Annotated in this window: 95 protein-coding genes, 2 pseudogenes and 1 riboswitch (2 of these 98 cut by a window edge); of the genes and pseudogenes, 38 read left to right on the top strand and 59 right to left on the bottom strand. The window is 60.8% G+C overall.

Features of this window, described 5'->3' with window-relative positions; translation table 11 throughout:
- The 5 genes from parE to OH720_RS02280 all read right to left on the bottom strand — a co-directional run.
- Window positions 1-1,012, bottom strand: partial view of a DNA topoisomerase IV subunit B gene (gene parE / locus OH720_RS02300; protein WP_272604408.1) — the 5' portion only. It extends 896 nt beyond the left edge of the window; only the first 1,012 of its 1,908 coding nucleotides appear in the window; its start codon is at window positions 1,010-1,012; the stop codon falls past the left edge of the window.
- A gap of 44 nt (window positions 1,013-1,056) precedes the next feature.
- Window positions 1,057-1,665, bottom strand: a complete 609-nt coding sequence (locus OH720_RS02295; RefSeq protein ID WP_272604407.1) for a YqiA/YcfP family alpha/beta fold hydrolase — start codon at window positions 1,663-1,665, stop codon at window positions 1,057-1,059.
- 113 nt (window positions 1,666-1,778) lie between these two features.
- Window positions 1,779-2,594, bottom strand: coding sequence for a 3',5'-cyclic-AMP phosphodiesterase (cpdA, locus tag OH720_RS02290; protein ID WP_272604406.1), 816 nt, complete (start codon window positions 2,592-2,594; stop codon window positions 1,779-1,781).
- A gap of 98 nt (window positions 2,595-2,692) precedes the next feature.
- Window positions 2,693-3,145: a DUF1249 domain-containing protein gene (locus tag OH720_RS02285; protein ID WP_034148716.1), complete on the bottom strand. Its 453-nt coding sequence runs from the start codon at window positions 3,143-3,145 to the stop codon at window positions 2,693-2,695.
- Window positions 3,136-3,753 carry an NUDIX domain-containing protein gene (locus OH720_RS02280; protein ID WP_272604405.1) on the bottom strand — a complete coding sequence of 206 codons (618 nt, stop codon included), beginning with the start codon at window positions 3,751-3,753 and terminating at the stop codon, window positions 3,136-3,138. The genes OH720_RS02285 and OH720_RS02280 overlap by 10 nt, the downstream gene beginning before the upstream one ends.
- Window positions 3,754-3,975: 222 nt before the next feature.
- Between OH720_RS02280 and OH720_RS02275 the strand changes: the two genes are divergently transcribed.
- On the top strand, window positions 3,976-4,722 hold the full coding sequence (locus tag OH720_RS02275; protein ID WP_272604404.1) for an RsiV family protein: 747 nt from the start codon (window positions 3,976-3,978) through the stop codon (window positions 4,720-4,722).
- Here OH720_RS02275 and cytX read toward each other — a convergent pair.
- Together cytX and thiC are read right to left on the bottom strand one after the other, a co-directional pair.
- Window positions 4,691-5,983, bottom strand: a complete 1,293-nt coding sequence (gene cytX, locus OH720_RS02270; protein WP_180203997.1) for a putative hydroxymethylpyrimidine transporter CytX — start codon at window positions 5,981-5,983, stop codon at window positions 4,691-4,693. The genes OH720_RS02275 and cytX overlap by 32 nt on opposite strands.
- A 188-nt stretch (window positions 5,984-6,171) precedes the next feature.
- Window positions 6,172-8,061 carry a phosphomethylpyrimidine synthase ThiC gene (thiC, locus tag OH720_RS02265; protein WP_008063536.1) on the bottom strand — a complete coding sequence of 630 codons (1,890 nt, stop codon included), beginning with the start codon at window positions 8,059-8,061 and terminating at the stop codon, window positions 6,172-6,174.
- Window positions 8,062-8,224: 163 nt separating this feature from the next.
- Window positions 8,225-8,330, bottom strand: a riboswitch (TPP riboswitch).
- Window positions 8,331-8,535: 205 nt separating this feature from the next.
- Here thiC and OH720_RS02260 point away from each other — a divergent pair.
- Window positions 8,536-9,966, top strand: coding sequence for a TolC family outer membrane protein (locus OH720_RS02260; protein ID WP_272604403.1), 1,431 nt, complete (start codon window positions 8,536-8,538; stop codon window positions 9,964-9,966).
- Window positions 9,967-10,060: 94 nt separating this feature from the next.
- On the opposite strand, the gene waaA is transcribed toward OH720_RS02260, so the two are convergent.
- On the bottom strand, window positions 10,061-11,338 hold the full coding sequence (gene waaA, locus OH720_RS02255) for a lipid IV(A) 3-deoxy-D-manno-octulosonic acid transferase (protein WP_272604402.1): 1,278 nt from the start codon (window positions 11,336-11,338) through the stop codon (window positions 10,061-10,063).
- Window positions 11,331-12,245 (bottom strand): LysR family transcriptional regulator, encoded by a 915-nt coding sequence (locus OH720_RS02250; RefSeq protein WP_180203994.1) that lies wholly within the window; start codon window positions 12,243-12,245, stop codon window positions 11,331-11,333. Before OH720_RS02250 ends, waaA begins: the two co-directional genes overlap by 8 nt.
- Before the next feature lie 103 nt (window positions 12,246-12,348).
- Here OH720_RS02250 and OH720_RS02245 point away from each other — a divergent pair, with 103 nt between their 5' ends.
- Complete coding sequence (locus OH720_RS02245) at window positions 12,349-12,681, top strand: DMT family transporter (RefSeq protein WP_095192165.1); 333 nt, start codon at window positions 12,349-12,351, stop codon at window positions 12,679-12,681.
- 20 nt (window positions 12,682-12,701) lie between these two features.
- Here OH720_RS02245 and OH720_RS31750 read toward each other — a convergent pair.
- Window positions 12,702-12,806: pseudogene (locus OH720_RS31750) on the bottom strand (metal ABC transporter ATP-binding protein); the annotation flags it as partial.
- Between the two features lie 56 nt (window positions 12,807-12,862).
- Between OH720_RS31750 and OH720_RS02240 the strand changes: the two are divergent.
- Genes OH720_RS02240 through OH720_RS02230 form a run of 3 tightly spaced genes read left to right on the top strand, consistent with a single transcriptional unit; the run spans window position 12,863 to window position 15,849 of the window.
- On the top strand, window positions 12,863-14,038 hold the full coding sequence (locus tag OH720_RS02240) for an NAD(P)/FAD-dependent oxidoreductase (protein WP_008055696.1): 1,176 nt from the start codon (window positions 12,863-12,865) through the stop codon (window positions 14,036-14,038).
- Entirely contained in the window at window positions 14,035-14,847 is an 813-nt protein-coding gene (locus OH720_RS02235; protein ID WP_272604401.1) for an aldo/keto reductase, read from the top strand. Before OH720_RS02240 ends, OH720_RS02235 begins: the two co-directional genes overlap by 4 nt.
- Before the next feature lie 33 nt (window positions 14,848-14,880).
- Window positions 14,881-15,849 carry a metal ABC transporter ATPase gene (locus tag OH720_RS02230; RefSeq protein ID WP_272604400.1) on the top strand — a complete coding sequence of 323 codons (969 nt, stop codon included), beginning with the start codon at window positions 14,881-14,883 and terminating at the stop codon, window positions 15,847-15,849.
- A 69-nt stretch (window positions 15,850-15,918) separates the two neighbouring features.
- Here the strand turns inward: OH720_RS02230 and hldE are convergent, their stop codons facing one another.
- Together hldE and msbA are read right to left on the bottom strand one after the other, a co-directional pair.
- Window positions 15,919-17,343 (bottom strand): bifunctional D-glycero-beta-D-manno-heptose-7-phosphate kinase/D-glycero-beta-D-manno-heptose 1-phosphate adenylyltransferase HldE, encoded by a 1,425-nt coding sequence (gene hldE, locus OH720_RS02225; protein ID WP_272604399.1) that lies wholly within the window; start codon window positions 17,341-17,343, stop codon window positions 15,919-15,921.
- Between the two features lie 199 nt (window positions 17,344-17,542).
- Window positions 17,543-19,342, bottom strand: coding sequence for a lipid A export permease/ATP-binding protein MsbA (msbA, locus tag OH720_RS02220; RefSeq protein ID WP_272604398.1), 1,800 nt, complete (start codon window positions 19,340-19,342; stop codon window positions 17,543-17,545).
- Window positions 19,343-19,458: 116 nt separating this feature from the next.
- Between msbA and OH720_RS02215 the strand changes: the two genes are divergently transcribed.
- A complete protein-coding gene (locus tag OH720_RS02215; RefSeq protein WP_008055710.1) occupies window positions 19,459-20,100 on the top strand; it encodes a hypothetical protein in 642 nt (213 codons plus the stop codon).
- Between the two features lie 39 nt (window positions 20,101-20,139).
- Here OH720_RS02215 and OH720_RS02210 read toward each other — a convergent pair whose 3' ends face one another.
- From OH720_RS02210 to glnE, 16 genes are all read right to left on the bottom strand, one after another.
- A complete protein-coding gene (locus OH720_RS02210) occupies window positions 20,140-21,306 on the bottom strand; it encodes an O-antigen ligase domain-containing protein (RefSeq protein WP_272604397.1) in 1,167 nt (388 codons plus the stop codon).
- Window positions 21,296-22,063: a glycosyltransferase family A protein gene (locus tag OH720_RS02205; RefSeq protein WP_272604396.1), complete on the bottom strand. Its 768-nt coding sequence runs from the start codon at window positions 22,061-22,063 to the stop codon at window positions 21,296-21,298. The genes OH720_RS02210 and OH720_RS02205 overlap by 11 nt, the downstream gene beginning before the upstream one ends.
- Window positions 22,064-22,102: 39 nt before the next feature.
- On the bottom strand, window positions 22,103-23,059 hold the full coding sequence (locus OH720_RS02200) for a glycosyltransferase family protein (RefSeq protein WP_272604395.1): 957 nt from the start codon (window positions 23,057-23,059) through the stop codon (window positions 22,103-22,105).
- Entirely contained in the window at window positions 23,056-24,486 is a 1,431-nt protein-coding gene (locus OH720_RS02195) for a PIG-L deacetylase family protein (protein WP_272604394.1), read from the bottom strand. The genes OH720_RS02200 and OH720_RS02195 overlap by 4 nt, the downstream gene beginning before the upstream one ends.
- Window positions 24,487-24,494: 8 nt before the next feature.
- Window positions 24,495-25,391 carry an antimicrobial resistance protein Mig-14 gene (locus OH720_RS02190; RefSeq protein ID WP_272604393.1) on the bottom strand — a complete coding sequence of 299 codons (897 nt, stop codon included), beginning with the start codon at window positions 25,389-25,391 and terminating at the stop codon, window positions 24,495-24,497.
- Window positions 25,391-26,521, bottom strand: a complete 1,131-nt coding sequence (locus tag OH720_RS02185) for a glycosyltransferase (RefSeq protein ID WP_272604392.1) — start codon at window positions 26,519-26,521, stop codon at window positions 25,391-25,393. Before OH720_RS02185 ends, OH720_RS02190 begins: the two co-directional genes overlap by 1 nt.
- Window positions 26,505-28,262 carry a carbamoyltransferase family protein gene (locus OH720_RS02180; protein WP_008055718.1) on the bottom strand — a complete coding sequence of 586 codons (1,758 nt, stop codon included), beginning with the start codon at window positions 28,260-28,262 and terminating at the stop codon, window positions 26,505-26,507. Before OH720_RS02180 ends, OH720_RS02185 begins: the two co-directional genes overlap by 17 nt.
- A 130-nt stretch (window positions 28,263-28,392) precedes the next feature.
- Window positions 28,393-28,728 (bottom strand): YceK/YidQ family lipoprotein, encoded by a 336-nt coding sequence (locus tag OH720_RS02175; protein WP_442967305.1) that lies wholly within the window; start codon window positions 28,726-28,728, stop codon window positions 28,393-28,395.
- Between the two features lie 121 nt (window positions 28,729-28,849).
- Window positions 28,850-30,301, bottom strand: a complete 1,452-nt coding sequence (locus OH720_RS02170; RefSeq protein ID WP_272604390.1) for a lipopolysaccharide kinase InaA family protein — start codon at window positions 30,299-30,301, stop codon at window positions 28,850-28,852.
- A complete protein-coding gene (locus tag OH720_RS02165) occupies window positions 30,301-31,053 on the bottom strand; it encodes a lipopolysaccharide kinase InaA family protein (RefSeq protein WP_272604389.1) in 753 nt (250 codons plus the stop codon). Before OH720_RS02165 ends, OH720_RS02170 begins: the two co-directional genes overlap by 1 nt.
- Entirely contained in the window at window positions 31,050-31,784 is a 735-nt protein-coding gene (locus tag OH720_RS02160) for a lipopolysaccharide kinase InaA family protein (protein ID WP_272604388.1), read from the bottom strand. Before OH720_RS02160 ends, OH720_RS02165 begins: the two co-directional genes overlap by 4 nt.
- The gene (rfaP, locus tag OH720_RS02155; protein ID WP_272604387.1) at window positions 31,784-32,590 is read right to left on the bottom strand and encodes a lipopolysaccharide core heptose(I) kinase RfaP; all 807 of its coding nucleotides are present in this window, start codon (window positions 32,588-32,590) and stop codon (window positions 31,784-31,786) included. The genes OH720_RS02160 and rfaP overlap by 1 nt, the downstream gene beginning before the upstream one ends.
- On the bottom strand, window positions 32,591-33,712 hold the full coding sequence (locus OH720_RS02150) for a glycosyltransferase family 4 protein (protein ID WP_272604386.1): 1,122 nt from the start codon (window positions 33,710-33,712) through the stop codon (window positions 32,591-32,593).
- Window positions 33,712-34,773 (bottom strand): lipopolysaccharide heptosyltransferase I, encoded by a 1,062-nt coding sequence (gene waaC, locus OH720_RS02145; RefSeq protein ID WP_272604385.1) that lies wholly within the window; start codon window positions 34,771-34,773, stop codon window positions 33,712-33,714. The genes OH720_RS02150 and waaC overlap by 1 nt, the downstream gene beginning before the upstream one ends.
- Window position 34,774: 1 nt before the next feature.
- Window positions 34,775-35,809, bottom strand: a complete 1,035-nt coding sequence (waaF, locus tag OH720_RS02140) for a lipopolysaccharide heptosyltransferase II (protein ID WP_272604384.1) — start codon at window positions 35,807-35,809, stop codon at window positions 34,775-34,777.
- Between the two features lie 307 nt (window positions 35,810-36,116).
- A complete protein-coding gene (gene glnE, locus OH720_RS02135; protein WP_272604383.1) occupies window positions 36,117-39,056 on the bottom strand; it encodes a bifunctional [glutamate--ammonia ligase]-adenylyl-L-tyrosine phosphorylase/[glutamate--ammonia-ligase] adenylyltransferase in 2,940 nt (979 codons plus the stop codon).
- Between the two features lie 383 nt (window positions 39,057-39,439).
- Between glnE and aceE the strand changes: the two genes are divergently transcribed.
- The 5 genes from aceE to msrA all read left to right on the top strand — a co-directional run bounded on the left by aceE (window position 39,440) and on the right by msrA (window position 49,318).
- On the top strand, window positions 39,440-42,085 hold the full coding sequence (gene aceE, locus OH720_RS02130) for a pyruvate dehydrogenase (acetyl-transferring), homodimeric type (protein ID WP_272604382.1): 2,646 nt from the start codon (window positions 39,440-39,442) through the stop codon (window positions 42,083-42,085).
- An 11-nt stretch (window positions 42,086-42,096) separates the two neighbouring features.
- Window positions 42,097-44,067, top strand: coding sequence for a dihydrolipoyllysine-residue acetyltransferase (aceF, locus tag OH720_RS02125; RefSeq protein WP_272604381.1), 1,971 nt, complete (start codon window positions 42,097-42,099; stop codon window positions 44,065-44,067).
- Window positions 44,068-44,326: 259 nt separating this feature from the next.
- A complete protein-coding gene (locus OH720_RS02120; protein ID WP_272604380.1) occupies window positions 44,327-45,733 on the top strand; it encodes an alkaline phosphatase D family protein in 1,407 nt (468 codons plus the stop codon).
- A gap of 181 nt (window positions 45,734-45,914) precedes the next feature.
- Window positions 45,915-48,608, top strand: coding sequence for a putative bifunctional diguanylate cyclase/phosphodiesterase (locus OH720_RS02115; protein WP_272604379.1), 2,694 nt, complete (start codon window positions 45,915-45,917; stop codon window positions 48,606-48,608).
- Window positions 48,609-48,670: 62 nt separating this feature from the next.
- Window positions 48,671-49,318 carry a peptide-methionine (S)-S-oxide reductase MsrA gene (gene msrA / locus OH720_RS02110; RefSeq protein WP_272604378.1) on the top strand — a complete coding sequence of 216 codons (648 nt, stop codon included), beginning with the start codon at window positions 48,671-48,673 and terminating at the stop codon, window positions 49,316-49,318.
- Window positions 49,319-49,460: 142 nt separating this feature from the next.
- On the opposite strand, the gene OH720_RS02105 is transcribed toward msrA, so the two are convergent.
- The 4 genes from OH720_RS02105 to putP form a co-directional block, all read right to left on the bottom strand.
- Window positions 49,461-50,297 (bottom strand): 23S rRNA (adenine(2030)-N(6))-methyltransferase RlmJ, encoded by an 837-nt coding sequence (locus tag OH720_RS02105; protein WP_272604377.1) that lies wholly within the window; start codon window positions 50,295-50,297, stop codon window positions 49,461-49,463.
- Window positions 50,298-50,972: 675 nt separating this feature from the next.
- Window positions 50,973-51,356: a hypothetical protein gene (locus OH720_RS02100; RefSeq protein ID WP_032831514.1), complete on the bottom strand. Its 384-nt coding sequence runs from the start codon at window positions 51,354-51,356 to the stop codon at window positions 50,973-50,975.
- Entirely contained in the window at window positions 51,353-52,765 is a 1,413-nt protein-coding gene (locus OH720_RS02095) for a PAAR domain-containing protein (RefSeq protein WP_272604376.1), read from the bottom strand. The genes OH720_RS02100 and OH720_RS02095 overlap by 4 nt, the downstream gene beginning before the upstream one ends.
- A gap of 287 nt (window positions 52,766-53,052) precedes the next feature.
- Window positions 53,053-54,537: a sodium/proline symporter PutP gene (gene putP / locus OH720_RS02090; RefSeq protein WP_272604375.1), complete on the bottom strand. Its 1,485-nt coding sequence runs from the start codon at window positions 54,535-54,537 to the stop codon at window positions 53,053-53,055.
- Between the two features lie 452 nt (window positions 54,538-54,989).
- Between putP and putA the strand changes: the two genes are divergently transcribed.
- Both putA and OH720_RS02080 read left to right on the top strand, forming a co-directional pair.
- On the top strand, window positions 54,990-58,940 hold the full coding sequence (gene putA, locus OH720_RS02085; RefSeq protein WP_272604374.1) for a trifunctional transcriptional regulator/proline dehydrogenase/L-glutamate gamma-semialdehyde dehydrogenase: 3,951 nt from the start codon (window positions 54,990-54,992) through the stop codon (window positions 58,938-58,940).
- Window positions 58,941-59,198: 258 nt separating this feature from the next.
- Entirely contained in the window at window positions 59,199-61,001 is a 1,803-nt protein-coding gene (locus OH720_RS02080; protein WP_272604373.1) for an acyl-CoA dehydrogenase, read from the top strand.
- A 116-nt stretch (window positions 61,002-61,117) separates the two neighbouring features.
- On the opposite strand, the gene OH720_RS02075 is transcribed toward OH720_RS02080, so the two are convergent.
- The 3 genes from OH720_RS02075 to OH720_RS02065 form a co-directional block, all read right to left on the bottom strand.
- Window positions 61,118-63,058: a methyl-accepting chemotaxis protein gene (locus OH720_RS02075; protein ID WP_272604372.1), complete on the bottom strand. Its 1,941-nt coding sequence runs from the start codon at window positions 63,056-63,058 to the stop codon at window positions 61,118-61,120.
- Between the two features lie 100 nt (window positions 63,059-63,158).
- Entirely contained in the window at window positions 63,159-63,458 is a 300-nt protein-coding gene (locus OH720_RS02070; RefSeq protein ID WP_008058206.1) for a cell division protein ZapA, read from the bottom strand.
- Window positions 63,455-63,685, bottom strand: coding sequence for a hypothetical protein (locus tag OH720_RS02065; RefSeq protein ID WP_180203959.1), 231 nt, complete (start codon window positions 63,683-63,685; stop codon window positions 63,455-63,457). Before OH720_RS02065 ends, OH720_RS02070 begins: the two co-directional genes overlap by 4 nt.
- A gap of 301 nt (window positions 63,686-63,986) precedes the next feature.
- Between OH720_RS02065 and OH720_RS02060 the strand changes: the two genes are divergently transcribed.
- The 3 genes from OH720_RS02060 to selO are packed head-to-tail and all read left to right on the top strand — an operon-like array spanning window position 63,987 to window position 70,626.
- Complete coding sequence (locus OH720_RS02060) at window positions 63,987-65,729, top strand: potassium/proton antiporter (protein ID WP_272604371.1); 1,743 nt, start codon at window positions 63,987-63,989, stop codon at window positions 65,727-65,729.
- Window positions 65,730-65,763: 34 nt separating this feature from the next.
- A complete protein-coding gene (gene mscK, locus OH720_RS02055; protein WP_272604370.1) occupies window positions 65,764-69,114 on the top strand; it encodes a mechanosensitive channel MscK in 3,351 nt (1,116 codons plus the stop codon).
- 48 nt (window positions 69,115-69,162) lie between these two features.
- Window positions 69,163-70,626, top strand: coding sequence for a protein adenylyltransferase SelO (gene selO, locus OH720_RS02050; protein WP_272604369.1), 1,464 nt, complete (start codon window positions 69,163-69,165; stop codon window positions 70,624-70,626).
- 6 nt (window positions 70,627-70,632) lie between these two features.
- On the opposite strand, the gene OH720_RS02045 is transcribed toward selO, so the two are convergent.
- A complete protein-coding gene (locus OH720_RS02045; RefSeq protein ID WP_272604368.1) occupies window positions 70,633-71,034 on the bottom strand; it encodes a helix-turn-helix domain-containing protein in 402 nt (133 codons plus the stop codon).
- Window positions 71,031-71,326, bottom strand: a pseudogene (locus tag OH720_RS02040) (type II toxin-antitoxin system HigB family toxin). Before OH720_RS02040 ends, OH720_RS02045 begins: the two are co-directional and overlap by 4 nt.
- A gap of 197 nt (window positions 71,327-71,523) precedes the next feature.
- On the opposite strand from OH720_RS02040, the gene trxC reads away from it, so the two are divergent.
- On the top strand, window positions 71,524-71,958 hold the full coding sequence (gene trxC, locus OH720_RS02035) for a thioredoxin TrxC (protein ID WP_034148665.1): 435 nt from the start codon (window positions 71,524-71,526) through the stop codon (window positions 71,956-71,958).
- A gap of 129 nt (window positions 71,959-72,087) precedes the next feature.
- Here trxC and OH720_RS02030 read toward each other — a convergent pair whose 3' ends face one another.
- Window positions 72,088-72,858 carry a ParA family protein gene (locus OH720_RS02030; protein ID WP_272604367.1) on the bottom strand — a complete coding sequence of 257 codons (771 nt, stop codon included), beginning with the start codon at window positions 72,856-72,858 and terminating at the stop codon, window positions 72,088-72,090.
- A gap of 355 nt (window positions 72,859-73,213) precedes the next feature.
- Between OH720_RS02030 and OH720_RS02025 the strand changes: the two genes are divergently transcribed.
- Genes OH720_RS02025 through OH720_RS01935 form a run of 19 tightly spaced genes read left to right on the top strand, consistent with a single transcriptional unit; the run spans window position 73,214 to window position 90,601 of the window.
- Window positions 73,214-73,939, top strand: a complete 726-nt coding sequence (locus OH720_RS02025) for a beta-ketoacyl synthase chain length factor (RefSeq protein WP_272604366.1) — start codon at window positions 73,214-73,216, stop codon at window positions 73,937-73,939.
- Window positions 73,915-74,724 (top strand): lysophospholipid acyltransferase family protein, encoded by an 810-nt coding sequence (locus OH720_RS02020; protein ID WP_272604365.1) that lies wholly within the window; start codon window positions 73,915-73,917, stop codon window positions 74,722-74,724. Before OH720_RS02025 ends, OH720_RS02020 begins: the two co-directional genes overlap by 25 nt.
- Window positions 74,705-74,965 carry a phosphopantetheine-binding protein gene (locus tag OH720_RS02015; RefSeq protein ID WP_180203953.1) on the top strand — a complete coding sequence of 87 codons (261 nt, stop codon included), beginning with the start codon at window positions 74,705-74,707 and terminating at the stop codon, window positions 74,963-74,965. The genes OH720_RS02020 and OH720_RS02015 overlap by 20 nt, the downstream gene beginning before the upstream one ends.
- 9 nt (window positions 74,966-74,974) lie before the next feature.
- Window positions 74,975-75,229 (top strand): acyl carrier protein, encoded by a 255-nt coding sequence (locus tag OH720_RS02010; RefSeq protein ID WP_008058177.1) that lies wholly within the window; start codon window positions 74,975-74,977, stop codon window positions 75,227-75,229.
- Window positions 75,226-75,771: a hypothetical protein gene (locus OH720_RS02005; RefSeq protein WP_272604364.1), complete on the top strand. Its 546-nt coding sequence runs from the start codon at window positions 75,226-75,228 to the stop codon at window positions 75,769-75,771. The genes OH720_RS02010 and OH720_RS02005 overlap by 4 nt, the downstream gene beginning before the upstream one ends.
- Complete coding sequence (locus tag OH720_RS02000; protein ID WP_272604363.1) at window positions 75,768-77,447, top strand: acyl-CoA synthetase family protein; 1,680 nt, start codon at window positions 75,768-75,770, stop codon at window positions 77,445-77,447. The genes OH720_RS02005 and OH720_RS02000 overlap by 4 nt, the downstream gene beginning before the upstream one ends.
- Window positions 77,440-78,174 (top strand): glycosyltransferase family 2 protein, encoded by a 735-nt coding sequence (locus OH720_RS01995; RefSeq protein WP_272604362.1) that lies wholly within the window; start codon window positions 77,440-77,442, stop codon window positions 78,172-78,174. The genes OH720_RS02000 and OH720_RS01995 overlap by 8 nt, the downstream gene beginning before the upstream one ends.
- Complete coding sequence (locus OH720_RS01990; RefSeq protein ID WP_272604361.1) at window positions 78,171-79,112, top strand: LpxL/LpxP family acyltransferase; 942 nt, start codon at window positions 78,171-78,173, stop codon at window positions 79,110-79,112. Before OH720_RS01995 ends, OH720_RS01990 begins: the two co-directional genes overlap by 4 nt.
- Window positions 79,093-80,637, top strand: a complete 1,545-nt coding sequence (locus tag OH720_RS01985) for an HAL/PAL/TAL family ammonia-lyase (protein ID WP_272604360.1) — start codon at window positions 79,093-79,095, stop codon at window positions 80,635-80,637. Before OH720_RS01990 ends, OH720_RS01985 begins: the two co-directional genes overlap by 20 nt.
- Window positions 80,630-81,055 (top strand): acyl-CoA thioesterase, encoded by a 426-nt coding sequence (locus OH720_RS01980; protein ID WP_272604359.1) that lies wholly within the window; start codon window positions 80,630-80,632, stop codon window positions 81,053-81,055. Before OH720_RS01985 ends, OH720_RS01980 begins: the two co-directional genes overlap by 8 nt.
- The gene (locus OH720_RS01975; RefSeq protein WP_272604358.1) at window positions 81,052-81,756 is read left to right on the top strand and encodes an outer membrane lipoprotein carrier protein LolA; all 705 of its coding nucleotides are present in this window, start codon (window positions 81,052-81,054) and stop codon (window positions 81,754-81,756) included. Before OH720_RS01980 ends, OH720_RS01975 begins: the two co-directional genes overlap by 4 nt.
- Window positions 81,740-84,079, top strand: a complete 2,340-nt coding sequence (locus tag OH720_RS01970) for an MMPL family transporter (protein WP_272604357.1) — start codon at window positions 81,740-81,742, stop codon at window positions 84,077-84,079. The genes OH720_RS01975 and OH720_RS01970 overlap by 17 nt, the downstream gene beginning before the upstream one ends.
- Complete coding sequence (locus tag OH720_RS01965) at window positions 84,076-85,236, top strand: sodium:proton antiporter (RefSeq protein WP_272604356.1); 1,161 nt, start codon at window positions 84,076-84,078, stop codon at window positions 85,234-85,236. Before OH720_RS01970 ends, OH720_RS01965 begins: the two co-directional genes overlap by 4 nt.
- Complete coding sequence (locus OH720_RS01960; protein ID WP_272604355.1) at window positions 85,223-86,470, top strand: NAD(P)/FAD-dependent oxidoreductase; 1,248 nt, start codon at window positions 85,223-85,225, stop codon at window positions 86,468-86,470. Before OH720_RS01965 ends, OH720_RS01960 begins: the two co-directional genes overlap by 14 nt.
- A 46-nt stretch (window positions 86,471-86,516) precedes the next feature.
- Window positions 86,517-86,999, top strand: coding sequence for a hypothetical protein (locus OH720_RS01955; RefSeq protein WP_272604354.1), 483 nt, complete (start codon window positions 86,517-86,519; stop codon window positions 86,997-86,999).
- On the top strand, window positions 86,996-88,192 hold the full coding sequence (locus OH720_RS01950; protein ID WP_272604353.1) for a beta-ketoacyl-[acyl-carrier-protein] synthase family protein: 1,197 nt from the start codon (window positions 86,996-86,998) through the stop codon (window positions 88,190-88,192). Before OH720_RS01955 ends, OH720_RS01950 begins: the two co-directional genes overlap by 4 nt.
- Window positions 88,189-88,650, top strand: coding sequence for a hotdog family protein (locus OH720_RS01945; protein WP_272604352.1), 462 nt, complete (start codon window positions 88,189-88,191; stop codon window positions 88,648-88,650). The genes OH720_RS01950 and OH720_RS01945 overlap by 4 nt, the downstream gene beginning before the upstream one ends.
- Entirely contained in the window at window positions 88,647-89,375 is a 729-nt protein-coding gene (gene fabG, locus OH720_RS01940; RefSeq protein WP_008058155.1) for a 3-oxoacyl-ACP reductase FabG, read from the top strand. Before OH720_RS01945 ends, fabG begins: the two co-directional genes overlap by 4 nt.
- Complete coding sequence (locus tag OH720_RS01935) at window positions 89,375-90,601, top strand: beta-ketoacyl-ACP synthase (RefSeq protein WP_272604351.1); 1,227 nt, start codon at window positions 89,375-89,377, stop codon at window positions 90,599-90,601. The genes fabG and OH720_RS01935 overlap by 1 nt, the downstream gene beginning before the upstream one ends.
- A gap of 146 nt (window positions 90,602-90,747) precedes the next feature.
- On the opposite strand, the gene OH720_RS01930 is transcribed toward OH720_RS01935, so the two are convergent.
- The 3 genes from OH720_RS01930 to OH720_RS01920 form a co-directional block, all read right to left on the bottom strand.
- The gene (locus OH720_RS01930; RefSeq protein WP_007943750.1) at window positions 90,748-91,035 is read right to left on the bottom strand and encodes an addiction module antidote protein; all 288 of its coding nucleotides are present in this window, start codon (window positions 91,033-91,035) and stop codon (window positions 90,748-90,750) included.
- A complete protein-coding gene (locus tag OH720_RS01925; RefSeq protein ID WP_272604350.1) occupies window positions 91,032-91,337 on the bottom strand; it encodes a type II toxin-antitoxin system RelE/ParE family toxin in 306 nt (101 codons plus the stop codon). Before OH720_RS01925 ends, OH720_RS01930 begins: the two co-directional genes overlap by 4 nt.
- 87 nt (window positions 91,338-91,424) lie before the next feature.
- Entirely contained in the window at window positions 91,425-92,327 is a 903-nt protein-coding gene (locus tag OH720_RS01920) for a LysR family transcriptional regulator (protein WP_272604349.1), read from the bottom strand.
- A gap of 152 nt (window positions 92,328-92,479) precedes the next feature.
- Here OH720_RS01920 and OH720_RS01915 point away from each other — a divergent pair, with 152 nt between their 5' ends.
- Window positions 92,480-93,727 (top strand): MFS transporter, encoded by a 1,248-nt coding sequence (locus tag OH720_RS01915; RefSeq protein WP_442967304.1) that lies wholly within the window; start codon window positions 92,480-92,482, stop codon window positions 93,725-93,727.
- On the opposite strand, the gene gspM is transcribed toward OH720_RS01915, so the two are convergent.
- The 18 genes from gspM to aroB form a co-directional block, all read right to left on the bottom strand.
- A complete protein-coding gene (gene gspM / locus OH720_RS01910) occupies window positions 93,720-94,181 on the bottom strand; it encodes a type II secretion system protein GspM (protein ID WP_272604347.1) in 462 nt (153 codons plus the stop codon). The two genes, OH720_RS01915 and gspM, sit on opposite strands and share 8 nt — an antisense overlap.
- On the bottom strand, window positions 94,178-95,284 hold the full coding sequence (gene gspL, locus OH720_RS01905; RefSeq protein ID WP_272604346.1) for a type II secretion system protein GspL: 1,107 nt from the start codon (window positions 95,282-95,284) through the stop codon (window positions 94,178-94,180). Before gspL ends, gspM begins: the two co-directional genes overlap by 4 nt.
- Window positions 95,281-96,111, bottom strand: a complete 831-nt coding sequence (locus tag OH720_RS01900) for a general secretion pathway protein GspK (protein ID WP_272604345.1) — start codon at window positions 96,109-96,111, stop codon at window positions 95,281-95,283. Before OH720_RS01900 ends, gspL begins: the two co-directional genes overlap by 4 nt.
- A complete protein-coding gene (gspJ, locus tag OH720_RS01895) occupies window positions 96,108-96,650 on the bottom strand; it encodes a type II secretion system minor pseudopilin GspJ (RefSeq protein ID WP_272604344.1) in 543 nt (180 codons plus the stop codon). The genes OH720_RS01900 and gspJ overlap by 4 nt, the downstream gene beginning before the upstream one ends.
- Window positions 96,643-97,026, bottom strand: a complete 384-nt coding sequence (gene gspI, locus OH720_RS01890; RefSeq protein WP_272604343.1) for a type II secretion system minor pseudopilin GspI — start codon at window positions 97,024-97,026, stop codon at window positions 96,643-96,645. The genes gspJ and gspI overlap by 8 nt, the downstream gene beginning before the upstream one ends.
- A complete protein-coding gene (gspH, locus tag OH720_RS01885) occupies window positions 97,019-97,486 on the bottom strand; it encodes a type II secretion system minor pseudopilin GspH (RefSeq protein ID WP_272604342.1) in 468 nt (155 codons plus the stop codon). Before gspH ends, gspI begins: the two co-directional genes overlap by 8 nt.
- Window positions 97,487-97,489: 3 nt before the next feature.
- A complete protein-coding gene (gene gspG / locus OH720_RS01880; RefSeq protein ID WP_272604341.1) occupies window positions 97,490-97,939 on the bottom strand; it encodes a type II secretion system major pseudopilin GspG in 450 nt (149 codons plus the stop codon).
- A 3-nt stretch (window positions 97,940-97,942) separates the two neighbouring features.
- Complete coding sequence (gene gspF, locus OH720_RS01875) at window positions 97,943-99,151, bottom strand: type II secretion system inner membrane protein GspF (protein ID WP_272604340.1); 1,209 nt, start codon at window positions 99,149-99,151, stop codon at window positions 97,943-97,945.
- Window positions 99,152-99,154: 3 nt separating this feature from the next.
- A complete protein-coding gene (gspE, locus tag OH720_RS01870; protein WP_272604339.1) occupies window positions 99,155-100,633 on the bottom strand; it encodes a type II secretion system ATPase GspE in 1,479 nt (492 codons plus the stop codon).
- Window positions 100,630-102,549 carry a type II secretion system secretin GspD gene (gene gspD, locus OH720_RS01865; RefSeq protein ID WP_272604338.1) on the bottom strand — a complete coding sequence of 640 codons (1,920 nt, stop codon included), beginning with the start codon at window positions 102,547-102,549 and terminating at the stop codon, window positions 100,630-100,632. The genes gspE and gspD overlap by 4 nt, the downstream gene beginning before the upstream one ends.
- Before the next feature lie 8 nt (window positions 102,550-102,557).
- The gene (locus tag OH720_RS01860) at window positions 102,558-103,076 is read right to left on the bottom strand and encodes a type II secretion system protein N (protein WP_442967256.1); all 519 of its coding nucleotides are present in this window, start codon (window positions 103,074-103,076) and stop codon (window positions 102,558-102,560) included.
- Between the two features lie 43 nt (window positions 103,077-103,119).
- The gene (locus OH720_RS01855) at window positions 103,120-103,632 is read right to left on the bottom strand and encodes a cytochrome b (RefSeq protein ID WP_272604337.1); all 513 of its coding nucleotides are present in this window, start codon (window positions 103,630-103,632) and stop codon (window positions 103,120-103,122) included.
- 66 nt (window positions 103,633-103,698) lie between these two features.
- The gene (gene gbpA, locus OH720_RS01850) at window positions 103,699-105,165 is read right to left on the bottom strand and encodes an N-acetylglucosamine-binding protein GbpA (RefSeq protein WP_272604336.1); all 1,467 of its coding nucleotides are present in this window, start codon (window positions 105,163-105,165) and stop codon (window positions 103,699-103,701) included.
- A gap of 295 nt (window positions 105,166-105,460) precedes the next feature.
- Entirely contained in the window at window positions 105,461-106,528 is a 1,068-nt protein-coding gene (gene hemE, locus OH720_RS01845; protein WP_272604335.1) for a uroporphyrinogen decarboxylase, read from the bottom strand.
- A gap of 241 nt (window positions 106,529-106,769) precedes the next feature.
- Window positions 106,770-108,188: an FAD-dependent oxidoreductase gene (locus OH720_RS01840; RefSeq protein WP_272604334.1), complete on the bottom strand. Its 1,419-nt coding sequence runs from the start codon at window positions 108,186-108,188 to the stop codon at window positions 106,770-106,772.
- A 32-nt stretch (window positions 108,189-108,220) separates the two neighbouring features.
- Complete coding sequence (gene gltB / locus OH720_RS01835; protein ID WP_272604333.1) at window positions 108,221-112,666, bottom strand: glutamate synthase large subunit; 4,446 nt, start codon at window positions 112,664-112,666, stop codon at window positions 108,221-108,223.
- 350 nt (window positions 112,667-113,016) lie between these two features.
- Window positions 113,017-114,600 carry an AAA family ATPase gene (locus OH720_RS01830; RefSeq protein WP_272604332.1) on the bottom strand — a complete coding sequence of 528 codons (1,584 nt, stop codon included), beginning with the start codon at window positions 114,598-114,600 and terminating at the stop codon, window positions 113,017-113,019.
- A gap of 10 nt (window positions 114,601-114,610) precedes the next feature.
- On the bottom strand, window positions 114,611-115,343 hold the 3' portion of the coding sequence (aroB, locus tag OH720_RS01825; RefSeq protein WP_180203922.1) for a 3-dehydroquinate synthase. It continues 368 nt past the right edge of the window; only the last 733 of its 1,101 coding nucleotides appear in the window; its start codon lies off the right edge, out of view; its stop codon occupies window positions 114,611-114,613.

Raw genomic sequence — 115,343 nt, 5'->3', positions numbered from 1 at the left:
TGGTCTGGCCGGAGAATTGCGGCTCCTGCATCTTCATCGACAGAACGAAAGCGATACGCTCCCAGACGTCTTCCGGCGCCAGCTTCACGCCGCGCGGCAGCAGGCTGCGGAATTCGCAGAACTCGCGCATGGCGTCGAGCAGGCCTTGGCGCAGGCCGTTGACGTGGGTGCCACCCTGGGCCGTGGGGATCAGGTTGACATAGCTTTCCTGCACCGCGTCGCCACCTTCCGGCAGCCACAGCAGCGCCCAGTCGACCGCTTCCTTGTTACCGGCGAAGGCACCGCAGAACGGCTCGTCCGGTAGACGCTCGAATTCGCTGACGGCATCGACCAGGTAGGAACGCAGGCCATCTTCGTAATGCCATTCGACTTTCTCGCCGGTGGCCTTGTCTTCAAAACTGACCAGCAGCCCCGGGCACAGTACGGCCTTGGCCTTGAGCACGTGCTTGAGGCGACTGATGGAAAATTTCGGTGAATCGAAATATTTCGGATCCGGGGCGAAGAACACGCTGGTCCCGGTGTTGCGCTTGCCAACCGTCCCGACGATTTCCAGCTCGGTTTTCTTGTAACCGTCGGCGAAGGTCATCTGGTATTCGTTGCCGTCACGTTTGACACGCACCCGGACTTCGGTCGACAAGGCGTTGACCACCGAAATACCCACCCCGTGCAGACCGCCGGAGAACTGGTAGTTCTTGTTGGAAAACTTGCCGCCCGCATGAAGCTTGGTGAGGATCAGTTCGACGCCCGAAACGCCTTCTTCGGGGTGAATGTCCACCGGCATGCCACGGCCGTCATCGCTGACTTCCAGCGAGTGATCGGCGTGGAGGATGACCTGCACCGATTTGGCATGCCCGGCCAAGGCTTCGTCGACGCTGTTGTCGATGACTTCCTGGGCAAGGTGGTTCGGCCGACTGGTGTCGGTGTACATACCGGGGCGTTTGCGCACCGGGTCGAGGCCCGAGAGGACTTCGATGGCGTCGGCGTTATAAGAGCTAGCGCTGGGAGTGGCCATGGGGTCTCGTCGTCAGTCTTTCATTGAAAATAGGGGGCAAGGTTTCACAGCGCGGTGAAATCAATCGCCTGATACAAATCTGCGCCAATGCCGGCAAAACTCAGCATCGCCGGTAGCTGCTCGGCAAAACCCTGGTAACCATGGTCGCCACCCGCCTGGATGCGCAAGGCACAGGCCCGGTAATACTGCTGGGCATGGCGATAGTCCAGCGTTTCGTCACCGGTCTGCAACCATACCTGATAGCGCTGTGGGTCCTGGGGTGCCGGCACTTCCAGCTCGGCGAGGGCCGTCACGTGGTCGAGGGTCATTTCCCAGGTCTGTTCGGTATACAGGTTTTTCTGTGTCCCCAGGAACCCGTCGAACATCCGGTGCGGGCTGACGGCAGGGTTGATCAACAGGGCTTTCAAGCCATGGCGCTCGGCCAGGTGAGTCGCATAGTAGCCGCCGAGCGAGCTTCCCACCAGCAGTGGCCGTCCGAGCGCTTCAATCGCCTGTTCAAGCTGGCCAATGGCCTCGCGGGGATGGTGATGCAGGGCCGGCACAAGCAGTTGGTCGCTCAAACCCAGGCGCTCCATCACTTCGCTCAACTGAGTGGCCTTTTTCGACGCAGGCGCGCTGTTGAAGCCGTGGATATAAAGGATCGAGCCGGACATTTGAACTCCCTGAGCGTCGGGTAAAGAGGCGGAGTTTACAGGGAATCCGGGATAGATATAGAAATCGGCGGTGTCTGTGCGGACGCCATCGGTATGTGGAAACGACAAATATGTCAGTAGCCGTCGGAATCGTAATCAACCTGGAAATCGAACCCGATCAGCCGCTCCACACCGGTTTCAAGCCGCCCATCCGGCAACAACCGCAACCAGCGATACCCCGGCGCCTGCTCCCCGACCTTGAAATCCTCGCTGCCCGGTTCGAACTGAATGCAGGTCGATGGCGAGGCGATCAGACGCACGTTGTTACGCAATTGATCGATTTCCTGGTGCACATGCCCCCACAGTACCGCGCGTACCTGTGGAAAACGATCCAGAACCTCAAAAAACGCTTCGGGATTACGCAGCCCGATTGGCTCCATCCACGCACAGCCGATCGATACCGGGTGATGGTGCAGGCACACCAGATGATGCCGCTCTGGCGCCTCGCTCAATGAACGGGCCAGCAGTTGCAACTGTTCGTCCTGCAAATACCCCGGCACCGAGCCGGGCACTGCCGAATCAAGCAGTGTGACCCGCCAGTTGCCGATATCCACCACCGAGTCCAGCAAAGCACTTTGCACCGCGGCCTCAGCCATGATTTGCGGTTCGTCGTGGTTGCCGGGAATCCAGCGGGCCGGCGCGTCGAGCTGCCGGGTCAACTCACGAAACTGCTGGTAGGACTCAAGCGTGCCGTCCTGGGACAGATCGCCTGTCGCCAGGAGCAGATCGATCCGCGGCTGCTGCACACGCACCAATTCAATGACTTTTTGCAGGCTGTCGCGGGTATTCATGCCCAGCAGCGTCCTGTCCGCCTCGGCAAACAGATGACTGTCGGAGAGTTGCACCAGCAATGCCGGATCGGCGCTGGTCAGTGTGGATACGCTCGGCAAGGTGTTCTCCCAGGGCGTGAACACGGATCGGGTCAGAGTCGCAATTATGCTGGGAGACGATCGAAAGGGGAAACCTGTGAACCTGACGCAGTTCACAACTAACGGACGACTTCGTACTCATGCCCCAGCGCCAGGCAATGGCTCAGCCATTCGCCCAGGAACATGTTCAGCTGGGCCTTTTCGTCGGGCTGGTGCATCGAGGCGTTCGGATAAGGATAGATGCCGCGAAAGCGACGTGCATGTTCGGCGCTGACCACTTCGGCCATGCACGCGTCGTGATAGACCTGGACTTCCAGTTGCGGAACCGGCAGCCACGGCAGGCTGTGTTCCTGGCGCACTTGCAGGGTCGTGGTGTAGGGACAGACCTGCAGCACCTCCAGCGCCAGCACGCCCAGCATCTGTTCGCCGTGGGTCACGGCGATGCGCCGCGCTGCCGGCTCGCTGCGCATGTCCGGCAACAGTCGCATCAGGCGCGCGTAGTTCGCCTCACAGGACGCCTGCAGCCCCACGAGGTCCACCCGATAGCGATCGCGCAGTTTGTTTACGACCATAGCCCCCTCACTTCAACGCGATTCAGTGCCAGCCATTGCAAGGCAATGATGCTGGCCGCGTTGGCAATACGTCCGTCGCGTACGGCTTGCAGGGCATCTTCGAAAGCCCACACCGTGACGCGGATATCTTCAGCCTCTTCCTCCAGCCCATGCAGGCCGCCTGCCCCACTACTATCGCAACGTCCAAGGTACAAATGCACGAATTCGTTGCTGCCGCCCGGCGATGGAAAATATTGGGTCATCGGCCACAGCGCCCCGATCACAAGACCAGCTTCCTCCTGCGCTTCGCGGTGAGCAACTTCTTCCGGTTGCTCGTCCTTGTCGATCAGACCAGCGACCAGTTCGATCAACCATGGATTGCCGGTCTTGCCCACGGCGCCGACGCGAAACTGCTCGATCAGCACCACTTCATCGCGCTGCGGATCGTAGGGCAGCACGCACACCGCATCGTGGCGCACGAACAGTTCACGGCTGATTTCGCGACTCATGCCGCCGGCGAACAATTCGTGGCGCAAGTGCACGCGATCGAGCTTGTAGAAACCCTCGAAGCACTTTTCGCGCCGAACGATATCCACGGCGGTCGGAATGGCTTTGGTAAAATCAGTCATGACTATCCTCTTACTTCAAACCGATACGAGGTGCGTTCTTCCTGGAACCTCGACTTCGCGCCATCCTAACGCGCCGGTGAGGTTTGATGCAGCCCCTTTACCTTCAGCGAGATAGACGGTGAGGGCGAAACCCACTCTAATTAGCTTAGTGGCGAACTGATTGCTTCGTTGACAGTCGAAGCGGGTAACTTTTTGCCTTTCCCTGTTTTATGAAGGACGCCCATGTCGCTTTTTAAAATTGCCTCCGTGGCCGCTCTCGCCCTGACCCTGGGCGCTTGCCAGAGCCTGTTCCAGCCCAACTATCGCGCGCCGCTGGAAACCACCCGCGACGCCACCGAGCAGCTCAAGCCAGGTTGCAGCGATCAGGACTGCCCGCTGGTGAACATCGACACCCTGCACTTCCCCAGCGAGCCTGCGCTTGACGGCATCATCGAAAAACGCCTGCTGCAGATGACCCGCACCTCGCCCGACGCCCCGGTGGCGCCGACGCTGGCGGCCTATCGCGAACAGTTTTTGCGCACCGCCGGCCCGCGCAACAGCAGCTATCTGCAAGCCAAGGTACGTGAGCAGCATGACGGACTGGTGATCATCGAGTTGTCCAGTTACCTGGACACCGGCGGCGCCCATGGCACGCCGGGTCGAGGATTCATCAACTATTCGCGTCAACAGCAGAAAGTGCTGACGCTGTCGGACATGCTGGTGCCGGGGCAGGAAGAGGCGTTCTGGAAAGCGGCGCAGGTGGCGCACAACAGCTGGTTGATCAGCACCAAGCTCGATCAGGAACCGGAGTTCGTCAAGAGCTGGCCGTTCCAGAAAACCCAGAACGTGGCGCTGACCTACGGCGGGGTGATCCTCAAGTACGAAACCAGCACCATCGCGCCTTACGCGCTGGGCCATGTCGAACTGAAGATCCCCTACCCCCGCCTGAACGGCATCATCAAGCCCGAGCTGTTTCCCGGCCGTAACTGAAGGCCCGGCCCAGCACCAGCTGCAGCAGCCCTGCGAGGATCAACGCCGGCAGGGTTGCACCGATATCCGGATACAGATTGGCCAGCAAGTGATAGGTGCTGACCCCGCCCAACCAGGCGAGCAGCGCCGGCCAACGCAGTGCAGCTGAGGCGACTTGGCCACTGCGCTTGCGCAGGATGAAGTGGTCCACCAGCACCACGCCGAACAGCGGCGCGAATACCGAACCGATCAACAGCAGGAAGTTCTGGTACTGGGCCAGGGGCGCCAGCAAGGCGATCAGGGTGCAGACCACGCCGATGGCCAAGGCCAGGTGTTCGACTTTCAGGCGCAACAGAATCCCGCTGGAAACTGCTGCCGAGTGAATGTCGGCGAAGGCGTTTTCCGACTCGTCCAGAAGAATCAAAAGCAGTGGAATCCCCAGGCCGGCACCGGCCAACGCCAACAGCAAGGCATTGACTTCACCGCTCGGCGCGAACGCCAGGGTGTAGGCCACGCCCAGGCTCATCAGCCAGAAGTTACCGATAAAGAAGCCGATTGCGGTACCACCGAAAACGTTTTTCGCCCGCTTGCCGAAACGCGAGTAGTCGGCGATCAGCGGCAGCCACGACAGCGGCATGGCAATGGCAATGTCGAAACCCACGGCAAACGGCATCGAACCGTCGCCAGCCTGGGCCCACAAGGCGGCCAGGTCGGCCTTGGCGAACAGGTTCCAGGTCAGCCAGATGCATGCGGCCAGCAGCAGCCAGATGCCCCATTTGCGCAGGATCTGGCGCACGAAGGTCAACGGACCGCTCACGGCCAACAGGGTCGCCAGTGCGCCGAAGAACAGCGTCCACAGCACCGGATTGGACATTGCGCTGCCATCGCTGAAGGCCTTTGCGCCCAACAGGCTGGCGGCATCGCGCATGACGATGATCTCGAAAGAACCCCAACCGATCAGTTGCAGCAGGTTCAGTACGGCCGGCAGGCTCGCGCCACGTTTGCCGAGGCTGAGCTTGAGTGCGGCCATCGACGACAGGCCGGTGTCGCTGCCGATCACGCCGACGGCCGCCAACAGCAAAACGCCGACCAGGGTGCCGAGGAAAATCGCCAGCAATGAGCCGGACAGGCCCAGGCCGGGCGCGAGCAGAGCACCGGTCTGCAGCACCATCAGGCCGATGCCGAGGGAGAACCACAGGGAAAACAGGTCGCGGCCGCCGAACACACGTTTGTCGATCGGCACCGCGATGTCGGGGGAGTAAGTGCTGGGTTGAATGCTCAAGGGTGTTATCTCAGAGGAATATGTTTTGTCATTGAGAATTTCGCTATCTGATCTGGCGCTTTCGCGAGCAAGCCCGCTCCCACATTGGATCTGCAGTGAACACCAACTTTGTGCACGACTGAGGTCAAATGTGGGAGCGGGCTTGCTCGCGAAGACGGCGCCACAGGCACCGCCAATCCCCGATCAGATCAAACTTTCTGGTAAAGCTGACTGCCTTCCTGCTTGAAGCGCTCGGCCTGTTCGGCCATGCCTTGGGCGACGTCCACGTCCACCGCTTCGATCCGTTGGTTGGCCGCGTACTCACGGACTTCCTGGGTGATCTTCATCGAGCAGAATTTCGGCCCGCACATGGAGCAGAAGTGCGCGACCTTGGCCGAATCCTTCGGCAACGTCTCATCGTGATACGAACGAGCGGTGTCCGGATCCAGGCCCAGGTTGAACTGGTCTTCCCAACGGAATTCGAAGCGCGCCTTGCTCAAGGCATTGTCGCGGATCTGCGCGCCTGGATGCCCCTTGGCCAGATCGGCGGCGTGCGCAGCGATCTTGTAGGTGATGATGCCGGTCTTCACGTCATCCTTGTTCGGCAGACCCAAGTGCTCTTTCGGCGTCACGTAGCAGAGCATGGCGCAGCCGAACCAGCCGATCATTGCCGCACCAATACCGGAGGTGATGTGGTCGTAGCCTGGCGCAATGTCGGTGGTCAGCGGGCCGAGGGTGTAGAACGGCGCCTCGTCGCAGCACTCGAGCTGCTTGTCCATGTTCTCCTTGATCAACTGCATCGGCACGTGGCCCGGGCCTTCGATCATGCACTGCACGTCGTGTTTCCAGGCGATCTTGGTCAGCTCGCCGAGGGTTTCCAGCTCGCCGAACTGCGCTTCGTCGTTGGCGTCGGCAATCGAGCCAGGACGCAGACCATCGCCCAGCGAGAAGCTGACGTCGTAGGCCTTCATGATTTCGCAGATGTCTTCGAAATGGGTGTAGAGGAAGTTCTCTTTGTGGTGCGCCAGGCACCACTTGGCCATGATCGAACCGCCACGGGAAACGATGCCGGTCACGCGCTTGGCGGTCATCGGCACGTAGCGCAACAACACGCCGGCGTGGATGGTGAAGTAGTCGACGCCCTGCTCGGCCTGCTCGATCAGCGTGTCGCGGAACAGCTCCCAGGTCAGGTCTTCGGCCACGCCGCCGACTTTTTCCAGGGCCTGGTAGATCGGCACGGTACCGATCGGCACCGGCGAGTTGCGGATGATCCACTCGCGGGTTTCGTGGATGTGCTTGCCGGTGGACAGGTCCATGACCGTGTCCGAACCCCAGCGAATGCCCCAGGTCAGTTTCGCCACTTCTTCTTCAATGGACGAACCCAGGGCGCTGTTGCCGATGTTGCCGTTGATCTTCACCAGGAAGTTACGGCCGATGATCATCGGTTCCAGTTCGGTGTGGTTGATGTTGGCTGGAATGATCGCGCGACCGCGAGCGATTTCGTCACGGACAAATTCAGGGGTGATGATTTTCGGCACGCTGGCACCAAAACTGTGGCCGGCGTGTTGCTGGTCCAGCAGGCCGGCGGCGCGGGCCACTTCCAGCTTCATGTTTTCGCGGATGGCGACGTATTCCATCTCGGCGGTGATGATGCCTTTGCGCGCGTAATGCATCTGGCTGACGTTGGCGCCCGGCTTGGCGCGACGCGGGTTGTTGACGTGGGCGAAACGCAGCTTCGTCAGTTCCGGGTCGGCGAGGCGTTCCTGGCCGAAGTTGGAGCTCAGGCCGCTCAGGCGCTCGGTGTCACCGCGGGATTCGATCCACGGCGAGCGCACATCGGCCAGGCCTTTGCGCACGTCGATGATCACGTTGGGGTCGGTGTAGGGGCCCGAGGTGTCGTACACCACCACCGGCGCGTTGACCTCGCCACCGAAGTCGGTCGGCGTCACGTCAAGGCTGATTTCGCGCATCGGCACGAGGATGTCCGGGCGAGTGCCCTGGACATAGATTTTTTGCGAGCGGGTAAACGGCTGCACCGATTGTTGATCGACCTTGGCCGAGTCACTCAGGTTGGTGGCGATTTTTGCTTTTGTAGTCATCACGGGCTCTCCAGACAGCATCCAGGCAGTGGAATTTTGTCGGAGCGAACCTGTAAACGAATGGACGCACGGGCGCTGGAAAACCAGCTGTGCTGTGCTCAGTGCTCGAGGGGTGTTCGATTGTCGAACAACATCCCGGACGAAGCACAAGAGGACTCGCCGGGTGACGAGAAATCTTGTTCCCTACGCAGGCGCTAACCTGATCAGGTTCAACGGGATCCGAAATTATTCGATCTCAGCCTCATAGCAAGGCACCCCGACAAGAACCCGGCCAGTCTAGACACAACTGACACAGAACGCCAACACCGCTGCAAACACCATGATGAATGGCGCAATTAGCGCGATCGCCAGGATTGTTGCCGCTCGAATGCACAACTACACTCGCTACGCCAAGCTGCGCATTGACGTTGCACAGGCAGCGCCTTAGCCTTGGCGCTCAAATTACTTGTGTAATATTTTTACTAGGGATCGCCTATGCTGCGCAAACTCTCACTGGCCGTTGCCGTGTCTTGTGCGTCCAATGGAATGGCCTGGGCAGAAGCGCCCTTATCGACCAAGAACGATCTGGTCAGCGTCTATCAGGAAGCGGTGAACAACAACGCCGACCTCGCTGCGGCCATCGCCCAATATGGCGCCCAGAAAGAAGTCGTGCCCCAGGCCCGCGCCGGATTGCTGCCCAATCTTTCGGGCGGCGCCGATGTCAGCAGCGTGCGCACCTCGATCGATCAGCCGGCGGCCACGGCCAACCGTAATGCCCATTCGTACCAGGCGACCCTGGCGCAGCCACTGTTCCGCGCCGATCGCTGGTTCCAGTTCCAGGCCGCCAAGGACGTCAACGAACAGGCCGCCCTGCAACTCTCGGCGACCCAGCAAAACCTGATCCTGCAAACCGCCGACAGCTACTTCAACGTGCTGCGCAGCCAGGACAACCTGGCCTCGACCAAGGCCGAAGAAGCCGCGTTCAAGCGTCAGCTCGATCAGTCCAACGAGCGCTTCGATGTCGGCCTATCCGACAAGACCGACGTCTTGAACTCGCAAGCCAGCTACGACACCGCACGCGCCAACCGGATCGTCGCGCAGCGCCAGGTGGATGATGCGTTCGAAGCCCTGATCACCCTGACCAACCGACAGTACAACGCAATCTGGGGCATCTCCCATAACTTGCCGATCCTGCCGCCGGCACCGAACGATGCCAAGGCCTGGGTCGAAACGGCGGCCAAACAGAACCTCAATCTGCTGGCCAGCAACTACGCCGTCAGCGCCGCCGAGCAAACCCTCAAGCAGCGCAAGGCCGGCCATGCGCCGACCGTCGATGCGGTGGCGCAATACAGAAAAGGCGACAACGATGCACTGGGTTTCAGCAACCCGAGCGCATTCGGCCAGCCGTACAAGGGCGACGTCGAGCAATCCTCGATCGGCCTGCAACTGAACATCCCGATCTACAGCGGCGGCCTGATCAACTCCCAGGTGCGCCAATCCTATGCGCAACTGGACCAGACCGAGCAGCAACGTGAATCCCTGCGTCGCTCTATCGTGGAAAACACCCGTGACCTGCACCGCGCGGTGAATACTGACGTCGAGCAGGTACAGGCGCGCAAGCAGTCGATCATCTCCAACCAGAGCGCGGTGGAAGCGACGGAAATCGGTTATCAGGTGGGTACGCGCAACATCGTCGATGTGCTGGATGCGCAGCGCTCGCTCTACACCTCGGTACGCGACTACAACAACACCCGCTACGACTACATCCTCGACAACCTGCGCTTGAAGCAGCAGGCCGGTACGTTGAACCCGGGGGACTTGCAGGACCTGGCACGTTGGCTCAATCCCAACTACAACCCGGACAAGGATTTCCTGCCGCCGGATCTGGCGAAGGCTGCGGCTGAACAGCTCAAGGCCAGACCCTAAAAGAACCTGTAGGAGCACGGCTTGCCGGCGATGGCGTCCTTGAGATCGCTATCGCCGGCAAGCCGTGCTCCTACAGGGTTTGCGCCACCTATTCCTACAGGTTGATCAGCCGCCCTAGCCCATCGAGCAAGCGCTGCAACGCCCCCTGATTGGTGCGCATAACCTTCAAGCCCGCCTCGGCCATGCGCTGCGCATCGCGCGGCAATTCGAACAGGCGCTGCACCGCCACCGCCAGCCCTTGTGCATCCTCAACCTCCTGCAACGCCCCGGCGCTGCGCAACTGCGCGGCGATTTCAAGGAAGTTGAACAGGTGCGGGCCACTGAGCACCGGCTTGGCCAAGGCCGCCGGCTCAAGCAGGTTATGCCCCCCATTAGGCACCAGGCTACCGCCGACGAATGCACTGTCGGCCAAGGCATAAAGAAACAGCAGCTCGCCCATGGTGTCGCCCAGCAACACCGAAGTGCCGGCGGTGACCGCATCGCCTGTGGAGCGCCGCACCGTGGCGAAACCCTGCTGGCGGCACAATTCGAATACCGGATTGAACCGCTCGGGATGACGCGGCACCAGGATCAGCAAGGCATCGGGATGGCTCGCCAGCAACTGACGGTGGGCCGCCAGTACCACCTCGTCTTCGCCATCATGGGTGCTGGCAGCGATCCACACCGGGCGCTCCTGTGCCTGCCATTGCCCGCGCAACTCGGCGGCACGTTGCAACAGTTGCGGGTCGATGGTCAGGTCGAACTTGATCGAACCGGTGACTTCGACGGTTTGCGCCCGCGCGCCCAACTCACGAAAACGCTGGGCCTCGGCTTCGGTCTGCACCGCGAACAAGCTCATCTCGGCCAGCATCGGCCCGGTCAGCCTGGCGAAGCGGCCATAGCCCCTGGCCGAACGTTCGGACAGTCGTGCATTGGCCAGGGCCACGGGAATCCCGCGCTTGGCGCATTGATGGATATGGTTGGGCCAGAGCTCGGTTTCCATGATCACCGCCAGTTTCGGCTGGACCCGATCAAGGAAGCGTTTGGCGGCGCACGGCAAGTCGTAGGGCAAATAGCAGTGCTGGATGCGCGGTTCGTTGGCGAACAACGCCTGGATGCGCTCCGAGCCGGTCGGCGTCATGCAGGTCACGGTGATCGGTAGTGTCGGATAACGTTGCAGCAAGGCCCGAATCATCGGCGCCGCGGCAATGCTTTCGCCCACAGACACCGCGTGCACCCAGATGCCACCGGGCTTCATCGTCGGCATCCCGTAGGAAAAGCGCTCGCCAACACGCTTGGCATAGGCCGGCGCCTTGCGCGAGCGCAGCCACAGCCGAATCGCCACCAATGGCAGCCCCAGGTAAAACAGCGCGGTGTAGAGAGTTCTATTCATGGCGGCGGAGTTTATCGGTTTTTTCACCGATCGCCTGCAAATGCACGGCAAAACGCTCCGCCAACCAGCGAGCGGCCGGCCCGAGTGGCTCATCGCGGCGCCACACCAACTCCACCACCAGCGCCGGCGGGGTCCATTCGCTGGCCAATTCGACCATCAAGCCCTGATACGCCGAGTACTGCACCACGTGACGCGGCAGCCAGGCCCAGCCGAGGCCGCGCACCAACCATTCAGCCATCACGTAGAAACTGTCGGCCCGCCAGACCTGCGGGCTGGCTGGTTCGCTGCCGGGGTAGATACTGGACTGCGTGGACATCAGCAGCTGTCGATGCTGCGCCAGTTCCTGATAGTTCACTTCAGCCTTTGCCGCCAATGGATGCCCTACGCCACACACGGTCACCATCTCGACGCTGCCCAGCACCCTGCGCTCAAGGGCTTCAGGAATTTGATCGTGATAAAACAACAAACCCAGATCGGCCCGACGCTCCACCAGCTTGCGCGCCACATCGCCTTGGGCGGCGCTGGTCAGTTGCACTTCAAGGCTGGGAAACTTTTCCGCCAACGCTTCAAAGCTTTCGATGACCGGCTGGTACGGCATGGCCTCGTCCTGGGCCAGGCGCAAGCGAGCTTCCTGGCCGCGCATCATCGCCAGCGCCCGGCCATTGAGGCGCTCGCATTGGCGCAGCACTTCGCGCGCTTCTTCGAGCAAGGCATTGCCAGCCTCGGTGAGCTTCGGCTGGCGGCCACTGCTGCGGTCGAACAGGCTCACGCCCAGATCTTCCTCCAGCAGCGCAATCGCACTGCTGATCGCCGACTGGGCTTTGCGCTGGTCCCGTGCCACGGCAGAAAACGAACGTTGCTCCGCCACACCGACGAATAAACGCAGTTGTTCAAGATTCCATTGCATGAGCAAACCCATCTTCAGAACAGATAGGTAATGACTTTACCGCATCTGGAGAATCTCTAGAATGCCGAACTCAGCAAGCAACACTTCATACGAGGATTGAACCATGACCGCTTACTACTACCTGGCCATTGCCATCTGCGCCGAAGTGATTGCCACTGTTTCGATGAAAGCGGTTAAAGGCTTCAGCACGCCGTTGCCACTGCTGCTGGTGATCGTCGGATACGGCATCGCCTTCTGGATGTTGACCCTGGTGGTGCGCAGCGTACCGGTGGGCGTGGCTTACGCGGTATGGGCCGGCATGGGCATCGTGATGGTCAGCGTCGCGGCACTGTTCATCTACGGGCAGAAGCTGGATGTGCCGGCGATGATGGGGATGGCGTTGATCGTGTTGGGTGTCGTAGTGATCCAACTCTTCTCGAAAACCGCGGGGCATTAAAATCCGCGCACAATCCAATGTGGGAGCGGGCTTGCTCGCGAATGCGGTGTGTCATCCAGTGTTGAAGTCGACTGACACACCGCCTTCGCGAGCAAGCCCGCTCCCACAGTTTGATCACCAACAATCCACGCTTCTTCGAGTCTGTATACTGCGTCCTCGTCTTGAACACTGAGGTCGCTGCATGCCATCCGTTATTTCCACCGACGTTCTCATTGTCGGCGCTGGTGTCGCCGGCCTCTGGCTGAATGCGCGCCTGCGACGCCAGGGCTTCTCGACCGTGCTGGTGGAAAGCGCCAGCCTCGGCGGCGGACAAAGCGTGAAGTCCCAGGGCATCATCCATGGCGGGGCCAAGTACGCACTGCATGGCGCCCTGACCGGCGCCTCGGAAGCCATCGCCGACATGCCGCGCCGCTGGCGTGAAGCCCTGGCCGGGGATGGCGAACTGGACCTGTCGGGCGTACGCCTGCTGTCCGAAGCCCACTACCTCTGGTCCCCAGGCACGATCGCCGGCAACCTCACCAGCTTCTTCGCCAGCAAAGCCGTGCGCGGTCGCGTCGATCAGGTCAAGGGCGACCAACTGCCGCCGGCCCTGCAGGACAAACGCTTCAAGGGCAAGGTCTATCGCCTGGCGGAACTGGTGATCGACGTGCCGAGCCTGATCCAGCGCCTGGCTGACCTCGCGGGCGACGGCCTGCTTGCTGGCCAGAAGATCGAGCCGCTGCTGGAGGGTGGCGTGCTGGTCGGCCTGAAGGTGGACGAACGCGAGATCCGCGCCCAGCGCATCGTCTTGAGCGCCGGAGGCGGAACGGCGGCGTTGCTTGAAGCGCTGGGGCTGACCCAGCCCGCCATGCAACGCCGCCCGTTGCACATGATCATCGCCAAAGGCCCAAGCCTCAAACCGCTGTACGCCCATTGCCTGGGTGGTGGAACCAAACCACGCATTACCGTAACCACGCACCCGGCAGCCGATGGTCAGTGGGTCTGGTACCTGGGCGGCGATATCGCTGAAACCGAAGGCGTGACCCGTGAGCCCGCCGAACAAATCGCCACCGCACAGAAAGAACTTGGCCAGTTGCTGCCATGGATCGACCTCAGCACGGCGCGTTGGGCAACCTTGCGCGTAGACCGCGCGGAGCCACTGCAATCGGGACTGACCCGTCCCGACAATGCCTTTGTAGCTGAAGAAGGTCGCCTGCTGGTGGGCTGGCCAACCAAACTGGCTCTGGCGCCGGACTTCGCTGACCGGGTGATCGCCAGCCTTGCCCGCGATGGCATTCAACCGGGTCCGGTCACCGAATTGCCGCCACTGCCAAAACCGCCGATGGCCGTCCCGGCTTGGGAGCAACTGCTGCCATGAGCGTACCGACTCTGCACGACCTGCATCGTCCCCTGGGCAGCACCGGCCTGCTGGTGTCGCCCCTGGGCCTGGGTACCGTAAAACTCGGCCGTGACCAAGGCGTGAAATACCCCAATGGTTTCCAGATCCCCGACGACAATCAAGCGCGGATGCTGCTCAAGCTCACACGCGACCTGGGTATCAACCTGATCGACACAGCTCCGGCCTATGGGCGTAGCGAAGAGCGCCTTGGCCCGCTGCTGCGTGGTCAACGTCAGGATTGGGTGATCGTCAGCAAGGTCGGCGAGGAGTTTGCCGACGGTCAGTCCCGCCACGACTTCAGCGCCGCGCACACCCGCTTCTCTGTAGAGCGCAGCCTGCAACGCCTCGAGACCGATTTCATAGACCTGGTATTGGTGCACTCCGACGGCAACGACCTGACGATCCTCGAAGACAGCGAAGTCTATGCCACGCTTGCCGCGCTCAAGGCCGAAGGCAAGATTCGTGGCTTCGGTTTTTCCGGTAAAACCGTCGAAGGCGGCTTGAAAGCGCTGGAGCAAGGTGATTGCGCAATGGTCACCTACAATCTGAACGAGCAAAGCGAAAAGGCGGTCATTGACTATGCTGCTGCTCATGGCAAAGCCATTCTGGTCAAAAAAGCCCTCGCCAGCGGTCATGTGTGCCTGAGTCCAGGCGTAGACCCGGTGCGCGCCAGTTTCCAATTGTTGTTCGAACATCCAGGTGTGGCCAGCGCTATTGTCGGAACGATCAATCCGCTGCACCTCGCCCATAACGTGGCGACCGTTGCCCAGGTCCTACGTAGCAACTGATGCCGCCCCACGCGGCCTTAAGCAGGAGCCGACATGCCGCGTACGCTCATTAGAAAGAATCCGAGCAACTTCAAGACCCTGCCGTTATTCGTCGAAGCGACTCCCGAAGGCCTGAGTTATCAGAGCGTCGGGAGGCCGTTGAATTTCGCCCAGATCCTGCAACGTCGGCGTCCGGTGACCGTCGCCGATACGGAGCGGTTTTCCCTTGAATTGGCCAACCTCGGGGTATCGGTACGCCTGACACTGCATTGGCAGAATCGCGATTACTGGGTGCTGGTGCGTCAACGGCGGCAGGACCGCGGCGACGTGGTGCTCAAGCTGATCTCCGGCTACGTGCCCGCCCATGAGCTGAACCTGCCGCTGCACACGGCCATCCAGGAAATCGCCGAAGAGTGCCTGCTGGAAACTCCGGAAGGCTGGCTCGGTGGGCGCTTCAACGACACCTGGCTACCCGCCCCCTATTCCAGCGCACTGCATTACCGCGAAGCCCTGCCGTTTCGCCTGTCGCCGCTGTCCGGCTCGGCGCGGCCGGTGCGCTGTGCCAACCTGCCACTGATCGAACGGCCACGGGCCTACGTGCACTTGCCGACCGCATCGCTGCAATTGATTTACGACTTGCGCCTGGAGGTCCCCAAGGAGGCCAAATCCCTCAGCCTGTTTCACGTCGACGAACGACTGGAAGGCGATCAACTGGTGGCCCGCCTGGATCGCAAGCGCCCCGACCTGTACCTGATGCCTTTGCGGGACGGCCACCCCACTGCCGAGCTCTACACCTTGAAAAAGGATCAATTGCACTCGGCGAGTACCCGCGGACTGTACCTGGCCGAAAGTTTTGCCCGGCAGGAAGGTTGGCTGGTGAAGGATGAGCGGATTCGCTGGAAGGACTGGGTTCGGCAGCAGGGTTTGACGCCACCGGGGAAGGATTCGGGATTGGCCCTGTTACGCGGGAAGGCAAAGCAGCTGCTGAAGAAGATTGTGCCGCGTAAAAAAGTCAGCTCCTAAAAGCAAAAGATCGCAGCCTGCGGCAGCTCCTACAGGATTATGTGCCGATGGCTGCGATCTTTTTAGGCGTCATTCAGACTGGCGGATCTTCTCGACAATGGCAGTCGTGGAGCTGTTTTCCACCAGCCCCAGCACTTTCACGGTCCCGCCGTACGCGGTCACGATGTCCGCTCCGACCACCTGGTCAATCCCGTAGTCCCCACCCTTGACCAGCACGTCCGGCTTGACCTCGCGCAGCAGGTTCTCCGGTGTGCCCTCAGCGAAGCTGATCACCCAATCGACGGCGCCCAGACCTGCCAGCACCGCCATGCGCCGGTCGACACTGTTGATTGGACGACCAGGCCCTTTCAGGCGACTGACCGACGCATCGTCGTTGACCGCAACGATCAGGCGATCGCCTTGCGCCCGCGCCTGCTCCAGGTACGTCACGTGCCCGGCATGCAGGATGTCGAAGCAGCCGTTGGTGAAAACGATTTTCTCGTTATGCGCACGGGCGTCGTCGACTGCCAGCAGCAACTGTTCAAGGCCCAGCACGCCACGCTCTGAACCCTGATCGCGCTGGATGGCACGACGCAGCTCCGGCGCGCTGATGGCCGCCGTACCGAGCTTGCCGACCACGATGCCTGCCGCCAAATTGGCCAGGCCCACCGCATGCGGCAGTTCTTCACCGGCGGCAATCGCCGCGGCCAGGGTAGAAATTACCGTGTCCCCGGCACCGGTCACGTCGAACACTTCACGGGCGCGTGCCGGCAGGTGCAATGCCGGATGATCCGGGCGCAGCAAGGTCATGCCGTGTTCACCACGGGTTACCAACAGGGCGCCAAGGTCCAGGTCGCGCATCAGCTGCGCGCCCTTGTTCACCAAATCATGCTCATCGGCGCAACCACCGACGATGGTTTCGAATTCGCTAAGGTTCGGCGTGATCAGGCTCGCGCCACGGTAGATCGAAAAATCCTTGCCCTTGGGATCGGCCAGCACCGGAATGCCACGGGCACGGGCGGCCTGGATCAGCACTTGATGGTTTTTCAGCGCGCCTTTGCCGTAGTCGGACAGCACCAGCACCTTGATGCCTTCGAGCAATTCGTCGACTTGCACGGACAACGCCAGGGCGTCGGTGGCGAACGGTTCTTCGAAGTCGATGCGCAGCAGTTGCTGGTGACGGCTCATGACCCGCAGCTTGACGATGGTCGGCTGGTGGGCAATGCGCTGGAACAATGCGCGCACACCGGCACCCTTGAGGCTATTGACCAGGCTGTCGGCGGCTTCATCGTCGCCAGTCACGCCGACCAGCGAGGCCGGCGCGCCGAGGGCGGCAATGTTCAACGCAACGTTGGCGGCACCGCCCGGGCGGTCCTCGATGTGATCGACCTTGACTACCGGTACTGGCGCCTCAGGGGAAATCCGTGAGGTACCACCATGCCAGTAACGGTCGAGCATGACATCGCCGACCACCAAGACAGGGGCTTGATCGAATCGCGGCATGGACAACTTCATGGAGCAACCCACATACAAAATGAACAGGGGCGCGATATTAACACAGGGTGGGCACAGGCTTGTGTGACGGCTGCAACGGGATCTTGCGACACGGCTTTTTGATCAATTATTGAGCAAAATCAGCGCATGAACTCAATCGCTGGGCGCATTGCACGCCGCTAGAGCATCAGGGTGAGCCAGGCTCACCCTGATGTCGGAGTCAGGCGATGTCTTCGGCCGGCGTATCGAGCCCCATCGCATGCAGGCGCGAATAGTAGCCATTCTGCGCCAGCAATTGAGTGTGGGTACCACGCTCGACGATTTCGCCGTGGTCCATGACCAGAATCAGGTCGGCCTTTTCGATCGTCGACAACCGGTGGGCGATGACCAGCGTGGTACGCCCCTTCATGACTTGATCCAGCGCAGCCTGGATATGGCGCTCGGACTCGGTATCGAGTGCCGAGGTTGCTTCGTCGAGAATCAGCAACGGAGCATTTTTCAGCAAGGCCCGGGCAATCGCCAGGCGCTGGCGCTGACCGCCGGACAGCAGTACGCCGTTTTCCCCGACCTGAGTATCCAGGCCTTGCGGCATCTGCGCGATGAAGTCCATTGCATAGGCGTCCGCTGCAGCCTTTTCAATGTCGGCGCGAGGTGCGCCAGCCAGATCACCATAGGCGATATTGTTGGCGATGGTGTCGTTGAACAGGGTCACATGTTGCGTGACTTGCGCGACGTGCCGACGCAGATTGCGCAAGCGATAGTCTTCGATTTCGACATCGTCGAGCAGAATCTCACCGACTTCATGATGGTAGAAGCGCGGTATCAGGCTGGCGAGTGTCGATTTGCCGCTACCAGAGCGACCCACCAGTGCGATCATCTGCCCCGGCGCTGCGGTGAAGCTGATGTTCTTCAGCACCTCACGCTCTGTCCCGGGATAGGTAAAGCTCAGGTTGCGCACCTCAAGGTAGCCATTGACGCGATCACGCTCAACGGTACCGCGGTCGACTTCCGGCTCGACGTCCAGTTGCTCGAAAATGCTTTCGGCACCGGCGACACCTTTCTGAATGGTCGAACTGACTTCCGACAGCTGCCGGATCGGCTTGGGCAGCAGACCCGCCGCAGTGATATAGGCCACCAGGTCACCGGCGGTTGCATCACCGCGCAGGAACAGCACCAGGAACATCAGCACGGCCATGGCGGTGTAGATCACCAGCTGCAACATCGGCGTATAGACCGCGCCGGTCTTGGTCATGCGCAGTTGCTTGTCGGTATTGCCCTGGCTGGCAGCGGCAAAACGTCGCTTTTCGTAGCTCTCGCCACCGAAGCTGCGCACTACGCGATAACCCTGGATGGTCTCGGACGCTACATGGGTCACATCGCCCATGGCCACCTGGATCTTCTTGCTCTGCTTGCGGAATTTTTTGCTGGTGCTACTCACCATGACCGCAATCAGAGGCAGGATGGCAAGCATTACCAGGGTGAGCTTCCAGTTCATCCACAGCAGGTAGGCAAACAGAAACACCACGGTCAGGCCTTCACGAATGACCACTTTAATGGCGTCCGTGGCAGCGCCGGTGACCATGGTCACGTTGAAGGTGATGCGCGAAATCAGGTGCCCGGAGTTATGGGTATCGAAATAGCGGTTGGGCAGCACCAGCAACTTGTTGAACAACTCGACGCGCAAGTCATGGACCAGCCCCAACGAGACTTTCGCCAGATAGTAGTTGCCAAGAAACGAACCGAGGCCCTGCCACGCGGCGATCAGTATGATCAGCAATGGCACGGCCATCAGCAACTGCAAGTCTTGCAGATAGGGAACATTGGGGAAGAGCACCGCTTCAGGGTTGCTCAGGCCATCGACGAAGTATTTGAGAATGCCGGCCAGCATCGGCTGCGTCGAGGCAAAAATCACAAAGCCAACGATACTGACGGCAAACATGCCCCAGTACGGGCGCACATACGACAGCAGGCGCAGGTAAATCTTCAAGCTCGACGGCGCAGGCGAATCAGGGCTAGTCATGAGAACCCGTTGTATGAGAAAAGAGCCCGCGAGTGTAACACAGGCCATTTTAGTCGCTGAGCTGCGGTAACATGGCCGGCTATCCATGCCTCATGGCGTCGAACCCCGGAGAATTGATGCAAGCGCTTGATCACACCCGATACCTTGCCCTGCGCGAGGGAGCACAAGTCCTTGAAGCGGATGGTTCGGGGGACAAGGTCTTGCGGCTGACGGATGGCTCGATCCTCAAACTGTTTCGTCGCAAGCGCCTGCTGACGTCAGCCGCCTGGTATCCCTACGCCAAACGGTTCGCTGACAATTGCGATGCGTTGCGTGAACGGCAGATTCCCTGCCCTTCGATCCGCCAGGTCTATCGCATCCCGAGTATCGCCCGTGATGCGGTGCATTACGACCCGCTGCCGGGGCAAACCTTGCGCCAGTTACTGGATACCCAGGGCGATGCCGATCCGCTGCGGGGTCAGCTCGGGGTTTTCATAGCCACCTTGCATGAACGCGGGATCTATTTCCGCTCGGCGCACCTTGGCAACATAGTGCTCACGCCTGAACATCAGCTGGGCCTGATCGACATTGCCGACCTGCGGGTTTATCGGCGCCCACTACGCAAGACACTGCGGCTGCGCAATTTCAAACATATGGTGCGCTACCCGCAGGATCGGCAATGGTTGCTCGACAGGCGTGGAGAAGTCTTCATGCAACACTATGGCCAGACCCAAAGCATCTGTTCCCGGGAAGAACTGAACAGCGCCCTGCAAAAATGACCTGACCTTCGCCCCCAGGGAGGAGGCGAAGGTCAGGTTTCATGCCAGTGCGATACGCTGCGACTTGAGCACTCGCCCGAGGATCATCGCCCCAGGCAGCAGCACCAACGGCCACAACTCGTCAGGGTTGCCAATCAACAAGCTCCCATCGAAGTTCAACATGACCAGCGCACATGCCAGGTACATGCCCCAGGCATCGCGCAGACGCCAGGCTTGCCAAAGCGTGGCCGCCATCAGCCCGATGAACAAAAACAGTGCCACCGCGCCGCTGTACAACCCCAGCGCCACAAAGATGTTGTGCGGGTGTTGGATCGGCATCCAACCATCGAGCAACTGATCGGTGTGGAAATTAACGCCACAGCCCAGCAACCAGCCACAGTTGCGCCACTCGCCGACCATGATGTGAAAGAGCTCGATGCGATACGAATCGCCGCGGGTCCAGAGCGACCGATACCAGGCTTCGTCGTGCACGATCAGGAACAGCACACCGATAACCACCAGGCTGATCGCTACCATGCTGCCGACCAGTCGCGGCTTGTAGTAGAGGCCGTAAAGCAACCATATGCCCAGCAGGAACGCGACCCCGACAAACGCAGTACGCGTTTGCAGCACAAAGGTCACCGCAAACAGCGAAAAGACGATGGCCAGTGCACTTTCGATCCAGCGATGCTCCCTGAACCAGCATGGCAAAGCCAGCGCCAGCGCGCACAGCAGCCAGATACTGGCGTAGATGACGTTCTGCAAGCGTGCCGGCAACAGCGCCACCCGGCTGCCGATTGCATATTCATTGGTGGCCCAACTGTAGAGGGCACAACAGAAGATATACAACGCCAGGATCCAGAACTGCGCACGCACAAACCCCGGGCTGCGGAAAAACCGTGGATCGCTGAAGGCCCCCACGACCATGACGAACATCATCACGTAGAACACGTGCTTGAAAAACTGCATCTGCCCGGCAATGGTTGCCGGCACCAGAAACCAAAGGATGAACACCAGCCAGCCCAGCGCCAGCGGCTGCCTGAACAAGCCTGCACCTCGCTCCTTGATCAGGAACACCAGACCCGGTACCACCATCAGGCCGTAGAACAGATTGTTGGTCCACTTCGAAGACCAGCCCACCACAAAGCTCAACAAGAACAGGCAGAGCACTGCTCCGAAATACGACGTGACGGTGATCTTTCCTGGCTTCAGGCCGCTAGATCCCATGGAGTACCCAACCTGCTACAAGACCGAAAACAAGGGCCGCGATCAGTTTGAGTCGATCGACACGTTTACGTCGCAACTTATTCACGCGCTCCTGCGGAACCACTACGTGTTCACCGAAGCCCGTGTGCAGAACCGCATCGTTTTCCAGAATCAACGCATAGCGGTTCTGCGCGGCATACAGGCGCGACAGGTCTTTTTCTCCGGAGAATCCCGAGTACGGGGCATGGGCCAGGTAGTCCGCACGGCGCCGCAGGCCAGGATTGAAGGAAAAGCCCTGCCAGTCGGCCTTTTGCGAACCCAGCACATAAAATGGAATGCCGTGGCTGACCTTGCGCTCGCTGAGGAACACATAAGGACTGTGGACCATCAGGTCGTGATTGAAGCTGCGCAGCCACACCTGAAGCGCCTGTGGATCTTCCTCCAGCAGGCACTGGGACTCTTCGATGAACCCTTCGCGATAGAAGTCCCAGTCATCCTCGCAGTGGAAAATCCACGACGTCTGCACCTGAGCATAGGCAGCATCGATGGACTTCAACTGACCCAGACGCGGATTGTTGATGAAAAACTGGGTATGCGCCCTCCAGTGTTCCGGAATACAAGCCTCCACGGCACGGTCGCCAGAGTCTTCGGTAATGAACACTTTACGGATGGGAGCCGTGTTGAACCGGTCAAAGGTTTCCAAGGTTCGCTTCAATAAATCGAAGCGACCGCAACTGGTGATGACAACCGAAATGTCGCTAGTCTCGCTAAACAGCATGTGTTTACACCGCACCCTTGATTGTTGAATCGCCCGACCTCACAGCCCTAGCGACACGCGTAATTTTTCTTTCCAGCTCAGTGGAACCCGTTCGCGCAGTGGTGCGCGCATTGCCTCGACAATTGCATGGCCCACCTCACGGAAGGTGTATCGCTGCTCTACCAGCGCTTGCCCGGCCAGTGAAATGGCCTCGCTCAACTGCGCAGATTCACGTAGCACGGCCAGTTTTTCCCGAAGTTCGTCGCGGGTTCGATAAAGCACAATGTTGTGCATGTCGACGAAACCCAAGGCGCGATTCTCTTCTTCCCCCTGATCGTAGGCAAACAGCACACAGCCGCAGGCCATGGCCTCGAAATTCTTGATCATGTACTCGCCCATGCCGACATCGGCACTGACGAAATAACGGATCCGACTCAGCGTTTCACAGTATTCCTCGCCCGATTTGGTACGCGTGATCAACAGGTTTTCGACTTCGGCAACGGACTCGAGCATCTCCTTGCGCCCGGCATAGGCAACGCTGTTGAGGCTGCCGACGAAACCCAGTTCGATATCCCGTTCACGCTGACGGTTTTGCAGCAGTGCTTGGTCGTAGCCTTTGGGTACGAAATGCGCGTCAAAGCCTTCGTCACACAAACGCTGGCTGACCATGAAACCCGAGCTGATCACCCGTGCCCACGGCAATTTACGGTAATGCGCACTGAATTTTCCGGTGTATTTGCACGGGATGTAATTCTGATAGGCATCGTGCTCCAGAATAACCAGATTGGGCAGCGTCTGTATGAACCGCACCTGTCTGATTTCTTTTTTGAAGCGCAGAAAAAACACGATCCGGTCATAGAGGGTCACATCGACATGCTTGCGGAAATAACCACGCAAGTCGTCCTGCTCGGCACTGGTCAGCTCACGCTTGTCGCAGTCGCACTGCTCGGCAATACCGTCATACAGTCGATCGAGGATCGCTCGTTGCTCTTTCTGCACCAGAAACAGAACTTTCAATTGGACTCTCTCTTGCCAGTCAACTCTTGGACCCAGAACAACTCGTGGCGTCGCACCGCTTTACGGAAAAATTCGTTTTCACCAAAAGCTGGCCAGCGCCGGGCTGCGAAACAACGTTGAATTCCCCGGCGAAGTAGCCGCTTGAAGGGAAGCCGGGACTGAAGGTCGTGCATCATGCCCAAAGACATAGCCTTGTGCCACTGCCGATCAGGTGATAGGCAAGGTGTCCACGGCCGCAAGGGCTCGACAGCTTCGAACTGCGGTGGCAGCGCCACTCCCGTGCCTGCATCGCCCATCGGCCAGCGATCGTTGTCGTGCAAATGATTGGCGTAATGCAACAGGGTTTCGGGCTGCCAGGCTGTACCGCCCAGCGCCTGCATGACCGCCTGCTGGGAGCATAGATGGTCCGGGTGCGGATCGAAGTGTGGATGTGGCAAAACGATGACCTGGGGCTGGATGCGCTCGATCAGCTCATGCAAATCGGCCAGCAAATTGTTCCAGGACGGCACACCGTCGACGTCACTGCCCAAGGCAAACGGATTGAACCTGCGAAAGTACCGGGTATCGCCAAGCTGAGCCTCGCGGGACGCCACGGCTTGGCCCGGCGCACTCTGCATCGCGGGCAACTGCAGACAGAAATAACCCAACTGGATACAACGTTCCTGAGGGACGCCACCCCACAACGGCACGCTGACACTGTCCCAGGCGCGAAGCGAACCCTTCAACCGCGACGCTTCGACGCCTTCAAGCCCCATCTGCTGATAGTGATCGGCTTCGATTTCACCGGCGGTGACGGTCACGATCCAGCTTTGACTTGCGCGGCTGTACAACCCGAAGGCAGCCAGTTCCGCGTCATCGGCATGCGGTGCAATCACCATTACCCGCTGACGGCTGTAATCCGGATGCTCGAATGCCCACAGCACAGGTTCGCCCAACAGCCTGCAGAAACGCCCACGCAGCCGCAACTCCCCGCGTGACAACACCTGTGCCTGACCGCTGAGGTTGAGGTAACGCAGGCCGTTCACGCCACGTTCGAAGGTTTGTCGGTCCGGGCTATCACCGCCGGACATCTCGACGACAGGATCTATGAATCGCCCCAACCACGTGCTTTTGATTCGTAACGCCAACACCAGCGTCGCGTCATCGACCAGCATGACGCCATCGTCCAGCCGCAGGCGATCACCACTCAGGTGAACCTTGGGTTGCGGCGTGTAGGGCGGGAAACTGTATTGATAATCGTCTTGGGGCGAATAGAACAGGTGGTCGGCAAACCAGGCCTCATGGGCAATCCACCCCAGAGCCGCGAGTACCAGCGGCAGCCACCAGGCCACCACTGCACCACATACAACCAACAGCCCCAGCACGACCAGCAGACCGATGCGTTTGTTGCGCCGATGGCGCTTGAGCAATTGCTGTTTGCGACTCATGGTTTGACTCATACGGTGTAGACCGGCACAGGGTTGCACCAGCGATCCTTGTATTCCCGGTCGGCGCGGCCAAAGGAGAAGCGCAGGGGCTTGTCCAGTGCCCTGGCGTGCTCCCAGGCGCTTTGGGTGTTGAGAAAACTCAGTACGCTACCGGGGCTGAACTCGCGGGTTTCGGGATCGACACCGCCATTGATGTATTCGACGCTGATCCATTGTGGCGTCTCGACGCGATACACCAGTTGAATGGCAATGGCCGCATCATTGAGGAAAATCACCGAACCGATCAGAAACTCGCGCAACAACTCGATGACCTCGGCCATGCGCTCGGCACCGGTCGCCGGGAAACCCCAGCGGCGCAGGAACAAATCGCAATAGATCGTACCCAGCTCCTGGCTGGAAAACTCGGAAACCGGCCGTACGACGCCTCCCGCCTCTTCCAGCAACCTGAGTTCGCGGCGCTGGTTGTAGCGAAACTTCTTCGACAGCTCTTCGGGCGTGCGGGCCATGGCCAGTTGTTCGGCCTGCAGCCTGATGCCGGTGAAACGGTTTTCGTTGAGCGCCGACAAGTAGCGCCCCCGATGGCGCAAAGGTGCCTGGGCATCGGCGGCAGCCGGCAGGATGATCTCGGCATTGCCAAGGTCGAACAAGCCCTTCTTGCCGTTACGCTTGAGCACGTCCTTGGACAAGGCAAGGTCGCGCCCCCAGGTCGGGATCGCGGCCTTGATTTCGCCGTCTTGCTCCCAGGCCAGGTAGCGCACAGGGATGCCGGCCAGCTGCGCCAGGCGCTCGACCACCAGCGGGTGAGTGGCGACGCTGCCGCCATAACGCTGCCAGGCCTCGGCATAGGTCGAGGCATCGGATAGCGACCAGCCGCGTTCGCGCCAGCCTTGAAATCGGTTGAGCATCAGCCCCTCTGTGCCAGTTCGGTAACGTGCGGCAAGTGCCAGAAAGCATCGCGCACCGCGCGGTCGGAGAAGCGTTCACGCAGGCGCTCGAGCATCAGCTCGGCGCACTGGCGACGTTGTTGCTCGTCCATTGCGGCCAGATGCTGCAGGCCTTGAGCCAGGTGCTCGGCATCGCCCAGGGGGAACAGGATGCCCACGCCTTCGACCACTTCCTTCGCTCCGCCACAGGCCGTTGCAAGCAACGGCACGCCTGCCGCCATGGCTTCGAGCAGCACCATGCCGAAGGGTTCATGATCGGAACTCAGGGCAAACACATCGAAAGCGCTGAAATACCGCCGGGCCTCGGGGACCTGACCGAGGAACAGCACCCGGTTGCCAATGCCCAGCTCGCGAGCCTGGGCCTTGAGATCCTGTTCCAGACGACCGCTTCCGAGAATCACCAACTGGCTGTTGGCCGGCAAACCGGGCAGCGCCGCGGCAAAACCGTCCAGCAACGTGGCCTGGTCCTTGTCCGGATGCAGGCGGCCGACGTTGCCGACAATCCAGGCATCCGCGGACAGGCCGAGAGTCTCCCGCGCCTCACGGACCGACACCTGGCTAGCCTGTAAAGCTGGCACATCGATCCGGTTGTACAGGGTCTGGATCCTTGCCGCCGGCCACTTCGGCAGGCATTGACGCATGTCATCGCGCACCGCATCGGACACCCCGAGCAGGCTCAAGCGCTTGCGGAAAATATGCGCGAAGAGCTTGCGTGTGCCGCGCTTGTAATCGTCAAACGCATGGTGCACGCCAATCACCGGCAACGAGGTGCCGAGCAAGGCGATGTAGATCGGCTTGAAGCGATGGGCGATGCAGAAACTGAAATTGCGCGAAGCGGCGATCTTGCGCAGATCGCCGATGGCGCCCAGCTTCAGGCCACGAATGGCCTTGGAGCTGTACTCCATGAACAACACTTCATCCGAGGCGCAACCCGCGGCCACCTCGGCGTCGGCGACCCCGGTGAGGAAGACCGTGGTCACCCGATAGCCGGTGCCCGCGAACAGGCTGGCGTACTGCCGGGCGCAGTCCAGGAACGGCCCGTCATAGCCGTGACAGAACTGCAGCACATGGCGTTCAGCCGAGCGTGTCATATGCGTTCGCGCCCTCTTTGACCACCAGGATGTCTTCCATGATCAGATACTGTAGATCCGAACCGAAGAACATGTTCAAGGCGTCCGTCGGCGAGCAGATCATCGGTTCGCCACGACGGTTGAGCGAGGTGTTCAGCGACACGCCGTTGCCGGTCAGGACTTCCAGCGCCTTCATCATGTCGTAGTAGCGCGGGTTGTATTCGCGCTTGAGCACCTGGGCCCGGGAAGTGCCGTCTTCGTGAACGACTTCCGGCACGCGGGTTTTCCACTCTTCCGCCACTTCGAAAGTGAAGGTCATGAACGGCGCCGGGTGATCGATCTTGATCATCTGCGGCGCGACGGTGTCGAGCATCGACGGGCAGAAAGGCCTCCAGCGCTCGCGGAACTTGATCTGGTGGTTGATGCGATCAGCCACGCCGGCCACGCTCGGGCAACCGATGATCGAACGACCACCCAGCGCACGCGGACCGAATTCCATGCGGCCCTGGAACCAGGCCACGGGATTGCCGTCGACCATGATCTTGGCGATCTGCTCCGGCATGTTGTCGAGCTTGCGCCACGTTGGCTTGTTCTCGTGACGAGCACAGGCAGCAATCACGTCTTCGTTGCTGTACGAAGGGCCGAGGTAGACGTGTTCCATCTTCTCGACCGGCACGCCGCGGGCGTGGGACACGTAGGCGGCAGCGCCGACTGCGGTACCGGCATCGCCGGACGCCGGCTGCACGAACAGCTCCTTGACGTCGTCGCGAGCGATGATTTTCTGGTTGAGCTTGACGTTCAACGCACAGCCACCGGCGTAGGCCAGCTTGCCGGTTTCCTTGAGCACGTCGCCCAGGTAGTGGTCGATCATCTGCAACGCAATTTTTTCGAACAGCGCTTGAATGCTGGCGGCGTAGTGAATGTACGGCTCGTCGGCGATGTCGCCTTCGCGCTTGGGACCCAGCCACTCGATCAGCTTCGGCGAGAAGTAGTAACCCTTGCCCTTCTCTTTGTAACGACGCAGGCCGATGACGTTGGCGTAGTCGGTGTTGATCACCAGCTCGCCGTTTTCGAACGAAGCCAGGCGCGAGAAATCGTATTTGCTGGCGTCGCCGTACGGCGCCATGCCCATGACCTTGAACTCACCGTCGAGCATGTCGAAACCGAGGAACTCGGTGATCGCGCCGTACAGGCCGCCGAGGGAATCCGGATCGAAGAATTCCTTGATCTTGTGGATCTTGCCGTTTTCGCCGTAACCGAAGAAGGTCGTGGCGTACTCGCCCTTGCCGTCGATACCCAGGATCGCGGTTTTCTCTTTGAAACCGGAGCAGTGGTAAGCGCTGGAGGCGTGGGCCAGGTGGTGCTCAACAGGCTCGATCTTGATCTTCTTCGGATCAAAACCCAGTTGCTCCAGGCACCAGACGATCTTGTTGCGATAGCGCTTGTAGCGACGGTTGCCCATCAGGATCGCATCAAGTGCACGGTCCGGGGCGTACCAGTAACGCTTGGCGTACTGCCAGCGCGCCTTGCCGAACAGGCTGATCGGTGCGAACGGAATCGCAACCACGTCAACGTCGGAAGGCTTGATGCCGGCCTGCTCCAGGCAGAATTTCGCCGATTCGTAGGGCATGCGGTTCTTTGCATGTTTATCGCGTACGAAGCGCTCTTCTTCCGCTGCCGCGACCAGCTTGCCGTCGATGTACAAGGCTGCGGAAGGATCATGGCTAAGGGCGCCGGACAGGCCAAGAATCGTCAATGCCACAGGGGTCTAGCCTCTTTAGTCTGCGTGCAGGCGCAATGCGCCTCAAAAATTAATGTGCCCTCGCAACGGGCGAGAGACAGCTAAAGGGCGGGATTATAGCTTAAACATGCCGGGAATGAGCCTTCGGTTATCAGCCTGGCGCAGGTCGCCAGTAAATACGGATATTGCCATCCGTGCCCTGCCGGTAAATCGTATACGGCAAGACAACCGTATCCAGCGCCCCAGACAGCAGCAGGTCCATCAAAACGAGCGAAACGAACATACCCGCTGGCTCGGGGGGCGCATTCAACATGCAAAAATCGTAGGCCAGGCCGCTATAGACCCGAGGAATGGACTGACAATAGGTTTTTTGCCGTCGAAGCTCCTGGGCCGCCTCGGCATCGTCTTGAAACACCGTTGCGACAGTCCCGCACCCTGTCAAAGCCAGTGAGATGAAACCTGATACGACTAGCGTTTTGATCCTCAAAGCTTGCCCTCCGTAAGTGTCAGGCAAACTAGCATCGCGGTCATTCAGGCCACAGTTCATGGCGTCTCAAAATCATGTAGGACCGTTCGCAGGAACTTGTCCGCTAATCTTTCGAAGGAACTCAGGCCGCGCCAGAGATGTCCTTGGGAAGACGCTGATCGATGACCTGATACAGAGCACTATTTTCGGGCCAGTTACGCATGAACCGCGCCCGATCCCGCGCATACGCCGGCGCGAAGCTGGCGAGCGAGCCGTGCTGGCACATCGAATCCAGATCGATCAGCGCCCAACGGTCCTGCTGCCAGAACAGGTTGTGGCCCTTGAAATCGCCGTGACTGATGCGCTCGCGAATCAATTCGGCGAACAGGTGATCCAGAGCCAGCAACTCGGCTTCAGGCGCATCGCCGCTATCGATGTACGGCGCGAAACACTCGATGATGTCCGGCCCCGGCAGATGCTCGGTGATCAGATAGGCACGGTTGCGCAGCCAGAGAAAACGTTTCTCCAGCACCGCCAGCGGCTTGGGCGTGGCGATGCCGAGAAATGCCAGGCGATTGCCTTCGCGCCAGGAGTGCCAGGCACGGCTCGGGCGCCAGAAGCGCTTGAGCCAGTGGGCGAAACCCTTGATGTTGTAGCGCTTGATCACCAGCGTACGACCATCCACCTCGACCTTGCCGACGCTCGCCGCGCCACCGGTCTTGTACAGATGCCCCTGATCCAGCAAGGCGTCGGCCTGAGCCAACACCGGCAGCATCGCCGCTTCTTCCTCGCGACGGATCGCCCGCAAGCCGAACGCACCGCGCTGAACGCTGAACAGCGTGCATTCGCGACCAATCTTGATCAGGAAATCCTTGAGGCGCCAGCTGCGAACCTTGTCGACCTGCTTCTGCAGGGCCTCCATGGGCAGGGCATGCTCGCCGTTGCTCAGCAGGTAGTACACCAGCAATTCTTCGGTGAACGGTTCCAGCGACTTGGGCAACTGGGCGAAAAACACCCCAAGGTTTTCCAAGACCTTCTGGCGCGAAAGTGGCTGGCCCGCCGTTTCGCTGCAGATCCCGGCGCCATCGATCAAGTACAGTCGATTGCCCTGGCGCAACAGGTTGTCCAGGTGCAGGTCTTCCTGCCACAACCCCTTGCGATGCATCTGACCGATCGCGCCCAAGGCTTGCGCCAGCACGGCCGACTGCTCATCGGCCAGCACCGGCAAGCCTTCCACCTGCTGCCAGGCATCACCCAGGCTCTGGGCACCCTCAAGGAATTCAAACAGCAGCCAACCACCCTCGCCGTCCTTCAGGCCGTCAGCCAACAGCAGTGGCGTGGTCAGGCCTTGGGCGGCGAGCAATCGCACGCCGTCCAGCTCGCGCTGGAAATGCCGCGACGCCTTGCTGCCAACCAGCAACTTGGCCAGCACTGGCCGACCGCGCCAGACGCCGGCACCGACATAACGCTGCCCGGGCAATACCCGCAACAGGGTCAGCAGCTGCAAGTCCGCCGGACCGGCAGCATCGGCCAGTGAAAGACTTAATGGCAGGCTCGGATGACGGCCTGCGTTTTTCAGCTCGGATAAACGCATCAGCGCTTCTCCTTATGGCTGCGTCGCGCGGTCAGGCGTGTCAGCCAGCTATCGATCAGCGTGCTGTCCTGAGGCTGATCGAGATAGGCGGCCAGCAAAATGCGCAGCTGCGCCTCGCTCCATTCCGGCGCCCGACGCAGCAGCGGCTCCAGATCCTTGACTCGATCGCGCTGACCGAACAGCAGAGGCCGGGTCTTTTCCAGATCGATCAGCTGCGCCTGGTAGCCGTCACCGGTGGCGCACAGAAAAATATGCTTGGGGTAAAAACAGCCATGTACCTGACGCTTGCCGTGCAGGCGCTGCGCCAGTTTTCCGCAGGCTTGCAGTATCGCGACATGTTGCGCCTCGCCGAGATCTGACCAGCGCTGCAGCAGCGAGTCCAGGTCATCCCAGCCGTCCAGGGCGCGAGTCAGGAGAATTGCCCGGACTTCGCCGTCGACCTTGCGCTCACCGAAGAACGCCGCTTTCAGCGCCGGAATGCCGAGTTTTTCGTAGCGACTGATGTTACGAAACTCCCGGGCAAAACTCGGCTCGCCAAAGGGCGCGTGCAAGGTGTGCATCTGGTAGTTGCTCTGACGCTTGAGGTAGAAACCCTGACCCTCCAGATCCAGCCTGAACACGCTGCTCCAGCCACCACGCAGGGTGTTGGGTTCGTCCACGGCATCGAGCTGCCGGGCCCAGAGCGCATCGAAAGTGCCGAGCCCGTGGCGCTCAAGCAGAGCACGGTCTTCAGCGGCCAGAAAATCAGTCATTCGCGTCCCTCGAAAAATCTCACCACGTGCCGGATGCGCTTTTTATCGGCGGCATTGAGCCGGCTGCATTGGCGGTATTGCAGGTAAAAGCGCAGGCGCTGGGTAGCCGACAGTTGATACTTGGCGACTTTGTCCAGGCAGGCCAGGTCCTTGGTGATTCGGTATTTGAGCCAGAAACCGCTCCAGAAATCACCATTGGGGCAGTCGATCAGGAACAGCCGGGCCTGATCGTCGACCAGCAGGTTGCGCCACTTCAAATCATTATGGGTAAAGCGGTGCTCGTGCATCGTGCGAGTGTAACTGGCCAGTTGCCGGCTGATGCAGTCGACCCAGGCGCGGTCCGCCAGTTTCGCATCGTGTCGCTCGGCCAGTGCAGACAAATCTTCTGTATGTGGCAATTCACGAGTGATCATCGCCCCACGATCATAGGCCACGCCACGACGCTCCAGGCCCCAGGCCACGATCTCCGCGGTAGGGATGCCCCATTTGGCGAAGCGCTTGAGGTTCTGCCACTCCATTTTCACGCGCGGCTTGCCCAGGTAGCGGCGCAAGCCTTTGCCTGCCCCCACGTAGCGCTTGACGTAATAGTTGACGCCATTGCGCTGGACGCGAATGACCTCCGACAACGGATCGTGGGTCAGGCGCTCGCCTTGCAGCGCAAACACGGCATCGAGGCTGCCGAAGTCTCCTACCAGATCGCTGTAAGCAGGCTCCAGTGTCCAACCCGCCATCAGAGCGCGTCTCCGTATCGCTGTTTACGCTCGTAAAGCTTGTTGGCCTTGCCTTCGAGCCAACTCAACAGCCCGGCTTCTTCGCTCAGGACCTGTCGCAGCGGCTGCTGGAAATAGCCTTTGAGGAAACGCAGCTTGTCGCGCCGGGTCAGGCCGATATCCAGGGCGGAAAAATACAGCGCCGCCAGATCCTTGTTGCGCCAGCGCGCGGTGATCGTCGGACGGGTCTGGGCGCGGTGCAGGTCGATCACCGAGAGTTTGAAATCGTCCGCGGTCACCGGCTTGTCGGTGTGCAGCAGGAAGTGGCAGATGTAACAGTCACGATGGTTGACCCCGGCACGGTGCATCATGCCGGTCATGCGCGCCACTTCAGCAATCAGTGCACGCTTGAGCCTGGGCTCGGGCGGCTGCTTGATCCAGTTGATGCTGTAATCTTCGAGGCTGACCGTCGGTGCCAGCTCTTCAGTGACGATGAACGAATGCTGGTCCGCCGGATTGCTGCCCTTCTCGCCATAAGCGACGGCGGTCATGGTCGGTACGCCGACTTCCTGCAGGCGTTGTATGGCCTTCCACTCCTGGCCGGCCCCCAGGACCGGCAGCTTGGCGGTGAGCAGGTTCTTGAAGATCTCGCCCCAGCCGATGCCACGGTGGATCTTCACGAAAAAACCGTTGCCGTTCACCTCGGTACGCAGGGTTCGGCGAGCTTCGAGCTCACGGTACACTTCACCCTGCAAGTCCTCGACTTCGGCGAACGGGTCGCGTCCGGCCCAGAGGCTCTTGAACGGTTCAGCCAGCATCAACTTCATTTAAGCGTGCTCCGCCAGAATCACATCGGCCGCGTGTTGCGGCATGCTGTAGAGGTCGGCCGTCTCGGCGAAGGCCACACCGTTGCGACTCCAGGCCGCCCTTGCTTGAGCGTCATTCAACATACCGGTCAGGTACTGGGTCAGTTGGGCTTGATCGAACGGCTCGTCCAGCACCAGGCCGGCATCGGCCTCGGCGATGTAATGGGCGTATCCGCATACCGCACTCACCAGCACCGGCAACCCGGCCACCAGCGCTTCGAGCAGCACGGTACCGGTGTTTTCGTTGTAGGCCGGGTGGATCAACAGATCGGCGCCCAACAGGAAACGCGGAATATCGCTGCGACCCTTGAGGAACGTCACGTTGTCACCAAGCCCCAGCGTGGCGCTTTGCATCTGGAATAACTTGGGGTCGTCCTGGCCAATTACAAACAGCCGGGTGCGCTTCTTCAGATCAGCGGGCAACGCGGCCAAGGCCTTGAGGCTACGATCCACGCCCTTGGTCTTGAACCCGGAGCCGATCTGCACCAGCAGCAAGTCATCGTCCTTCAGATTGAATTCGGCGCGGAACCCGGCGCGAATCTCGTCCGCATCCGCCGGCCGACGACGATCCTGGGCAATACCTGGCGGCAGCAGGTGGAAGCGCTCCAGCGGCGTGCCGTAATGCTTGATGAACAGCGGTTGCTGGACCTCGGAAATCATCAGCACTTCAGTCTTGGCGTCCTTGGCAAACACCGCGCGCTCGTACTCGGCGAAATGGCGGTAGCGACCCCAGCGCCGGTACAGCGAATTGCGCAGGTTCTGCGCCTTGTCTTCGAAACAGCCGTCCGCGGCGTAGTAGACATCCAGGCCCGGCATTTTGTTGAAGCCGATCAAGCGGTCCACCGGACGCTTGGCCAGGTCGGCTTCCATCCACTCGCTGAGCTTTTCATTGCGCCGATGGTTGAAGAAGGCCTTGACCGGCGCCACCAGCACTTCGAAACCGGGTGGCACCTCGCCTTCCCAGATCAGCGTGTAGACGCGGATCTGGTGGCCGCGCTTCTGGCACTCCAGGGCGATGCGCATGAAATCGCGCTGCAGGCCACCAAAGGGAAAGTATTTGTACAGGACGAATGCCAATTGCATCAGCGCAGCTCCTCAGCCAGTAATAACGTGCTCAGTCGGCTCGCGACACGCTCGGGATTCAGACGCGTGAAGCACAATGGCCACTCGCGTTTCAGGTCAAACCGACTGGCATCTTCGGCCGTCGGTTGATAAGTGCATTTCTTTTGCAGGCACGGCGCGCAGGGGAAATCGCTGGCCAGGTGAATCTGTGACTTGCCGTAGGCCCCGGTCAGGCCCGGATTGGTCGGGCCGAACAGTGATAGCGTCGGCACATCAAGGGCTGCGGCCAGATGACCGAGACCGGTGTCCACCGCCACGCAGGCTTGGGCGCCGGCCAGCACCTTGCCAACCCCGGCCAGATTCAGCTTGGGCAATACCTCGGCGTGCTTGAAGCCGGCAGCGATGCGCTCGGCACGGGCTTTCTCTGCCGCGTTGCCCCACGGCAGTTTGACGCCCACCCCGAGATAACCGACCCGTTCGGTCAGCTCGCGCCAGTAGGCTTCGGGCCAGTGCTTGGTGTCCCAGGTGGTGCCATGCAGGAACACCACGTACGGATTCTTGCGCGGCAGTTCCACCAGGCGTTCGACGCTCAGGCCGTAGTCGCCCAGGCCCTTGGGCAAGTCGTAACCCAGGGCGATGGCGAACAGCTGACGCACTCGCTCTACCGCATGCTGGCCGCGGGCAACCGCCAGGCGCCGATTATAGAAACGCGCAGCGATGGGCTCGCGCGCCGAACTTTTATCGAGTCCGGCCACCGGGGCTTTCACATACCGGGTCAGCAGAGCGCTTTTGAGCAGGCCCTGGGCATCGATGACCAGATCGTATTTCGTGGCACGAAGGCTTTGCTTGAAGCGCTTCCACTCGCCACTCTTGATGGTCTGCCAGAGGTTCTTGCGCCAGCGACGAATCGCCACCGGAATCACCTTGCCCACCGCCGGGTGCCAGGTCGGAATTTCGGCGAAGCCTTCTTCCACCACCCAGTCGAACGTGATGCCGGGGATGGCCCGCGAGGCGTCGGTCAGCGCCGGCAGCGCATGAATCACGTCGCCCAGCGATGAAGTCTTGATCAGCAGTACGCGCAAACTATTTGACCTCGACCACAGTGCCCTGCAAACGCTGCAAGGCATCGTTCACCGCCTGCGGCATCAGCTGGCGCAGGCAGTTGTAATGGCCGAAACGGCATGTGCGGTCGAAGCATGGGCTGCATTCGATGCCCAGGCGTACGATCTCGACATGTTCGGCCAAGGGTGGCGTGAAGCCCGGCGACGTCGAGCCGTAGACTGCCACCAGCGGACGGTTCAGCGCGGCGGCGACGTGCATCAGGCCGGAGTCGTTGGACACCACAGAATCGGCGCAGGACAGCAAATCGATGGCCTCGGCCAACGAGGTGCCGCCACTGAGGTTCACCGACTCTTCACGCAAGCCGGGAATCAGCCGCGAACGGATGTCTTCACCCACGGCGTGATCATTTTTCGAACCGAACAGCCAGACCTGCCAGCCCTCGCGAATCTTCGTTTCGGCCACCTTGGCGTAATGCTCGGACGGCCAGCGCTTGGACTCACCGAACTCGGCACCGGGGCACAGGGCCAACACCGGGCGATCGAGGGCCAGGCCAAACTTGGCCAAGGCTGCCTCGCGAGTCACCGGGTCGATCCGCAGGCTCGGGCGCGGGTAAGGCGTGGGCAGTTCAACGCCAGGCTCGTAGGCCAGGGCCATGAAACGCTCGATCATCAACGGGTAACGTTCTTTATCCAGCGTGCGCACGTCGTTGAGCAGGCCGTAGCGGAACTCACCACGCCAACCGGTGCGTTTGGGAATGCCGGCAAAGAACGGCACCAGGGCCGACTTCAGGGAATTGGGCAACAGGATCGCCTGGTCGTACTGGCCGGCCAGGGATTTGCCGATACGCCGACGCGTCGCCAGCTCCAGCGCACCGTGGCCGAGCGGGAAGCTCAAGGCCTGGCGAACTTCGGGCATGCGCTCAAGAATCGGCCGGCTCCACTCGGGGGCCAGCACGTCGATTTCGCATTGCGGGTGGCGTTGCTTGAGACACTGAAACAGTGTCTGCGCCATCACCATGTCACCGACCCAACTGGGCCCAACGATCAGAATTTTCATGTGATTTCCATAAACGAACCGGGGAGGCTTATGCCTCCCCGCCTCGAGAATTTCTGCAGGGGCATGCATGCTTGCGATGGGTCATTACCTTCAACATTACTGTCGACTGTCACTCCGCTATCGCGAGCAGGCTCGCTCCTACATTGGGTCTTGGTGTACTTCAATCTGCAAAACTATGCAGATCTATTGTGGGAGCGGGCTTGCTCGCGAAGGGGCCATCACATCCAACATTGATGGTGCCTGACACTCCGCTTTCGCGAGCAAGCCCGCTCCCACTTTGGGTATTCGGTGTTTCAAATATACCGCTTCAGGTTAGCCCCAACTCACGCCAGATCCGCATGACCTGTCGCCGTTCGTCCGCGAACTGATCTCCCGGTATCACCCCGGCATTCTTCTGCAAAGCCTGCCGGTGGGCGGCGGAGCGGTAAGCTTTATAGGCTTCACGCAACAGGCTGGCGTCCTCAACGGGCATCAACCCCGCTTTCTCCAGCTCTTCCAGAATGCGGATGTTGTCCGTCCAGCGCAGCAGTGGCGGATGTGTTTCGGACCAGGCCAGAGCCGCGTATTGCACCATAAATTCAATATCGACGATACCTCCGGCGTCCTGCTTGAGGTCGAAGGGCGCCGTGGCTTCGAAGGCATTTGCCCCGGTGCCGGCCGCCGTACTCTTGCTGCCCAGGTTGTCGCGCATCTTGGCGCGCATCTCGCTGACCTCCTGGCGCAGGGTCGGCAGGTCGCGCGCCTTGCCCAGGATCGCCGCGCGAACCTGCTCGAACGCCCGGCCGACATCCTCGCTGCCGACCAACACCCGTGCCCTGACCAGCGCCTGATGTTCCCAGGTCCAGGCCTCATTTTCCTGATAACGGGCAAAGGCCCCCAGCGAACTCACCAGCAACCCGGCGGCACCGGACGGGCGCAGGCGCATGTCGACTTCATAGAGCTGGCCGGAGTTGGTCTGCGCCGTGAGCAAGTGAATGATCCGCTGCCCCAGCCGGGTGAAAAACTGCGCGCCGTCGATCGACTTCGGCCCGTCGGTTTCCGCCTGTGGATCGCCATCATGGATGAACACCAGGTCCAGATCCGAACCATGCCCCAATTCCAGGCCACCGACTTTCCCATAACCGACAATGATGAAGCCGGGGTCGCACAAGGTGCCGTCGGTGCGCAGCGGCGTGCCGTACTTGGCGACCGTTTGCCGCCAGGCCAGGGCCAGCACTTGTTCCACAATCGCTTCGGCGAGCCAGGTCAGGTAATCGCTGACTTTCATCAGCGGCAGGCTGCCGGCGATTTCCGAAGCGGCGACCCGCAAGCGGTGCGCCAGTTTGAAATGACGCAAGGCTTCCATTTGCTGCTCGAGGTCGTCCTCGGGAATCCGGGTCAGGCGTTCGCGCAACTCGGCGGCCAGCTCCGGTGCCAACGGCGGCTTGAACAGCCGGCCCTCGTTGAGCAACTCATCGAGCAGCAACGGAAAGCGGGTGATCTGTTCGGCAATCCAGGGACTGGCCGCGCACAAAGTCAGCAAACGTCGCAAGGCACCGGGGTTTTCGGTCAGCAGCACCAGATAGGCAGATCGCCGCGCCACGGCTTCAACCAGTGGCAATACCCGCTCCAGCACCAGATCGGGATTCGCATGCTCTACGGCCTGAGCCAGCAAGCGCGGAATAAAGGCATCAAGACGCTCGCGACCCAAGCGCTGCATGGCGCGCAACTGCGGGCTACCGCGCAGGCTGGCCAAGGCTTTCAGTGCCTTGGTGGCATCGGCGAAACCGCCTTCCTGCAACTGTCGGCAGGCCGCTTCTTCATCCTGAGCCTCTTCCCACAGCGGCAGCCATTCACCACCGACCACCACTTCGCTTTCGGCGCCCTGGTCCTCGTCAGGATCAGCGATCACCTGAGCGAAGTGCCAGGCCACGCGGCCGCGCCAGTACATCAGGCGCTCATGAAACGCTGGCCAATCGGCAAAGCCCAGCATGAAGGCAATACGCGCCTGATCCTGAGCGCCGTCGGGCAGCATTTGCGTCTGGCGATCGGCAATCGCCTGGATCGCGTGCTCGGTGTAGCGCAGGAATTCGTAGCCTTCGCGCAGTTCATTGATCACCGCTGGCGGCAGATAACCCTGCCCTTCGAGCGTGCCCAGCACTTTTAATAGTGGACGCTGTTGCAGGCTCAGGTCGCGACCGCCGTGAATCAGCTGGAAGGCCTGGGCGATAAACTCCACCTCACGGATACCGCCGGAGCCAAGCTTGATGTTGTCGGCCATGCCCTTGCGCCGCACTTCCTGCTGGATCAGTTGCTTCATGGTGCGCAGCGCTTCGATGGCGGAAAAATCCAGATAGCGCCGGTAAACGAAGGGTCGCAGCATGTCTTGCAGTTGCGCACCGGCCACTTGGTCCCCCGCCACCACGCGTGACTTGATCATCGCGTAGCGCTCCCAGTCGCGACCCTGGTCCTGGTAGTACTGCTCCAGCGCATTGAAACTCAACACCAGCGCACCCGACGAGCCGTAAGGGCGCAGGCGCATGTCGACGCGAAACACGAAACCGTCGACGGTCATCGGGTCCAGGGCCTTGATCAGGCGCTGGCCGAGACGAATGAAAAATTCCTGGTTGTCCAGCGGGCGCTTGACCCCGACGGTTTCGCCGCCTTCGGGGTAGGCAAAGATCAGGTCGATGTCCGATGACAGATTGAGTTCCACTGCACCCAGCTTGCCCATGCCGAGGACGACCATCTGCTGCGGCTCGCCGCTGCGCCGGCCGGTGGGCACGCCGAACTGCTGGCAATGCCGGGTGTACAGCCACTGATAGGCCAGGTCGATGCTGGCATCGGCCATGTCCGAGAGGTCGCGACAGGTCTGCACCAGATCGGCCTGGCGCGTCAGGTCGCGCCAGATGATCCGCACCTGGTGGCGCGCGCGCTGACGGCGCAAGGCACGAGCGAGTTGATCGTCTGTTTCCGCGGCATCCACGCTGGCGGCAATTTGCGCGCGCATCTCCCCGGGGGCGAGGCTGCGGTCGAGTTCGCCGGACTGCACCAGCGCCAGCAACAGCAGTGGGTCACGCACACTTTGCTCGATGACAAAGTCGCTCGCCGCGCTGACGCGGGCAAATTGCGCCCAGCGTTCAGCGGTCCAGGTGGACAGCCCGTGGTCATCGTCCAGCGCGCTGACGGCAGCACGGAACGACTGCTCGGCGCGGGTGACCAACGGCAACAGGATGGCAGGCAGGTCGGCAAGCGTAGGCAGGCTCATGGTCTATCCTTGATCGGCGTGTAACGGGCTGCATGTAGTGAATCTCGCAAACCCACTACCTGAAGGAGTGTCGAACAAAAGTTAGAAATAGCTGAAAATTCTTTTTTATTGGCAGCCAACATCAAGCTTTCACCTTTTTCGGTTGGTAAAAGACCAACCTTAACGATTATTCTCACAACGCAGCCGGGGGCCACAAGCCGCTCATCTGTAGTTTTACTACTCGTATATACATTAGCAAGGCTGAAATGCCGGATGATTTGTAGTAAAACTACACACCGCCGGAACAACCTATCGGCAATCCAAGAATTCATAACGTCTGCCCACAAGGCCAGTCGCTAACTCAGGCAACCGATTCTGGTAGCCTTTCCGCCCTGGAGCAAGCCATGCAAGACCTCGATCCCGTCGAAACCCAGGAATGGCTGGACGCCCTGGAATCGGTTCTCGACAAAGAAGGCGAAGACCGTGCTCACTATCTGATGACCCGTATGGGTGAACTCGCGACCCGCAGCGGTTCGCAGTTGCCTTACGCCATCACCACGCCTTACCGCAACACCATCCCGGTAACCCACGAAGCACGCATGCCTGGCGACCTGTTCATGGAACGCCGCATTCGCTCGCTGGTGCGCTGGAACGCGATGGCCATGGTAATGCGTACGAACCTGAAAGATTCTGACCTCGGCGGTCACATCTCCAGCTTCGCTTCCAGTGCGACCCTGTATGACATCGGCTTCAACTACTTCTTCCAGGCCCCGACCGACGAACACGGCGGCGACCTGATCTACTTCCAGGGCCACACCTCGCCAGGCGTCTACGCCCGTGCATTCATGGAAGGCCGCATCACCGAAGACCAGATGAACAACTTCCGCCAGGAAGTCGACGGTCAGGGCCTGTCGTCCTACCCTCACCCTTGGCTGATGCCTGACTTCTGGCAGTTCCCGACCGTATCCATGGGTCTGGGCCCGATCCAGGCGATCTACCAGGCACGCTTCATGAAGTACCTGGAACACCGCGGCTTCATCCAGCCAGGCAAACAGAAAGTCTGGTGCTTCCTGGGCGACGGCGAGTGCGACGAGCCGGAATCCCTGGGCGCCATCTCCCTGGCCGGCCGCGAGAAACTGGACAACCTGATCTTCGTCATCAACTGCAACCTGCAGCGCCTCGACGGCCCGGTTCGCGGCAACGGCAAGATCATCCAGGAACTCGAAGGCGTGTTCCGCGGTGCTCAATGGAACGTGACCAAAGTCATCTGGGGCCGTTTCTGGGACCCACTGCTGGCCAAGGACGTCGACGGCATCCTGCAACGTCGCATGGACGAAGTCATCGACGGCGAGTACCAGAACTACAAAGCCAAAGACGGCGCGTTCGTGCGTGAACACTTCTTCAACACGCCTGAACTCAAGGCGATGGTCGAAGACCTGTCCGACGACGAGATCTGGAAACTCAACCGTGGCGGCCACGACCCGTACAAGGTCTACGCGGCGTACCACGAAGCGGTCAACCACAAAGAACAACCAACCGTCATCCTGGCCAAGACCATCAAGGGTTATGGCACCGGTGCCGGCGAAGCGAAGAACACTGCGCACAACACCAAGAAAGTCGACGTCGACAGCCTGAAGTTGTTCCGCGATCGTTTCGACATCCCGGTCAAGGACGAAGAGCTGGAAAACCTGCCGTTCTTCAAACCGGAAGCAGGCAGCGCCGAAGCCCGTTACCTGGCCGAGCGTCGCAATGCCCTGGGCGGTTTCGTACCACAGCGTCGCGCTCAAAGCTTCAACATCCCGACCCCGCCACTGGACACCCTCAAGGCGATCCTCGACGGCTCGGGCGACCGTGAAATCTCCACCACCATGGCCTTCGTGCGGATCCTCGCGCAACTGGTCAAGGACAAGGAAATCGGCCCGCGCATCGTGCCGATCATCCCGGACGAAGCCCGTACCTTCGGTATGGAAGGCATGTTCCGTCAGTTGGGCATCTACTCCTCCGTCGGCCAGCTCTACGAGCCAGTCGATAAAGACCAGGTGATGTTCTACAAGGAAGACCAGAAGGGCCAGATCCTCGAAGAAGGCATCAACGAAGCGGGCGCCATGAGCTCCTTCATCGCTGCCGGTACTTCGTACTCCAGCCACAACCAGCCAATGCTGCCGTTCTACATCTTCTACTCGATGTTCGGCTTCCAGCGTATCGGCGACCTCGCGTGGGCCGCTGGCGACAGCCGTACCCGTGGCTTCCTGATCGGCGGCACCGCCGGCCGTACCACCCTCAACGGTGAAGGCCTGCAACACGAAGACGGTCATAGCCACCTGCTGGCTTCGACCATCCCGAACTGCCGCACCTATGATCCAACCTACGGCTACGAGCTGGCGGTGATCATCCAGGACGGCATGAAGAAGATGACCGAAGAGCAACAGGACGTCTTCTACTACATCACCGTGATGAACGAGTCCTACCAGCAGCCAGCCATGCCGGCCGGTGCCGAAGAAGGCATCAAGAAAGGCATGTACCTGCTCGAGGAAGACAACCGCGAAGCGGCGCACCACGTTCAGCTGATGGGCTCCGGCACCATCCTGCGTGAAGTCCGTGAAGCCGCGAAGATCCTGCGTGAACAGTTCAACGTCGGCGCCGACGTGTGGAGCGTGACCAGCTTCAACGAACTGCGTCGCGACGGCCTGGCCGTTGAGCGCACCAACCGTCTGCACCCTGGCCAGAAGCCTAAGCTGAGCTATGTGGAAGAGTGCCTGAACGGCCGTCAAGGTCCGGTGATTGCCTCTACCGACTACATGAAACTGTTCGCCGAGCAGATCCGTCAGTGGGTACCGTCCAAGGAATTCAAAGTCCTGGGCACCGACGGTTTCGGCCGCAGCGACAGCCGCAAGAAACTGCGTCATTTCTTCGAAGTCGACCGTCATTTCGTGGTGTTGGCAGCCCTTGAAGCACTGGCTGACCGTGGCGATATCGAACCTAAAGTGGTGGCTGAAGCCATCGCCAAGTTCGGGATCGACCCGGAAAAACGCAACCCACTGGACTGCTGAGGAGAGATTCTGTGAGCGAACTCATTCGCGTACCTGACATCGGCAGCGGTGAAGGTGAAGTAATTGAACTGTTTGTGAAGGTCGGCGACCGTATCGAAGCCGACCAGAGCATCCTGACACTTGAGTCGGACAAGGCGAGCATGGAAGTGCCTGCGCCGAAGGCCGGTATCATCAAGAGCCTGAAAGTGAAGCTGGGCGATCGCCTGAAAGAAGGCGACGAACTGCTGGAGCTGGAAGTCGAAGGTGCCGCTGCCCCAGCTTCTACATCGTCGCCTGCGGCTGCCGCTGCGCCAGCTGCAAAAGCAGAGGCTGCACCAGCTGCCGCTCCTGCACCCGCCGCGCCTGCAGCAGCTCCGGCTGCCGCTTCGGTTCAGCAAGTGCACGTGCCGGACATCGGCTCGTCGGGCAAGGCCCAGATCATCGAGATCCAGGTCAAGGTCGGCGACACCGTCGAGGCTGATCAGTCGCTGATCACCCTGGAATCCGACAAGGCGAGCATGGAGATCCCTTCGCCTGCCGCTGGCGTGGTCAAGGCCATCAGCGTCAAGCTCAACGACGAAGTCGGCACTGGCGACCTGATCCTGGACCTGGAAGTGGCAGGTGCTGCGGCACCGGCTGCCGCCCCAGCCCAGGCTGCAGCGCCTGCACCAGCTGCTGCACCTGCTCCGGCAGCTGCTCCTGCTGCTCCGGTTGCCGACAGCGTTCAGGACATCCACGTTCCGGACATCGGCTCGGCGGGCAAGGCCAAGATCATCGAAGTCCTGGTCAAGGCCGGCGACAGCGTTGAAGCCGACCAGTCGCTGATCACCCTGGAATCCGACAAGGCGAGCATGGAAATCCCATCGCCTGCCGCTGGCGTGGTGGAAAGCGTTTCCATCAAGCTGGACGACGAAGTCGGTACTGGCGATCTGATCCTCAAGCTGAAAGTCAAAGGCGCGGCACCTGCTGCTGCCCCGGCACCGACTGCCGCTGCTGCGAGCGCTCCTGCGCCAGCCGCTGCTGCTCCTGCTGCCGCCGCACCTGCAGCTGCCGCTCCGGTTGCTGCTCCGGCCAAGCCTGGCGCCAAGGTTCACGCAGGCCCGGCCGTACGCCAACTGGCCCGTGAGTTCGGCGTCGAGCTGAGCGCGGTAGGCGCCAGCGGTCCGCACGGTCGCATCCTGAAGGAAGACGTGCAGGTTTACGTCAAGGCCATGATGCAGAAGGCCAAGGAAGCACCGGCCGCTGCTGCTGGCGCAACCGGTGGCGCGGGCATCCCGCCGATTCCGGTCGTGGACTTCAGCCGCTTCGGCGAAATCGAAGAAGTGCCGATGACCCGCCTGATGCAGGTCGGCGCCGCCAACCTGCACCGCAGCTGGCTGAACGTGCCGCACGTGACGCAATTCGACTCGGCGGATATCACCGAGCTGGAAGCGTTCCGTAACGCGCAGAAAGCCGTCGCAGAGAAGGCCGGCGTCAAGCTGACCATCCTGCCGTTGCTGCTCAAGTCCTGTGCGCACCTGCTCAAGGAACTGCCAGACTTCAACAGCTCGCTGGCGCCAAGCGGCAAAGCGATCATCCGCAAGAAATACGTGAACATCGGCTTCGCCGTCGACACCCCGGATGGCCTGCTGGTACCGGTCATCAAGAACGTCGACCAGAAGAGCCTGCTGCAACTGGCCGCCGAGGCCGCTTCCCTGGCTGAAAAAGCCCGGACCAAGAAGCTCTCGTCGGACGAGATGCAAGGCGCCTGCTTCACCATTTCCAGCCTCGGCCACATTGGCGGCACCGGCTTCACGCCGATCGTCAACGCGCCGGAAGTGGCGATCCTCGGTGTTTCCAAGGCAACCATCCAGCCAGTCTGGGACGGTAAAGCCTTCCAGCCGAAACTGATGCTGCCACTGTCGCTGTCCTACGATCACCGTGTGATCAACGGCGCCGCTGCTGCACGCTTCACCAAGCGTCTGAGCGACCTGCTGGCGGACATCCGCACCATCCTGCTGTAACACCGGCCGGCCCTCCTTCGCGGGAGGGCCTGTCGCGTTTCACGTTTTCCGAGCGCCACGCTCGTACCTCAACCCCGCCAATTTGGCGGGGCTTTTTTTTGCCCACCGTTTTTACCTCAATAGATACCTTCCTACATTTGTGGCTGATATCCCCCACAAGTCGAATCCATTTCAGCCCGATATTTTTCAAGGCCAAATAACTAGCCTTGGCTGCAAGGCCATTTAAAGCCGATTGATTAAAAACCGAATGGATTCGAATATGTTCAAACCAACTGTCGGGCCAATTATTGGCCACACCACAACTAACCATGCACGTATTTTTTTGCGTGGAGAATCAACTAAAGAGGCCCATGCATTCGCCGGCATTCGCTATCGGCGACTGGGTGACGAACACTGGTCAAACGGCGTTTTCGCTGAACTCGAGAAAGCCCGTGACATGTCCGCCGTCCTGGCTCTAAACGACTTGGCTGCCGACACCGTGCATGAGTATCAGGCAGGTTGGTTCAGCGCGATGCAGCCTGTGCGCTCGGTCGCGGCAATGCAGGGATTGCCCTTGCAATGGCCGGGCAAGATCCATCGCCTGCGTACCCGCTCGAACCAAACCGGGAAGCCTAGAGCCTACGTCGTGGGCTCTTGCCGCTATCTACGGCTCACCGCAGGCATTGCCGCCGAACCGCATCTGGGCGACAGAATGTTCGCGACAATAGCAACACTGGCCGAGCAGGCCGACCCGCCTGTCAGCGCGATGTTGATGACTGGGGACCAGATCTACGTCGATGATCTGAATCTCATCGCCCCGGACCGTGAACTCAAGGATATTCTTCTCAAGTATCGCGTGGCCTTTTCCCAGCCAAACATTGCAAAGTTAATGTCGGCCCTGCCAACTTACATGATCCTCGATGATCATGAGATCGAAGACAATTGGCCGGCCAACAGAAACAAGTCCGATGACTTTCTATATGCCAATGCGACAAACGCCTATGAGGTGTACCAGGCCAGCCATGGCCCGGCACACGAACTCTGCGACGATGGGCAAGTCGACAGGAAGCTGGATAAATACTGGTACCTGTTCGCTGACGGCGATATCGAGTGGTTCGTTACCGACAGCCGGACCCGACGCAATCTTGCAGCCAGCGACCGGCGCATCCTCGATATCGAGCAGGAGCAGGCCTTATGCACATGGCTGATCAACAGTTCGGCCCGGGTAAAATTCGTGGTCACCAGCGTCATGTTCTACCCCGACAGCAAACGCCAGGGCGATGACGCCTGGCAAGGCTTCCCCGAACAGCGACTACGGCTGCTGGAAACCATTCGCTCCCACGGCATCAGGAACGTTTTCTTCATATCCGGCGATGTCCACGGCTCCCTGACCAGCCGCTTGACCCACAGCGCAGACCCGGACTTCGAAATCCACACCATCGTCTCGTCGCCGCTGTGCAACAGCCGACTGCTGCCCTACGCCAAGGCCTCCACCTTCATCCTCGATCAACCCTTGGCCCGCACGGCTGCTGGCGATTATCGACACGAACTGACGAGCGAGGTGATCAGCCAGGACAACTTCGCACACCTGATTGTCGATTCCGAACAGGTTCAGGTGCGTTATCACGATCGGGAGGGCAACCTGCTGCAATCGATCAATATAAAGTTGCGCGAGGGCTTACGTTAGGTAAAACAGCATTACTTTTTTCAGTCATTGGAGAAATCTTCACTGCTGCCGACATATTCTTATAGCACTTGGCCTTCATGTCTCTTGTCAGTCAGTGCCGCAATGATGCAACCTTGCCGCAGGCAACAGTAAAGAGGGCGAGAGCCCGGCGCGATCAGCATATTCGAAGCGAGTTCTCCCCATGAAAAGCCAACCCGATGCCGCCAGCCGTATGGTGGCCGAGGTAGTGACGCAGTTGCCTGTGCCCTCGCGGCTCGGCATGCTGCGTTTCGAACGGCTGAACGAACCAAGCTGGGCCCTGCTGTTTCTCGACCCCAATTGTGAGCGCCAGTTCGGCCTGCCGGCCGTGGAACTGTGCGCCCTGGTCGGCTCGCCCTACGCCAGCCTGATGGAACCGCAAGCACGCTATCAGCTGCATGATGCGATTCAGGCGCAGTTGAGCGAGAGCCCCCATTATCTGATCCGCTACACCCTGCACACCGCCTCCGGCTCACTGAGCCTGCTGGAACTGGGCGAAGCCTACAAACAGCACAATCGACACCTGCTACGCGGTTACCTGTTGGTCGTCGACGGCCTGTTCGAGGATGACCCACTGCTGCCGGCGCTGGATCTCGAAACCCAGAACTCGCGCCTGCAAATCGCCCTGGAGCTCAATCAACGCGCCCAGCAGGAACAACTGCAGCATCTGAAACGGGTGCGTGCCCAGCAGGACCTGATCCTGCTGCTGACCCGCCAGCGCTACAGCAGCAACAATTCCCTGCAGGAAGCCGCCGAACTGATCACGCGCAGCGCCTGCGAGATTTACCAGATCGACTGCGCCAGCCTGTGGCACCTGGAAGGCTCGACGCTGGCGCCCATCTCGGCCTACCACCGCTCAACCCAGGAATACCTGCTGCCGGCACCGATCGACGTCAGCGTGTTCCCCGATTATCTCGACGCCCTGCATACCGGCCGCGCCATCGATGCCCACAACGCCATGCGCGACCCGCGCACCCGGGAAATGGCCGAAAGCCTGCGCCCGCGCGATGTCAACGCGATGCTCGATGCCAGTATTCGCGTCGACGGCCAGGTGGTCGGCGTGTTGTGCCTGGAACAAACCGGGGCGACCCGTGCCTGGCAGCAGGACGAAATCGCCTTCGCCGGCGAGCTGGCGGATCAGTTCGCCCAGGTCATCAGCAATCACAATCGACGCACCGCCACCAGCGCCCTGCACCTGTTCCAGCGTGCGGTGGAGCAAAGCGCCAACGCCTTTTTGCTGGTCAATTGCGATGGCATCGTGGAGTACGTCAACCCCAGCTTCACGGCGATCACCCAGTACACCACCGAAGAAGTCCACGGCCAGCGCCTGGCGCAACTGCCGGCGCTGGAGAACCTCAGTGAACTGCTGTTCGACGCGCCCTCCGCGCTAGCCAAGAGCAACAGTTGGCAGGGCGAGTTCAAGAGTCGTCGCAAAAACCTCGAACCCTACTGGGGCCAACTGTCGATATCCAAGGTCTATGGCGACAACCGCGAGTTAACCCATTACATCGGCATCTACGAAGACATCACGCAGACCAAGCTCGCCCAGCAACGCATCGAGCGCCTGGCCTACACCGACAACCTGACCAACCTCGGCAACCGCCCGGCCTTCATCCGCAACCTCGATGAACGCTTCGCCCGCGACAGCGACGCGCCGATCAGCCTGTTGCTGGTGGACATCGACAACTTCAAGCGGATCAATGACAGCCTTGGCCACCAGACCGGCGACAAGCTGCTGATCAGCCTGGCCCGGCGCCTGCGCAACAGCCTCAACCTGGGTGGCAGCCTGGCGCGGTTTGCCAGCAACGAGTTCGCGGTGTTGCTGGACAACACGGGTCTTGAACTCGGGCAGCAGGTCGCCAACCAGTTACTCGCGACCCTCGACAAACCGATGTTCGTCGACAACCAGCTGATCAGCGTGACCGGCTCGGTCGGCCTGGCCTGCGCCCCCTTGCATGGGCGCGACCCCCAAACCCTGATGCGTAACGCCGGGCTGGCCCTGCACAAGGCCAAGGCCAACGGCAAACATCAGGTGCAGGTCTTCACCGAAGCCCTGAACGCCGAGGCCAGCTACAAGCTGTTCGTCGAGAACAACCTGCGCCGCGCTCTGACCCAGAACGAACTGGACGTGTTCTACCAACCTAAGCTCTGCCTGCGCAGCGGGCGCTTGCTGGGCATGGAAGCGCTGTTGCGCTGGAACCACCCGGAAAAAGGCATGATCCGCCCGGACCAGTTCATCAGTGTCGCGGAAGAAACCGGCCTGATCATTCCGATCGGCAAATGGATCGCCCGCCAGGCCTGCCGCATGAGCAAAGCGCTGACCGCCGCCGGCCTGGGCAACCTGCAGGTGGCAATCAACCTGTCGCCCAAGCAGTTCTCCGACCCGGACCTGGTAGCGTCCATCGCCAACATCCTCAAGGAGGAAGCGCTGCCGGCGCGCCTGCTGGAGCTGGAACTGACCGAAGGCCTGCTGCTGGAAGCCACCGAAGACACTCACCTGCAGCTCGACCAACTCAAGCGCCTGGGCCTGACCCTGGCGATGGACGACTTCGGCACCGGTTACTCGTCGCTCAGCTACTTGAAAAAATTCCCCATCGATATCATCAAGATCGATCGAAGCTTCATTCACGAAATCCCGGATAACCAGGACGACATGGAAATCACCTCGGCGGTGATCGCCATGGCCCACAACCTGAAACTCAAGGTCGTGGCCGAAGGCATCGAGACCGCCGAGCAGCTGGCCTTCCTGCGTCGCCACCGTTGCGACGTTGGCCAGGGCTACCTGTTCGACCAACCGATTCCGGGGCTGGACCTGATCGACAAGCTCAAACGCTACCCGCGCGGCCCGATCGCCTGACAGCGAGGCAACACTCGGGCAAACTGCATCTCTGATTATTCCAACGACTGAGAGGACTGACGATGGTTCTGCGCTCGGAAATTCTGGTGAACAAAAACGTGCTCCCTACTAAAGAACAAGCTTTGCCTGGTCGCGAAACCCCAATGACCGTGCCGGAAAAACACTTCGTCCACGACGCCCCGCTGCTGGGCCCATTCTCGATGGACGTGGATTTCGCGATCTTCGGCCTCGGCTGCTTCTGGGGCGCGGAACGCAGGTTCTGGCAGCGCGAAGGCGTGGTGAGCACGGCCGTGGGTTACGCTGGCGGCTACACGCCGAACCCGACTTACGAAGAAGTCTGCTCTGGCTTGACCGGCCACAGTGAAGTCGTGCTGGTGGTCTACGAGCCGGCAAAGGTCAGCTACGAAGCGCTGCTGAAGATGTTCTGGGAACTGCACAACCCGACCCAGGGCATGCGCCAGGGCAATGACCTGGGCACTCAGTACCGTTCGGTGATCTACGCCACCAACCCGTCCCAACTGGAAGCCGCGAAAAAAAGCGCGCAGGTGTTCCAGGTCGAACTGACCAAGGCCGGCAAGGGCATCATCACCACCGAAATCGACGAAGCGCCAACGTTCTTCTTCGCCGAGGCGTACCACCAGCAGTACCTGGCGAAAAACCCGGAAGGCTATTGCGGGATCGGCGGTACCGGAGTGACCTGCCCTATCTGATTTTCAGCCCCTGACCGGGGACTGATCGTTCCCACGCTCTGCGTGGGAATGCCTCAACGGACGCTCCGCGTTCGGCTTTTGATTTGGGACGCGGAGCGTCCCGGGCTGCATTCCCACGCAGAGCGTGGGAACGATCATCGCCTCATTCGGCAATCAACCAATCCATCCGCCACCCACCCTGGGTCTGCCCAAGCTTCTCGGACAACCACGGCAGCAACTCACGCAACTCTTCCTCCAGCCCCCACGGCGGATTGGCAATGGCCAGACCGGAGCCGTTCAGGCTGTTTGGCGTATCCAGCGGATGCACCAGCAACTCGACCCGCAACAACTTCGGCGCACCGGTACCGGACAGGTCCTGATAGAAACGACGCAACGCACGCTGATCCTTCACCGGGTACCAGATCGCCGCCACAATCTGGCGCATCCGCCCAACCGCCTCTTTCAAGGACGCCGCGCAGCGCTGCATCTCGTCGAGCTTTTCAAAAGGCGGATCGATCAACATCACCGCCCGCTTCTCCGGCACCGGCAGCAATGCCCGCGGCACATGCCAGCCCTCGCCAAGATGCACCTTGACCCGACGATCACCGGCCATGTTGTCCTTTAGCAGCAAGCCATCTTCCGGGTGCTTCTCGTTTAGCAACACGCGGTCCTGAGGGCGAGTCAAACGACGCGCCAGCTCTGGCGACCCCGGGTAATAGCGCAACTGGCCATCCGGGTTCAACTCGTGCAGCACCTGCATGTAATCAGCGGTCAGGATCGGCAGATCCGGCTGATCCCACAAACGCGCAATGCCTTCCAGGTACTCACCGGTCCGGCTGGCCTGATCGCCTTGAAGGTCGTACAGGCCAATGCCGGCGTGCGTATCGAGATAGGCAAACGGTTGCTCCTTGCGCGACATCAGGGCGATGAGGCGGGTCAAGGTCAGGTGTTTGAACACATCGGCGTGATTGCCGGCATGGAAGGCGTGGCGATAATTCATGGTTGCTCCTGCGAAGGCCGGCAAGTTTACCTTTTACTGGGCGACAAGTCAGGAGCTCGCGGCTGAGTGGCCACCCCTCCCCTGTAGGAGCTGCCGAAGGCTGCGATCTTTTGATCGTGATCTTAATCTTGTGGCTACACCTACACCCAAGTGCAAAGGCCGACTAGAAAATCTCCATTTCAACCAGAGCTGCGAGGCAGAACATGATCAATAGCAGAACGATCGCAGACCACTGCAATACAATGAGCCTACATCTAAGTGACGAAGGTAGACTTCTTATATCGTCGGCACTGATACGACCGCGTTCAATGTAGAAATCGGGGAATGTCACAAACCCGGAAATCCCCCCTACCACCATTAATCGCCCCCAAGGCCCACCGCAGCTTAGAGGTGCAAGACTTATAACGGCAGGGCTATTTTTAAAACAGCCCAGCAAGATATTCATCTTTGTATAGGCCAGGTACAGTGTAAATCCAATGCATGCGATGAGCCCTCCGAAATCAACCAGTCCGACTACAAGAAATATTTTATCAGCTGTACTCAAAGTCACTTCACTGCCTCATAATCGTTTGCAGCGATATCCTCACCAACTTTTCATCCTGAACCGTCATGGCCGACGCAACTCCTCCGAGCCCAATATTGTCCAGTCACTCCAGTTCAAAATGTCGGAATCAGTTATTTGAGCACTCCTGATTTCCACAACGTGACGAGTAACGCTAAAGCGGCAAATAGTCCTACAGCGCTCCACATGAGGACGATGAACTTGCGCCTGAGTGAAAGGGGGAAATTTTCTATATCTCCAGCACCGGCGATACCGTGTTTTACAAAAAAGCGGGGAAATGTAACGACGCTGCATACTGAACCCACCAGTTGCAGCTTTCCCCAAGGCCCCTTGTGTATGCGCATAGAAATGGTTATGACTGAAGAACTGTTCTTGAAGGAATTGAGTAGGACGTCAGTTTTTGTGTAGCCAAGGTATAACGCCACCGCGAGCCAGACAAACATGCTAACGAGTACTATTCCACATAAACTGCCAACAACCAGTTCCGCAGTAGTCATTTCAAATTTTCATAGACAATTTCGCCAATTATTTCGCCACCCATCTCACCTAGCGTGCCGCCTGCATAAGTACCAACGCCAACCGCGATGACACTGCACGCCAGCAGACCGACACCTGCTGTCGCCACACCCAGTCCGATACAAAGCCCACCAACTACAGAAGTAGTTAATATTGCACCCGCCATGGCACCACCTGCGATCCCCCCAACAAAATTTCCCGTTTCCGTGAACCTGATTCGCTCACAAGCTTCGGTATTTCCCGCCGAACACACATCCTGCACCTTCATAACCGACGCCCCTCCGCCAATAGCTGTGCCTAGCCAACCACCATATTTGAGGTATTTGGAAGCCCTGGCGGCGCCCTCAAGATGAGTCGAGTATCCCGGAATATGCTGTGCGCTGCCGGCCTCGGTCCAACGGTGAACCAAGCTACGAGTTGAGATACCTAGCGCACGCTTTAAGTTTGGATGATCAGGGAATCCAATACCTTTTCGTGTCAGGCTTGTCATATGAGTATCGAGTTTTGCGAACAGCTGTTGGCGCTCCGCAAAAAAAATCGGTGAATTCAGATGTCCATCTCGTAAAAATGAACGCTGATGAAGCGCTTCGATGTCACTCAGAGTTTTACTGACGTTATCCAGATTGTTTTTGAGAATGCTCGCGCCGACGCCGATTGCGGTCGAGCCATGGCCCAAGAAAGTCTGGATGGCATCACGGTGCTGCACCATGAAATCCGCTTCTTCCGGGCTGAGCGTTTCAAGCACTTGGTTGGTCCTGGCCGCCACGTCCATGAGCAGGGCTTCTTCACGGGTGCACTGGTAGTTGTTGGGGTCGCTCAGCACGATCATCGAGCCGGCTTTGACGTCGCGCAGGTTGGGATTGAGCAGCTTGAATTTGCCCATCACCGCCGGATCACGCAGGGTGAACAAGGAGGCTTCGAGCTGTTCGCGGGTGGTGCTCTTGGGCACGATGTAGAAGCCTGGTTCCTGGGCTGCTGCACTGCCTGAGGACACTGGTTTGGGAGTGCTCGACGCAGACGCAAAACCGGCTGATCGTGACGCTGCCGGATTGCCGGCGAGAGGTGTGGTCGCTTGGGGCGCGGCCCTTGTGGGCTGGGGCGCGGCACTGCTACGCGACTCATAAGTGGCGGTAAACACCGACGGGATCAACCTGGCTCTGCACGGGCAGGTGCTGAAGCTGTCCAGCGAGCCCGCCACGATCCTGCCATGACTGTTGATGAAGGAGACGCCTCCCACGATGGTGTAGGTTTCGTCGTTTTTGCCGCAGGAAACGCGGTCGCCCTCACGGGCATGGGCGATGCCAAACATCATGACCCGTGTGTCGGCCTCCAAAACCTGGCCACCGCAAGTGGTTTTGTCACCCAGGCGAATGAAATGTCCTTTGGCCATTGCTGATCTCCCTCTCTACGGGCGCCCCAATCATGGAAAGCGCGCCACTGTTAACGATCGATAAGCCGACTCGGGCTGAGTGGCTTAACGCAAAGTACGTGGACAGAGAGGAATCTCAAGACGGTCGAGAAAATCAGGAAATGCCCTACGATCAGAACTGAAAAGGACCACGGATATTGGAGGACCAATGCCTGTTTTCGGATCTGGTTTGCAAAAAAAACGGCCCGCACCTCAAGGTTGCGAGCCGTTCTTTTATCAGCGATGGGAAAAATTCACCCCATCAATTTTTACTTGTTCAAACGGAAATCTGCCTCAGCCGCAGCAAAGCGCTGCAGCATGCCGGCAGTCGGCGTGCCCAGCTTGCTGACGATGTAGATCGCCAGGCTGGCGAAGATGAAACCAGGGATGATTTCGTACAGGCCCAGCAGTTCGAAGTGTTTCCAGACGATCACGGTGATCGCGCCGACCAGGATACCGGCCAGTGCGCCGTTGCGGGTCATGTCTTTCCAGATCACGGAGATCAGTACGACCGGACCGAACGCGGCACCGAAACCAGCCCAGGCGTAGCTCACCAGGCCCAGTACGCGGTTTTCCGGGTTGGCCGCCATGGCGATGGCGATCAGGGCAACCAGCAGCACCATGGCGCGGCCGACCCAGACCAGTTCAACCTGGGAAGCGGATTTACGCAGGAAGGTCTTGTAGAAGTCTTCGGTCAGGGCGCTCGAGCACACCAGCAGCTGGCAGCTCAGGGTACTCATTACCGCAGCCAGGATGGCCGACAGCAGTACACCGGCGATCCACGGGTTGAACAGGATTTTCGCCAGCTCGATGAACACACGCTCGTGGTTTTCGCTGACCGGGATGGCCACGGCCGGGTTGGCCGAGAAGTAGGCGATACCGAAGAAACCGACAGCCACGGTGCCGCCCAGGCACAGGATCATCCAGGTCATGGAGATGCGACGGGCGTTAGCGATCGACTTCACCGAATCCGCCGCCATGAAACGCGCCAGGATGTGCGGCTGGCCAAAGTAGCCCAGGCCCCAGCCCATCAGCGAGATGATGCCGATGAAGGTGGTGTTTTTCAGCATGTCGAAGTTGCTTGGATCCTGCGCTTCGATCGCCAGGAACGTGGTGTCTACGCCACCGGTGGCCAGCAGCACGATGATCGGCGTCAGCAACAGGGCGAAGATCATCAGGGTCGCTTGCACGGTGTCAGTCCAGCTGACCGCCAGGAAACCGCCGACGAAGGTGTAGGCAATTGTCGCCGCAGCACCGGCCCACAGCGCAGTCTCGTAGGACATGCCGAAGGTGCTTTCGAACAGGCGGGCGCCGGCCACGATGCCGGAAGCGCAGTAGATGGTGAAGAACACCAGGATCACGACGGCGGAGATGATACGCAGCAGGCCGCTTTTGTCTTCGAAACGGCTGGAGAAGTAGTCCGGCAGGGTCAGCGCATCACCGTTGTGCTCGGTCTGCACGCGCAGGCGGCCAGCGACGAACAGCCAGTTCAGGTAGGCACCGACGATCAGGCCAATGGCGATCCAGCTTTCGGATAGACCGGACATGTAGATGGCGCCAGGCAGGCCCATCAACAACCAGCCACTCATGTCGGAGGCACCGGCGGACAACGCAGTCACGACGCTGCCCAGGCTACGACCGCCCAGGATGTAGTCGGAAAGGTTGTTGGTGGAGCGATAGGCCATGAAACCGATCAGCACCATTGCTGCGATGTAGATCACGAACGTGATCAGGGTTGGATTGCTTACGCTCATTTAAGTGACGCCCTGGCTTTGTTTTTATGTAGCAGCGGTTGGTGAACCGCTCGCAAACGCTGACGTTTGACGGACGATCCGGGATCCCGCGCATTTATGACTGATGTTTCCCCAGGAAAGCCATCAGCCGGCACACCAGCCTTATGTCTGGTTGCACCTTGGGGCGCGAATGCTATTCAACAAAGCAAATAAGGTGCAACCCATTTCTTGAGAATAAGTTGCACCTAGGTGCAAATTTGTTTTTTTGCTCCTTTTCGGAGCAAAAACGAATACCAACCCATCCAAAAAGCACCAAGACGATGCGTCGAGTGGCGTAGCTGAATTTACTTCCTGACGAACTGCCGATTATTCCAACAAAAAAAGGGTTGCACCCGGTTGCACCTCTTCCATCCCACGGCTAATCTTTGCGCCAGCTGATGCCACGCAGTCGTGGCAAACATGAGGATAAAAACATGGCTACCACCACCCTTGGGGTCAAACTCGACGACCCGACCCGCGAACGCCTCAAGGCTGCCGCGACCTCGATTGATCGCACGCCGCACTGGCTGATCAAGCAGGCAATTTTCAATTACCTGGAAAAACTCGAGGGTGGTGCAACCCTGTCCGAGCTCAACGGCATGGCCCGGGAAATTGACGAAGCGGGCGAACTCCATGTCGACCACGCGCACCAGTGCTTCCTCGAATTCGCCGAGAGCATCCTGCCGCAATCGGTCCTGCGCGCTTCGATCACCGCCGCTTACCGTCGCCCGGAACCCGAAGTGGTGCCGATGCTGATCGAGCAGGCCCGCCTGCCGGCGCCAATGGCTGAAGCCACCAACAAACTCGCTGCTTCGATCGCGGAAAAACTGCGCAACCAGAAGAGCGCCGGCGGCCGTGCCGGTATCGTTCAAGGTCTGCTGCAGGAATTCTCCCTGTCGTCCCAGGAAGGCGTGGCGCTGATGTGCCTGGCCGAGGCGCTGCTGCGTATTCCGGACAAAGGCACCCGTGATGCCCTGATCCGCGACAAGATCAGTACCGGCAACTGGCAGCCGCACCTGGGCAACAGCCCGTCGCTGTTTGTCAACGCCGCGACCTGGGGCCTGCTGCTGACCGGCAAGCTGGTGTCCACGCACAACGAAGCCGGCCTGACTTCGTCCCTGAGCCGCATCATCGGCAAGAGCGGCGAGCCGATGATCCGCAAGGGCGTCGACATGGCGATGCGCCTGATGGGCGAGCAGTTCGTCACCGGCGAAACCATCGCCGAAGCCCTGGCCAACGCCAGCAAGTTCGAAACCAAGGGTTTCCGCTATTCCTACGACATGCTCGGTGAAGCCGCACTGACCGAGCACGACGCGCAGAAGTACCTGGCCTCGTACGAACAAGCCATCCACTCGATCGGCAAAGCGTCCCACGGTCGCGGGATTTATGAAGGCCCGGGCATTTCGATCAAGCTGTCCGCCCTGCACCCACGCTACAGCCGCGCCCAGTACGAGCGCGTGATGGACGAGCTGTACCCGCGCCTGCTGTCGCTGACCCTGCTGGCCAAGCAATACGACATCGGCTTGAACATCGACGCCGAAGAAGCCGACCGCCTGGAGCTGTCGCTGGATCTGCTCGAGCGCCTGTGCTTCGAGCCGCAACTGACTGGCTGGAACGGCATCGGTTTCGTGATCCAGGCTTATCAGAAGCGTTGCCCGTACGTGATCGACTACGTGATCGACCTGGCTCGCCGCAGCCGTCATCGCCTGATGATCCGCCTGGTGAAAGGCGCGTACTGGGACAGCGAAATCAAGCGCGCCCAGGTCGAAGGCCTGGAAGGCTATCCGGTCTATACCCGCAAGGTGTACACCGACGTGTCCTACATCGCTTGCGCGCGCAAACTGCTGTCGGTGCCGGAAGTCATCTACCCGCAGTTCGCCACGCACAACGCCCACACCCTGTCGGCCATTTATCACATCGCCGGTCAGAACTATTACCCGGGCCAGTACGAGTTCCAGTGCCTGCACGGCATGGGTGAACCGCTGTACGAACAAGTGGTAGGCAAGGTTTCCGAAGGCAAGCTGAACCGTCCGTGCCGCGTGTACGCACCGGTCGGCACCCACGAAACCCTGCTGGCTTACCTGGTTCGTCGCCTGCTGGAAAACGGCGCGAACACCTCGTTCGTCAACCGTATTGCCGACCAGTCGATTTCGATCCAGGAGCTGGTGGCCGACCCGGTAGCCAGCATCGAGCAGATGGCGACCGTGGAAGGTGGCTTCGGCCTGCCGCACCCGCGCATTCCGCTGCCGCGTGACCTGTACGGTTCCGAGCGCGCCAACTCCAGCGGCATCGACATGGCCAACGAACATCGCCTGGCTTCGCTGTCCTGCGCCCTGCTGGCCACCGCGCACAACAACTGGAAGGCCGCGCCGATGCTCGGTTGCGCTTCCAGCACTGAAACCCCTGCACCGGTGCTGAACCCGTCCGACCTGCGTGACGTGGTTGGCCATGTACAGGAAGCGACCGTCGAAGACGTCGACAACGCGATCCAGTGCGCCCTGAACGCCGCACCGATCTGGCAGGCCACCCCGCCAGCCGAACGCGCTGCGATCCTGGAACGCGCCGCCGACCTGATGGAAGCCGAGATCCAGCCGCTGATGGGCCTGTTGGCTCGCGAAGCCGGCAAGACCTTTGCCAACGCTATCGCCGAAGTGCGTGAAGCCGTGGACTTCCTGCGCTACTACGCGGTGCAGGCGCGCAACGACTTCACCAATGATGCCCACCGCCCTCTGGGCCCTGTGGTGTGCATCAGCCCGTGGAACTTCCCGCTGGCGATCTTCAGCGGCCAAGTGGCTGCGGCACTGGCTGCCGGCAACCCGGTATTGGCCAAGCCTGCGGAACAGACGCCGCTGGTGGCTGCTCAAGCCGTGCGCCTGCTGCTCGAAGCCGGGATTCCGCAAGGCGTTCTGCAATTGCTGCCGGGCCGTGGCGAAACCGTCGGCGCTGGCCTGGTGGGCGACGATCGCGTCAAAGGCGTGATGTTCACCGGCTCCACTGAAGTTGCGCGCCTGCTGCAACGCAACATTGCCGGTCGCCTCGACAGCCAGGGTCGTCCGATTCCGCTGATCGCCGAAACCGGTGGCCAGAACGCGATGATCGTCGACTCTTCGGCTCTGACCGAACAAGTGGTGATCGACGTGGTTTCGTCGGCCTTCGACAGCGCCGGCCAGCGTTGCTCGGCCCTGCGTGTGCTGTGCCTGCAGGAAGATTCCGCCGACCGCGTTATCGAAATGCTCAAGGGCGCCATGGCTGAAAGCCGCCTCGGCAACCCTGAGCGCCTGTCCGTGGACATCGGCCCGGTGATCGACGCCGAAGCCAAGGCTGGCATCGAGAAGCACATCCAGGCCATGCGCGACAAGGGTCGCAGCGTGTACCAGGTGGCCATCGCCGACACCGAAGAAGTCAAACGCGGCACCTTCGTGATGCCAACGCTGATCGAACTGGAAAGCTTCGACGAACTGCAACGGGAGATCTTTGGCCCGGTGCTGCACGTGGTTCGCTACAAGCGCAAGGACATCGATCAACTGATCGGCCAGATCAACGCTTCCGGCTACGGCCTGACGCTGGGCGTGCACACCCGTATCGACGAGACCATCGCCAAGGTGATCGACAACGTCAATGCCGGTAACGTCTACGTGAACCGCAACATCGTGGGTGCCGTGGTCGGCGTACAACCGTTCGGCGGCGAAGGCCTGTCGGGTACCGGCCCGAAAGCCGGTGGCCCGCTGTACCTGTACCGCCTGCTGTCGACTCGTCCTACCGATGCGATCGAACAATCCTTCGCCCGTGGCGATGCCATTGCTGCACCGGACGTTCGTCTGCGTGACGCCATGAGCAAACCGCTGACCGCCCTGAAAGCCTGGGCCGACAGCAACAAGTTCGCCGACCTGAGCACCCTGTGTGTGCAGTTCGCCGCGCAATCGCAGAGCGGTATCACCCGCTTGCTGGCCGGCCCGACGGGCGAGCGCAACAGCTACGCGATCCTGCCGCGCGAGCACGTTCTGTGCCTGGCGGAAGTCGAAGGCGACCTGCTGACGCAACTGGCGGCGGTACTGGCTGTCGGCGGTTCGGCGGTATGGCCGGAAGCTGAACTGACCAAGGCCTTGCTTGCCCGCCTGCCGAAAGACATTCAGGCACGCATCAAGCTGGTTGGCGACTGGAACAAGGACGAAGTGGTGATTGATGCGGTTCTGCACCACGGCCATTCCGACCAGCTGCGCGCGGTTTGCCAGCAGGTTGCCAAGCGTGCCGGCGCTATTGTCGGGGTTCAGGGCTTGTCGCAGGGTGAGACCAACATTGCGTTGGAACGCCTGGTGATCGAGCGTGCGTTGAGTGTTAACACCGCTGCGGCGGGTGGTAATGCCAGCTTGATGACGATCGGCTAAAACCGATAAGCCGGGTACCTGCAACAGGTGCCCGGTTCAGCAACAATCCCTGTGGGAGCGAGCCTGCTCGCGATAGCGGCCTGTCAGTCACCTTCAATATTGACTGATCTACCGCCATCGCGAGCAGGCTCGCTCCCACAGTGGTTTGTGGTGTTTGCTAAGTTTCTGCGCGGCTCCAACATCACCCTTATCAATCATCCTATCCAGCCTCTATTCCCCATCTTAGACTCGGTCCATCCCAATAAAAGGTAGGCCGCCATGTCCGAGACGTTGCTCAGTTCCCGCAATCTGGCTTTCGAGCTGTATGAAGTCCTCGATGCCGAGGGCCTGACCCAGCGTGAGCGTTTCGCCGAACACAATCGCGAAACCTTCGATGCCGCCCTCGGCACCGCCCGCAACATCGCCGAGAAATTCTTCGCCCCGCACAACCGCAAGGGTGACGAGAACGAGCCGCGCTATGAGGACGGTCAGGCGATCCTGATTCCAGAAGTCAAACCGGCGGTGGACGCTTTCCTCGAAGCCGGCTTCCTCAACGCCGCACGCAGTTTCGATGCCGGCGGCATGCAACTTCCTACCCTGCTGTCGCAAGCCTGTTTCGCGCACTTTCAATCGGCAAACGCGGCGTCGACCTCCTACCCGTTCCTGACCATGGGCGCGGCCAACCTGATTGAAAGTTTCGGCACCGAGGAGCAGAAACGCCGCTTCCTGCAACCGATGATCGACGGGCGCTTCTTTGGCACCATGGCCCTGACCGAACCCCACGCAGGCTCGTCGCTGTCGGATATTCGTACACGGGCGGAGCCGGCATCTGACGGCACTTATCGACTCAAGGGCAACAAAATCTTCATCTCCGGCGGCGATCATCCGCTGTCGGAAAACATCGTGCACATGGTCCTGGCCAAACTGCCGGATGCCCCCGCCGGCGTGAAGGGCATTTCGCTGTTCATCGTGCCCAAGTTCCTGGTCAACGATGACGGCAGTCTCGGCAAGCGCAACGATGTGCTGCTGGCCGGGCTGTTCCACAAGATGGGCTGGCGCGGCACCACCTCCACCGCACTGAACTTCGGCGATAACGGCGATTGCGTCGGCTATCTGGTGGGCAAGCCGCACCACGGCTTGAGCTACATGTTCCAGATGATGAACGAGGCGCGCATCGGCGTCGGCATGGGCGCGGTGATGCTCGGTTACGCCGGCTATCTGTACTCGCTGGAATATGCCCGCGAACGTCCGCAGGGGCGCGTGCCCGACAGCAAGGACCCGAACACCGCCCCGGTGGCGATCATCCAGCACGCCGACGTCAAACGCATGTTGCTGACTCAAAAAGCCTACGTCGAAGGCTCCTTCGACCTCGGTCTGTACGCGGCGCGGCTGTTTGATGACACCACGACGCTTGCGACCGAAGCCGAACGCAAACAGGCCCATGAGTTGCTGGATCTGCTGACCCCGATCGTCAAGTCCTGGCCGTCGGAGTTCTGCCTGAAGGCCAACGAACTGGCGATCCAGATCCTCGGCGGCCATGGTTATACCCGCGAATACCCGGTGGAACAGTACTACCGCGACAACCGCCTGAACCCGATTCACGAAGGCACCCATGGTATCCAGTCGCTGGACCTGCTGGGGCGCAAACTGGCGCAGAACGGTGGCGCAGGACTGAAGCAATTGATCCGCCTGATCGCCGACACCGCTGAGCGCGCACAGGCCCATGAATCGCTCACCGCATTGCGTGAACCGCTGGAGAAACTGGTGGCACGCCTGCAAACCGTGACCATTGGCCTGCTGACAGACCTGGCCCAGGGCAAGGTCAACAGCAGCCTGGCGAACTCGGCGCTGTACCTGAAAGTGTTCGGCCACACGGTGATTGGCTGGCGCTGGCTGGAACAGGCGATTCGTGCCGAGGAAGGGCTGGCCAAAGGGAATGCGGCGGATGCGGGCTTCTATAAAGGCAAGCTGCAGGCGGCGCGGTATTTCCTGACGTGGGAAGTGCCCGCTTGCCACCATGAGTTGGCGATTCTTGAGGCGCGGGATGATGTTTGCCTGGGCATGCAGGATGAGTGGTTCTGATCCAACTTCTATGGAGTAACTGAAATCCAATCGCGAGCAGGCTCGCTCCTACAAGGGAATTGCGTTCCAAATGTAGGAGTGAGCCTGCTCGCGATGGCGCCAGCACAGACAACACATCAGCTCAACTTGAACCCACCCATCTGCCGCGCCAGATCATCCGCCAACCGCTGCAACGTCTGGCAATCCTCCCGGCAAGCCCTGACCTCCCCCGCCGTCGCCCGCGCCAGATCGGAAATCCCCTGCACGTTGCGGTTGATCTCCTCGGTCACCGCCGACTGCTCTTCCGTTGCCGTCGCCACCTGGTGGTTCATGTCGCTGATGTGTTCGACCTGCCCGGTAATCGCCGCCAACGAAGCCCCGGTACGCTGGCTCGACTCAACCCCCGTGCCCGTCGCCGCTTGCCCGGTGTGCATCGACGACACCGCATTCTCCGCGCCCTGCTTGAGGCTGCCGATCATCTGCTGGATTTCATCGGTGGAAGCCTGCGTACGTCGAGCCAACGTGCGCACTTCATCGGCCACCACCGCAAACCCGCGCCCCATATCCCCGGCCCGCGCGGCCTCAATGGCGGCGTTGAGCGCCAGCAGGTTGGTCTGTTCGGAAATCCCGCGAATCACCGCAAGCACCTGATCGATCGAAGCCACCTGATCTGCCAGCTCGCCCACGGCGCTGGCGGCGACACCGATTTCGTCGGACATGCTTTCAATATGCCGGATCGAACCGCCGACCACCTCACGCGCCTGCATGGCTTCATCTCGGGCATTTTGCGAAGCGACTGCCGCGTTGCCAGCGTTTTGCGCAATTTCCTGCACGGTCAGGCCCATTTCATGGACAGCAGTGGCAACCATGTCCGTCATCTCCTGCTGGCGCCCGGAACGCTCTGCGGTGTTGTCCACCACCCTCGCCACCTGGCCGACCGCGGTACGCAAGCGTTCGCTGGTGGCCAGCACTTCGCCGATCATCTCGCGCTGGCTGTCGAGGAATCGATTGAAGCCGCGCGCCAGGTCACCGAGTTCATCGGCGCGGCTGGAATCTAACCGGTGGGTCAAATCTCCACCACCGCTACCGATGGCTACCAGCGCCGCTGTTACCTGACGAATCGGTCGTACCAGCCCACGGGCCAGCAATACCACCAGCAACAGGCACACCAGGGCCACCGCCAAGCCAATTGCGCCACTCATCCACATGGCGCGACGGGCTTCGGCGTAGATCTGCGACTGTGGCACTTCGGCCACCAGGGTCCAGCCGAGATCGCGAAGGGGCAGGCTCAATGCCAGGAAATCTTCGTCATCGCGCACAAACGCAGACGTCCTGGAGGTAGACAGCTGGCCTATCACCGCTTGCGCGGCCGGCTCGCCGATCTGTTCTGCCAGGGTACGCTTGCCGCTGAGTTGCGCCTCGGGATGAACCTGGATCAAACCGTCGGAGCGCACGAGATAAACCTTGCCCCGTTCACCGAAGCTGAAGTTGTGGATCAGCTCGGACAGCTCTTTCATGCTCAGGCCCAATCCGGCAACACCCACGACCTTCCCGGCCTTCTCGACTTTAAGGTCGATGAAAAGCGCCAATTCTCCGGTGGCCGCGTCGTTGTCGATATTGAGGGTGCGCGGCTGGTCGCTGTCGAGGAACGCATAGAACCAGGCGTCTTTGGGGTTGGCACGACTGAGGGTCCGGTCCAGGCCTTTTTCGTTGAAGTAATGGTTGGACGCCGTGCCGACCATCAACGCGGTAAAGGCTTTGTGTTCGGCGCGCACGCCTTCGAGGTAAGTGGTAAAGGTGCCGGTCTGGGCGCTGTCTTCACCCGCGGCCAACCAGTCGCGCACCATGCTGTTGCTGGCGATGTCCTTGGCGGCGGTGAGGGGTTGCACGAGGATGCGTTCGATGTCGTTGCGCATCGCTTCGATGCTCGACGGCAGGGCCTGCTCGACCAGATAGCGCTGGGCGAGGCGGTTGACCACCAGGGTATAAACGCCAACCACGATCAGAATGCTGACCAGCAGGGCGGTGCCCATGCTCAGGATCAACTGCCACTGAATACTGCGTCGCCAGAACTGCATGGAGCACCCCCAAAGAATAAGAGGCTGAAATACTGCAACAGCCGTGCCGATTGTATACAACTAAACCGACAATTTATTCTTTGGTTGTGCGCAAAGCCGATCAGGCCTGATTGATCGTCTTGGAGATCACTTCAACCGTGGCGCTGACTTGCTCTTGGTAACGGTCGAGTTCCTGCTTGTGGCGCTTTTGCATTTCGATCTGCTGGGAACACAGATTCATCGCCGCCAGCACCAGCAGTCGGTCACCGATCAGGGTCGGGTACTTCTTCTTGGTGTCGGCCAGGGCGGCCTTCAACATCAATGCGGCGTCCAGCAGGGTCTGTTCTTCCCCGGCCGGAGCCCTGATCGAATAGTCCTCCCCCAGGATCGAGACGACTTTTACCCCTGCGCCGTAACTCATGCGCCGACAGGGCCAGCGCTGACGCGCTCAACCAGGGCCTGGATGCGTGCCACGGTGGCGCCTTGTTTCTCTTCCTGTTCCATCAGGCTCAGTTGCAGGCTTTCGTTTTCATCCTTGGCCTGGGCCAATTCGGCGCTCAGGGTCTGGTTAGTGCTGACCAAGGCCTGGTTCTGTTGCACCAGATCGCTGACCAGTTGTTCCAATTGGCTTAGGGATGCTTCCAACATTTTGATTTTCCGGGCATTTTCAAAGGGCGCGTACGATAAAGAAAAGTCACGGTGGATGCCAGGGTTATACGGGCGCAAGGCCTTGATTTTCCTGACCAGTGACCATTCTCGCGAACTGTAGAGACTGTGATTGGCCATTCTGGTTCCTGCACTTCGTCGCCATGGCGCAAATCAACGAACGTCGGCCGGCCGATCGCACAAAGCTTTTTGACAGCATCACAATTCAACAGGTTAGAATCGATGGCACGCAGACTGCATGGTCAGTTTGTGCCCGCCTTTCAGCCTTTCCGGAGTACTGCCTTTGAATGCGACGACCATCAACAGCCTGTTCTTGATCGGCGCGTTGCTGGTAGGTGCGAGCATTCTGGTGAGTTCACTTTCATCGCGCCTCGGCATCCCGATCCTGGTGATCATCCTGGCCGTGGGCATGGCCGCCGGCGTCGATGGCGGCGGCATTATCTTCGACAACTACCCCACCGCTTATCTGGTCGGCAACCTGGCATTGGCGGTGATCCTGCTCGACGGCGGCTTGCGCACCCGCGTATCGAGTTTCCGCGTGGCGTTATGGCCGGCGTTATCGCTGGCCACGATCGGCGTGCTGATCACCACCGGACTGACCGGCATGGCCGCGGCCTGGCTGTTCGATTTGAACCTGATCCAGGGCCTGCTGATCGGCGCCATCGTCGGCTCCACCGACGCCGCGGCGGTGTTTTCGTTGCTGGGCGGCAAGGGCCTGAACGAACGGGTAACCGCCAGCCTGGAAATCGAATCCGGCAGCAACGACCCGATGGCGGTGTTCCTCACCGTGACCCTGATCGACATGCTTGCCAGTGGCCAGACCGGCCTGCACTGGAGCCTGCTGACCCACCTGTTGCGCGAGTTCGGCATCGGCGGCGTCATCGGCCTGGGCGGTGGCTGGCTGATGCTGCAGCTGGTCAACCGGATCAACCTGGCCACCGGTCTCTATCCCATCCTGGTCATTGCCGGTGGCCTGGTGGTGTTCGCCCTGACCAACGCCCTGCATGGCAGCGGCTTTCTGGCGGTGTACCTGTGCGGCCTGGTTATCGGCAACCGGCCGGTGCGCAGCCGCCACGGCATCTTGCACATGCTCGACGGCATGGCCTGGCTGGCGCAGATCGGCATGTTCCTGGTGCTGGGGCTGCTGGTCACGCCCCACGACCTGTTGCCGATTGCCCTGCCGGCGCTCGGCCTGGCGCTGTGGATGATCCTGTTTGCCCGGCCGCTGTCGGTGATGGTCGGCCTGCTGCCGTTCAAGGCGTTCCACGGACGCGAGAAGGCGTTCATCTCCTGGGTTGGACTGCGCGGTGCGGTGCCGATCATTCTGGCGGTGTTTCCGCTGATGGCTGGCCTGCCCAACGCCCAGCTGTATTTCAACCTCGCCTTCTTTATCGTGCTGGTGTCGCTGTTGGTGCAGGGCACGAGCCTGCCGTGGATCGCCAAACTGCTGAAGGTGACGGTGCCACCGGAGCCTGCGCCAATCTCCCGCTCGGCCCTGGAAGTGCACGTCACCAGCGAATGGGAGCTGTTCGTTTATCGCCTGGGCGCCGAAAAATGGTGCATCGGTTCGCACCTTCGCGAGCTGAAAATGCCCGAAGGCACCCGTATCGCGGCCCTGTTTCGGGGCGAACAACTGCTCCATCCGTCGGGTAGTACAGTGCTCGAAGTCGATGATTTGCTGTGTGTTATCGGCCATGAACACAACCTCCCGGCCCTTGGAAAACTGTTCAGCCAGGCACCGCAACGCGGTCTCGATTTGCGCTTCTTCGGTGACTTCGTACTCGAAGGAGACGCCCAGCTGGCCGCGGTTGCTGCCCTGTACGGGTTGAAGGTCGAAGGCATCGATCCGGACATGTCGCTGGGGCACTTCATTGCCCAGAAGGTGGGGGGTGCACCTGTGGTCGGTGACCAGGTGGAATGGAACAACACCATCTGGACCGTTGCGGTCATGGAGGGGAACAAGATCGGCAAAGTGGGCGTCAGATTCCCCGAAGGAAGTCGCCCCGGCCCGGGACTCTTCCTCTAAACTCCACTCTTCGCCTCGTATTTGATCGGTCTTTATGTCAAGCCTGCGCACCTTTTTCGTCATGGTCCTGTTGGGCCTGAGCCTCTCCGTCGGCACGCTGCAAGCCGCCGAGCCACCCACCCGCGAATCCGTGCAGGCGAGCCTGGACAAGATCGCCGACCGCAAACTGCCGGAGGCCGATCAAAAGGCCCTGCAGTCCGTCCTGCAAAGCACGCTGACACAGCTCAACAACAAGCGCGATTACGAGCAGAAGCTGGTCGACCTCAAGCAACAACTGGCCAGCGCGCCCAAACTGACCATTGAGAACCAGCGTGAACTGGCCCGCCTGAAGGCCAGCAGCGTGGTACCGGTGGCGCAACGCTTTGCCAAAGAGTCGATTCAGCAACTTGAGCAACTGCTCACCGAACGTGCGACCCAGCAAAGCGATCTGCAAAAAGCCCTGGGCGACGCCAACAGCCTGATCATTACCGCCCAGACTCGGCCCGAACGCGCCCAAGCGGAAATTTCCGCCAGCCAGACGCGCATCCAGCAGATCAACAACATCCTCAAGGCCGGCAAAGACGCGGGCAAGACCCTGAGCGCCGAGCAGCGCGACCAGCTCAATGCCGAGCTCACGGCATTGAACGCCCTGATCCCGCTGCGCCGCCAGGAACTGGCAGGCAATACCCAGCTGCAAGACCTGGGTAACAGCCAACATGATCTGTTGACGGAAAAGTCCGATCGCCTGGATCAGGAAATCCAAGAACTGCAAAACCTGATCAACCAGAAACGCCTCGCACAGTCGCAGGAAACGGTCACCCAGCAATCGATCGAAGCACAGAAGGCCGGTGGCAGCAGCCTGCTGGCTGTCGAAAGCACGGCCAACCTGAAGCTCTCGGACTACCTGCTCAAAAGCACCGACCGTCTCAACGAAGTCACGCAGAAGAACCTGCAAACCAAGCAACAACTGGACAGCCTGACCCAGAGCGATTCCGCCCTGGACGAGCAGATCAACGTGCTCAAGGGCAGCCTGCTGCTCTCCAAGATTCTCTACAAGCAGAAACAGGCCTTGCCACGCCTTCGGGTCGACCGCGACCTGGCGGACCAGATCGCCGATATTCGCCTGTATCAGTTCGAGGTCAGCCAGCAACGGGAGCTGCTCAGCAACCCGGCGACCTACGTCGACAACCTGCTGTCGACCCAGCCGCCCGAGCAGGTCACGCCACAGCTGCGCAAAACCCTGTTGGAACTGGCCACCACCCGTGCCGACCTGCTGGAACGGCTTAACCGTGAACTGAGCGCGGTCCTCAACGAATCCATCACCCTGCAACTGAACCAGAAGCAACTGCTCAGTACGGCGCAAAGCCTGCGGGCAACACTCGATGAGCAGATGTTCTGGATTCCCAGCAACAAGCCACTGGATGTGGAGTGGTTTCGTACTGTGCCGGAGCGCCTGAGCCGTCAGGTGGATTCCCTGCCCTGGGCTTCGAGCCTGAGTGAACTGGTCGACGGCCTCACCCAGCGCCCACTGCTGTTCCTGCCGCTGGCGCTGCTGATTGGCGCACTGCTATGGCGACGCAAGCAGCTGTATGCCCGCCTGAACAAGGTCCACCAGGACATCGGCCATTTCAAGCGTGACAGCCAGTGGCACACACCCCAGGCCATTTTGATCAACATCCTGCTGGCAATGCCGGTGTCGCTGGGCCTCGCCTTGTGTGGCCTGGCCCTGCAAATCGACGCCCGCGGGCAGAACGCGAGCATGGGCGCGGCATTGCTGCAAATGGCCGGGGCCTGGCTGGTGTTCTACACCGCCTACCGAATCCTTGCGCCGGGTGGCGTGGCGGAACTGCACTTCCGTTGGGAAAAACCCCAGGTGGAGTTCCTGCGCGGCTGGGTCCGTCGCCTTGGCATGGTCGTGATGGCCCTGGTCACCGTGGTGGCGGTGGCGGAACTGCAACCGGCGGCGCTGGCCGATGACGTGCTCGGCATGCCGGTGGTGCTGATCTGCTACGCCTTGATGACCTGGCTGCTCAGCCGCTTGCTGATCAGCAGCCCGACCCACGAAAACGCCTCGTTGTTCCGCAAGGCCCTGGGCATTGTGTTTACCGCGCTGCCGATCGCGCTGTTCGTGGCCGTGTGCTTCGGCTACTACTACACCGCGCTCAAACTCAGTGACCGGCTGATCAACACCCTTTACCTGCTGATGTTCTGGCTGGTGATCGAAGCGACCTTCGTGCGCGGCCTGAGCGTGGCGGCACGCCGCCTGGCTTACCAGCGCGCCCTGGCCAAACGCCAGGCGGCGAAAGAGGCCGGCGACGGCGAAGCGGTCATCGAAGAACCGACGATGGACATCGAGAAGGTCAATGAACAGTCCCTGCGCCTGATTCGCCTGGCGCTGCTGGGCGGCTTCATCGCTGCCCTGTACTGGGTCTGGGCCGACTTGATCACGGTGTTCTCGTACCTGGACAACGTCACCCTCTACGAATACACCAGCGGCACGGGCGCCAACATGAGCATGGTGCCGATCAGCATCGGCGACATGCTGGGCGCGCTGATCATCATCGGCATCACCTTTGCCCTGGCGCGTAACTTGCCCGGGTTGCTGGAAGTGTTCGTGCTGTCGAAGCTGAACCTGGCCCAGGGCAGCGCCTACGCCACAACCACGCTGCTGTCCTACGTGATCGCCGGTATCGGCTTCGTCTCGACCCTGTCGACCCTCGGCGTGAGCTGGGACAAGTTGCAATGGCTGGTCGCGGCGCTATCGGTCGGCCTCGGCTTCGGCATGCAGGAGATCTTCGCCAACTTTATCTCCGGCATCATGATCCTGTTCGAACGCCCGGTGCGCATCGGCGACACCATCACCATCGGTAACCTGTCGGGCACTGTGAGCAAGATCCGCATCCGCGCCACCACCATCACCGACTTCGACCGCAAGGACATCATTGTCCCGAACAAGACGTTCATTACCGGGCAACTGATCAACTGGTCGCTGACCGATACCATCACCCGCGTGACGCTCAAGCTCGGGGTCGATTACGGCTCGGACCTGGATCTGGTGAAAGAGCTGCTGTTGAAAGCCGCACGGGAAAACCCGCGGGTCCTCAAGGAACCCGAGCCGCACGTGTACTTCCTGAACTTCGGCGAAAGCACCCTCGACCACGAGTTGCGCATGCATGTGCGCGACCTCGGCGACCGCAACCCAGTGCTCGATGAGGTCAACCGCTTCATCAACCGGGAGTTCAAGAAGCAGCACATCAACATCTCGTTCCGCCAGATGGAGGTCTACCTCAAGAATCTCCACGGCCAGGAATACAAGATGGTACCGATCGAGCCGGAAGCGAAAACCATCGTGCCACTGGTCGACGGTAAATCGGCGCAGGAACCACCTGCCGCCAAACTCGACTAACCGGCCATTCCCCAGCAGAATGCTCGGACATTCTGCTGGAGCCGGCCCTTGAAAGCCCTCGACGAACTGACCTTCGACAATCGCTTCGACCGCCTGGGCGATGCGTTTTCTGCCCACGTGCTGCCCGAACCTATTGATAATCCGCGCTTGGTTGTCGCGAGCCCGGCTGCCATGGCGCTGCTCGATCTCGATCCCGCCGTGGCCGAAACCCCGGAGTTCGCCGAGCTGTTCAGCGGGCACAAACTCTGGGCTGACGCGATTCCCAGGGCCATGGTCTATTCCGGTCACCAGTTCGGCTCCTACAACCCGCAATTGGGTGATGGCCGCGGCCTGTTGCTGGGCGAGGTGTACAACGAGGCCGGTGAGCATTGGGACCTGCACCTCAAGGGCGCCGGTCAGACGCCCTTTTCGCGCATGGGCGATGGGCGCGCGGTGCTGCGTTCCTCGATCCGCGAGTTCCTCGCCTCCGAAGCCTTGCAGGCGCTGAATATCCCGACCACCCGGGCGCTGTGCGTGATTGGCTCCGACACCCCGGTCTGGCGCGAAAAACAGGAGCGCGCGGCCATGGTCCTGCGCCTGGCACCGAGCCATGTGCGCTTTGGGCATTTCGAATACTTCTACTACACCAAACGCCCCGAGCAGCAGAAAGTACTGGGTGACCACGTTCTGGCCATGCACTTCCCGCAGTGCCTGGAACAACCGGAGCCGTACCTGGCGATGTTCCGTGAAGTGGTCGAGCGCAATGCCGAACTGATCGCCAAGTGGCAGGCCTACGGTTTCTGCCATGGCGTGATGAACACCGACAACATGTCGATCCTCGGCATTACCTTCGACTTCGGCCCATTCGCCTTTCTTGACGACTTCGACGCCAATTTCATCTGCAACCACTCCGATGACCAGGGCCGCTATTCATTCAGCAACCAGGTGCCCATTGGCCAGTGGAACCTCAGTGCCCTGGCCCAGGCCCTGACGCCGTTCATCAGCGTCGAGGCCCTGCGCGAAACCCTCGGCCTCTACCTGCCGCTGTTCCAGGCCCATTACCTGGACCTGATGCGTCGCCGCCTCGGCCTGACCACCGCCGAAGAGGACGACCAGAAACTGCTGGAACGCTTGCTGCAGCTGATGCAGAACAGCGGGGTCGATTACAGCCTGTTCTTCCGGCGCCTGGGTGAAGAATTACCCGAAGCGGCCGTCGGCCGTTTGCGCGATGACTTCGTCGACCTCAAGGGTTTCGATGCCTGGGGCGAGCTTTATGTCGCCCGTGTGGCCCGCGAAGGCGAGGTGGATCAGGAGCAGCGGCGCGCCCGGATGCATGCGGTCAATCCGCTGTACATCCTGCGCAACTACCTGGCGCAGAAGGCTATCGATGCGGCAGAGAGCGGCGACTACTCCGAGGTTCGACGACTGCACGCGGTGCTGAGCAAGCCGTTCGAGGAACAATCGGGGATGGAAAGCTACGCCGAGAGGCCGCCGGAGTGGGGCAAGCACCTGGAGATCAGTTGTTCGTCGTGAGGCAGGTCAGATAAAGACGTCTACCGGCACATTGAATCGCTCGGCCAGCCAGCGGACCTGACGCAGGTTGAGCTGGCGCTTGCCGCTCAGGATTTCGGAGACGACCGACTGAGGGCCGACGCCGGGCAGGTCACTTTGAGTCAATCCATGTTCGCGCATCATGTAACCCAGCACTTCGGCACCTGTGGCCTCGGGCATAGGGTGATGTTTGTGATCCCATTCCTCAATCCAGTCTCCGATGATGTCCACCAGACTCATCAGGGGGTGCGACTCGTCAACTCCGGTCATCTCGAGTAACTCGTCGAGTGCCTGCACCAGCGTGTCATAGTCGTCTTCGTTTTTGGGTTTGCGTAGCAATGGCGATACGAACTCCCAGTGCTCGGCCGCGTTTTTGATCATAACGCTCATGCTTTTGTCTCCTTCCATTTACCGCGGTCATATTCGCGGTGATCCAGCACATGTTTTATGTAGATTTTTTGATGCGGATACCGAACATAGGCGATCAGCCGTAATTTGTTACCGCCAATATCGAAAACGTGAAACTCACCGACTTTGTCGGTTGCGGGAAATGAAGATTTCATTGCCGCAAAATCTCTGGGCTTGACCGCTTCGCCATTCGATACCACTGATCCAGTGCGCTGGCCGCCTGCGGCCACTTTTCCTTGGCGTCCCAGATTCGTCTTTCGGAAAATACTCGCATGCAACATCCTTATCGCATTTTGCTATGAATGAGTTAATCACAAAGATTTTTTATCGCAAGTTGCGATACCCCCAAGCAGACCAACGGTCTCAATCAGATTCTTCTTCAGCCTAGTTTCAACGTCAGTCGATGCATGATTGAAAATATAAGCAAACGTCTCCAACTAGGTGCTATCAGCTTCCAATTGGATATCCCTCATGACCGACCCACTCCTCATCCCCTGCCCCCACTGCAACGGCCTCAACCGCATTCCCGCCGAGCGCCTGGGCGACCATCCCAAATGTGGACGCTGCAAGGCCGAGGTCCTGCTGAACAAGCCCTTCGAACTCAAGCAAGGCGATTACGCCAGTCAGATCAAGGGCGATCTGCCGCTTTTGGTGGATGTGTGGGCGGACTGGTGCGGGCCGTGCAAGTCGTTCGCGCCGGTGTTCGAGCAGGCGGCAGGGCAATTGGCGGGCAAATGTCGGCTGGCCAAGCTGGACAGCGAGGCAAACCAGCAATTGTCGGCGCAGTTGGGAATTCGCTCGATTCCGAGCTTGATTCTGTTCAAGAACGGTCGGGAAGTCGCGCGCCAGAGCGGGGCCTTCCCGTTACCGCAGTTGATGAGCTGGTTGCGTAGCCAAGGGATCTGAAGGTATTCGGAACCACTGTAGGAGCGAGCCTGCTCGCGATGAGGGCTTTACATTCAACATCTCTGTTGACTGATCTACCGCCATCGCGAGCAGGCTCGCTCCCACAGTGTTTTGTGTAGACAGTAACGATCAGGTGTTTTCCAGCAAATTGTGCAACTCGACAAACTGCTGAGTCAGCTTGTGCCGCGGGTCGAGATGGATCAGCGGCGTGTTGGCCTGGTGGGATTCGCGCATGCGCACCGAGCTGCCCAGGTACACCGGCAGCACCGGCAGGCCTTCGGCGATCAATTCGTCGAGGATTTGCTGGGGCAGACTGGCGCGGGCCTGAAACTGGTTGACCACGATGCCTTCGACTTCCAGGCCTTCGTTGTGGTCATCTTTCAGTTCTTCTATCTCAGCCAGCACACCATAAAGCGCCTGCCGGGAAAAACTGTCGCAATCAAAGGGGATCAATACACGATCAGCGGCAATCAACGCCGAAACAGCGTAAAAATTCAATGCCGGCGGCGTATCCAGGTAGATCCGATCGTAGTCTTCATCAAGCTCTTCGAGCAATTTGCGCAGCTTATTGATCTTGTGCTTGGCCTCAAGCTTGGGCTGCAACTCCGCCAACTCGGCGGTAGCGGTCACGACATGGAGGTTGTCGAACGGCGTTTCGTAGATGTCGACCTGGTTTTTCTTGGAGAAAGGCCCGGATGACAAAGTCTGCTTGAAGAAATCGGCAATCCCCATCGGGATATCGTCACCGGTGAGTCCCGTCAGGTACTGAGTGGAGTTGGCCTGGGCATCGAGATCGACCAACAGGGTGCGATAACCCTCGCTGGCGCTGACCGCCGCCAGATTGCAGGCAATACTGGACTTGCCCACGCCACCTTTCTGATTGAACACCACGCGCCGCATTGCAAAACCTCCGTGTATCAAAGAATGACCGAGTGTAGTGGTGCACGGCATGGCTTCGCTACCTCGCAGGCACAGGGACTACACAGTCAGCAGACTTTTCCTGCCGAAAATGCCGCTGGCACCGCTGTAAACCGAGACCAAAGCCGACAGACGGCCCGATGAAAATGTGAATAATTGCCAAACGTTCAGTTTTTGCGAACTGACCTGCACAACTGATTGAGCAAAACGTAACCAGTATTTGCTACACGTTCGTCGCACCGGGATAATGCGCACCACTTGGCGCCAAGCGCCACGCAGGGTGTGCCGTGCCGTTGCGCCACTCACCGCGTCAGGAAGCCTGCAAGGGCGGGATTGAATGTCTGTGATCAATTTCAACATCGCCCAGTGGCGCGCTTGGGCCCCGGGGCTTGAAAGCGTGGATGACTGGCAGGCCTGGTGCCGGCAACCGTTGATGTTGCCGGCCAGCGATGCCGCACCCAATGTTTCGTTCCTGCCGGCCATGCAGCGGCGGCGGCTCAGCCGTCTGGCGCGCATGGCATTCAGTGTCGGCTGGCCATTGGCCGAAGCCCATCAGGACCTGCCATTAGTCTTTGTTTCCCGTCACGGCGAAACCCCGCGCACCTTCGACATTCTCAGCGACCTGGCCGTCGACCAGCCATTGTCGCCGACCCAGTTCAGCCTGTCGGTGCATAACGCGATCATCGGCCTGTGGTCGATCATGCGCGGTGAAACCAGCGAAATGACTGCCCTGGCCGCCGCTGGCGACGGCCTTGAACACGGCATGCTGGAGGCTGCGGCCCTGCTGGCTGAAGGCTCACCCGCGGTATTACTGGTGGTCACCGAAGAGCAACCGCCACAGGCCTATTCGGCCTGGATCGACGATGTGCCCTTCCCTTATGCCGTCGGCCTGCTGATTACCCCGGGTAATGACTGGCAGTTGTCCCTGAACAGCGCCACGGATGCGTTGTCCAACGCTCGCTGGCCGCACGCGTTGAACCTGTTGTGCACGCTGCTGGGCTCGCAAACCACCTGCCAACATGCCTGGAAAAATCGTGTATGGACCTGGCAACGCAACCTGTGACTGAAAAAAACCGCGATGCCTACTACTGGCGCCTGCTGGCCACTGCCGCAAGCTTTGCCCTCTTCGGGTTGGGCGGCCTGTGCCTGCGCCTGGTAATTTTCCCGTTGCTGGCCTGCCTGCCAGGTGATGCCCAGACCCACCGGTTGCGGGCGCGTCAAACTGTCAGCCGCTGTTTCTGGTTGTTCGTCCGCTTCATGGCCCGCGCCGGCGTGCTGACCTACGAGATTCAAGGCGCGGAAAAACTCGGGCGGCCGGGCCAGATGATCGTTGCCAATCACCCATCGCTGATCGATGTGGTGTTCTTGATCGGCCTGGTTCGCCACGCCAACTGTGTGGTCAAGCAAAGCCTTTGGGATAACCCGTTCACCCGCACGCCCCTGCGTCGCACCGAATACATCAGCAACGACGGCAGCATGGACATGCTCGATGCCGCCGCCGATGCGCTGAAGCAAGGCCAGACCCTGATCATCTTTCCCGAAGGTACACGCACCCAGCCAGGCCAGGCGCCCGCCTTTCATCGGGGGGGCGCGGCAATTGCCGTGCGTGGTGCGAAAATCCTCACCCCCGTAGTGATCAGGGTCAGCCCGACCACACTGACCAAGGCCGAGCCCTGGTATCGCATCCCCCAGCGCCGCGTACACTTCAGTTTCCGCGTCGGGGACGATATAGATCCCCAGGCCTTCGCAGCGCTAGGCCCGCCCCCCCAGGCCTCGCGCAAGCTCAACGATTATTTGCATTCTTACTTTATCAAGGAGCTCGCCGAAGATGAGCGATCTGCACCGTGACATAAAGAACCTGATCATCGACGCCCTTGGCCTCGAAGACATCAGTGCCGAGGACATAGGAGACGAACAGACCCTGTTCGGCGAAGGCCTGGGCCTGGATTCGGTAGACGCCCTGGAACTGGGCCTGGCCATCCAGAAAAAGTACGGCATCAAGATCGATGCCGACGCCAAGGACACGCGCAATCACTTCAGTAACGTGGCGAGCCTTGCGGCCTTCGTCACTGCAAAACAGGCAGCTTGAGACCGGACCATGCAAACTCGTGACGACATTTTCAACACCTTGCGCGATGCCTTGGTCGAGCTGTTCGAACTGGACCCCGAACGGGTGAGCCTCGAATCCAACCTGTACCAGGACCTGGAAATCGACAGCATCGACGCGGTCGACCTGATCGATCACATCAAGCGCCAGACCGGCAAGAAAATCGCCGCCGAAGAATTCAAGTCGGTGCGTACTGTCAGTGACGTGGTCGAGGCGGTCTACCGTCTGGTTCAACCGACCGCATGAGTCGACTGATCGGCCTCGGCCTGCTGCTGGCGGGCTTGCTATACCCTTTTGCGGTGTATTTCGGCATGGAGCATTTCGCCCCGTGGCAGTTCGGGCTGCTGCTGGGCAGCCTGTGGCTGGCCCGCGCGCTGACGGGGAAGCGACGCCCAGGCAGTTCGTGGATGGCTGGCGTGGCCATCCTGTTCTGCCTGCTGCTGGCGCTGTTCGACAGTCCGCTACTGCTGCGTTGGTACCCGGTATTGATCAGCGGGTTCATGCTGGGGCTGTTCGGACTGAGCCTGAAGTATGGTCCGCCGATGGTCGAACGCATGGCCCGCCTGCGCGAAGCGCATTTGCCGGCCAAGGCCATCCGCTATACCCGCCAGGTGACCATCGCCTGGTGCGTGTTTTTCCTGTGCAACGGGATCTGCGCTGCGGCCCTGACACTGTGGGCGCCGCTGAGCTGGTGGATGCTGTACACCGGCCTGATCTCCTACGGATTGATAGGCCTGATGTTTGCCATTGAATGGCTAATACGACAACGGGTACGAGGCCGCCCATGAACTGGATAAAACTTGAGAATATGCTGCTCAAGGCCGAGCCGGAGCGTGCCGTGACGGCTGAACCCCGGCTCGATCACGCACAATTGCGTGAGCAGGCCCTGCGCCTGGCCGCTGGCCTGCAAACCCGTGGGGTGCAGCACATTGCCGTGCACCTTGAAGACGCCGCCGACCTGGCGATTGCCCTGTTGGGCGCCTGGCGTGCCGGGGTCAGCGTGCTGCTGCCCGCCGACTTGCAACCGCAAACTCGCCAGCGCTGGTCCGGCGAAGTGGATGCATGGCTCACCGATCAGCCGGACGATACGCATCCGGGGGATTTTCAGGATCCGCCCCTTGGCGCCGCTGCACTCGACCTTGACGGCTGTTCGCTAAGCCTGTGCACCTCCGGCTCCAGCGGCGAACCCAAGCGCATCGAAAAAAACCTGCGCCAACTGGTCAATGAAGTCCAGGCCCTGGAACAGCTGTGGGGCGCCGACCTGGGGCCGGCCTGCATCGTTGGCAGCGTCGCCACCCAGCACATCTATGGCCTGCTGTTCCGGGTGCTGTGGCCACTGTGCGCGGGCCGCCCGTTCGTTCGCAGACAACTGGCCTTCCCGGAAGACTTGCAGCGCGCCAGTCGCGAGCACCCGGTCTTCGCCTGGGTTGCCAGCCCGGCCCTGCTCAAGCGCATGGGCGACAACCTCGACTGGCCAGCGCTGAGCTCGGTGCGTCGGGTGTTTTCTTCCGGTGGCGCGCTGCCCGCCGAGGCCGCGCAGCGCCTGCACCAACGCCTGCAGCAATGGCCCACGGAAATATTCGGCAGCTCGGAAACGGGCGGCATAGCCTGGCGTCAGGGCCAGTCACTGTGGCAGCCCTTTGCCGACGTCCAGTTGAGCCAGGACAATGAGGGTGCCTTGCTCATCGCCTCGCCCTACTTGCCTGACGGTCATATCGAGCATACGGCCGATGCAGCGCGAATCGCGGCTGACGGCCGGTTCGAACTGCTTGGACGACTTGACCGGATCGTCAAGCTGGAGGAGAAACGGATCTCGCTGCCGATGCTGGAGCAAGCGCTGATGGACCACGACTGGGTTGCCGAGGCGCGCCTGGGTGTCGTCCAGGAAAACCGCGCTTCGCTGGGCGCGTTGCTGGTCCTGAGTGACGCGGGCTTGCATGTGCTGCGTAATCAGGGTCGACGTACACTCACGGAACAACTGCGTCAACACCTGAGCCTGCACTGTGAAGCCCTGGCTTTGCCAAGGCGCTGGCGCCTGCTGCAACAACTGCCGTTGAACGCCCAGGGCAAACTGCCACAGGCCGACGTCGAAGCCCTGCTGCTGGCACCACGCCCCAAGGCGCCGCAGGTACTGGAACAAGTCGAAACCAACGGTGAGTGGAGCCTGCAGCTGGCTGTTCCGCCGGACCTTGCCTATTTCAGCGGGCACTTTCCCACAGCTCCCGTGTTGCCCGGCGTGGTGCAGGTGGAGTGGGCGATGCACCTGGGCCAGCAACTGATGAACCTGCCAGAGAAATTCGCCGGCATGGAAGTGCTGAAGTTCCAGCAACTGGTGCGTCCCGGCGACGAAGTCCAGCTGCACCTGCGCTTCGACCCAACCCGCGGCAAACTGTATTTCGCCTATCGCAACGAAACCGCCACCTGTTCCAGTGGGCGGATTTTGCTGGAGGCGGCACATGCATAACCCCTGCGCCGTCGTCCCGGTCTACAACCACGAGACCGCGATCACCACCGTGGTCGATGCGCTGCTCGCCAACCATCTGCCGTGCGTTCTGGTGGACGACGCCAGCAGCCCGGCCTGTGCCAGGGTGCTCGATCAATTGGCGCTGCGTGACAACGTGCATCTGATCCGCCTCGCCGCCAACCAGGGCAAGGGCGGCGCGGTGATGACCGGTCTGCGGGAAGCCTCGCGCCTGGGCTTCAGCCACGCTTTGCAGGTGGACGCCGACGGCCAGCACGACCTGCAGGATGTCCGACGTTTTGTCGAACACTCGCGTGCCCATCCCGAGGCCGTGATCTGCGGCTATCCGCTGTATGACGACAGCGTGCCGAAGGGTCGTTTGTACGCCCGCTACCTGACCCACGTGATGGTCTGGATCAACACCCTGTCGCTGCAGATTCGCGACTCCATGTGCGGCTATCGCCTCTACCCCCTGCCCCCGGTCCTGGCGTTGATCGACGCGGCGAAGATCGGCAAGCGCATGGACTTCGACTCGGACATCCTGGTCCGCCTGGCCTGGCGCGGACAGCCGATGCAATGGCTGCAAACCAGAGTCCGTTACCCGCTGGACGGTGTTTCGCATTTCCGCATGTTCCACGACAACGTGTTGATTACGAGCATGCACACCCGGCTGTTCTTCGGCATGCTGCTGCGCTCGCCGGTGATTCTCTGGCGACGGTGGCGCACATGAACGCCGACAAGCAACACTGGGCCGACCGCGAGGAGCGTGGCAGCTTCTGGCTGATGAAATTCACCGCGGTCGCCGCCAGATTGCTGGGTCGTCGACTGCTGAGCCCACTGCTGTACGGCATCGTGTTGTACTTTTTCCTGTTCGGCCGCAGCGCCCGTCATAGCGCCTGGCAGTACCAGCAACGGCTCGCCGACTGGAGCGGTCGCGACGAATTGCGGCCGAGCCATTGGCGGGTATTCAGCCAGTTCATGGCCTTCGCCGACTCCCTGCTCGACAAGCTCGACGTGTGGAACGGCAAGCTGGGCATCGAGCAAATCGAAATCATCGACCCGGCGCTGTTGCGCAACCAGCTACGCGGTATACGCGGGCAAATGCTGGTGGGCGCCCACCTGGGCAACCTCGAGGTCTGCCGCGCACTGGCGGAGATCGGCGAAAAGGTCACCATGAACGTGCTGGTGCACACCAAGCACGCCGAGCGATTCAACCGTTTGCTGGGCGAAGCCGGTGCGACCAATCTGCGGCTGATCCAGGTCAGTGAACTGGACCCGCTGACCATGCTGCAACTGCACGAACGCCTGGAACGCGGCGAATGGCTGGCGATTGCCGGCGATCGTGTGCCGCTGCACGGCGGGCGTAGCGTGACCGTGGATTTCCTCGGTCACCCGGCAAAATTCCCGCAAGGGCCGTGGCTGCTGGCCGGACTGCTGAAATGCCCGGTCAACCTGCTGCTGTGCCTGAAGAAACCCGACGGCGATTATCGCCTGACCCTCGAGCCCTTCGCTGACGCGATCACCTGGAAACGCAGCGACCGTGAACAGGTCATTCATCAGTGGGCCACCCGCTATGCCGAGCGCCTGAGTCACTATTGCCTCGAAGCACCTCGACAATGGTTCAACTTTTACCCTTTCTGGAAGACCGATGACGACGCCAACGCTTGAGCCTGTAATCTTCGGCGAACGCCCTTTGCGCATCGACGATGTGCTGGCCCTGGCCAACCGCCAGGCGCCGACGCAGTTGCAGGGCGACGCACAGTTTAGCCAGCGCATCGCCAAGGGCGCGCAGTTCCTCGACTCCCTGCTCGACAAGGAAGGCGTGATCTACGGCGTGACCACCGGCTACGGCGATTCCTGCGTGGTCGCGGTGCCGCTGCATCACGTCGAGGCCTTGCCGCGTCATCTGTACACTTTCCACGGCTGCGGCCTGGGCAAGCTGCTTGACGCCCAGGCCACCCGCGCGGTGCTGGCGGCACGCCTGCAGTCGCTGTGCCAGGGTGTGTCCGGGGTGCGCGTGGAACTGCTGGAACGCCTGCAAGCGTTCCTTGAACACGACATCCTGCCTCTGATTCCGGAAGAAGGTTCGGTCGGTGCCAGCGGTGATCTGACGCCGCTGTCGTACGTCGCCGCCACACTGTCCGGCGAGCGTGAAGTGATGTATCGCGGCGAGCGCCGGCAAGCTGGCGATGTTCACCGCGAACTCGGCTGGCAGCCGCTGGTGCTGCGTCCCAAGGAAGCCCTGGCACTGATGAACGGTACCGCCGTGATGACCGGGCTCGCCTGCCTGGCCTACGCCCGCGCCGATTACCTGCTGCAACTGGCCACGCGCATCACCGCGCTGAACGTGGTTGCGCTGCAAGGCAACCCGGAGCATTTCGACGAGCGCCTGTTCGCTGCCAAGCCGCACCCGGGGCAGATGCAGGTCGCCGCCTGGCTGCGCAAGGATCTGGCCATCGACGCCCCGACCGCGCCGCTGCATCGCCTGCAGGACCGCTACTCGCTGCGTTGCGCTCCCCATGTCCTTGGTGTGCTGGCCGACAGCCTGAACTGGCTGCGCTCGTTCATTGAAATCGAACTCAACAGCGCCAACGACAACCCGATCATCGATGCCGAAGCCGAACGCGTGTTGCATGGCGGGCACTTCTACGGCGGGCACATCGCGTTCGCCATGGACAGCTTGAAAAACCTCGTGGCCAACGTCGCCGACCTGCTGGATCGACAACTCGCCCTGTTGGTGGATGAGCGCTACAACCACGGTTTGCCCAGCAACCTGTCCGGCGCCACGGCGGACCGCGCCATGCTCAACCACGGCTTCAAAGCGGTGCAGATCGGTGCCAGCGCCTGGACCGCCGAAGCGCTGAAAAACACCATGCCCGCCAGCGTTTTCTCGCGTTCCACCGAGTGCCATAACCAGGACAAGGTGAGCATGGGAACCATCGCCGCCCGTGATGCGATCCGCGTGCTGGAGCTAACCGAACAGGTCGCCGCCGCCACCTTGCTGGCCGCCAACCAGGGCGTCTGGCTGCGCGCTCAGGCCGAGGATGCGCGACCGCTGCCACCAGCACTCGCGGCCATGCATGAAGCGTTGGGCCAGGATTTCCCGCCGGTCATCGAAGACCGAGCGCTGGAAGGCGAATTGCGCCTGTGCCTGCAACGTATCGCCGCACAACACTGGAGGCTGCATGCGTAGCAAGGGAGTGCTCTACACCGATACGCAAATCCTCGTGCCGTTCTTCGACGTCGACAGGATGAACGTCGTCTGGCACGGCCATTACGTCAAATACCTGGAAATCGCCCGCTGCGCATTGCTGGACAAGATCGGCCACAACTATTTGGCGATGTCCGAGTCGGGCTATGCGTGGCCGGTGATCGACCTGCAATTGCGCTACATACGCGGCGCGCAGTTCGGCCAGACGCTTAACGTGCGCGCCAATCTGGTGGAATGGGAGAACCGGTTGAAGATCAATTACCTGATCAGCGACCTGGAAACCGGCGAACGCCTGACCCGTGGTGTCTCCGTACAGGTCGCCGTCGACATGAGCAATCGCGAAATGCAATTGGCCTCACCGAAGGTGTTCACCGACGCCGTAGAGAGGGCCCTGCCATGATTTTCAGCCGCCCCCTTCCCCCTGTGGGAGCGGGCTTGCCCGCGATGGTCGTTAACGATGACGCTGGGCGCCTGACACCCCGCGGCGCTCTCAGGCTTTTCGCGAGCATGCTCGCTCCTACAGTGTTTTGCGTGTTGCTGGGCATTCCAGGGCTGGCCAATGCTTTCGACCTGCAACAGCTCAGCGAGCAACTGGCCAGGCCCGATGTCATCCACGGCCAATTCATCCAGGAAAAACGCCTGCGTGCCCTGCCCCAGCCACTGACCAGCAAGGGCACTTTCGTCTTGGCGAAAAATCATGGCCTGCTGTGGCTGCTCAAGACGCCGTTGCAACAGGACTACCGCATCACCGCCACCGGCATTGCCCGGCGTGACGCCAGCGGCTGGCAGATGTTGCCGGGCAAGAGCGCCGGGGCTGAACAGAACCGCTTGTTCCTGGCTGTTCTGCAAGGCGACAGCAGCGGACTGCAGCGCGATTTCGAGCTGTCGCTCAGTGGCGATGCACAGAACTGGACATTGAAGTTGACGCCACGCTCGATGCTGCTCAAGCAGGTGTTCAACCAGATCAACATCACCGGCGGCGAACTGGTAAACAGCATCGAGTTGCTGGAAACCCAGGGTGACAGCACGCTGCTGCGCATGCAGGACAGCACCAGCGCGCAACCCTTGAGCGACACGGAGCAACATGACTTTGCCGAGTGAACGCAGGCTGCCGTGGCTGTTCCTGATCCTGCTGCTGGCAGTGCTGGCGCTTGCCGGCTGGCAATGGCGCGATGGTGCCCCGCTGTCGGCCAACCTGATGGAGCTGGTGCCCGGCACCGCGCCGGATGCGCTGGAACTGCGCGCCGAGCAACGCATGCAGGAACCGCTGAACCGCGAAATGCTGGTGCTGGTTGGTCACACCGATCGCCAGCAAGCCATTGCCATGGCGCAAAAACTGGGAGATCAGTGGCAAGCCAGCGGCCTGTTCGAAAAGGTCCAATGGAACCTGCAGGCCGACCTGCCGGCCCTGCGCACGCAACTGCTGCAAGGCCGACTGGCCATGCTCGCGGCAGAAGATCGCGAGCAGTTGATCGAACACCCCGATGCCTTTATCCAGCAACGGGTGCAGGCCTTATTTGACCCGTTCAGCGGTTTCAGCCTGGTGCCGAGCCAGGACGACTGGCTGGGCCTGACCGGGCGCATCCAGAACAGCCAGCCACAGCACGGTGCCGTGCAACTGGACATCGGCAGTGGCGCCCTTATCGCCGAGGCGGATGGCAAGCACTGGGTACTGCTGCGGGCGCGGACCACCGGCAATGCTTTCGACATGAACCTTCCGCTGCAGGTAGCCGACCTGCTCCAGCACAGCCGAGAGGAGGCCGCCCGGGCCGATGTGCAACTGCTGGCCGCGAGTGGTTTGTTGTACGCCGCCAACGGCCAGCGCCAAGCATCCCGCGAGATGACCTGGGTCGGTGGCGGTGCCACGGTCGGAATCCTGTTGTTGCTGTTGCTGGCCTTCCGCCGCTGGCGCGTCTTGCTGGCGTTTGTCCCGGTGCTGGTGGGCATGTTGTTTGGCGCGGTGGCCTGCGTGGCACTGTTCGGCCACATGCATGTGATGACGCTGGTGTTGGGTTCGAGCCTGATCGGTGTCGCCGTCGATTACCCGCTGCATTACCTGTCCAAGAGCTGGAGCCTGAAACCCTGGCACAGCTGGCCGGCACTACGCCTGACCTTGCCGGGCCTGACCCTGAGCCTGATCACCAGCGCCATCGGCTACCTGGCCCTGGCCTGGACGCCATTCCCGGCGTTGACCCAGATTGCCGTGTTCTCGGCGGCGGGCCTGCTGGGAGCCTATTTGTCCGCGGTGTGCCTGCTGCCCGCACTGCTCAAGGGTGCCGAGCTGCGCCCGGCGCAATGGCCCCTGCGGCTTTGCGAGTTTTTACTGGGGCGCCGCGAAGCGCTGCTCAGGCATTTGAGCACGCCGGTATTGCTGGCGCTGCTGATCGCGTTTTGTGCAGGCGGCCTGGTGCAGCTCCAGACCCGGAACGACATCCGCCAGTGGGTGGGCGCCCCGCAGCAGTTGACTGACGAAGCGCAGACCATTGCGCGAATCACCGGCTACCAACCCACCAGCCAGTTTTTCCTGGTGCAAGCGGCCAATCAACAGCAACTGCTCGAACGCCAAAGCGCCCTGAGTGAACGCCTGGATCAGTTGGTCAGTTTGGAGAAACTTCAAGGCTACCTGTCGCTCAATCAACTGGTCAGCCCGCCCAGCGAACAGCGCAAGGTGCGTGAAGCGTTGAGCAAATTGCCGCCGTTCTGGCAGCCGTTGCTCGATGTCGGCGTACCGGCACAGGCGCTGCAAGCGGAGCTGAGCCAGTTGCAGGCATTGCCCGTCGAAGACATCGACAGCGCGCTGGCCGGCCCGCTGGCCGAGCCTTATCGCCTGTTGTGGCTGGGGCCGACCGCTGACGGCGTGGCGGCGATGGTCAGCTTGCAGGGCTTGAACAATCCCGCGCTGTTACGGGTACAAGCCGAGGATCTGCCGGGCGTGAAACTGGTGGATCGACTGGGCGAGTTGAACAGCGTGTTCGCCGCCACCCAGATCAGTGCCGCAGAACTGAAACTCGCCTCCTGCGTGCTGATCGTGCTGGTGCTTATCCTGCCGTTCGGTCCTGGCGGCGCACTGCGTATTGTGTCCCTGCCGTTACTGGCGGCCTTGTGCAGCCTGGCCAGTCTCGGCTGGCTGGGGCAACCGTTGACCCTGTTCAGCCTGTTCGGCCTGCTGCTGGTGACGGCGATCAGCGTCGACTACGCCATCCTCATGCGCGAACAGGTCGGCGGCGCCGCGGTGAGCCTGCTGGGCACCTTGCTGGCCGCGCTGACTACCTGGCTGTCATTCGGCCTGCTGGCGGTGTCGAGCACACCGGCGGTGAGCAACTTCGGCCTGTCAGTGAGCCTGGGCCTGATCTTCAGCTTCCTGCTCGCGCCCTGGGCCGGTCGCCAGGTGCATGCCGCCAGCCTCACGGAACCGACGACATGATGATTGCGCTGTTCTGGGCGATGGCCCTGGTACTGTTCGCCCTTGCGACCCGGCTCGGTCGGCATTTCGGCCTGATTCCAATCGTCAGCCAGTTGTTGCTGGCGACCCTCGGCCTGCCCCTGCTGATGTACTTCTGGATCGAACCGCAATGGCAGCTGAGCGGCGCGGCGCTGGTGTCACCCGGCTGGCTGAAGAACCTCTACAGCCTGAGTTTCGCGCTGCTGCTGGGCTATATCCTCAGCGATGTGATCGACCTGCAACTGGATCGCCAGAGCCTGAAAATCGCCCTGCCGAGTTTCTGCGTTCCGTTCGCCTGCGGCCTGGCCACGGCCATCTGGCTGCTGCCGCCACAACCCTGGATCAGTTCGCTGGCGGTCGGCCTGCTGTTCGCCATTACCGCGATCCCGGTGTTGTACCTGTACCTGCGGCACATCGCGTACCCGCACGCCGCCACCCGGCGCCTGGTGCAAACCGCGATCATCATCGACCTGGCTTGCTGGACCCTGTTCGCCCTCGCCCAGGGCAGCCTGCACCTGAGCAGCCTGCTGCTGCCCCTGGCCGGCGCGTGCCTGCCCGTGTTCCTGCGTTTGCTGGGCCTGCGGCAAACGTGGCTGTACAGCCTGGGCTTTTTCGCATTGCTGGTGATCGCCGAACACTACAAGCTCAATGCCCTGATTTTCGGCATCGGTTATGTACTGATCATGGCGGCCCTCAAGGCGCCGCTGGTCCTGCCGTTGCCGGCGATCTGGATGAGCCGCTTGCAGACCTACATCGCCATTCCACTGATCCTCACGTTCGGTATCGTGCAGATCAACGTGCACAGCGCGATGGACAGCCTCGGCTGGGTGCAGCTGGCGGCTCTGCTGCTGTTGCCGATTGCCAGCAAGCTGCTCGGCAACTGGCTCGGCCTGGGCTGGGCCGGCGCCTCGTTCCAGGGCGCCAGCCGCTGGCGCGAAAGCGTGCTGCTGAACATTCGCGGCTTGAGCGAGATCGTCTTTCTCAACCTGCTGCTGCAACAACAGCTCATCAGCCCGGCGCTGTACTTTGCGCTGATGCTGATGGGCCTGGTCGCGACCCTGCTGCCGGCACTGGCCGGCATGCATAGGGTCCCATTGATAGCTGCCGCCCCGGCAAGGAGCCCCCATGCCAATCGTTGAAACGCAACGTCGTCAGATCGTGGTGATCGGCGCGGGTCCCTCAGGGGCCATCGCCGCCGCGCTGCTCAAGCGCAAGGGGCATGACGTACTGGTGATCGAGCGCCAGCATTTTCCGCGCTTTTCCATCGGCGAAAGCCTGTTGTCCCACTGCCTGGATTTCGTCGAGGAAGCGGGCATGCTCGACGCCGTCAACGCCGCAGGTTTCCAATTGAAAACCGGAGCCGCGTTTGCCTGGGGCGAGCGTTACAGCACCTTCGATTTTGGCGACACGTTCACTCAGGGCAAGCCGACGACGTTCCAGGTCCAGCGCGCAGACTTCGACAAACTGCTGGCTGATCAGGCGGCATTGCAAGGCGTGGAAATCCGCTATGGCGAAACCATCGTCAGCGTCGATATCGATCGGGCCAGGCCGCTGCTCGGCGTACGACGCGAGGACGGCAGCGAGTACCGCATCGAGGCGGACTTCATGCTCGACGCCAGCGGCTACGGCCGCGTCCTCCCGCGCTTGCTCGACCTTGAAGCACCGTCGAATTTTCCGGTACGCCAGGCGGTGTTCACCCATGTCGAAGACCATATCGACCATCCGAACTTCGATCGCACCAAGATCCTCATCACCACCCATCCTGTGCAGCGTGACGTCTGGTTCTGGACCATTCCGTTCAGCAATGGCCGCTGCTCGGTCGGCGTGGTGGCCGCGGCGGAACACTTCGCGGGCCGCAGCGACAATCTCGACGAATGCCTGCGCGGCTTCATTGCCGAGACCCCAAGCCTGGCCGGAGTGCTGGAGAATGCGGTGTGGGACACGCCAGCCCGCACCATCGGCGGTTACTCCGCCAATGTGAAAACCCTGCACGGGCCGGGTTTCGCGTTGCTGGGCAATGCGGCGGAATTCCTCGACCCGGTGTTTTCCTCCGGCGTGACCATCGCCATGCGCTCGGCGAGCATGGCCGCCGGGGTGCTGCACCGCCAACTGCAAGGCGAGGCCGTTGACTGGCAGCGTGAGTTCGCCGAACCGCTCAAGCGCGGGGTCGATACGTTCCGCTGCTACGTCGAGGGCTGGTACGCCGGGACGTTCCAGGACGTGATTTACTACCCTGACGGCACTGCGGAGATTCGGCGCATGATCAGCTCGATCCTCGCCGGTTATGCCTGGGACGAGCGCAACCCATTCGTCGCAGAACCGAAACGTCGGCTGCGGATGTTGTCAGAACTCTGTGCACGGGATGTGACATGACTGACAAGCGCTACGCGGTGTGCAAGCCCGTTGAAGGGTGTGCCAGATGATTCGATGCCTGCTGCTCGGTTGCATCCTGTTGCTGAGCGCCTGCGCCAGCCAGGCGCCTCTGCCCGAACAGAGCCCGAACGTGGCGTTGCCGCTGCAATTGCACATCCAGCGCCTGCAAGACCAGCAGCGACTGGATTGGGTGCTGGTCATCCAGCGTGAAGGTCCTGCCATACGCTGGTCGATGATGGACTTGCTGGGTATTCCCCAAGCCCGTCAGAAGCTGATCGATGGCCATTGGCACGCCGATGGCCTGTTGCCGCCCAACCCGGAAGCCCGGGAGCTGTTCGCCGCGTTGCTGTTTGCACTGACCCCCAGGGATGAACTGCCTGGCAACTATCCGCAGGCGTGGCAACACGGGGCACAACGCTCACTGCCGGCGCGCTGGGACGTCCGTTACTCACAACCATTGAGCTTCGAATTGAATTTGCCCAAAGGCCCGAAATATCAAATCACGCCCCTGAGCGGTGACGCACCATGACGGCTTACCTCAATGCCCTCGGGGTCGTCTGCGCCCTGGGCCGCGACAAAAACGAAGTCGCCCGCAACCTGTTCGCCGGCGATTGCTCCGGCATGCGCAGCGAAGCCGGTTGGGTGCCCGAGCGGTCATTGCCGGTGGGTGCGGTCCAAGGCGCACTCGTGCCGATTCCCGCGGAGCTGACCTGCCAACGCAGCCGCAACAATCAATTGTTGATGGAAGCAGTGCTGCAAATTCGCGGCGATATCGATCAGGCCATCCAGACCTTCGGCAGCGACCGCATCGGTATCGTGCTGGGCACCAGTACCTCGGGCATCGAGGAAGCCAGCCAGGGCCTGGCCCGTTACGTGCGCGAACAACAATTCCCGGACGAGTACGACTACCAGCAACAGGAACTCGGTGCACCGGCGAATTTTCTCGCCGACTGGCTGCAATTGAGCGGCCCGGCCTACGTGATTTCCACCGCCTGCACCTCCAGCGCACGCGCGTTGATGAGTGCCCAGCGCCTGCTCGACCTGGGCGTGTGCGACGTGGTGCTGTGCGGGGGTGTCGACACCCTGTGCAAGTTGACCCTCAACGGCTTCTCGGCACTCGAAGCGGTGTCTGGGCAACGCTGCAATCCGTTTTCGGTGAACCGCAACGGCATCAATATCGGCGAAGCGGCCGTGCTGTTCCTGATGAGCAAACAGCCTGGCGACAGCCAGCCGATTGCCCTGCTGGGCAGTGGCGCCAGTTCCGATGCGCACCACATTTCCGCGCCGGAACCCACCGGCCGCGGCGCCCAACAGGCAATGCGCAAGGCGTTGAGCCGGGCCGGCCTGCAACCCGGGCAGATCGCCTACCTGAACCTGCATGGCACCGCCACCCCGCACAACGACGCCATGGAAAGCCACGCGGTGGCGGCCTTGTTCCCGGCCGGCGTCCCCTGTTCTTCGACCAAGCCCATGACCGGTCATACCCTTGGCGCGGCCGGCGCGCTGGAAGCCGCGTTCTGCTGGTTGAGCCTGAGTGACGACAACCGCGAACACAGCCTGGCGCCACATGTATGGGACGGCCAAGCCGATCCCGAACTGCCCGCCCTGAAATGGGTGACTCCCGCCGATCGCCTGGCGTCCACTGGACCTCGCTACCTGATGAGCAATTCCTTCGCCTTCGGTGGCAACAACGTCAGCCTGATTATCGGAGACGCCCCATGATTGACTGGCCGCTCGCCGAACTGCTGCCCCATGCTGGCGACATGATTCTCATCGACGAGATCCTGGCATTCGATGAGGAACAGATTCACACCCGCCTCAGGGTCAAGCCCGACGGGCTGTTCAACCTCGACGACGGCAGCCTGCCGGCCTGGGTCGGGATTGAACTGATGGCCCAGAGCGTCGCGGCCTTCGCCGGTTGCCAGGCGCGCCAGCGTGGCGATGCCGTGGAGCTGGGCTTTTTGCTCGGGTCTCGCAAGTTCGAATGCAACGTCGACCGTTTTCCCGCCGGCACCGAGCTGACCCTGCATGGCATCCGCTCGCTGGAAGATGAAAACGGTATGGGCGTGTTCGAGTGCCACATCAACGCACCCGGCATTCACGCCAGCGCCCGCCTGAACGTGTATCGCCCGCCCCAGGCGGCTCAATATCTTCATGAATCCGAAGGAGTCCAGTCATGACTGAATTCGTACTGGTCACCGGTTCCAGCCGTGGCATCGGCCGCGCCATCGCCCTGCGCCTGGCCCAGGCCGGGCATGACATCGTGCTGCATTGCCGCAGTGGCCTGGCGGATGCCCAAGCCGTGCAAGTCGAGATCGAGGCCCTGGGTCGCACGGCGCGCATCCTGCAATTCGACGTGTCCGACCGCGCCGGCTGCAAAGCCATTCTTGAGGCCGACGTCGAAACCCATGGCGCCTATTACGGCGTGGTGCTCAACGCCGGGCTGACGCGTGACGGTGCTTTTCCGGCGCTGAGCGAGGATGATTGGGATGTGGTGATGCGCACCAACCTCGACGGTTTCTACAACGTGCTGCACCCGGTGATGATGCCGATGATCCGTCGGCGCGCCGCCGGGAGGATTGTTTGCATCACTTCGGTGTCCGGCTTGATCGGTAATCGCGGCCAGGTCAACTACAGCGCCTCGAAGGCCGGATTGATCGGTGCGGCGAAGGCGTTGGCGATCGAACTGGGCAAGCGCAAGATCACCGTCAACTGTGTCGCACCCGGCCTGATCGACACAGCCATGCTCGATGAAAACGTGCCGGTGGAAGAAATGATGAAGATGATCCCCGCACAGCGCATGGGCACCCCTGAAGAGGTGGCCGGCGCGGTGAATTTCCTGATGTCGGCGGAAGCCTCGTACATCACCCGGCAGGTTCTGGCCGTCAATGGAGGCCTGTGCTGATGAAGCGCGTCGTCGTCACCGGCATGGCCGGCATCACCTCGCTGGGCAGCGATTGGGCAACCATCGCCGGCCATTTCGCGGCCAACCGCAGCGGCATCCGCCGCATGGACGAATGGGACCGCTTCACCGAACTCAATACGCGCCTGGCCGGGCCCATCGATGACTTCAAGGTGCCGGGCCACTGGACGCGCAAACAACTGCGCAGCATGGGCCGCGTCTCACGCTTGGCCGTCGGCGCGGCGGAACAGGCGCTGGCCGACGCCGGATTGCTCGGCGACGAATCGATCAAGGACGGGCGCATGGGCGTTGCCTGCGGCTCGTCCACCGGCAGCACCGACGAGATCAAGGCGTTCGGCAACATGCTGCTCAACTCGGTGGCCGAAGGCCTGAACGCCAATTCCTACGTGCGCATGATGCCGCACACCACGGCGGCCAACATCAGCATCTTCTTCGGCCTCACCGGCCGCCTGATCCCCACCTCCAGCGCCTGCACCAGCGGCAGCCAGGGCATCGGCTATGCCTACGAAGCCATCAAGTTCGGCCGTCTGCCGCTGATGCTCGCTGGCGGCGCCGAGGAACTGTGCCCGACCGAAGCCATGGTGTTCGACGCGCTCTACGCCACCAGTCTGAAAAACAACGCCCCGCACACCACCCCGCGCCCCTACGACAAAGGGCGCGACGGCCTGGTGATCGGTGAAGGCGGCGGCATGCTGGTGCTCGAAGAACTGGAACACGCCCTGGCGCGGGGCGCCCGTATTCACGCCGAACTCGTCGGTTTCGGCAGCAATGCCGACGGCCAGCACACCACCCGCCCGGAACAAGTCACCATGCGCCGGGCCATGGAGCTGGCCCTGGAAGACGCGGGCTTGAGCCCTGCCGACATCGGCTACGTCAACGGCCACGGCACGGCCACCGAACAGGGCGACATCGCCGAAACCCTGGCCACCAGCAGCCTGTTCGGCCAACACATGCCGATCAGTTCGCAAAAGAGCTTCCTCGGCCACACCCTTGGCGCCTGTGGCGCGCTGGAGTCCTGGTTCAGCATCGAAATGATGAACAGCGACCTGTACGCCCATACCCTCAACCTCGACGAAGTCGACCCGCATTGCGGCAAGCTGGACTACCTGCGTGGCGAGTTTCGGCAGATGAGCAACCAGTATGTGATGAACAACAACTTTGCGTTTGGCGGGGTGAATACGTCGCTGATTTTCAAGCGCTGGTCGTAAGGCGCACAACGACAAAGGGCGCCTTTCGGCGCCCCTTCACAAACAGGTCGGCTTGTCATCGCCCTATACCTGCCTGGCTCTGTGATGACTGGTTGCCCAGGATCCGCAGAGTCTCACAAGCCCCTTTCGGGAACGTTGCCAGTATTTCAGGTGCTGGCGTGTAATTTCAAGCCTAACGCCTTAACGACCTTCAGGATGGTCCCGAACTCCGGATTCCCTTCACCTGACAATGCGCGGTAGAGACTTTCCCGAGACAGCCCCGCATCCCGCGCGACCTGGGTCATGCCGCGAGCACGTGCAATGGTCCCGAGAGCTTTGGCGATGAATGCTGGATCATCTCCCGCTTCCTCCATGCAAGCGTCCAGATAATTTGCCATGTCCTCTTCGGTCTTGAGGTACTCGGCAGAGTCCCAGCGAGTGAATTGTTCGGTCATGGGTTTTGCTCCTGCCAGGATTTCGCAATGAGCCTGGCTTGTTTGATGTCGCGGGTTTGGCTGCTTTTGTCTCCACCACAAAGGAGGATGACCAACTGGCTGCCTTGCTGCATGAAATAGACCCGATAACCGGGACCATAGTCGATACGTGCTTCACTCAACCCTTCTCCGATGGCTTTGACATCACCAAAATTTCCATCGGCCATGCGGTCAATTCGCACCTGAATACGCATCCTGGCGCGGCTATCGGCCAGCTTCAATAGCCAGCCGGAGAATGTCGAACTTCGAAGAATCTCCGTCATGCGCCGAGTGTAGCCCCTGAGCTACACCCACTCAACCAGGAATTCTAAAGAGTCGATGTTCGGCAGCCTCAATTAACTGCAAAACAATCAGGGTAGAAGAGGCTCTACTTTTCGCGTCAACAACTCCACAAACGCCCTGGCCATCGGCGACTTCTGGTCCTTGCGCTGCACTAGCCACACCGCCGACACCGCCGCCGGATCGAGCAGCGGTCGATAGACCACGCCGTCAATGCGCATCCGCTGATAAGACGCCGGCAGCACCGACACACCCAGCCCTGCGGCCACCAAACCGATAATGGTCATCGCCTCGCCGGCCTCCTGGGCGAAGTGCGGGCTGAAGCCGGCGTCTCGGGCCAAGCTGAGTAATTGCGCGTACAGGCCACTGCCGTAGCTGCGCGGGAAGAATACAAAGGGCTCGAGGGCCAACGCTGACAGGAACAATCCCTCTTCACTGTCCTTCACCAGCGGATGCTTTGAGCTGAGCACCGCGACCAAGGGCTCGCGCATCAGTTCGACCACGCTTAGCGAGTCGGGCAGCCCCAGCGGCCGCATGATCCCGACCTCGATCGACTCATCTACCAGCGCATCGGCGACCTGGGTGCTACTCATTTCCCGCAGGTTCAAATGCACCGCCGGAAAACGCTGGCGAAACGAAAAAATCGCCTGGGGAATCGTTGAGTTGAACGGCGCCGACGAGGTGAAACCGATTTTCAGCTCTCCCAGTTCGCCCAACTGCGCCCGCCGCGCGACATCCGCCGCCTTGTCGACCTGCGCCAGCACCAGGCGCGCCTCTTCCAGGAACAGTCGACCGGCCTCGCTCAGCTCGACCCGACGATTGGTACGCTCGAACAAGCGCGCGCCGACCTCCTGTTCCAGCGCCTGGATCTGCTGGCTCAGCGGTGGCTGGGAGATGCCCAGCACCTGTGCGGCGCGGCCGAAATGCAGTTCTTCGGCGACGGCGATGAAGTAGCGCAGATGACGCAATTCCATGAAAACCCCATTAGGTCGTTAAAGCTATCAAACAGGTCGAACAATATATTGGATTGAATCATTAGCCAGCTATATGCTTTTTTCATTGCCTGACCGGCTGCGCTCCTCCGAGGTCCACCGTGAAAACTGCTGTCGCTCCACTTACCCATGAAATTCCTCCCGCCGCACTGGACGATGTGGCTGTCGAGCTGAAAGAGATCTACATCGAAAAAGGCACGCCAGCCTTCATGCGCACCGTGCTGGCGCTGTTCTGCGGCGGCTTCGCGACGTTCGCCCTGCTCTACTGCGTGCAACCGATGATGCCGTTGCTGTCCCACGAATATTCCATCAACGCGGCACAGAGCAGCCTGATCCTGTCAGTAGCCACGGGCATGCTTGCCATCGGCCTGCTGATCACCGGCCCGATCTCCGACAGGGTCGGGCGTAAACCGGTGATGGTGGCGGCGCTGTTCGCCGCCGCACTGTGCACCATGGCCAGCGCGATGATGCCGAGCTGGCATGGCGTGCTGGCGATGCGCGCGCTGATTGGATTGTCGTTGAGCGGCCTGGCGGCGGTTGCGATGACCTACCTGAGCGAAGAGATTCACCCACAGCACATCGGCCTCGCCATGGGCTTGTACATTGGCGGCAACGCCATCGGCGGCATGAGCGGGCGGCTTATCACCGGCGTCTTGATCGACTTCGTCAGCTGGCACACGGCAATGCTGGTGATCGGCGGCCTGGCGCTGATTGCGGCAGCGGTGTTCTGGAAAATCCTCCCTGAGTCGCGCAACTTCCGCCCCCGCTCGCTGCACCCGCGCAGCCTGGTCGACGGGTTCACCATGCACTTTCGCGACGCCGGCCTGCCGCTGCTGTTTCTCGAAGCCTTCGTGCTGATGGGGGCGTTCGTCACCTTGTTCAACTACATCGGCTACCGCTTGCTGGCCGAGCCTTATCACATGGATCAGGTCTTTGTAGGGCTGCTTTCCGTGGTGTACCTGTCGGGTATCTACAGCTCGGCGAAAATCGGCTCGCTGGCGGACAAAATCGGCCGCCGCAAAGTGCTATGGAGCACTATCGCGCTGATGATCAGCGGTCTCGCCCTGACGATGTTCACGCCATTGCCGCTGGTCATCCTCGGCATGCTGGTCTTCACGTTCGGTTTCTTCGGTGCCCACTCGGTCGCCAGCAGCTGGATCGGTCGCCGTGCCCTCAAGGCCAAGGGCCAGGCATCGTCCTTGTACCTGTTCAGCTACTACGCCGGCGGGAGCATTGCCGGTACGGCGGGCGGCGTGTTCTGGCACTTGGGCGGCTGGAACGGAATCGGCTTGTTCATCGGCGCCTTGCTGGTCGTGGCATTGCTGGTCGCCTTGAAGCTGGCAAAGTTGCCGCCACTGCCGGGAACCGGCGCGACTATCTGAGTACCACACGCGCCTCCAGCACCGCGTTGCGCTTTTCCAGGGTCAAGGATTGCAGAGCGGTGCCATTGCGTTCGAGGCGGTCCAGCCATGCCAGCAATGCCTTGGCGTCACCGCTGACGCTCAGGCGCAATTGATCGCCGTCGGTGTTGACCTGATGCAATTCGAGCCCCGCTTCGGTGGCGCTTTCACTGACGTGTAGCGATAGCGGCTGGGTGACAGCCTTGCGCGTACTGCTTGGACGCGCCATCTGCAATTGCGCCGCCAGTGCCAGCTGCTGCTGATACTGACGCTCGGCCGTCGCAAGACGCTGCTGCGTCGGTTGCCAGACCAGGCTGAATGCCGCCATGCCAAAGACAAACGCGCCCAACATCAGCAACAACCGTCGCTCGCGCAGCGACAGACGTTGCCAGCGCTGCAGCAGCGTTGGCCATGTGATCAACCCGCTCAACTTCATGCGCCTTGCTCCAGGGTCAGGGTCGCCTGTACCCGATCGCCTTCCTTGCTCGCGCTGTCGAGTCGCACAGGCAAACCTTGCTGGCGGCCACGTTCACGCAATAATTCCAGTTCGGTAAAACTACTGGCGGTCAGCCGGACTTTCCAACCATCGCTTTCGCGAAATTCAATGCGCTGGACATCGACGTTGCTGGCGCCGATGACTTGCTCGACGAGTTTGACCAGCTCGGCGATATGGCCGTCCCGGGGCGCCGCACTTTGGCTTTGTAACGCCTTGAGTTGCAGCGCGAGGTCAACGATGCGGGTCTGGTCCGGATAAAGCGCCTTGAATTGCTGCTCGTTGCGACTGTAGAGCTCACGGGCCTGGCTTTGGACAAAACCGATCCGTGTTTCACTGGCGCCCCAGTCGAGCAGCACCAGCGCCAGCACGACCAGCCCGCCGAGACGCCAGGGCAGGCGTTTTCGAGGCGCAGCGAAATCACCGTGCAACAGATTGATTGCCTGTCCATGCACCGAGGTCAGCCACTGATCGATATCAGTGGCGTCCTGACGCTCGTCGCGCCACTGGATGTCCATGGGCAAACCTGGCTTGAGCGCTACCAAACCGCCATCCGATAAAGTCAGGCGAGCAGGCAAGCCGCCACCGAGCAGCCAGCGGCCACACCACCAGATACCGAGCGCCTGGCCACGAGGCAACGCGTCGGCATCGACAAATACAGATCGCACTTCAATACCCGCTTCGGCCAGCAGTGCGAGCACCGCGGCAAATCGTTCGCGGTCGATCACCATCACCGGATAGCGACCTCGGGAATCGCGCGCACCGATGCTCAGGTGCAACTTTTCCAGCGCTTCACTCAATTGCTCTTCGACGGCGAAGGCGATGGCCTGGGCACCGGGCTGGCGCCGGGAGGGCCATGGGTCGCTGCGCAACCAGCTGCACAGTTCCATGGGCAACAGCACATCGACCGCCTGCCCAGCCAGTACCTGTGCCGCTTGATCCAAGGGCAGGCGCTGCCGTTCGCCGGTCGAAGTCCAGCGGCAACAAGGCCAGGCGAGCGTGGGCAGGGCCAAGCCTTCGGCGGTCAGGTAAAGCCAGGTTTTCATTGCTGTATCTCGCTTGCGTTCGAGGGCAGAACACGCCGTTGCAGAATCTTCAACTGACGCGTCTTTGGGTCGCGTTCAACATCGGTGGCCTGCCGCAGATGAGCCTGCCCCTGGGTCACTTGAACGGTGATGCGGTACCAGCGGCTGTCAACGCCCAGGCCATGGCTGCTCAAGCCCAGGCCGGATAACAGCGGGTCCTGGGTAAAGGCCTGAACGCTTGGCCAGCCTGTCGTGGAGCGCTGGCGTACCAGGGCTTCGGCCGTTGTGCGCTCGACACCGTCCAGCGTGCGCAATACCAGCGCCGGTGCCGTGTTGATGTTCGTCGCCGCCTCTACCGGTAACAACGCGACCCAGGGCGCCAGGCGACGCAACAGCTCAGCGTCGACACCGGGAAGCAGTCGCAGTTGGCTGAGCTCGCGCAGCGCCCCCACTTGCTCCAGTTGCAGCGACGGCAGTTCGAGCAGCGCAAGCAGACGCGTCCAGCGATTGAGCGTGACTTGATCGAGCTGGCCTTGAATCAACAGGGCATTGAGGTTGAAACGCCCGGCCAGGTCCTCGATTTCGACGCGTATCTGTGCGTCCTCAACGGTGAAAACGCTGGGCGGCTCAGCAATCGGCTCGCTGTCCTTTTCCTGAGCCTTGAGCAATCCCAGGCCCCAGCTTTCCCCGGCTATACCGAGTTGCCGAAGGTGCATCTGCTGTAACTGTTGCCCAGTGCTTTGCAGCAATGTGTGATGGCTGCGCAGCATGCCGCCGACGATTAACAGCGCCAGGCTCATGACCAGCAATACACTGATCAATGCAACGCCACGTTGACCTGCCCTCATGGCATTGCCCCCGGTAATAGCAGCACCCGGCGGATCGCCTCGAAACGCCCTGCCGACAGTTGTATTTCCAAGGCCAGGGGCGCCTTCAGGTGCTGCCCGGACGGCCAATCGCCGCGCCAGCCGACCTGGCTGTCGTACAAACGCCAGCGCAGGTCTCGAACATCGTCGAGCAGTTTTTGCTGCTGCACGCTCCGGGCCCCTTCTGCCCGGCTGTCGCGCCATAGCACGCCGTTGTCGAGTCGATAGGTCAGCAACTGTCGCTCACTGCGCGGCAAGTCCAGGGGATTGCGCCAATTGCCGCGCAACAGCTGCAACTGCGACGGCTCAAGCACGACAGGCTGTTGCGCGATGTGCAGCAAGTCGCGCTCAATCACCGCCACGGCGCGTTGCAGGTTTCGAAATTCACGCTCGTGGCTCTGCGTGCCCTGCTGTACACGCACCACACCGTCGAACAGCGTCCAGCTGGCCAGCCCCAGCAAGGCGAAAATCGCAATGGCAATGACCAGCTCCAGCAGGGTGAATCCGCCTTGCTCATTCATGACGATTGGCTATCCAGCCACTGGCGCGGAACAGGGTCTGGTCACGACCGGCGAGGCCGACTTCGACCTCGACCGGCACCCCATGCGGATCGCTCGCCACGCCGACGTATTGACGTACCACCCAGTCGCGCCCCGCCATGCTCACCATCCGTTGTGGCTGTGCACTCACGGGGAGCGATTGCAGGCGCAACTCGTTCAGCTGGTTGTCTGCCACCCAGGCCGCGAGAAGACGCTCTTCGGCAGCGCCTGCCTGCCTCACCACGTATTGGCTGGCGGACAGCACCGCCGTCGCCAGGGTCGCGAAAATCGCCAGGGCCACCATGACCTCAAGCAAGGTGAATCCGCCCATGCGAGGTACGAACGACGGCTCAGTCATCGACCATCACCTCACCTATGCCATCGCCGGTCACGGTCGCCCAAACCCTGTCCTGGCCTGCGAACGTCAGTGTGAAGCTGCTGGTTTCATCGCTGCTGTACAGCACAATCTGGGGAGGCCCGGCGTCAGCGCCCAGCCGCAGGGAATACCCTTCCTGCTCAAGGCTCAACCGCAAGTTCCCGGGCCATCGGTAGAAGGCTGCCAGTGGTTCCCAGCTACGCCCATCGAGGCGCATTGCCCGGTACCCTTCGACGCTCAGCCGCAGGCCGTACTCCCGCCCCTCGAGCACGGCCTGTTCCCGCAGTTGGCGGACGACGCCAGCTAGGGCGCCCGCCTCCTGCCGAGCTTGCTGTACCGGGTTAACGCCAGTGGCAAGACTCACCGTGCCCACCAGCACGCCGATCAAGACGATCACAATCATCATTTCCAGCAGGGTAAATCCCCGACAACGGCGCGGCATGCTTCAACGGCCCCAATTGCCGATTTCCGCCGCGTGCCCTTCGCCACCCGCTACGCCATCGGAGCCGAGGGAATACAAGTCGTAGCCGCCATCGACCGATTTAACACCGGGATTGAGGTACTGATAGGGCGTGCCCCACGGATCGACGGGCAAGCTTTTCAGATAACCCTGAGGGTTCCAGTTGCGCGCCGCCGGCACTCCGGAAGGATGCTTGCTCAAGGCCTCCAGACCCTGTTGCGTGGAGGGGTAGTGGAAGTTGTCGAGGCGATACATTTCCAAGGCGGTGGCGATGGCCTGCAGATCGACGTTGGCAGCGGTGACTTTGGCCTGGTCGGGACGGCTCATGAACTGCGGCACCACGATTGCCCCCAGGATGCCGATGATGACCACCACCACCATGATCTCGATCAGGGTAAAACCGTGCTGGGAAGTTCTGTGACGTAAAGCGTTCATGGATCAATTCACCAATTGGTTGAGGCTGAGAATCGGAAGCAGAATGGCCAGGACGATCAGCAGCACCACCCCGCCCATCAACACGAGCATGGCCGGCTCGAACAGGCTCACCACCAGGGCTATACGCGCCGCCAGGCTGCTTTCCTGTTGTTCGGCGGCGCGGGCCAGCATGCGATCGAGTTCGCCCGCACGCTCGCCACTGGCGATCATGTGCAGCATCATCGGCGGGATGTCGCCGCTCAGTTCCAGGCCATGGGTCAGGGTTCCACCTTCACGAACCGAGCGGGCGACGTCGGTCATCCGCGCACGGATGGTCAGGTTGCCGATCACGGCAGCGGCGATTTCCAGTGCGTCGACCAAGGGCACGGCGCTCTTACCGAGGATGGCCAGGGTGCTGGCAAATCGTGCAGCTTCCATTGCGCGCAGCACGTCACCACAGACCGGCAGGTTCAACACCTGGCGATGCCAGCGCAGGCGCCAGACCCGTTGACGCAAGCTCCAGCGCCAGAGGGTGATCAACAGCGCCAGCACGACGATCAACAGCAGGCCATGCTTGCGCAACCCGTCGCTGGTACCGATCAACGCCCGGGTCAACCACGGCAACGGCTGGCCGCTGTCGACAAAAATCTTCACCACGTCCGGCACCACGTAACCGAGCAGAAAGCCGACGATGACCACGCTGGCCAACATCAGGATCAAGGGGTACACCAGCGCCATCTGGATTTTTTGCCGTGAGGCCTGGCGAGCCTGGGTATACGCAGCCAATTGCTCCAGCACCTGGCCCAGATGGCCAGAGCGTTCGCCGGCGGCCACGGTGGCGCGGAACAGTTCGGGGAACGCCTTGGGAAACTGCGCCAACGCATCGGCCAAGGCATGGCCCTCCATGACCCGGCTACGTACCGCCGACAGCAAACTGCCAACCCGGCGCTTGTCGCTTTGTTTCGCCACGGCCTCAAGCGACTCCTCCAAGGGCAAGCCGGCTTGAACCAGCGTGGACAACTGCAGTGTCAGCAGCGCCAGGTCGGCGGCACTTAATCGCCCAGCGTTGCCGGGCTTGTTGGCGCCACCCACGATGCGGATTTCCTTCAAGTCGCGCGGCCACAACCCGCGCTCACGCAGCACTTGCCGCGCATGTCGGGGGTTGTCCGCCTCCAGCCGCCCCTTGCGCTGGCGGCCCTGGACGTCATCGGCCCGGTAATCGAATGTCGGCATGACCTAGTCCTCCCGAGTCACGCGCAGCAGCTCGTCGAGACTGGTCAGCCCGTCCACCACCCGTTGGCGGCCGTCCTGGAACAGACTGCGCGACACCTGGCGCGCCTCGTTGGCCAAGGCCTGCTCACTGGCCCCCTGGTGAATCAGCGTCGCCAATGCCGGTGTGACGCTGATCAGTTCATAGATGCCGACGCGCCCGCGATAACCTTGCTGACACTGCTCACAACCCACGGCCCGGAACAGCTGCAACGGTGCGACATCAAGCCCCAGGCGCTGGCAGGCAGTCGCATCCGCGCCATAGGGCGCCTTGCAATGAGGACATAGCGTGCGCAGTAATCGCTGGGCCAGAATGCCCACCAGCGACGATGCCAGCAGGTAGGCATCGACACCCATGTCCGCCAGGCGCGTCACCGCACCAACCGCACTGTTGGTGTGCAGCGTCGAGAGCACGAGGTGGCCGGTCAGGGAAGCCTGGACGGCAATTTCAGCGGTCTCGCGGTCACGGATTTCGCCGACCATCACCACGTCCGGATCCTGGCGCAGGATCGCTCGCAACCCCCGGGCAAAGGTCATGTCCACTTTCGGGTTGACCGGCATCTGCCCCACGCCCGGCAGGTGGTATTCGATGGGATCTTCGACCGTGAGGATATTGCGGGTCTGGTCGTTCAGGCTATTGAGCGCAGCGTACAAGCTGGTGGTCTTGCCTGAGCCGGTAGGCCCGGTCACCAGCAGGATGCCGTGCGGTTTGCCCAGCAGGTGGCGCAGGTCCCGGAGGATGTCCTGCGGCATGCCCAGGCGCGACAATTCAAGGCGCCCGGCCTGTTTGTCGAGCAAGCGCAGTACCACCCGTTCGCCGTGTGCCGAGGGCAGGGTCGAGACCCGTACATCGACTTCATGCCCGGCCAGGCGCAAGGCCATCCGACCGTCCTGGGGCACGCGCTTTTCAGCGATATCCAGGCGCGCCATGACCTTGATGCGCGACACCAGCAGCGTCGCCAATTCACGTCGCGGCCGAAGCATTTCACGCAACTGCCCGTCGACCCGCATGCGCACCGACAGGTACTGCTCGAAGGTTTCCAGATGCACGTCCGAGGCTTGCTCGCGCATCGCCTCGCTCAGTAATGCATTGATCAAACGGATGATCGGCGCATCGCCCTGCTGCTCCAGCAAGTCGGCGGTTTGCGGCACCTTGTCCACCAGGCTGAGCAGGTCCAGCTCTTCGTCCAGTCCTTGGGCAACCTGCTCGGCGGCGCTCTGGCCTTCGCGGTAGGCGGCTGCCAGGCGTGCTGCAAAAATCTCGGGTTCCAGCACCCGCAGCGGCAGCTCGCGAGCGCATGCCCTGCGTACTTCCGCCACGGCGGTGAGCGGCGTATCGGCACGCACCGCAAGGCTCGACTCGTCGCCTTCGCACTCCAGCAGCACGCCGAAACGACGGGCAAAACCGAAGGGCAGTGGCTGACAACCATCGTTTGAACGGGTCATGGCGCAGGCTTGCGCAGGTCAAGCACAGGCGCTTCGGAGACCGGTTCGAACAGCTGACGCGAATCAGCCGGCAGCAGCAACGAGTTGTTATCCCGCGCCCCCGACTGACTCAAGTCACGCAGCGCGTTGTAACGCTGTTGGCTGATGCCGCTAAGGTCTTCCTTGCTGCGCACGATGGTGGGCCGCAGGAACACCATGAGATTGCTTTTGCTCTGGGTGTCCCGGTTCCAGCGAAACAGTGCGCCCAGATAAGGAATATCACGCAGTAACGGCACCCCGCTTTTCTGGGTTCTGACGCTGTCCCTGATCAACCCGCCAATGACGATGATTTCGCCATCGTCGGCCAGGATGGTGCTCTTGAGGGCGCGCTTGTTGGTGATCAGGTCCGAGGAGTCGATGCCCGATACCGAGGGCGCGATGTCCGATACTTCCTGTTCGACCTCCAGGCGCAGCGTCGAGCCTTCGTTGATGTAAGGCTTGATCTTCAGGCTGATGCCCACGTCCTTGCGTTCGACGGTGGTGAACGGATTGTCCGCTCCGTTGCTGTTGGTGGCATAGGAGCCGGTCTTGAACGGGACGTTCTGGCCGACGATGATGTGGGCTTCCTGGTTGTCCAGCGTCAACAGGCTTGGCGTAGAGAGCAGGTTGCTGTGGGTATTGCTGGCCAGGGCCGAAATCAATGCACCAAAGCGATCACTGCCCAGGCGCAACAGCGCGCCTTCGGGCGCGGACTTTTTCTCGTTGAAATCCAGGCCGCCGACGATCGGGATATCGGTGCCGGGGAAGTTGATGAAGCCTTTCGCATCTCCCGTACTGATGCCCCATTGCACGCCGACCGCTTCAGCGATGTCCCCGGAAATCTCGACAATGGCGGCATGGATCAGCACCTGGGCGCGCGGCTGGTCCAACTGACGCACAATGCTTTCGATGGTCCTGACCTGCTCCGGCTCAGCGATCAGTACCAGTGCGTTCTGGCTTTCGTCGGCCTTGATCATGAAGGCAGTGCCTGGCGCTGCGTCCTTGCTATTGCCAAGGGCCGGAGCCGCTTTTCGGCCCTGCCCCATGCTTTCCAGGATCTCGGCCAACTGCTTGGCGTCGCTGTGACGCAAGCGGATCACCCGGGCGTTATCCGCAGTCGCCGTGGCAGGAACATCGAGGCCGCGCGCCAGCTCGGCCAGGCGTTGGCGAACGGCCGCCGGGCCAATCAGGATCAAGCGATTGGTTCTGCTGTCGGCCAATACCTGGATCGCGTTCTCGGCCGTGCGCTTGCCCAGCGAAGCTTCCATTACCGGAGCCACGTCACTGGCCCGGGCGTGGCGCAACTGCACCACGGCGTGCATGTTGCTTTGTCCGGAATCCAGCTGGCGGATGACCTGGACGATGCGCTGCGCATTGGCTGCCGTCTCCGTGACCACCACCGCATTGGCCGACACGGACGGCCCGACATAGCCGTTGGCCGAGACCAATGGCCGGACCAGCCCGGCGATGTCGGCGGCACTGCTATTGTTCAGCTCGATCACCCGGGTGACAAATTGCGAGGGCGTAGGGTTTTTTGCAGGGCTGGTGCCGGCGCGGGTCTTGGCTTCGGTCACGGGCGTGATCAGGATGCGGTCACCCTCGTCGATCACCGTGAAGTTGTGGGCATCGAGCACCCCGTAGAACAAGCGGCGCACGCCTTCGCGATCAAGGGCTTGTTGAGACATGACCGTGATGCGTCCGGAGACCCTGGGATCCAGCACCACGGTGGTCCCCAGAATGCCGGAGATTTCCTCAACGATGTCGCGCAGCTCGGCGTTGTTCATCGCCAACTGCCACTTTTCTTGCGCGGCCTGCAACGCGCCCGGCAAAGTCAGGCTCGCCAATACGACAAGTAAAAAAGTCCAGCGCAAAACCTGCGCGCCAATGAAACTGTTCATGATGTTGATCACTCTGACGGCCCGGAAACCGGGAGTAGATAACGCGTAGAAACCGCGGGAGCCTGTGTGTCACCTGGAGACTCAAGTCTGCGCAGGAAACGCGCAGCAGACGGTTGCAGGGTTAATCGCTCTTCCCGCCCCTTGTTCCACAGCACCACTTGACTAGCCTCGACGCGGCGCAGCACGCTGCCACCGGGCAAACGTTCGCCCACCTGATACATACGGGGGCCTTGGGCATCGACGAGCAACGCTTTGGACAAACCGGCGCTAAGGACAAAACTGGCCTGCAAGGTCAGCGGCTCGGCACTGGCGAGCAACGAGGCCTCTTGGGTCAGGCCCAGCACCGACGCCACCGCAGTAGCATCCAGCAGGACATGGACGGGAACAGAGGCTGGCGCCAACACTGGCAGCGGCGGCGAGGCGAGGTGCTCACGAAAGTGCCACTCCTGCCAGATCAGCAGCGCGGCATAACCCACCGGCATTGCCAGCAGGCCAAAACGGCTAGTCACCTTCCATGAATTCTTCACGAACGGGCCTCTCGAGCCGCTCGATCGAATGATTGCTGCATTCTCATAAAGACATTCGCCGCAGTATCCGGCGGCCAGAGACCTCATGCACGATCACTGCACCGACATGCAGTGCAATCAGCACCGAAAGAACCACACACGCCCACACATGAATCGCAGTGAATGACGCGATAAGGCCAGGATTGATTAATGGTTGAGGGATCTTGACCACCTCGAACACATTGATGGGGCGATCCATCATCAAAACACCGGTCACCAAAACAACACTCACCGTGAGGTAGATCAGCGAGTGAGCAAGTAGCACAAGCCTTTCCAGTGTCGAAAAGCCGACCACGCTTACATGCAGGGTGTGATAGACAAAAATAAACAGTCGCCAGACAAAAACCGGTATGAACGCCGTGGTCAGTGAAACATTGATAAATGCCACTAAGTGTTTAACTTGGGATGACACATCCATGCCGGCCACATAGAACCCGGATGCCAGGGCCCACAAGATAACCGCCGCCGAGATCCAGTGCAGTAGCACACGTTGCCTGGAATAATCCGAAACCATCATTTGCAACTCGAAAAAAAGAAAACCTTCAGGCGACCTTTCCAGGTCACCTGAAGTTCTGCGAGGGACTTAAAGTTTGTTCCAGGCCATGTGCCAATGCGCACCGACGCCAGGTTCAAAACCATTGGCAGACGGGCTGTACTGCTTGCAATAACCGGATTCAGGGAATGGCTTGCACTCAAAGACTTCGTTGGTCTTCGGTTGCAGTACCTTGGTACCGTCGGTGTACTCGCCGAGGCCTTCAGGGAAAACGAAGTCGTAGTCAGCGCCGGCGCCTTCACCCGTCAACTGGGTCACCTGAGTATCCTGGCGAGTCGTCCGGCCATCCAGAGTCGTGCCAACCAGCGTCAGGGTGTGCTTGCCAGGGTTGCTGCGAACATCCAGGGCCAGCCAGGCCGGGCCGCTGTCCACCTGTGCGGAAGTGAAACCGACCGGCTTGTTGCTTTCATCGAACAGCGTCGCTTCGACGTTCATCTTGCGATTGGACAATATGTTGAAATTGATATTGGCCAAGCCTTTTTCCAACACAAACTCAGGTTGCAGGGAAGCCACCGACAGACGAGCCGCTGCATCTTCCTGCATGTTCAGTTGCACTTCGTAACGGGCCACGCCGCTTTCTTTTTGCGCGTACAAAGTGTTGTTGCCACGGATCGGCTCGATGTCGCCATTTTCGTTACGAATACCAGCGCGGATAACCGTGTGAGTCTTGTTGATTTTCTCTGCCAACTTGAACGACCAGTTGTTCGGCGAACCTTCTTCTACGGTATCAATGGAAACTTCCACGCTGTATTCCGGGCTCTCACCATTGGCCGAGAATGCGCGAGCCTTGACCTTGTCGCCAATCAGCAACGGGGTCCCGGCGGAAATGCTGCCGACCGAAGACCAGCCACCCGGCAGCGCCGGCTCGGCAAGAATGTTCACGTCGGCCGCGTTATAGAACGCCGCATCCGTGTCACCCACGGTCCAGATACCCAGGATGACGTGCTGTCCGGATTTGTCTTCAGGGATGGAGCAGTTGTGCTTGGCGCCGGAGACCGGCAGTTGATGCCCGCCGTCGACGGAACAGAACGGAGTGCTTTCGAACGAGGCGCGCTTGAGCGGTTCGTTAGGATTCCAACCGTTGCGAGTGATGAAATACTCATGCTTGGTGGCTGGATGCGCTTGCGTGTAGCGCCATTGGAAATCGATGTTCCGGTCGCGGATTTCAGTCAGGCTCCATCGGGTTGCCGACTGGGCGTCCATGGCAGAAAAGCTCGGATGAGCACCGCTGGGGATCTTGCCGTCGATCGGTCCCTGCAACGGCGCTCCGCCGATGCCCGCCGGGAAGCCCTTGAAGGTTTCGCCCACGCTTTGTGGTTCGTATTGCGCAGCGCCACAGTTGGTGTTCACTCCCTTTTGGCAAAGCAGTGCGCGCGAAGGTGGCACTTCCAGATAGCCATGCGCGGAAACACTTTGTGACGCCAACATTGCCGATAACAGGATCATTGAGGAAGTGCAGGCGGCCAACGCACTTCCTTTGTAGTAAGTATTTTTCATCCAATAAATTCCAGACTGCTTATCGAGAATCAAAGGCGTGTATTTCATACGCCGTTAATTGCAATTCTGCTCACCACGAGAGGGGAGCACGGTCCGGGAAATTTACTTGAATGAAACAACTTTATATGTAGGGAAAATCTCTACTTGCTGCAGGATAGTTCCATCTAGCTCTTTATCTGACACAGAATGAAAAAAATCTTACAAGGGGCAACACTTGAACTGGAGATAAAAAACTAAAAGTATAAAAAACCCGTACGGCGCCGGGCCGGACGGGTTTTAAACAACTTAAACGCAGTTATTCGTGGTACTGCGCCGACAACTCATGCACCGCGCGCAGGAAGACGCCGGCATGTTCCGGGTCGACTTCCGGGGTGATCCCATGGCCGAGGTTGAACACGTGGCCGCTGCCCTTGCCGTAGCTGGCGAGGATGCGCCCGACTTCTGCGCGAATGGCTTCGGGTTTGGCGTAAAGCACGGTCGGGTCCATATTGCCTTGCAAGGCAACCTTGTCACCGACACGGGCACGGGCGCTGCCAATGTCGCAAGTCCAGTCCAGTCCCAACGCGTCGGCTCCAGCATCGGCAATGCTTTCCAGCCACAGGCCGCCATTCTTGGTGAACAGGATCACAGGTACCTTGCGACCTTCGTGCTCGCGGATCAGGCCGCTGACGATTTTGCGCATATAAGCCAGAGAGAATTCCTGGTACGCCGCCGCCGAGAGGCTACCGCCCCAGCTGTCGAAGATCTGCACCGCTTGCGCGCCGGCCAGGATCTGGCCGTTGAGGTAGCTGGTGACCGTCTGCGCGAGCTTGTCCAGCAGCAGGTGCAAGGCTTGCGGGTTGTCGTAGAGCATGGTTTTGGTTTTGCGGTAGTCTTTCGACGAGCCGCCTTCGACCATATAGGTGGCCAGCGTCCATGGGCTGCCGGCGAAGCCGATCAGCGGCACACGGCCGTTCAATTCACGGCGAATGGTGCTGACCGCGTCCATCACGTAACCGAGGTCTTTCTGCGGATCAGGAATCGGCAGGGCTTCGATGTCGGCCAGGGTGCTGACGACTTTCTTGAAACGCGGGCCTTCGCCGGTTTCAAAGTACAGGCCTTGGCCCATGGCATCGGGGATGGTCAGGATGTCGGAGAAGAGGATCGCCGCGTCCAGCTGCGGATAGCGGTCCAGCGGCTGCATCGTGACTTCGCAAGCGAACGCCGGGTTCATGCACAGGCTCATGAAATCGCCGGCCTTGGCGCGGCTGGCGCGGTATTCAGGCAGGTAGCGACCGGCTTGACGCATCATCCACACAGGGGTGACGTCTACGGGTTGCTTGAGCAGGGCGCGCAGGAAACGGTCGTTCTTCAGGGCAGTCATGTCGGCATCCGGAAAAAAAGTGCGGGCATTTTCTCAGAGCCGGACGCAAAAGGCACGAATGCAGCTCAGCCTTTTGTCTATCAGGTCAATTTGTCGCGGGGAAACATCGGTCTTCGCAGCACCACAAAACAACTGTAGGAGTGAGCCTGCTCGCGATAGCGCAGTACCAGTCAATACATTGGGTGACTGATCTATCGCCATCGCGAGCAGGCTCGCTCCTACAGGTTTTTGTGTCGCCTGGTTAGACGCCCAGGTAATCCAGGATCCCTTCCGCCGCATTACGGCCTTCGAAGATCGCCGTCACCACCAGGTCAGAACCGCGCACCATATCGCCACCGGCGAAGATTTTCGGGTTGCTGGTCTGGTGCTTGTACTGACCTTGCTCGGGTGCCACGACGCGACCCTGGCTGTCGGTCTGGATGCTGAACTGCTCGAACCACGGCGCCGGGCTCGGACGGAAACCGAAGGCGATGACCACGGCGTCGGCCGGGATGATCTCTTCGGAGCCCGGAATCGGCTCGGGGCTGCGACGGCCACGGGCGTCCGGCTCGCCGAGACGGGTCTCGACCACCTTTACGCCTTCGACACGGTCTTCACCGACAATCGCGATCGGCTGGCGGTTGTAGAGGAATTTCACGCCTTCTTCCTTGGCGTTCTTCACCTCTTTGCGCGAGCCTGGCATGTTCGCCTCGTCACGACGATAGGCACAGGTCACCGATTTGGCACCCTGGCGAATCGAAGTACGGTTGCAGTCCATCGCCGTGTCACCACCACCGAGTACCACGACCTTCTTGCCCTTCATGTCGACGAAATCTTCCGGCGACTTTTCAAAGCCCAGGTTGCGGTTGACGTTGGCGATCAGGAAGTCCAGCGCGTCGTACACGCCCGGCAGGTCTTCACCGGCGAAGCCGCCCTTCATGTAGGTGTAGGTGCCCATGCCCATGAATACGGCATCGTATTCTTCGAGCAGTTGTTCCATGGTCACGTCCTTGCCCACCTCGGTATTGAGGCGGAACTCGATGCCCATGCCGCTGAAGACTTCGCGACGATTGCTCAGCACGGTCTTTTCCAGCTTGAACTCGGGGATGCCGAAGGTCAGCAGACCGCCGATTTCCGGGTTCTTGTCGAACACCACCGGGGTCACACCGCCACGCACCAGCACGTCGGCACAGCCCAGGCCCGCGGGGCCCGCACCGATGATCGCGACACGCTTGCCAGTCGGCTTGACCTTGGACATGTCCGGGCGCCAACCCATGGCGAACGCGGTGTCGGTGATGTACTTCTCCACCGAACCGATGGTCACCGCGCCGAAGCCGTCGTTCAGGGTGCAGGCACCCTCGCACAGACGGTCCTGCGGGCACACCCGGCCGCAGACTTCCGGCAGGGTGTTGGTCTGGTGCGACAGCTCCGCGGCGGCGAGGATGTTGCCCTCGGCCACCAGTTTCAGCCAGTTGGGAATGAAGTTGTGCACCGGGCACTTCCATTCGCAATACGGGTTACCGCAACCCAGGCAGCGGTGGGCTTGGTCGGCCGACTGCTGGGGTTTGAACGGTTCGTAGATTTCCACGAACTCTTTCTTGCGTTGACGCAACAGTTTCTTCTTCGGATCCTTGCGCCCGACCTCGATGAACTGGAAGTCATTATTCAGACGTTCAGCCATTTTAAAACCTCATCAAACTCTTCAGGCGCATATCACTGCGGGTTGGCACGGGTGCTGGAAAGCAACGATTTCAGGGAGGCAGCCTTGGGCTTGACCAACCAGAAACGGCGCACGTAATCGTCGAGGTTCTCGGCGAGTTCACGACCCCACTCGCTGTCGGTTTCCTCGACGTACTCGTTCAGCACGCGTTGCAAATGGCTGCGGTAGGCTTCCATCGCCTCGCCGCTGATCCGCTGGATTTCCACCAGTTCGTGGTTGACCCGGTCAACGAAGGTGTTGTCCTGGTCGAGCACGTAGGCGAAACCGCCGGTCATGCCAGAACCGAAGTTGTAACCGGTCTTGCCCAGGACGCAGACGAAACCACCGGTCATGTACTCGCAGCAGTGATCACCAGTGCCTTCCACGACGGTGTGGGCACCGGAGTTACGCACGGCGAAACGCTCGCCCGCGGTACCGGCGGCGAACAGCTTGCCGCCAGTGGCGCCGTACAGGCAGGTGTTGCCGATGATGGCACTGTCCTGGGTCTTGTAGATGCTGCCTTTTGGCGGAACGATCACCAGCTTGCCGCCGGTCATGCCCTTGCCGACGTAGTCGTTGGCGTCGCCTTCCAGGTACATGTTCAGGCCGCCGGCGTTCCACACACCGAAACTCTGGCCGGCCGTGCCTTTGAAGCGGAAGGTGATTGGCGCATTGGCCATGCCCTGGTTGCCGTGCTTACGGGCGATGTCGCCGGAGATCCGCGCGCCGATGGAACGGTCGCAGTTGCAGATATCCAGTTCGAACTCCGCGCCGCTCTTGTCGTTGATCGCCGAGGTGGCCATCTCGACCATTTTCTCGGCCAGCAGGCCTTTGTCGAACGGCGGGTTACGCTCAACGCCGCAGAACTGCGGCTTGTCCGCCGGCACGTGGTCGCTGCCCAGCAATGGGGTCAGGTCGAGGTGATGCTGCTTGGCGGTCTGGCCTTCGAGCACTTCCAGCAGATCGGTACGACCGATCAGCTCTTCGAGGGAACGCACGCCCAGCTTGGCCAGCCACTCACGGGTTTCTTCGGCGACGTATGTGAAGAAGTTCACCACCATGTCGACGGTACCGATGTAGTGATCCTTGCGCAGCTTCTCGTTCTGGGTCGCGACGCCGGTGGCGCAGTTGTTCAGATGGCAGATGCGCAGGTATTTGCAGCCCAGGGCGATCATCGGCGCGGTGCCGAAGCCGAAGCTTTCAGCGCCGAGGATGGCTGCCTTGATCACGTCGAGGCCGGTTTTCAGGCCGCCGTCGGTCTGTACCCGGACTTTGCCGCGCAGGTCGTTGCCGCGCAGGGTCTGGTGGGTTTCGGCCAGGCCGAGCTCCCACGGTGCGCCCGCGTATTTGATCGAGGTCAGTGGCGATGCACCGGTGCCGCCGTCGTAGCCGGAGATGGTGATCAAGTCCGCATAGGCCTTGGCCACACCGGCGGCGATGGTACCGACGCCTGCTTCCGCTACCAGCTTCACCGAGACCAGCGCCTTCGGGTTGACCTGCTTGAGGTCAAAAATCAGCTGCGACAAGTCTTCGATCGAATAGATGTCGTGGTGCGGTGGTGGCGAAATCAGGGTCACGCCTGGTACTGCGTAACGCAGCTTGGCGATCAGGCCGTTAACCTTGCCCCCTGGCAGTTGACCACCTTCGCCCGGCTTGGCGCCTTGGGCAACCTTGATCTGCAGCACTTCGGCGTTGACCAGGTATTCCGGGGTCACACCGAAACGGCCGGTAGCAACCTGCTTGATTTTCGAGCTCTTGATGGTGCCGTAGCGCGCCGGGTCTTCGCCGCCTTCGCCGGAGTTGGAACGCGCACCAAGGCGGTTCATGGCTTCGGCCAGGGCTTCGTGAGCCTCAGGCGACAGGGCACCCAGAGAGATACCGGCGGAGTCGAAGCGCTTGAGCACCGATTCCAGCGGTTCGATTTCGCTGATGTCCAGCGGCGTGTCGAGGGTTTTCACCTTCAGCAGGTCACGGATCATCGACACCGGACGGTTGTCCACCAGCGAGGTGTATTCCTTGAACTTGCTGTAGTCGCCCTGTTGCACGGCGGCTTGCAGGGTGTTGACCACGTCCGGGTTGTAGGCGTGATATTCGCCACCGTGGACGAACTTCAGCAGGCCACCTTGCTGGATCGGCTTGCGCGCGCTCCAGGCTTCGGTGGCCAGGGCTTTCTGCTCGGCTTCGATGTCGACGAAACGTGCGCCCTTGATGCGGCTTGGCACGCCCTTGAAGCTCAGGTTGCAGACTTCCTCGGACAGGCCGATGGCCTCGAACAACTGCGCACCGCGGTACGAAGTGATGGTCGAGATACCCATCTTCGACAGGATCTTGAGCAGGCCCTTGGTGATGCCTTTACGGTAGTTCTTGAAAACCTCGTAGAGGTCGCCCAGTACTTCACCGGTACGGATCAGGTCGCCCAGCACTTCGTAGGCCAGGAACGGATAAACGGCGGAGGCACCGAAACCGATCAACACGGCGAAGTGATGCGGATCGCGAGCGGTCGCGGTTTCCAACAGGATGTTGGAGTCGCAACGCAGGCCCTTTTCGGTCAGGCGGTGGTGTACCGCGCCGGTGGCCAGGGAAGCGTGGATCGGCAACTTGCCCGGGGCAATGTGACGGTCACTCAGGACGATCTGCGTACGACCGGCGCGCACGGCTTCTTCAGCCTGATCCGCAACGTTACGGATCGCCGCTTCCAGCCCGATGCTTTCGTCGTAGTTGAGGTCGATCTTCTGGCGTTCGAAGCCCGGACGATCGAGATTCATCAGCGAGCGCCACTTGGCCGGGGAAATGACCGGCGAGCTGAGGATCACGCGCGAAGCGTGTTCCGGCGACTCCTGGAAGATGTTGCGCTCGGCACCGAGGCAGATCTCCAGCGACATGACGATGGCTTCACGCAACGGGTCGATCGGCGGGTTGGTCACCTGCGCGAACTGCTGGCGGAAATAGTCGTACGGCGTGCGCACGCGCTGGGACAGCACGGCCATCGGCGTATCGTCGCCCATCGAACCCACGGCTTCGTAGCCTTGCTCGCCGAGCGGACGCAGCACCTGGTCGCGCTCTTCGAACGTGACCTGGTACATCTTCATGTACTGCTTGAGCTGATCGACGTCGTAGAAGGCCGAACCGTGGTCGTTGTCTTCCATGGTCGCCTGGATGCGCAGGGCATTCTTGCGCAGCCATTGCTTGTACGGATGACGTGACTTGAGGCGGTTGTCGATGGCATCGGTGTCGAGGATCTGACCGGTTTCGGTGTCCACGGCAAAGATCTGGCCCGGTCCAACACGGCCCTTGGCGATCACGTCTTCAGGCTGGTAGTTCCAGACACCGATTTCCGAAGCCAGGGTGATGAAACCGTTCTTGGTGGTGACCCAACGCGCCGGACGCAGACCGTTACGGTCGAGCAGGCACACCGCGTAGCGACCATCGGTCATTACCACGCCGGCCGGGCCGTCCCACGGTTCCATGTGCATCGAGTTGTATTCGTAGAACGCGCGCAGGTCCGGGTCCATGGTCTCGACGTTCTGCCACGCAGGCGGAATGATCATCCGCACGCCACGGAACAGGTCGATGCCGCCAGTGACCATCAGCTCGAGCATGTTGTCCATGCTCGAAGAGTCGGAACCAACGCGGTTGACCAGCGGGCCGAGCTCTTCCAGATCCATCAGATCGTTCGTGAACTTGGTGCGACGGGCCACGGCCCAGTTGCGGTTGCCGGTGATGGTGTTGATCTCGCCGTTGTGCGCCAGGAAGCGGAACGGTTGAGCCAGCGGCCATTTCGGCAGGGTGTTGGTGGAAAAGCGCTGGTGGAACACGCAAATCGAAGTTTGCAGGCGCTCATCGCTCAGGTCCGGATAGAAGGCGGTCAGGTCCGCCGGCATCATCAGGCCTTTGTAGATAATGGTCTTGTGCGAAAAGCTGCAGACGTAGTGGTCGGTATCGGCGGCGTTGGACACCGATGAGCGACGACGGGAGGTGAACAGCTTGACGGCCATGTCCTGGTCGCTCAGGCCTTCGCCACCGATGAACACCTGCTCGATCTGTGGCAGGCGCTCAAGGGCCAGGCGGCCGAGGACGCTGGTGTCGATCGGCACTTTGCGCCAGCCGACCAACTGCAGGCCGGCAGCCACGATCTCGCGGTTCATGTTCTCGCGAGCGGCTTCGGCCTTGACCGGGTCCTGGTTGAAGAAAACCATGCCCACGGCGTATTGCTTGGGCAATTCGACGCCGAAGGTTTCCTGGGCGATGGCTCGCAGGAACACGTCCGGCTTTTGAATCAGCAGACCGCAACCGTCACCGGTCTTGCCGTCAGCATTAATCCCACCGCGGTGGGTCATGCAGGTCAGGGCCTCGATGGCCGTTTGCAAAAGGGTATGACTGGGCTCGCCCTGCATATGGGCAATCAGGCCGAAACCGCAGTTATCCTTGAATTCATCTGGTTGGTACAGACCTGCTTTCATAGACACTTTCTCACCAGGCTGCCTCTCATCGAGGCAAATTTCTTTTCAATTCAACCACTTACCATCCGCGCCGAACGTACGCCAGCTTTGCGGGGGCAAAAGGGAGGTCATTGTACACACCGACACTTGGCCTCACAAATTTGGCGACGAAATGTCGCAAATCTATGTCGCATTTGTGAAAGGTTTAAAGCGATCTGCTGTGCTAGTCAAAACTTTTTTTAATTTTGACCGCTACGACTCAAAGACTACTGTGACGCAGACACCACAAGGCACGCAGCCTGGAAGGTTGCGCGCACTTGTAGAAATTTTGAGGTGCTTGGAGAGGCGGCCTGGGTAAGGCCGCCGAATCTTCAGCGAGTTGTTGCCAGTTCCTGTTGGACGCTGGCGACAGTGCGAGGCCAAGGTTTACCAGCCTGAACCTTCGCTGGCAAGGCCTTGATGGCGGAAACGGCTGCATCACGATTGGCGAAGTTGCCGTAGGTGATCACGTAGAGCGGCTTGCCGTTGAGGACTTTCTTGAAATAACGGTACTCGCCGCCCTGCTCCTTGACGAAGTTTTGCGCGGCGGTTTCGGAGCTGGTGCCGAGGATCTGCACCACGTAGTTACCTGGCGCCTGACCTGCGTACCAGGTGCCACCGGCAGCCTTGGCGACGGTCGCTGGCTTCTCGGCCGGCTTGGCGGCAACGGCGGCTGGCTTGGCTGGCGCCGGAGCTGGAGCCGGCTTGGCAACCGGAGCAGGCGCTGGCTTGGCGGTAGCGACCTGGGTCGGTGCAGGTGTGGGCTTGGCTGCTGGCGTTGGCGCAGGACCGGCTGGAACGCCAGCTGGCGGTGCAATGGTGGTCACGGTCGGCGGCGTGGCGCTGGAACCCTCGACCGGCACGCCGTCATCGCCCTCGGTAATGCCACCCGCTGCTTCGGCCAATGGGGCCCGCATGACCGGCTGCGAATTGCCGACCAACGGCAATGGCGTTGGCTGCGAGTTACCGGCGAATTCGACGGCCGGAGCCCCGCCTTGCGAACCCTGGCCGAGCGGTAATTGCGCCTGCTCGTTGGCAGGCGCCCCCGTGGTCGGTGCCTTGCTGCGACCGGGCATCAACCAGGCGGCGGCTACCGCGACCACAACGACGGCGGAAATCGCCAATACGTGTTTCTTCGGCATATTGAACCCCATACTTGGACGCTTCACCGCTGAGCGGCTGGCAATCATGGCTTCGATCATCGCATCGCGGGCAACCTGGTTGATGTTGCCAGGCCAACCCTCGGAGCTTTCGTGAATATCAGAGATCTGATTTGCAGTGAAAAGTTCGATACCCCGACCGGCGCCTTCGAGCCGCTGCTCCAGGTATTCACGCGTTTCCTCTTCGGTGTAAGGCTGCAGCTCAATGACGTGGAAGCGTTCTTCCTCGAGTTGCAAAGCCTCAAGCTGAGCGATCATGGACGACTCGCCGAACAGGAACACATGCGGACGGCCTTCCGGCGCACCCGCACCAAGGGCCATCAAGGCTTCAAGCGCGGACTCGTCGAGCTGCTCGGCGTCATCGACCAGCAGATAGACTTCCTGTCCCGTGAGGGCAAGCTGCACTACCTGTTTCAGGATTGCACCGACCTCGGCCTGGGCAACGTCCAGCGCCTGGGCAACCTGGCGCAACACGCCAGCCGAATCACCCGCACCACGGGCGGAAACCACCACGCTTTGCACGGTCTGCTTGTTGGTACTGGCCACCAGAGCCTGACGCAGCAGGGTCTTGCCACTGCCGTGCGGACCTGTGACTACCAACAGCAACTGGCTGTACCGCGCCAGATGGTGCAACTGCCCCAGCACCGGCTTGCGCTGGGCAGGGAAAAACTTGAAGCCAGGGACCCGTGGAGCAAAAGGGTCATGATTCAACTGGTAGTGGCCGAGGAAAGCCTCGTCGGCATGCAAACTAGTCATCGCGTTCTTATTAACCTTTAAGCTGAGCCAGGGCGCGGTAATCCGCTCCCAGCGTGGCCTGTAGAACCTCTTTCGGATAATCGTCGGTCACTACCGCTTCGCCCATGTGGCGCAGCAGCACCAGGCGCAAACGACCGTCGATCACTTTCTTGTCTATTGCCATGTGTTCGAGGAAATCGGCTGGCGTCATCTCTTCAGGCGGAACAACCGGCAGGCCGGCGCGCTGGAACAGGCGAATGCCGCGGTCGCGCTCCTGTTCGCTGATCCAGCCCAGGCGCGCGGACATTTCCAGAGCCATTACAGTGCCAGCAGCGACCGCTTCACCATGCAGCCAGACACCATAGCCCATATGGGTCTCGATGGCGTGACCGAAGGTATGACCCAGGTTGAGCGTTGCCCGCACACCGGTCTCCTTCTCGTCGGCGCCGACCACGGCCGCCTTGGCGGCACAAGAGCGCTCGATGGCATAGGTCAGGGCTTGCTGATCCAGATTGCGCAGGCGGTCCACGTTGTCTTCCAGCCAGGTCAGGAACGGCTCATCGCAGATCAGCCCGTACTTGATGACTTCGGCCAGGCCGGCGGACAGCTCGCGGGCCGGCAGGGTGTTGAGGGACGTGGTGTCGATCAGCACGACGTTCGGCTGATAGAAGGCGCCAACCATATTCTTGCCCAGCGGATGGTTGATCCCGGTCTTGCCACCCACCGAAGAGTCAACCTGCGACAGCAGCGTGGTCGGAACCTGG

The sequence above is a fragment of the Pseudomonas sp. WJP1 genome (assembly GCF_028471945.1).
GTDB lineage: Bacteria > Pseudomonadota > Gammaproteobacteria > Pseudomonadales > Pseudomonadaceae > Aquipseudomonas.
This window is presented reverse-complemented; position numbering and strand designations above follow the sequence as displayed.

What these genes read in the sequence shown, in the direction of transcription:
- OH720_RS02190 (WP_272604393.1), bottom strand. Translation starts at nt 25,391, where the DNA reads ATGCTCAACCGATTTCAAGGCTGGCGCGAACGCGGCTGGTCGCTATCC.
- OH720_RS02260 (WP_272604403.1), top strand. Translation starts at nt 8,536, where the DNA reads ATGCTGCGCAAACTCTCACTGGCCGTTGCCGTGTCTTGTGCGTCCAAT.
- OH720_RS02285 (WP_034148716.1), bottom strand. Translation starts at nt 3,145, where the DNA reads ATGGTCGTAAACAAACTGCGCGATCGCTATCGGGTGGACCTCGTGGGG.
- OH720_RS02080 (WP_272604373.1), top strand. Translation starts at nt 59,199, where the DNA reads ATGTCCGAGACGTTGCTCAGTTCCCGCAATCTGGCTTTCGAGCTGTAT.
- OH720_RS02020 (WP_272604365.1), top strand. Translation starts at nt 73,915, where the DNA reads ATGGACCTGGCAACGCAACCTGTGACTGAAAAAAACCGCGATGCCTAC.
- gspJ (WP_272604344.1), bottom strand. Translation starts at nt 96,650, where the DNA reads ATGAATGAGCAAGGCGGATTCACCCTGCTGGAGCTGGTCATTGCCATT.
- OH720_RS01955 (WP_272604354.1), top strand. Translation starts at nt 86,517, where the DNA reads ATGATTCGATGCCTGCTGCTCGGTTGCATCCTGTTGCTGAGCGCCTGC.
- OH720_RS02280 (WP_272604405.1), bottom strand. Translation starts at nt 3,753, where the DNA reads ATGACTGATTTTACCAAAGCCATTCCGACCGCCGTGGATATCGTTCGG.
- gspD (WP_272604338.1), bottom strand. Translation starts at nt 102,549, where the DNA reads ATGAACAGTTTCATTGGCGCGCAGGTTTTGCGCTGGACTTTTTTACTT.
- OH720_RS01935 (WP_272604351.1), top strand. Translation starts at nt 89,375, where the DNA reads ATGAAGCGCGTCGTCGTCACCGGCATGGCCGGCATCACCTCGCTGGGC.
- OH720_RS02185 (WP_272604392.1), bottom strand. Translation starts at nt 26,521, where the DNA reads ATGACACGCTCGGCTGAACGCCATGTGCTGCAGTTCTGTCACGGCTAT.
- msbA (WP_272604398.1), bottom strand. Translation starts at nt 19,342, where the DNA reads ATGACTAGCCCTGATTCGCCTGCGCCGTCGAGCTTGAAGATTTACCTG.
- OH720_RS02230 (WP_272604400.1), top strand. Translation starts at nt 14,881, where the DNA reads ATGCCGCGTACGCTCATTAGAAAGAATCCGAGCAACTTCAAGACCCTG.
- gspI (WP_272604343.1), bottom strand. Translation starts at nt 97,026, where the DNA reads ATGACTGAGCCGTCGTTCGTACCTCGCATGGGCGGATTCACCTTGCTT.
- OH720_RS02210 (WP_272604397.1), bottom strand. Translation starts at nt 21,306, where the DNA reads ATGGGATCTAGCGGCCTGAAGCCAGGAAAGATCACCGTCACGTCGTAT.
- msrA (WP_272604378.1), top strand. Translation starts at nt 48,671, where the DNA reads ATGGTTCTGCGCTCGGAAATTCTGGTGAACAAAAACGTGCTCCCTACT.
- waaF (WP_272604384.1), bottom strand. Translation starts at nt 35,809, where the DNA reads ATGAAAATTCTGATCGTTGGGCCCAGTTGGGTCGGTGACATGGTGATG.
- OH720_RS02095 (WP_272604376.1), bottom strand. Translation starts at nt 52,765, where the DNA reads ATGGCCAAAGGACATTTCATTCGCCTGGGTGACAAAACCACTTGCGGT.
- fabG (WP_008058155.1), top strand. Translation starts at nt 88,647, where the DNA reads ATGACTGAATTCGTACTGGTCACCGGTTCCAGCCGTGGCATCGGCCGC.
- OH720_RS01970 (WP_272604357.1), top strand. Translation starts at nt 81,740, where the DNA reads ATGACTTTGCCGAGTGAACGCAGGCTGCCGTGGCTGTTCCTGATCCTG.
- OH720_RS01980 (WP_272604359.1), top strand. Translation starts at nt 80,630, where the DNA reads ATGCGTAGCAAGGGAGTGCTCTACACCGATACGCAAATCCTCGTGCCG.
- gltB (WP_272604333.1), bottom strand. Translation starts at nt 112,666, where the DNA reads ATGAAAGCAGGTCTGTACCAACCAGATGAATTCAAGGATAACTGCGGT.
- OH720_RS01995 (WP_272604362.1), top strand. Translation starts at nt 77,440, where the DNA reads ATGCATAACCCCTGCGCCGTCGTCCCGGTCTACAACCACGAGACCGCG.
- gspG (WP_272604341.1), bottom strand. Translation starts at nt 97,939, where the DNA reads ATGAACGCTTTACGTCACAGAACTTCCCAGCACGGTTTTACCCTGATC.
- OH720_RS01900 (WP_272604345.1), bottom strand. Translation starts at nt 96,111, where the DNA reads ATGAGGGCAGGTCAACGTGGCGTTGCATTGATCAGTGTATTGCTGGTC.
- OH720_RS02195 (WP_272604394.1), bottom strand. Translation starts at nt 24,486, where the DNA reads ATGAGTCGCAAACAGCAATTGCTCAAGCGCCATCGGCGCAACAAACGC.
- OH720_RS02065 (WP_180203959.1), bottom strand. Translation starts at nt 63,685, where the DNA reads ATGTTGGAAGCATCCCTAAGCCAATTGGAACAACTGGTCAGCGATCTG.
- hldE (WP_272604399.1), bottom strand. Translation starts at nt 17,343, where the DNA reads ATGAAGTTGTCCATGCCGCGATTCGATCAAGCCCCTGTCTTGGTGGTC.
- OH720_RS01950 (WP_272604353.1), top strand. Translation starts at nt 86,996, where the DNA reads ATGACGGCTTACCTCAATGCCCTCGGGGTCGTCTGCGCCCTGGGCCGC.
- glnE (WP_272604383.1), bottom strand. Translation starts at nt 39,056, where the DNA reads ATGAGCCTGCCTACGCTTGCCGACCTGCCTGCCATCCTGTTGCCGTTG.
- gspE (WP_272604339.1), bottom strand. Translation starts at nt 100,633, where the DNA reads ATGACCCGTTCAAACGATGGTTGTCAGCCACTGCCCTTCGGTTTTGCC.
- OH720_RS01975 (WP_272604358.1), top strand. Translation starts at nt 81,052, where the DNA reads ATGATTTTCAGCCGCCCCCTTCCCCCTGTGGGAGCGGGCTTGCCCGCG.
- gspH (WP_272604342.1), bottom strand. Translation starts at nt 97,486, where the DNA reads ATGCCGCGCCGTTGTCGGGGATTTACCCTGCTGGAAATGATGATTGTG.
- OH720_RS02215 (WP_008055710.1), top strand. Translation starts at nt 19,459, where the DNA reads ATGCAAGCGCTTGATCACACCCGATACCTTGCCCTGCGCGAGGGAGCA.
- OH720_RS02075 (WP_272604372.1), bottom strand. Translation starts at nt 63,058, where the DNA reads ATGCAGTTCTGGCGACGCAGTATTCAGTGGCAGTTGATCCTGAGCATG.
- OH720_RS01855 (WP_272604337.1), bottom strand. Translation starts at nt 103,632, where the DNA reads ATGATGGTTTCGGATTATTCCAGGCAACGTGTGCTACTGCACTGGATC.
- OH720_RS02250 (WP_180203994.1), bottom strand. Translation starts at nt 12,245, where the DNA reads ATGCAATGGAATCTTGAACAACTGCGTTTATTCGTCGGTGTGGCGGAG.
- OH720_RS01920 (WP_272604349.1), bottom strand. Translation starts at nt 92,327, where the DNA reads ATGGAATTGCGTCATCTGCGCTACTTCATCGCCGTCGCCGAAGAACTG.
- OH720_RS02205 (WP_272604396.1), bottom strand. Translation starts at nt 22,063, where the DNA reads ATGCTGTTTAGCGAGACTAGCGACATTTCGGTTGTCATCACCAGTTGC.
- OH720_RS02240 (WP_008055696.1), top strand. Translation starts at nt 12,863, where the DNA reads ATGCCATCCGTTATTTCCACCGACGTTCTCATTGTCGGCGCTGGTGTC.
- OH720_RS01960 (WP_272604355.1), top strand. Translation starts at nt 85,223, where the DNA reads ATGCCAATCGTTGAAACGCAACGTCGTCAGATCGTGGTGATCGGCGCG.
- putA (WP_272604374.1), top strand. Translation starts at nt 54,990, where the DNA reads ATGGCTACCACCACCCTTGGGGTCAAACTCGACGACCCGACCCGCGAA.
- gspM (WP_272604347.1), bottom strand. Translation starts at nt 94,181, where the DNA reads ATGAAGTTGAGCGGGTTGATCACATGGCCAACGCTGCTGCAGCGCTGG.
- OH720_RS01830 (WP_272604332.1), bottom strand. Translation starts at nt 114,600, where the DNA reads ATGACTAGTTTGCATGCCGACGAGGCTTTCCTCGGCCACTACCAGTTG.
- OH720_RS01965 (WP_272604356.1), top strand. Translation starts at nt 84,076, where the DNA reads ATGATGATTGCGCTGTTCTGGGCGATGGCCCTGGTACTGTTCGCCCTT.
- OH720_RS02105 (WP_272604377.1), bottom strand. Translation starts at nt 50,297, where the DNA reads ATGAATTATCGCCACGCCTTCCATGCCGGCAATCACGCCGATGTGTTC.
- OH720_RS02150 (WP_272604386.1), bottom strand. Translation starts at nt 33,712, where the DNA reads ATGCAATTGGCATTCGTCCTGTACAAATACTTTCCCTTTGGTGGCCTG.
- OH720_RS01930 (WP_007943750.1), bottom strand. Translation starts at nt 91,035, where the DNA reads ATGACCGAACAATTCACTCGCTGGGACTCTGCCGAGTACCTCAAGACC.
- OH720_RS01925 (WP_272604350.1), bottom strand. Translation starts at nt 91,337, where the DNA reads ATGACGGAGATTCTTCGAAGTTCGACATTCTCCGGCTGGCTATTGAAG.
- OH720_RS02010 (WP_008058177.1), top strand. Translation starts at nt 74,975, where the DNA reads ATGCAAACTCGTGACGACATTTTCAACACCTTGCGCGATGCCTTGGTC.
- gspF (WP_272604340.1), bottom strand. Translation starts at nt 99,151, where the DNA reads ATGCCGACATTCGATTACCGGGCCGATGACGTCCAGGGCCGCCAGCGC.
- OH720_RS02120 (WP_272604380.1), top strand. Translation starts at nt 44,327, where the DNA reads ATGTTCAAACCAACTGTCGGGCCAATTATTGGCCACACCACAACTAAC.
- putP (WP_272604375.1), bottom strand. Translation starts at nt 54,537, where the DNA reads ATGAGCGTAAGCAATCCAACCCTGATCACGTTCGTGATCTACATCGCA.
- gspL (WP_272604346.1), bottom strand. Translation starts at nt 95,284, where the DNA reads ATGAAAACCTGGCTTTACCTGACCGCCGAAGGCTTGGCCCTGCCCACG.
- OH720_RS01990 (WP_272604361.1), top strand. Translation starts at nt 78,171, where the DNA reads ATGAACGCCGACAAGCAACACTGGGCCGACCGCGAGGAGCGTGGCAGC.
- OH720_RS02245 (WP_095192165.1), top strand. Translation starts at nt 12,349, where the DNA reads ATGACCGCTTACTACTACCTGGCCATTGCCATCTGCGCCGAAGTGATT.
- thiC (WP_008063536.1), bottom strand. Translation starts at nt 8,061, where the DNA reads ATGACTACAAAAGCAAAAATCGCCACCAACCTGAGTGACTCGGCCAAG.
- OH720_RS02070 (WP_008058206.1), bottom strand. Translation starts at nt 63,458, where the DNA reads ATGAGTTACGGCGCAGGGGTAAAAGTCGTCTCGATCCTGGGGGAGGAC.
- OH720_RS02000 (WP_272604363.1), top strand. Translation starts at nt 75,768, where the DNA reads ATGAACTGGATAAAACTTGAGAATATGCTGCTCAAGGCCGAGCCGGAG.
- rfaP (WP_272604387.1), bottom strand. Translation starts at nt 32,590, where the DNA reads ATGAAGTTGATGCTGGCTGAACCGTTCAAGAGCCTCTGGGCCGGACGC.
- OH720_RS02275 (WP_272604404.1), top strand. Translation starts at nt 3,976, where the DNA reads ATGTCGCTTTTTAAAATTGCCTCCGTGGCCGCTCTCGCCCTGACCCTG.
- OH720_RS02170 (WP_272604390.1), bottom strand. Translation starts at nt 30,301, where the DNA reads ATGCGTTTATCCGAGCTGAAAAACGCAGGCCGTCATCCGAGCCTGCCA.
- OH720_RS02295 (WP_272604407.1), bottom strand. Translation starts at nt 1,665, where the DNA reads ATGTCCGGCTCGATCCTTTATATCCACGGCTTCAACAGCGCGCCTGCG.
- gbpA (WP_272604336.1), bottom strand. Translation starts at nt 105,165, where the DNA reads ATGAAAAATACTTACTACAAAGGAAGTGCGTTGGCCGCCTGCACTTCC.
- trxC (WP_034148665.1), top strand. Translation starts at nt 71,524, where the DNA reads ATGACCGACCCACTCCTCATCCCCTGCCCCCACTGCAACGGCCTCAAC.
- hemE (WP_272604335.1), bottom strand. Translation starts at nt 106,528, where the DNA reads ATGACTGCCCTGAAGAACGACCGTTTCCTGCGCGCCCTGCTCAAGCAA.
- OH720_RS02160 (WP_272604388.1), bottom strand. Translation starts at nt 31,784, where the DNA reads ATGGCGGGTTGGACACTGGAGCCTGCTTACAGCGATCTGGTAGGAGAC.
- OH720_RS02015 (WP_180203953.1), top strand. Translation starts at nt 74,705, where the DNA reads ATGAGCGATCTGCACCGTGACATAAAGAACCTGATCATCGACGCCCTT.
- OH720_RS02115 (WP_272604379.1), top strand. Translation starts at nt 45,915, where the DNA reads ATGAAAAGCCAACCCGATGCCGCCAGCCGTATGGTGGCCGAGGTAGTG.
- OH720_RS02045 (WP_272604368.1), bottom strand. Translation starts at nt 71,034, where the DNA reads ATGAGCGTTATGATCAAAAACGCGGCCGAGCACTGGGAGTTCGTATCG.
- OH720_RS01840 (WP_272604334.1), bottom strand. Translation starts at nt 108,188, where the DNA reads ATGGCTGAACGTCTGAATAATGACTTCCAGTTCATCGAGGTCGGGCGC.
- mscK (WP_272604370.1), top strand. Translation starts at nt 65,764, where the DNA reads ATGTCAAGCCTGCGCACCTTTTTCGTCATGGTCCTGTTGGGCCTGAGC.
- OH720_RS01945 (WP_272604352.1), top strand. Translation starts at nt 88,189, where the DNA reads ATGATTGACTGGCCGCTCGCCGAACTGCTGCCCCATGCTGGCGACATG.
- OH720_RS02005 (WP_272604364.1), top strand. Translation starts at nt 75,226, where the DNA reads ATGAGTCGACTGATCGGCCTCGGCCTGCTGCTGGCGGGCTTGCTATAC.
- OH720_RS02030 (WP_272604367.1), bottom strand. Translation starts at nt 72,858, where the DNA reads ATGCGGCGCGTGGTGTTCAATCAGAAAGGTGGCGTGGGCAAGTCCAGT.
- waaA (WP_272604402.1), bottom strand. Translation starts at nt 11,338, where the DNA reads ATGAATAGAACTCTCTACACCGCGCTGTTTTACCTGGGGCTGCCATTG.
- OH720_RS02025 (WP_272604366.1), top strand. Translation starts at nt 73,214, where the DNA reads ATGTCTGTGATCAATTTCAACATCGCCCAGTGGCGCGCTTGGGCCCCG.
- OH720_RS02100 (WP_032831514.1), bottom strand. Translation starts at nt 51,356, where the DNA reads ATGACTACTGCGGAACTGGTTGTTGGCAGTTTATGTGGAATAGTACTC.
- aceE (WP_272604382.1), top strand. Translation starts at nt 39,440, where the DNA reads ATGCAAGACCTCGATCCCGTCGAAACCCAGGAATGGCTGGACGCCCTG.
- OH720_RS02235 (WP_272604401.1), top strand. Translation starts at nt 14,035, where the DNA reads ATGAGCGTACCGACTCTGCACGACCTGCATCGTCCCCTGGGCAGCACC.
- OH720_RS02165 (WP_272604389.1), bottom strand. Translation starts at nt 31,053, where the DNA reads ATGACTGATTTTCTGGCCGCTGAAGACCGTGCTCTGCTTGAGCGCCAC.
- OH720_RS01985 (WP_272604360.1), top strand. Translation starts at nt 79,093, where the DNA reads ATGACGACGCCAACGCTTGAGCCTGTAATCTTCGGCGAACGCCCTTTG.